Annotated in this window: 114 protein-coding genes, 2 tRNA genes and 3 pseudogenes (2 of these 119 running past the window's edge); 80 read left to right on the forward strand and 39 right to left on the reverse strand. The window is 68.7% G+C overall.

All coding sequences use genetic code 11. The features are described from left to right. Together J4H86_RS18845 and J4H86_RS18850 are read left to right on the forward strand one after the other, a co-directional pair. Window positions 1–739: the end of an MFS transporter gene (locus J4H86_RS18845; protein WP_236539160.1), read on the forward strand. 788 nt of this gene lie to the left of the window's left edge; the window shows 739 of its 1527 coding nt (coding positions 789–1527); its start codon lies off the left edge, out of view; the stop codon is at window positions 737–739. Between the two features lie 9 nt (window positions 740–748). Then, entirely contained in the window at window positions 749–1501 is a 753-nt protein-coding gene (locus tag J4H86_RS18850; protein ID WP_236539161.1) for a TetR/AcrR family transcriptional regulator, read from the forward strand. A 45-nt stretch (window positions 1502–1546) separates the two neighbouring features. Here J4H86_RS18850 and J4H86_RS18855 read toward each other — a convergent pair whose 3' ends face one another. Beyond that, on the reverse strand, window positions 1547–2185 hold the full coding sequence (locus tag J4H86_RS18855; RefSeq protein ID WP_236539162.1) for a TetR/AcrR family transcriptional regulator: 639 nt from the start codon (window positions 2183–2185) through the stop codon (window positions 1547–1549). A 67-nt stretch (window positions 2186–2252) separates the two neighbouring features. On the opposite strand from J4H86_RS18855, the gene J4H86_RS18860 reads away from it, so the two are divergent. After that, the gene (locus J4H86_RS18860; protein ID WP_236539163.1) at window positions 2253–2660 is read left to right on the forward strand and encodes a RidA family protein; all 408 of its coding nucleotides are present in this window, start codon (window positions 2253–2255) and stop codon (window positions 2658–2660) included. Here the strand turns inward: J4H86_RS18860 and J4H86_RS18865 are convergent. Continuing rightward, window positions 2657–3534: pseudogene (locus J4H86_RS18865) on the reverse strand (IS5 family transposase). The gene J4H86_RS18860 and the pseudogene J4H86_RS18865 sit on opposite strands and share 4 nt — an antisense overlap. Window positions 3535–3736: 202 nt before the next feature. Between J4H86_RS18865 and J4H86_RS18870 the strand changes: the two are divergent. Both J4H86_RS18870 and J4H86_RS18875 read left to right on the forward strand, forming a co-directional pair. Next, window positions 3737–4120 carry a nuclear transport factor 2 family protein gene (locus J4H86_RS18870; protein ID WP_236539165.1) on the forward strand — a complete coding sequence of 128 codons (384 nt, stop codon included), beginning with the start codon at window positions 3737–3739 and terminating at the stop codon, window positions 4118–4120. A gap of 101 nt (window positions 4121–4221) precedes the next feature. Next, a complete protein-coding gene (locus J4H86_RS18875; protein WP_236539166.1) occupies window positions 4222–4821 on the forward strand; it encodes a hypothetical protein in 600 nt (199 codons plus the stop codon). A gap of 98 nt (window positions 4822–4919) precedes the next feature. On the opposite strand, the gene J4H86_RS18880 is transcribed toward J4H86_RS18875, so the two are convergent. Continuing rightward, a complete protein-coding gene (locus J4H86_RS18880; RefSeq protein WP_236539167.1) occupies window positions 4920–5678 on the reverse strand; it encodes an SDR family NAD(P)-dependent oxidoreductase in 759 nt (252 codons plus the stop codon). A 56-nt stretch (window positions 5679–5734) separates the two neighbouring features. On the opposite strand from J4H86_RS18880, the gene J4H86_RS18885 reads away from it, so the two are divergent. Then, a complete protein-coding gene (locus J4H86_RS18885; RefSeq protein WP_236539168.1) occupies window positions 5735–6337 on the forward strand; it encodes a TetR/AcrR family transcriptional regulator in 603 nt (200 codons plus the stop codon). A gap of 12 nt (window positions 6338–6349) precedes the next feature. On the opposite strand, the gene J4H86_RS18890 is transcribed toward J4H86_RS18885, so the two are convergent. The 4 genes from J4H86_RS18890 to J4H86_RS18905 all read right to left on the reverse strand — a co-directional run bounded on the left by J4H86_RS18890 (window position 6350) and on the right by J4H86_RS18905 (window position 11635). Beyond that, complete coding sequence (locus tag J4H86_RS18890) at window positions 6350–7237, reverse strand: SAM-dependent methyltransferase (RefSeq protein WP_236539169.1); 888 nt, start codon at window positions 7235–7237, stop codon at window positions 6350–6352. 170 nt (window positions 7238–7407) lie between these two features. Then, complete coding sequence (locus tag J4H86_RS18895) at window positions 7408–8106, reverse strand: hypothetical protein (RefSeq protein ID WP_236539170.1); 699 nt, start codon at window positions 8104–8106, stop codon at window positions 7408–7410. Between the two features lie 236 nt (window positions 8107–8342). Continuing rightward, complete coding sequence (locus tag J4H86_RS18900; protein WP_236539171.1) at window positions 8343–10823, reverse strand: tetratricopeptide repeat protein; 2481 nt, start codon at window positions 10821–10823, stop codon at window positions 8343–8345. Between the two features lie 143 nt (window positions 10824–10966). Next, window positions 10967–11635, reverse strand: a complete 669-nt coding sequence (locus tag J4H86_RS18905) for a TetR/AcrR family transcriptional regulator C-terminal domain-containing protein (RefSeq protein WP_236539172.1) — start codon at window positions 11633–11635, stop codon at window positions 10967–10969. A gap of 63 nt (window positions 11636–11698) precedes the next feature. Between J4H86_RS18905 and J4H86_RS18910 the strand changes: the two genes are divergently transcribed. Next, the gene (locus J4H86_RS18910; protein WP_236539174.1) at window positions 11699–12568 is read left to right on the forward strand and encodes a CPBP family intramembrane glutamic endopeptidase; all 870 of its coding nucleotides are present in this window, start codon (window positions 11699–11701) and stop codon (window positions 12566–12568) included. A 481-nt stretch (window positions 12569–13049) separates the two neighbouring features. Here the strand turns inward: J4H86_RS18910 and J4H86_RS18915 are convergent, their stop codons facing one another. The 12 genes from J4H86_RS18915 to J4H86_RS18970 form a co-directional block, all read right to left on the reverse strand. Then, a complete protein-coding gene (locus J4H86_RS18915; protein ID WP_236539175.1) occupies window positions 13050–13649 on the reverse strand; it encodes a hypothetical protein in 600 nt (199 codons plus the stop codon). Continuing rightward, complete coding sequence (locus tag J4H86_RS18920; RefSeq protein WP_236539177.1) at window positions 13646–14116, reverse strand: hypothetical protein; 471 nt, start codon at window positions 14114–14116, stop codon at window positions 13646–13648. The genes J4H86_RS18915 and J4H86_RS18920 overlap by 4 nt, the downstream gene beginning before the upstream one ends. Window positions 14117–14275: 159 nt before the next feature. Next, a complete protein-coding gene (locus J4H86_RS18925; RefSeq protein ID WP_236539180.1) occupies window positions 14276–14767 on the reverse strand; it encodes a protein-tyrosine phosphatase family protein in 492 nt (163 codons plus the stop codon). Between the two features lie 256 nt (window positions 14768–15023). Beyond that, a complete protein-coding gene (locus tag J4H86_RS18930; protein ID WP_236539182.1) occupies window positions 15024–16451 on the reverse strand; it encodes an aldehyde dehydrogenase family protein in 1428 nt (475 codons plus the stop codon). Beyond that, window positions 16448–17287 (reverse strand): MBL fold metallo-hydrolase, encoded by an 840-nt coding sequence (locus J4H86_RS18935; RefSeq protein WP_236539184.1) that lies wholly within the window; start codon window positions 17285–17287, stop codon window positions 16448–16450. The genes J4H86_RS18930 and J4H86_RS18935 overlap by 4 nt, the downstream gene beginning before the upstream one ends. Window positions 17288–17314: 27 nt before the next feature. Next, window positions 17315–18058, reverse strand: coding sequence for an IclR family transcriptional regulator (locus J4H86_RS18940; RefSeq protein ID WP_236539186.1), 744 nt, complete (start codon window positions 18056–18058; stop codon window positions 17315–17317). 44 nt (window positions 18059–18102) lie between these two features. Further along, the gene (locus J4H86_RS18945; RefSeq protein ID WP_236539187.1) at window positions 18103–19746 is read right to left on the reverse strand and encodes a thiamine pyrophosphate-binding protein; all 1644 of its coding nucleotides are present in this window, start codon (window positions 19744–19746) and stop codon (window positions 18103–18105) included. Beyond that, a complete protein-coding gene (locus J4H86_RS18950; protein ID WP_236539189.1) occupies window positions 19727–21223 on the reverse strand; it encodes a tripartite tricarboxylate transporter permease in 1497 nt (498 codons plus the stop codon). The genes J4H86_RS18945 and J4H86_RS18950 overlap by 20 nt, the downstream gene beginning before the upstream one ends. Before the next feature lie 37 nt (window positions 21224–21260). Then, complete coding sequence (locus J4H86_RS18955) at window positions 21261–21761, reverse strand: hypothetical protein (RefSeq protein WP_236539190.1); 501 nt, start codon at window positions 21759–21761, stop codon at window positions 21261–21263. Then, window positions 21754–22815, reverse strand: coding sequence for a Bug family tripartite tricarboxylate transporter substrate binding protein (locus J4H86_RS18960; protein ID WP_236539192.1), 1062 nt, complete (start codon window positions 22813–22815; stop codon window positions 21754–21756). The genes J4H86_RS18955 and J4H86_RS18960 overlap by 8 nt, the downstream gene beginning before the upstream one ends. A 222-nt stretch (window positions 22816–23037) precedes the next feature. Then, window positions 23038–23343, reverse strand: a complete 306-nt coding sequence (locus J4H86_RS18965; protein WP_236539193.1) for a hypothetical protein — start codon at window positions 23341–23343, stop codon at window positions 23038–23040. A 12-nt stretch (window positions 23344–23355) separates the two neighbouring features. Continuing rightward, window positions 23356–24099, reverse strand: a complete 744-nt coding sequence (locus J4H86_RS18970; protein ID WP_236539194.1) for a hypothetical protein — start codon at window positions 24097–24099, stop codon at window positions 23356–23358. Window positions 24100–24336: 237 nt separating this feature from the next. Here J4H86_RS18970 and J4H86_RS18975 point away from each other — a divergent pair, with 237 nt between their 5' ends. The 6 genes from J4H86_RS18975 (at window position 24337) to J4H86_RS19000 (ending at window position 30013) form a co-directional block, all read left to right on the forward strand. Next, complete coding sequence (locus J4H86_RS18975) at window positions 24337–24960, forward strand: hypothetical protein (protein WP_236539195.1); 624 nt, start codon at window positions 24337–24339, stop codon at window positions 24958–24960. A gap of 95 nt (window positions 24961–25055) precedes the next feature. Further along, window positions 25056–26060 (forward strand): zinc-binding dehydrogenase, encoded by a 1005-nt coding sequence (locus tag J4H86_RS18980; RefSeq protein ID WP_236539196.1) that lies wholly within the window; start codon window positions 25056–25058, stop codon window positions 26058–26060. 335 nt (window positions 26061–26395) lie between these two features. After that, complete coding sequence (locus J4H86_RS18985; RefSeq protein WP_236539197.1) at window positions 26396–26815, forward strand: hypothetical protein; 420 nt, start codon at window positions 26396–26398, stop codon at window positions 26813–26815. Window positions 26816–27032: 217 nt separating this feature from the next. After that, window positions 27033–27503, forward strand: a complete 471-nt coding sequence (locus J4H86_RS18990) for a DUF2231 domain-containing protein (protein ID WP_236539198.1) — start codon at window positions 27033–27035, stop codon at window positions 27501–27503. Window positions 27504–27559: 56 nt separating this feature from the next. Further along, entirely contained in the window at window positions 27560–27925 is a 366-nt protein-coding gene (locus J4H86_RS18995) for a cytochrome b5 domain-containing protein (RefSeq protein WP_236539199.1), read from the forward strand. 177 nt (window positions 27926–28102) lie between these two features. After that, on the forward strand, window positions 28103–30013 hold the full coding sequence (locus J4H86_RS19000; RefSeq protein ID WP_236539200.1) for an alpha/beta fold hydrolase: 1911 nt from the start codon (window positions 28103–28105) through the stop codon (window positions 30011–30013). 84 nt (window positions 30014–30097) lie between these two features. On the opposite strand, the gene J4H86_RS19005 is transcribed toward J4H86_RS19000, so the two are convergent. Beyond that, window positions 30098–30496 carry a DUF6463 family protein gene (locus J4H86_RS19005; protein ID WP_236539201.1) on the reverse strand — a complete coding sequence of 133 codons (399 nt, stop codon included), beginning with the start codon at window positions 30494–30496 and terminating at the stop codon, window positions 30098–30100. A gap of 223 nt (window positions 30497–30719) precedes the next feature. On the opposite strand from J4H86_RS19005, the gene J4H86_RS19010 reads away from it, so the two are divergent. The 4 genes from J4H86_RS19010 to J4H86_RS19025 are packed head-to-tail and all read left to right on the forward strand — an operon-like array spanning window position 30720 to window position 34377. Further along, complete coding sequence (locus tag J4H86_RS19010; RefSeq protein WP_236539203.1) at window positions 30720–31814, forward strand: TetR/AcrR family transcriptional regulator; 1095 nt, start codon at window positions 30720–30722, stop codon at window positions 31812–31814. A gap of 51 nt (window positions 31815–31865) precedes the next feature. Next, window positions 31866–32516, forward strand: a complete 651-nt coding sequence (locus tag J4H86_RS19015; RefSeq protein WP_236539205.1) for a hypothetical protein — start codon at window positions 31866–31868, stop codon at window positions 32514–32516. Between the two features lie 2 nt (window positions 32517–32518). Next, window positions 32519–33124 carry a histidine phosphatase family protein gene (locus J4H86_RS19020; protein WP_236544089.1) on the forward strand — a complete coding sequence of 202 codons (606 nt, stop codon included), beginning with the start codon at window positions 32519–32521 and terminating at the stop codon, window positions 33122–33124. Next, a complete protein-coding gene (locus J4H86_RS19025) occupies window positions 33121–34377 on the forward strand; it encodes a PEP/pyruvate-binding domain-containing protein (protein WP_236539207.1) in 1257 nt (418 codons plus the stop codon). Before J4H86_RS19020 ends, J4H86_RS19025 begins: the two co-directional genes overlap by 4 nt. 53 nt (window positions 34378–34430) lie before the next feature. On the opposite strand, the gene J4H86_RS19030 is transcribed toward J4H86_RS19025, so the two are convergent. Both J4H86_RS19030 and J4H86_RS19035 read right to left on the reverse strand, forming a co-directional pair. Continuing rightward, window positions 34431–35330, reverse strand: coding sequence for a macrolide 2'-phosphotransferase (locus tag J4H86_RS19030; RefSeq protein ID WP_236539208.1), 900 nt, complete (start codon window positions 35328–35330; stop codon window positions 34431–34433). A gap of 302 nt (window positions 35331–35632) precedes the next feature. Further along, on the reverse strand, window positions 35633–35815 hold the full coding sequence (locus tag J4H86_RS19035) for a hypothetical protein (RefSeq protein WP_236539210.1): 183 nt from the start codon (window positions 35813–35815) through the stop codon (window positions 35633–35635). Between the two features lie 145 nt (window positions 35816–35960). Between J4H86_RS19035 and J4H86_RS19040 the strand changes: the two genes are divergently transcribed. Beyond that, complete coding sequence (locus tag J4H86_RS19040) at window positions 35961–36185, forward strand: DEAD/DEAH box helicase family protein (protein ID WP_236539212.1); 225 nt, start codon at window positions 35961–35963, stop codon at window positions 36183–36185. 125 nt (window positions 36186–36310) lie between these two features. Here the strand turns inward: J4H86_RS19040 and J4H86_RS19045 are convergent, their stop codons facing one another. The 8 genes from J4H86_RS19045 to J4H86_RS19080 form a co-directional block, all read right to left on the reverse strand. Beyond that, on the reverse strand, window positions 36311–37675 hold the full coding sequence (locus tag J4H86_RS19045) for a hypothetical protein (protein ID WP_236539213.1): 1365 nt from the start codon (window positions 37673–37675) through the stop codon (window positions 36311–36313). A gap of 371 nt (window positions 37676–38046) precedes the next feature. After that, window positions 38047–38682, reverse strand: a complete 636-nt coding sequence (locus J4H86_RS19050) for a dihydrofolate reductase family protein (RefSeq protein WP_236539214.1) — start codon at window positions 38680–38682, stop codon at window positions 38047–38049. After that, a complete protein-coding gene (locus tag J4H86_RS19055) occupies window positions 38682–39170 on the reverse strand; it encodes an SRPBCC family protein (RefSeq protein ID WP_236539215.1) in 489 nt (162 codons plus the stop codon). Before J4H86_RS19055 ends, J4H86_RS19050 begins: the two co-directional genes overlap by 1 nt. Continuing rightward, the gene (locus tag J4H86_RS19060; protein ID WP_236539216.1) at window positions 39170–39514 is read right to left on the reverse strand and encodes an ArsR/SmtB family transcription factor; all 345 of its coding nucleotides are present in this window, start codon (window positions 39512–39514) and stop codon (window positions 39170–39172) included. The genes J4H86_RS19055 and J4H86_RS19060 overlap by 1 nt, the downstream gene beginning before the upstream one ends. A gap of 614 nt (window positions 39515–40128) precedes the next feature. After that, window positions 40129–41082, reverse strand: coding sequence for a hypothetical protein (locus J4H86_RS19065; RefSeq protein ID WP_236539217.1), 954 nt, complete (start codon window positions 41080–41082; stop codon window positions 40129–40131). Next, window positions 41066–42100, reverse strand: a complete 1035-nt coding sequence (locus tag J4H86_RS19070) for an AAA family ATPase (RefSeq protein WP_236539218.1) — start codon at window positions 42098–42100, stop codon at window positions 41066–41068. The genes J4H86_RS19065 and J4H86_RS19070 overlap by 17 nt, the downstream gene beginning before the upstream one ends. Window positions 42101–42162: 62 nt before the next feature. Beyond that, entirely contained in the window at window positions 42163–43326 is a 1164-nt protein-coding gene (locus J4H86_RS19075; RefSeq protein ID WP_236539219.1) for a DUF262 domain-containing protein, read from the reverse strand. Window positions 43327–43926: 600 nt separating this feature from the next. Beyond that, a tRNA-Leu gene (locus J4H86_RS19080) sits at window positions 43927–44012 on the reverse strand. Window positions 44013–44128: 116 nt separating this feature from the next. Between J4H86_RS19080 and J4H86_RS19085 the strand changes: the two genes are divergently transcribed. From J4H86_RS19085 to J4H86_RS19120, 8 genes are all read left to right on the forward strand, one after another. Next, a complete protein-coding gene (locus J4H86_RS19085) occupies window positions 44129–45451 on the forward strand; it encodes a M20/M25/M40 family metallo-hydrolase (RefSeq protein WP_236539221.1) in 1323 nt (440 codons plus the stop codon). A 371-nt stretch (window positions 45452–45822) separates the two neighbouring features. After that, complete coding sequence (locus J4H86_RS19090; protein WP_236539222.1) at window positions 45823–47238, forward strand: hypothetical protein; 1416 nt, start codon at window positions 45823–45825, stop codon at window positions 47236–47238. 396 nt (window positions 47239–47634) lie between these two features. After that, the gene (locus tag J4H86_RS19095) at window positions 47635–47913 is read left to right on the forward strand and encodes a DUF320 domain-containing protein (RefSeq protein WP_236539224.1); all 279 of its coding nucleotides are present in this window, start codon (window positions 47635–47637) and stop codon (window positions 47911–47913) included. A 123-nt stretch (window positions 47914–48036) separates the two neighbouring features. Then, window positions 48037–48333 (forward strand): chaplin family protein, encoded by a 297-nt coding sequence (locus J4H86_RS19100; RefSeq protein WP_236539226.1) that lies wholly within the window; start codon window positions 48037–48039, stop codon window positions 48331–48333. A gap of 89 nt (window positions 48334–48422) precedes the next feature. Further along, entirely contained in the window at window positions 48423–48704 is a 282-nt protein-coding gene (locus tag J4H86_RS19105; RefSeq protein WP_236539227.1) for a DUF320 domain-containing protein, read from the forward strand. A gap of 169 nt (window positions 48705–48873) precedes the next feature. Continuing rightward, a complete protein-coding gene (locus J4H86_RS19110; RefSeq protein ID WP_236539229.1) occupies window positions 48874–49140 on the forward strand; it encodes a chaplin family protein in 267 nt (88 codons plus the stop codon). 89 nt (window positions 49141–49229) lie between these two features. After that, window positions 49230–49511, forward strand: coding sequence for a DUF320 domain-containing protein (locus J4H86_RS19115; RefSeq protein ID WP_236539230.1), 282 nt, complete (start codon window positions 49230–49232; stop codon window positions 49509–49511). Between the two features lie 121 nt (window positions 49512–49632). Then, on the forward strand, window positions 49633–49914 hold the full coding sequence (locus J4H86_RS19120; RefSeq protein WP_236539231.1) for a DUF320 domain-containing protein: 282 nt from the start codon (window positions 49633–49635) through the stop codon (window positions 49912–49914). A gap of 323 nt (window positions 49915–50237) precedes the next feature. Here J4H86_RS19120 and J4H86_RS19125 read toward each other — a convergent pair whose 3' ends face one another. After that, window positions 50238–50423: a DUF5703 family protein gene (locus J4H86_RS19125; protein WP_236539232.1), complete on the reverse strand. Its 186-nt coding sequence runs from the start codon at window positions 50421–50423 to the stop codon at window positions 50238–50240. A 195-nt stretch (window positions 50424–50618) separates the two neighbouring features. On the opposite strand from J4H86_RS19125, the gene topA reads away from it, so the two are divergent. The 5 genes from topA (at window position 50619) to J4H86_RS19150 (ending at window position 58524) form a co-directional block, all read left to right on the forward strand. Further along, a complete protein-coding gene (gene topA, locus J4H86_RS19130) occupies window positions 50619–53372 on the forward strand; it encodes a type I DNA topoisomerase (RefSeq protein WP_236539233.1) in 2754 nt (917 codons plus the stop codon). A gap of 208 nt (window positions 53373–53580) precedes the next feature. Beyond that, complete coding sequence (tmk, locus tag J4H86_RS19135) at window positions 53581–55647, forward strand: dTMP kinase (protein ID WP_236539234.1); 2067 nt, start codon at window positions 53581–53583, stop codon at window positions 55645–55647. A 3-nt stretch (window positions 55648–55650) separates the two neighbouring features. After that, the gene (locus J4H86_RS19140; RefSeq protein ID WP_236539235.1) at window positions 55651–56823 is read left to right on the forward strand and encodes a DNA polymerase III subunit delta'; all 1173 of its coding nucleotides are present in this window, start codon (window positions 55651–55653) and stop codon (window positions 56821–56823) included. Next, window positions 56820–58364: an alpha/beta hydrolase gene (locus J4H86_RS19145; RefSeq protein WP_394356394.1), complete on the forward strand. Its 1545-nt coding sequence runs from the start codon at window positions 56820–56822 to the stop codon at window positions 58362–58364. Before J4H86_RS19140 ends, J4H86_RS19145 begins: the two co-directional genes overlap by 4 nt. Before the next feature lie 84 nt (window positions 58365–58448). Then, window positions 58449–58524: transfer RNA gene (locus J4H86_RS19150), tRNA-Thr, on the forward strand. A gap of 108 nt (window positions 58525–58632) precedes the next feature. On the opposite strand, the gene J4H86_RS19155 is transcribed toward J4H86_RS19150, so the two are convergent. Continuing rightward, complete coding sequence (locus J4H86_RS19155; protein WP_236539237.1) at window positions 58633–59370, reverse strand: exonuclease domain-containing protein; 738 nt, start codon at window positions 59368–59370, stop codon at window positions 58633–58635. Window positions 59371–59618: 248 nt separating this feature from the next. Between J4H86_RS19155 and J4H86_RS19160 the strand changes: the two genes are divergently transcribed. After that, window positions 59619–59831, forward strand: a complete 213-nt coding sequence (locus J4H86_RS19160) for a hypothetical protein (protein WP_236539238.1) — start codon at window positions 59619–59621, stop codon at window positions 59829–59831. A gap of 168 nt (window positions 59832–59999) precedes the next feature. Next, complete coding sequence (locus tag J4H86_RS19165) at window positions 60000–60353, forward strand: hypothetical protein (RefSeq protein WP_236539239.1); 354 nt, start codon at window positions 60000–60002, stop codon at window positions 60351–60353. On the opposite strand, the gene J4H86_RS19170 is transcribed toward J4H86_RS19165, so the two are convergent. Then, on the reverse strand, window positions 60339–60854 hold the full coding sequence (locus tag J4H86_RS19170) for a hypothetical protein (RefSeq protein ID WP_236539240.1): 516 nt from the start codon (window positions 60852–60854) through the stop codon (window positions 60339–60341). The two genes, J4H86_RS19165 and J4H86_RS19170, sit on opposite strands and share 15 nt — an antisense overlap. 848 nt (window positions 60855–61702) lie before the next feature. On the opposite strand from J4H86_RS19170, the gene J4H86_RS19175 reads away from it, so the two are divergent. Next, window positions 61703–62446 carry a hypothetical protein gene (locus J4H86_RS19175; RefSeq protein WP_236539241.1) on the forward strand — a complete coding sequence of 248 codons (744 nt, stop codon included), beginning with the start codon at window positions 61703–61705 and terminating at the stop codon, window positions 62444–62446. Here J4H86_RS19175 and J4H86_RS19180 read toward each other — a convergent pair. Further along, window positions 62439–62954: an inorganic diphosphatase gene (locus tag J4H86_RS19180; RefSeq protein WP_236539243.1), complete on the reverse strand. Its 516-nt coding sequence runs from the start codon at window positions 62952–62954 to the stop codon at window positions 62439–62441. The two genes, J4H86_RS19175 and J4H86_RS19180, sit on opposite strands and share 8 nt — an antisense overlap. A gap of 86 nt (window positions 62955–63040) precedes the next feature. Between J4H86_RS19180 and dacB the strand changes: the two genes are divergently transcribed. The 23 genes and pseudogenes from dacB to J4H86_RS19295 all read left to right on the forward strand — a co-directional run bounded on the left by dacB (window position 63041) and on the right by J4H86_RS19295 (window position 85572). Beyond that, on the forward strand, window positions 63041–64402 hold the full coding sequence (gene dacB / locus J4H86_RS19185; RefSeq protein WP_236539245.1) for a D-alanyl-D-alanine carboxypeptidase/D-alanyl-D-alanine endopeptidase: 1362 nt from the start codon (window positions 63041–63043) through the stop codon (window positions 64400–64402). Between the two features lie 73 nt (window positions 64403–64475). After that, a complete protein-coding gene (locus J4H86_RS19190) occupies window positions 64476–65588 on the forward strand; it encodes a zinc-dependent metalloprotease (RefSeq protein ID WP_236544090.1) in 1113 nt (370 codons plus the stop codon). Window positions 65589–65592: 4 nt separating this feature from the next. Then, complete coding sequence (gene tilS, locus J4H86_RS19195; RefSeq protein ID WP_236539246.1) at window positions 65593–66561, forward strand: tRNA lysidine(34) synthetase TilS; 969 nt, start codon at window positions 65593–65595, stop codon at window positions 66559–66561. Between the two features lie 78 nt (window positions 66562–66639). After that, a complete protein-coding gene (gene hpt, locus J4H86_RS19200) occupies window positions 66640–67191 on the forward strand; it encodes a hypoxanthine phosphoribosyltransferase (protein ID WP_236539248.1) in 552 nt (183 codons plus the stop codon). 195 nt (window positions 67192–67386) lie between these two features. Further along, entirely contained in the window at window positions 67387–69444 is a 2058-nt protein-coding gene (gene ftsH, locus J4H86_RS19205) for an ATP-dependent zinc metalloprotease FtsH (protein ID WP_236539249.1), read from the forward strand. Window positions 69445–69497: 53 nt separating this feature from the next. Next, window positions 69498–70064 (forward strand): GTP cyclohydrolase I FolE, encoded by a 567-nt coding sequence (folE, locus tag J4H86_RS19210; RefSeq protein WP_236544091.1) that lies wholly within the window; start codon window positions 69498–69500, stop codon window positions 70062–70064. Between the two features lie 103 nt (window positions 70065–70167). Then, window positions 70168–71064, forward strand: a complete 897-nt coding sequence (folP, locus tag J4H86_RS19215) for a dihydropteroate synthase (RefSeq protein ID WP_236539251.1) — start codon at window positions 70168–70170, stop codon at window positions 71062–71064. Beyond that, window positions 71061–71516 carry a nuclear transport factor 2 family protein gene (locus J4H86_RS19220; RefSeq protein ID WP_236539253.1) on the forward strand — a complete coding sequence of 152 codons (456 nt, stop codon included), beginning with the start codon at window positions 71061–71063 and terminating at the stop codon, window positions 71514–71516. The genes folP and J4H86_RS19220 overlap by 4 nt, the downstream gene beginning before the upstream one ends. Continuing rightward, window positions 71516–71905: a dihydroneopterin aldolase gene (gene folB / locus J4H86_RS19225; RefSeq protein WP_236539255.1), complete on the forward strand. Its 390-nt coding sequence runs from the start codon at window positions 71516–71518 to the stop codon at window positions 71903–71905. Before J4H86_RS19220 ends, folB begins: the two co-directional genes overlap by 1 nt. Next, the gene (gene folK / locus J4H86_RS19230; RefSeq protein WP_236539257.1) at window positions 71902–72414 is read left to right on the forward strand and encodes a 2-amino-4-hydroxy-6-hydroxymethyldihydropteridine diphosphokinase; all 513 of its coding nucleotides are present in this window, start codon (window positions 71902–71904) and stop codon (window positions 72412–72414) included. Before folB ends, folK begins: the two co-directional genes overlap by 4 nt. Beyond that, a complete protein-coding gene (locus J4H86_RS19235; protein ID WP_236539259.1) occupies window positions 72411–72872 on the forward strand; it encodes a DUF3180 domain-containing protein in 462 nt (153 codons plus the stop codon). Before folK ends, J4H86_RS19235 begins: the two co-directional genes overlap by 4 nt. A 281-nt stretch (window positions 72873–73153) precedes the next feature. Further along, window positions 73154–73687: a PH domain-containing protein gene (locus J4H86_RS19240; protein WP_330932433.1), complete on the forward strand. Its 534-nt coding sequence runs from the start codon at window positions 73154–73156 to the stop codon at window positions 73685–73687. Between the two features lie 5 nt (window positions 73688–73692). Continuing rightward, window positions 73693–75498, forward strand: coding sequence for a PH domain-containing protein (locus J4H86_RS19245; RefSeq protein ID WP_236539261.1), 1806 nt, complete (start codon window positions 73693–73695; stop codon window positions 75496–75498). Between the two features lie 269 nt (window positions 75499–75767). Beyond that, window positions 75768–76013, forward strand: a complete 246-nt coding sequence (locus J4H86_RS19250; RefSeq protein ID WP_236539262.1) for a chaplin family protein — start codon at window positions 75768–75770, stop codon at window positions 76011–76013. A gap of 227 nt (window positions 76014–76240) precedes the next feature. Then, window positions 76241–77134, forward strand: coding sequence for a Rossmann-like and DUF2520 domain-containing protein (locus tag J4H86_RS19255; protein WP_236539263.1), 894 nt, complete (start codon window positions 76241–76243; stop codon window positions 77132–77134). 34 nt (window positions 77135–77168) lie between these two features. After that, a complete protein-coding gene (gene panC, locus J4H86_RS19260) occupies window positions 77169–78026 on the forward strand; it encodes a pantoate--beta-alanine ligase (RefSeq protein WP_236539265.1) in 858 nt (285 codons plus the stop codon). A 244-nt stretch (window positions 78027–78270) separates the two neighbouring features. Next, window positions 78271–78414 (forward strand): annotated as a pseudogene (locus tag J4H86_RS27480) (type III pantothenate kinase); the annotation flags it as partial. 177 nt (window positions 78415–78591) lie between these two features. Next, window positions 78592–79212 (forward strand): annotated as a pseudogene (locus tag J4H86_RS27485) (type III pantothenate kinase); the annotation flags it as partial. A gap of 364 nt (window positions 79213–79576) precedes the next feature. Then, window positions 79577–79855, forward strand: a complete 279-nt coding sequence (locus J4H86_RS19270; RefSeq protein WP_236539267.1) for a helix-turn-helix domain-containing protein — start codon at window positions 79577–79579, stop codon at window positions 79853–79855. Window positions 79856–79942: 87 nt separating this feature from the next. Continuing rightward, a complete protein-coding gene (locus J4H86_RS19275; RefSeq protein WP_236539269.1) occupies window positions 79943–80458 on the forward strand; it encodes an amino-acid N-acetyltransferase in 516 nt (171 codons plus the stop codon). A 1106-nt stretch (window positions 80459–81564) separates the two neighbouring features. Continuing rightward, window positions 81565–81897: a histone-like nucleoid-structuring protein Lsr2 gene (locus J4H86_RS19285; RefSeq protein ID WP_236539271.1), complete on the forward strand. Its 333-nt coding sequence runs from the start codon at window positions 81565–81567 to the stop codon at window positions 81895–81897. A 331-nt stretch (window positions 81898–82228) separates the two neighbouring features. Next, the gene (locus J4H86_RS19290; RefSeq protein ID WP_236539273.1) at window positions 82229–84742 is read left to right on the forward strand and encodes an ATP-dependent Clp protease ATP-binding subunit; all 2514 of its coding nucleotides are present in this window, start codon (window positions 82229–82231) and stop codon (window positions 84740–84742) included. Window positions 84743–84882: 140 nt separating this feature from the next. Further along, a complete protein-coding gene (locus tag J4H86_RS19295) occupies window positions 84883–85572 on the forward strand; it encodes a DUF3105 domain-containing protein (protein ID WP_236539274.1) in 690 nt (229 codons plus the stop codon). A gap of 53 nt (window positions 85573–85625) precedes the next feature. Here J4H86_RS19295 and J4H86_RS19300 read toward each other — a convergent pair whose 3' ends face one another. Beyond that, a complete protein-coding gene (locus J4H86_RS19300) occupies window positions 85626–86405 on the reverse strand; it encodes an HhH-GPD family protein (RefSeq protein WP_236539275.1) in 780 nt (259 codons plus the stop codon). Window positions 86406–86566: 161 nt separating this feature from the next. Between J4H86_RS19300 and J4H86_RS19305 the strand changes: the two genes are divergently transcribed. Further along, window positions 86567–87316 carry a hypothetical protein gene (locus J4H86_RS19305; RefSeq protein WP_236539276.1) on the forward strand — a complete coding sequence of 250 codons (750 nt, stop codon included), beginning with the start codon at window positions 86567–86569 and terminating at the stop codon, window positions 87314–87316. A gap of 282 nt (window positions 87317–87598) precedes the next feature. On the opposite strand, the gene radA is transcribed toward J4H86_RS19305, so the two are convergent. Both radA and J4H86_RS19315 read right to left on the reverse strand, forming a co-directional pair. Continuing rightward, a complete protein-coding gene (gene radA / locus J4H86_RS19310; RefSeq protein ID WP_236539277.1) occupies window positions 87599–88957 on the reverse strand; it encodes a DNA repair protein RadA in 1359 nt (452 codons plus the stop codon). A gap of 61 nt (window positions 88958–89018) precedes the next feature. After that, window positions 89019–89639: a class I SAM-dependent methyltransferase gene (locus J4H86_RS19315; RefSeq protein WP_236539278.1), complete on the reverse strand. Its 621-nt coding sequence runs from the start codon at window positions 89637–89639 to the stop codon at window positions 89019–89021. Between the two features lie 139 nt (window positions 89640–89778). On the opposite strand from J4H86_RS19315, the gene J4H86_RS19320 reads away from it, so the two are divergent. The 11 genes from J4H86_RS19320 to ccsB all read left to right on the forward strand — a co-directional run bounded on the left by J4H86_RS19320 (window position 89779) and on the right by ccsB (window position 101084). Beyond that, window positions 89779–90687 carry a sugar phosphate isomerase/epimerase family protein gene (locus J4H86_RS19320; RefSeq protein ID WP_236539279.1) on the forward strand — a complete coding sequence of 303 codons (909 nt, stop codon included), beginning with the start codon at window positions 89779–89781 and terminating at the stop codon, window positions 90685–90687. Between the two features lie 98 nt (window positions 90688–90785). Continuing rightward, window positions 90786–91571 carry an ABC transporter ATP-binding protein gene (locus J4H86_RS19325; RefSeq protein ID WP_236539280.1) on the forward strand — a complete coding sequence of 262 codons (786 nt, stop codon included), beginning with the start codon at window positions 90786–90788 and terminating at the stop codon, window positions 91569–91571. Further along, a complete protein-coding gene (locus tag J4H86_RS19330; protein WP_236539282.1) occupies window positions 91568–92299 on the forward strand; it encodes an ABC transporter permease in 732 nt (243 codons plus the stop codon). Before J4H86_RS19325 ends, J4H86_RS19330 begins: the two co-directional genes overlap by 4 nt. An 80-nt stretch (window positions 92300–92379) precedes the next feature. Further along, window positions 92380–93183, forward strand: a complete 804-nt coding sequence (gene proC / locus J4H86_RS19335; RefSeq protein ID WP_236539283.1) for a pyrroline-5-carboxylate reductase — start codon at window positions 92380–92382, stop codon at window positions 93181–93183. 117 nt (window positions 93184–93300) lie between these two features. Continuing rightward, complete coding sequence (locus tag J4H86_RS19340; protein WP_236539284.1) at window positions 93301–94479, forward strand: acetoin utilization protein AcuC; 1179 nt, start codon at window positions 93301–93303, stop codon at window positions 94477–94479. A gap of 13 nt (window positions 94480–94492) precedes the next feature. Next, window positions 94493–95341, forward strand: a complete 849-nt coding sequence (locus J4H86_RS19345) for a phosphatase (RefSeq protein ID WP_236539285.1) — start codon at window positions 94493–94495, stop codon at window positions 95339–95341. Window positions 95342–95627: 286 nt separating this feature from the next. Beyond that, the gene (locus tag J4H86_RS19350) at window positions 95628–95831 is read left to right on the forward strand and encodes a helix-turn-helix domain-containing protein (RefSeq protein ID WP_236539286.1); all 204 of its coding nucleotides are present in this window, start codon (window positions 95628–95630) and stop codon (window positions 95829–95831) included. Between the two features lie 1098 nt (window positions 95832–96929). After that, entirely contained in the window at window positions 96930–97577 is a 648-nt protein-coding gene (locus J4H86_RS19355; protein ID WP_236539287.1) for a TlpA family protein disulfide reductase, read from the forward strand. After that, window positions 97574–98431, forward strand: a complete 858-nt coding sequence (locus J4H86_RS19360) for a cytochrome c biogenesis CcdA family protein (protein ID WP_236539288.1) — start codon at window positions 97574–97576, stop codon at window positions 98429–98431. Before J4H86_RS19355 ends, J4H86_RS19360 begins: the two co-directional genes overlap by 4 nt. Before the next feature lie 133 nt (window positions 98432–98564). Further along, a complete protein-coding gene (gene resB / locus J4H86_RS19365) occupies window positions 98565–100106 on the forward strand; it encodes a cytochrome c biogenesis protein ResB (RefSeq protein ID WP_236539289.1) in 1542 nt (513 codons plus the stop codon). An 18-nt stretch (window positions 100107–100124) separates the two neighbouring features. Next, a complete protein-coding gene (gene ccsB, locus J4H86_RS19370; RefSeq protein WP_236539290.1) occupies window positions 100125–101084 on the forward strand; it encodes a c-type cytochrome biogenesis protein CcsB in 960 nt (319 codons plus the stop codon). Window positions 101085–101264: 180 nt separating this feature from the next. Here ccsB and J4H86_RS19375 read toward each other — a convergent pair whose 3' ends face one another. Together J4H86_RS19375 and J4H86_RS19380 are read right to left on the reverse strand one after the other, a co-directional pair. Next, window positions 101265–101612 (reverse strand): PLD nuclease N-terminal domain-containing protein, encoded by a 348-nt coding sequence (locus tag J4H86_RS19375; protein WP_236539291.1) that lies wholly within the window; start codon window positions 101610–101612, stop codon window positions 101265–101267. 63 nt (window positions 101613–101675) lie between these two features. Then, window positions 101676–101870 carry a BldC family transcriptional regulator gene (locus tag J4H86_RS19380; protein WP_236539292.1) on the reverse strand — a complete coding sequence of 65 codons (195 nt, stop codon included), beginning with the start codon at window positions 101868–101870 and terminating at the stop codon, window positions 101676–101678. 287 nt (window positions 101871–102157) lie between these two features. On the opposite strand from J4H86_RS19380, the gene J4H86_RS19385 reads away from it, so the two are divergent. From J4H86_RS19385 to nuoH, 11 genes are all read left to right on the forward strand, one after another. Further along, window positions 102158–102526, forward strand: coding sequence for a DUF4229 domain-containing protein (locus J4H86_RS19385; protein ID WP_236539293.1), 369 nt, complete (start codon window positions 102158–102160; stop codon window positions 102524–102526). A gap of 99 nt (window positions 102527–102625) precedes the next feature. Next, window positions 102626–103339 (forward strand): demethylmenaquinone methyltransferase, encoded by a 714-nt coding sequence (locus J4H86_RS19390; protein ID WP_236539294.1) that lies wholly within the window; start codon window positions 102626–102628, stop codon window positions 103337–103339. Window positions 103340–103569: 230 nt separating this feature from the next. Beyond that, on the forward strand, window positions 103570–104877 hold the full coding sequence (locus tag J4H86_RS19395) for a geranylgeranyl reductase family protein (RefSeq protein WP_236539295.1): 1308 nt from the start codon (window positions 103570–103572) through the stop codon (window positions 104875–104877). A 37-nt stretch (window positions 104878–104914) separates the two neighbouring features. Beyond that, window positions 104915–105274 (forward strand): NADH-quinone oxidoreductase subunit A, encoded by a 360-nt coding sequence (locus tag J4H86_RS19400; RefSeq protein WP_236539297.1) that lies wholly within the window; start codon window positions 104915–104917, stop codon window positions 105272–105274. Between the two features lie 21 nt (window positions 105275–105295). After that, window positions 105296–105856, forward strand: coding sequence for a NuoB/complex I 20 kDa subunit family protein (locus J4H86_RS19405; RefSeq protein WP_236539298.1), 561 nt, complete (start codon window positions 105296–105298; stop codon window positions 105854–105856). Beyond that, window positions 105849–106640, forward strand: coding sequence for an NADH-quinone oxidoreductase subunit C (locus J4H86_RS19410; RefSeq protein ID WP_236539300.1), 792 nt, complete (start codon window positions 105849–105851; stop codon window positions 106638–106640). The genes J4H86_RS19405 and J4H86_RS19410 overlap by 8 nt, the downstream gene beginning before the upstream one ends. Then, on the forward strand, window positions 106637–107974 hold the full coding sequence (locus J4H86_RS19415) for an NADH-quinone oxidoreductase subunit D (protein WP_236539302.1): 1338 nt from the start codon (window positions 106637–106639) through the stop codon (window positions 107972–107974). Before J4H86_RS19410 ends, J4H86_RS19415 begins: the two co-directional genes overlap by 4 nt. A gap of 17 nt (window positions 107975–107991) precedes the next feature. Continuing rightward, window positions 107992–108711: an NADH-quinone oxidoreductase subunit NuoE gene (nuoE, locus tag J4H86_RS19420; protein WP_394356395.1), complete on the forward strand. Its 720-nt coding sequence runs from the start codon at window positions 107992–107994 to the stop codon at window positions 108709–108711. Beyond that, complete coding sequence (gene nuoF, locus J4H86_RS19425; RefSeq protein ID WP_236539304.1) at window positions 108708–110024, forward strand: NADH-quinone oxidoreductase subunit NuoF; 1317 nt, start codon at window positions 108708–108710, stop codon at window positions 110022–110024. The genes nuoE and nuoF overlap by 4 nt, the downstream gene beginning before the upstream one ends. Before the next feature lie 5 nt (window positions 110025–110029). Then, on the forward strand, window positions 110030–112510 hold the full coding sequence (locus tag J4H86_RS19430) for an NADH-quinone oxidoreductase subunit G (RefSeq protein ID WP_236539305.1): 2481 nt from the start codon (window positions 110030–110032) through the stop codon (window positions 112508–112510). Then, window positions 112507–113088 carry the 5' portion of an NADH-quinone oxidoreductase subunit NuoH gene (gene nuoH, locus J4H86_RS19435; protein ID WP_236539306.1) on the forward strand. Its footprint extends 810 nt past the window's final position, so only the first 582 of its 1392 coding nucleotides appear in the window; it begins with the start codon at window positions 112507–112509; the stop codon falls past the right edge of the window. Before J4H86_RS19430 ends, nuoH begins: the two co-directional genes overlap by 4 nt.

Genomic DNA, 113088 nt, shown 5'->3' on the forward strand with positions numbered 1-113088 from the left:
GCCGTGGCTCTTCACGCACCGCACCGTCGCGCTGGCGCTTGTCGGAACCGCGCTCCTGGGCGCCGGCAACTACGCCGGAATGATCTACCTCCCTCAGTTCCTCCAGCTCGTCGCGCACCTGAGTCCCACGGAGTCGGGCCTGATGATGCTCCCGCTCCTGCTCGGCCTGCAGGGGGCGCTCACGGTCTCCGGGTTCCTCATCTCCCGCAACGGTCGATGGAAGTCCCACGCGGTGCTGGGGTTCTCCCTCCTCGTCGCGGCCTTCCTCCTACTGGCCGGGCTCACCACGCGGCCGGAGCTCATCCTCCTGGGGGTGGGATTCACGTTGGTCGGATGTGGGCTCGGGCTGTCCATGCAGGTCCTGATGTTGGCGGCGCAGAACGAGGTCGACGGGGAGGGGACCGCCGCGGTGACGGCCGCGATCACGTTCTTCCGTTCACTGGGCGGCGCCATCGGCGTCTCCGCACTGGGCGCCGTCTTCGCCACGCGGCTCCGCAGTGGGCTGACGGGAGGCGACGACCTTGGTCTCCCCGCACGCCTCACCGAGGACCTCGAGCTCGGGGCACCGGAGGAACTGCGCGCACTGCCCGCGGCGGCCGGGGAACTCGTACACGAGGCGCTCACCGGCGCCATGCAGGGCGTGTTCCTCGCCGCCGCGATCCTGACCGCGGTGGGCACGGTCGCAGTGCTGGCCATGCGGACGACCCGCCTGCGCTCCACGATGACGCGGGATCGCTAGTTTGGAGGGATGACGATGGGCCAGAGCACGAGCCAGCGGCGCACGAAGGAACGGCGCGAGGAACGCGCCGAACGCATCCTCGACGCGACCAAGGAGCTCATCCTCCGCTGGGGGTATCGCAAGACCACGCTCGACGACATCGCCCGCCAGGCGGAGGTCGGCAAGGGCACCCTGTTCCTGCACTGGCCCAACCGCGACACGTTGTTCGTCTCGCTGCTGCTCCGGGAGCGTCTCGGCATGCTGACCGACATCCGGGACACCCTCGCGGAGGCCCCGGGAACGGCCACGGTCGAGCGCTTCTTCTACCGCCACATTCAGGCCTATCGGCGCCGTCCCCTCTTGACCGCGCTCGTGCGTCGCGACCAGAGCACCCTCGGCCGTCTCGCGGAGCAGCGACAGGACGGCAGGAACCTCGCCGAGCGACGGGTGGAGCTCGTCGCCTACTTCGAGGAGCTTGGCACGGCGGGAGTGGTGCGCGACGACCGCCCAGCCAACGACCTCGTGCACGTCGTCGTCGCCACGATCTACGGCTTCATCTCCATCGACCAGTTCCTCGCCGAGGACTCCCTCACCGACGACCACGCCGCCGAGCTGTGCGCCGACGGCATCGCGCGGATCACCACGTCGAACGCCCCGCGAACCGCGGATTTGGTCGCCGCGGAGTCCGAGATCACGATGCGCCACGCCGACCGGATGCTCGCCATCACCCAGAGGAAGTACCAGGCGTCCCTCGACGAACCAGGGGGCACGGACACGGTGTGAAGCACCGATCGCCCGCGGCCGATGCCCGCGGTGGTCCGGTCAGGATCACTCGTCCGGCCCGGACCGCGTCCCGTCCGGGCGAACGCGCCACCCGGCGCGCACCGAACGGTGACAGCGATCTGGTTCGTCCCCCGCGCTGACGAACAACGCGGTCAGCAGTGTGACGCCGTGGTCGAGAGCGTCCAGTGGCAGCGGGCCGTTGGCTGTCAGCGAGGTCAGTCCGTGTCCGATCGCCCAGCTCTGGGTCGCGAGGTCGACCGGTTCGACGTCGTCGCGGAGCCGTCCGTCGGCCCGTGCCCGGTTGATCGCGCTGACCAGGGTGTTCAGGGTGTCGTCCGCCGCCGCGGCGTCCTCGAGCTCGAAGTTCGCGTCGAACATCACCCGGTAGAGATCGGGTGCGGCCAGGGCGGAGGACACGTAGGCCGAGCCCAGGGCGGCCAGGTCCCGGATCGCGTCCGTCGACGGCGCCACGTTGGCGAGTTCGGCGGACAGTCGGGTGAAACCCTCCTGGCGCAGGGCGCTCCACAGGCCGTCCATCCCTCCGAAGTAGGTGTAGACCGCCATCGTGGAAACGCCGGTGTCGGCGACCAGCGCCCGCGACGTGACCGGCTGCCTGGTACGGAGTAGCTGCGCGGCACGATGCACGAGCAGGGAACGGACAGCGGGATCCTTGGTGCGTGCCATGACTCCCACATTACATAACATCGCTATGCTTGAGTGACGGAATCCGGATCGCACCCGAGGAGTGGTCATGGCTGTACGACTGGTGAACCCCGAAGGACTGCCCAAGCCCGAGGTCTATCGACAGATGTCGGTCGCGACCGGCTCGAGGATGGTGTTCCTCGCGGGACAGGTGGCCCGAGACGCCGACGGTCAGCCCGTGGGTACCGGGGATCTGGCGGCCCAGGTGGAGCAGTGCTACATGAACATCGCCACCGCGCTCGCGGCGGCCGGCGGGTCCTTCGACGACGTCGCCAAGCTGACGATCTATGTCGTCGACTGGGACCCGGAGAAGATGCCTCTCCTCGGCGAGGGCGTGACCCGCGCCGCGGAGCGGCTGGGCGTCGACCCCACCAAACCGATCACCCTGCTCGGCGTCTCCGCGCTGGGTGAGCCCGACCTGCTGGTCGAGGTGGAGGCGACCGCGGTGTTGGACTAGGTCGTGTTTTTTGAACGGGTGAGGTCGCGGAGCCAGATCCGGATGGAGGCGAGTTGAACCGTTCCGTCGTAGATCGCGGCGCGTTTGTCGTATCTGGTCGCGACTGCTCGGTTTTGTTTGGGTAGGTTGATGGATTGTTCGACGGTGTTGCGGTTTCGGTAGGTGTCCCGGTCGAAGGTCGGGGGTCTGCCGCCTTTGGCTCCTTTGCGTTTGCGGTTGGCGCTTTGGTCGTGGGGTTGGGCGATGGTCGCCCGGATGCCTCGTCTGCGCAGGTGGGCCCGGATCGCTGATGAGGAGTAGGCCTTGTCTGCCAGTAGACGGTCTGGGCGAGTCCGTGAGCGGCCGGCGCTGCGCGGTAGCCGTAGCGCGGCCATTAGCGGCTCGAACATGCGGGTGTCCCCGCGTTGGCCGGGGCTGGTGGCGATGGCCAAGGGGCGGCGACGGTTGTCGGCGATCAGGTGAATCTTGGTGGTCAGTCCTCCCCGGGAGCGTCCCAGTGCTTCGGACCCGTCCGGTTCGTTCCGGGCCGCTCCCCCTTTTTTGTGGCGCCGGCGGCGTGGTGGTGGGCGCGCACGGTGGTGGAGTCGATGCCGACCTCGAGGGCCTCGCCGGTGGCGGCGTCGATACGCAGCCGTTCGGCGATCCTGTCCCAGGTCCCGTCCAGTGACCAGCGGCGGTGCCGCCCGGCAGCGGTCTCCCAGGGCCCGTACCGCTCGGGCAGATCCCGCCAGGGGATCCCGGTGCGGGTTCTGAACAGGATCGCGTTGATGACCTTGCGGTGGTCGGCCCACCGCTTTCCTTTGTGGGGGTGGGCGGGCATGAGCGGGGCGAGCAAAGCCCACTCAGCATCGCTAAGTTCATGGCGTCGAACCATGCCACCCAACACTTCCAGACCACCCACCCACCCCGCAGACCTTCCAAAAAACACGACCTAGGTCGTCGCTCGTCACCAGTGGTCGCGTCGTTGGTCTTTCAGCGGGCTTGCACAAGACATAACCCCTGGTTGGAGGTATCGCTGGCCCGGTGGGGAGCACGCTGGAGGGAGGGAGTGAACCACACGAACGCTGGAGGGGACGATGTCCGTCACGGAAGAGAGCGGTGCCGGGTTCGACACGGCGACGCTGCGTCACGCCATCGAGGACCGGGACGTCGACGCGATGCTGGGAATGCTCGCGGAGGACGCCGAGGTGCGCACGGTGAACCGGAACGCGCCTCCAGGAGCGCCGGTCGCGTTGCACGGGCGCTTCGAGATCGAGGGCGCCCTGCGCGACGTGTTCGGTCGCGAGATGACGCACGAACTGCGCAATGTCGTGGTGGAGGGGAACCACGCCGCGTACGAGGAACTATGCACGTATCCCGACGGGACCCAGGTTCTCGGGATCACCATGCTCGACCTGGAGAACGGGCGCATTCGGCGCCAGACCACGGTCGAGGCGTGGGACGAGGAGAAGCCGGGCTGACCTGAACGCGTACCCGGCGCCGATCCGGGCGACCCACCCGTGAACGCGCCTACGGGCACCTTGTTAAGGTGAGTGAGTACTCACTCACCTTGGAGGTGTCTATGACGCGCGCACACGACCGGCCCACGTTCCCGAGGGCCGGCGACCAGGACACGAGCCGTCGATCCGCTCGTGTCCTGGTCGTGGTCGCCGTGGTGGTGGCGGTCCTGGAACTCGGCGCCACCATCGGCAGCGTCGGCGGTGAGCCCTTCGCGCCCGTCGAGGGCTGGACCCCCACCCGGGCCACCGATCTCTGGGCCTTCGCCCTTCTGGTCGTGGGCTGTGGCGCGCTGTTCGGGCTGCGGCGGTCCCCGTCGTTGGCCACGGCCGTGGCGGCCGTGGCCTACGGAGCGTTCATGCTCCTCGGCTACGAGTTCGGCATGTCCCTGCCGGCGATGGCCGCGGTGTTCCTCCTCGTCGCGTGGGGCGGGAGCCGCACGGTCGCCGTGGTCGCGGCGATGGCGTGTCTCGCCTCCACCCTGCTCTGGGTGAACACCCGGGCCGAGGGAGTCGCCGACCCGGGGGTGTCCATGCTGATCTGGGTCGCCTTCGGAACGGTCGCCGCCGTCTTCTTCTACGCCCCGATCCTCGTCGCCGAGATCGTCCGCACCCGACGACTGCTCACCCGCGGCGCTCCCGCGTCTCAGGAGTCGGCTTCCTGACCGCCTTGCCGATGGGAGGCGCGCCAGAGCACGGTCATCGGTGCGGCGGTCGAAGGAGTGCGGCGAGGGCGTCGATCGTCCGTCGCGCCACCAAGGCGCTACAACCGCGATCCCCCGGTGGCGTCGACGGTCTGTGCCGTGACCCAGCGCGCCCGGTCGCTGGCCAGGTAGCTGATCACGTCGGCCACGTCCTCAGGGGTGCCGACCCGGCCGAACGCCGAGACGGCGGCGGCGCCGTCCCGGGCGCCGGGCGCGTCGATCCAGTCGGCGTTGAGGTCGGTGTCGATGATGCCGGGGGCGACCGTGTTCACGGTGATGCCTCGCTGGGCCAGCTCCGGTGCGACGGCCCGCATCACTCCTTCCAGTCCGGCCTTGGAGGCGGTGTAGGCGAGATGGGTCGGTGCCGCGACACGCGTGTAGCCGGTCGAGACCGCGATCACCCGTCCGTCGTCGTTCAACGACGCGGACAGGTGGTGCAGCAGGAACAGCGGTGCGGTGAGGTTCACCGCCTGCACACGCGCATAGGTCTCGGGGTCGAGGTCGGAGAGCACCTGAGCGCCATTGATGCCGGCGTTGCTCACGAACACGTCCGTGCCGGTGAAACCGTTCTCGGCCACCGCGCGCTTCCATTCGGCGGCGATGGCCGCTGCCGCCGTCTCACCTTCGGCCAGGTCGGCCTGGATGAGGACCGGCGTCGCGCCGTGCGAGAGCACGCGCTCCGCCGTTCGTTCGCCGGCGGAGCGGTCACGTCCGAAGTGGATGCCGATCAGCGAGACGCCGTCACGGGCCAGTGCCGCCGCGGTGGCGGAGCCGATCCCCCGGGACGCGCCGGTGACGAGAGCTGTGGATCGAGACATGAATCCTCCGTAGTGATCATTACGAAATGCCGTCATGGGATACCGTAGCAGTCACTATGGAAAAGACTCGCAAGGCAGGACGCCCGCGCTCATTCGACCCGGATCAGGCGTTGGACCAGGCGCTCCTGGTGTTCTGGGAGCACGGTTACGAGGGCGCGAGCATGGCATCGCTCCAAGCCGCCACCGGGTTGACGGCTCCCGCGCTCTATCGTGCGTTCGACTCCAAGGAGCGCCTGTTCGAGCTCGCTGTGCGGCGCTACCAGGAGCGATACGCCTTCGCCGCCCGCTCCGACCTCCCATTCGCGGAGGCCATCGCCCACTACCTGGACCGGGCCGCTCGGGAGTTCACCACCGACCCCGGACGAGGGTGCCTCGTCTCCACCGGGCTGCTCGCCACCGGCCGCGACTCCGAGCTCGCCGCCGCGGTGGTGCGGGCGGAACGTGACCAGGCCCTGGCGAACCTGCGAGGTCGCATCATCGACGCCCGGGCGCGCGGGGAGCTACCTCCAACCACCGACACCGAAGGACTCGCGCGCACCATCGGAGCGTTGATCCAGGGAATGTCCGTACAGGCCCGAGACGGCGCCGGCTACCGGGAACTCGCCACCATCGCCACCGCCGCCCGAGACCTGCTGCCAACGGACGTCCCCGGGGCCTGACCTCGGCGGAGGCTACTCCGCGCGCAGCACTCCGCCGTACTCGTAGCCGCGGCGGGTGTGCTTGGAGGCGCCGAGGTAGGGGGCGACCACGGGGTGCGGGTCCGGCAGCGGGGGCTGGTCGGGGTCGGGGCGCCAGTCGTTGACGTCGCACAGACCCGGGGGCACCGGGTCAAGGCCCGCGAGCAGGGCGTCCACCTCGCGGGGTTCACGGGTACGGAACGTCATACCGATGGCCGCCGCGTTGGCGTCCACCTCCGCGCGCGTCGACTCGATCTCGGAGACGACCGCCGACAGTGCGAGGAAGCTGCCGGGGGCCGCCGGTTCGAGGCAGCCGAACGCGATCCGGCGCACCTCGGAGTCGTCGGGGACGTAGTGCAGGATGGAGAGCATCAACACCGCGACCGGCCGGGAGAGGTCGATCAGCTCCTTCGTCTCCGCGGCGTTCAGGATCGCCTCGGTGTCGCCGATGTCGGCCTGGATGAAGGCGGTCGAGGCGTCCTTGGCCAGGAGCGCGCGGCCGTGCGCGAAGACGATGGGATCGTTGTCCACGTACACCACCCGGGCGTCCGGGCGGAACTCCTGGGCCACCTCGTGCACGTTGTTGTCCGACGGCAAACCCGACCCCAGGTCGATGAACTGGTCGATGCCGGCGTCCCGCGCCAGGTAGCGCACCGCCCGATACAGGAACCGGCGGTTCTCCCGCGCGACGTCCACCGCCTCGGGGTACTGCTTCAGCCCCTCCGCGGCGGCTTCGCGGTCGATCGCGAAGTTGTCCTTACTGCCCAGGTGCAGGCCGTAGATACGGGCCGGTGTGGGGCGATCGGTCGGGATCGCGGGCGGTGGCGCGCCCGCGTCGGGTTCCCGGGCCGCCTGCCGCATGAACTCTGTCGGGTCTGCCATCGTGTCGGGCTCCTGGGGGGAGAGGTCCGCGCCACCGACAACCGTCGTGGCGCCTGGCGTCACGGGGAGTGTAGAAGCCGAACGGCCGACGCAGGAGGCCCAGAAATCGGAGCGTGGCGACCCGGGCCCCGGTGGCCCCGGGCCTCAGGTCGCCACGGTGAACCTCGCCCTCAGGTCCGTGGCGTTGGTGCCGTGGCCACGGACACCGCCGGCCGCGTCGCGCCGGGCCGTAGCGTGGCGACCACGAGCAGCGCGGTCACCAGCAGCTCCTGGAAGACGCGCCGTACCCAGTTGAGCGCGGTCCACGCCTCGACCTCCGCGAGGAGCTGGCCGGTGACCACGGTGTCCGCCGGTAGCTGCCCCCACGCCATGGCGGTGGGCGCGAAGTACACGGCGCTGACCATCCGCATGCCGTAGAACGCCACCATCGCGACCAGTAGCAGCGTGCGGCGCCCACGGTCGTGCCAGTTCAGCATCACCGCCGCCGGGAGCAACACCCACTCGAAGGTCAGGTGGACCGTCATGAAGTAGAACCCGAAGGCGGGGATCCGCGTGAACTCGAACGCCGACTGCGCGTCGGGCGTCAACAGGTCGCCCAGAATGGCGGCGCCCAGCGACATGAAGGCGATCGCGCACGCCACGTAGAGCGGTATCTGGGCCCAGCGGGGCGAGCGCTGCCCCCGGGCCGCGAGCCGTGGTGCCAGGAGCATCGCGATCACCCCCCACACCAGCCCGAACCCCGCCAGCGGGAGCGAGGCGTCCACGGCCACTCCGGACACCGCGCCGAACCCGGTGCTCGCGAACGGGATGAGCAGGAGTGCGGGACGGAAACCCGTCGATGGGTGCGTTGTGGATTCGCCGGAACGCATGGAATCCCCCAGGTGCGTCTTCTCGGTGGATGCGCGGGTGCCGGCGCTGGTCACCCGGGCACCGAGTGACTCCGTACCCTCCGATTCTGCGCCTGGGGCCTACAGTGTGATATTGGGCACGTCACCCACGTGACCCTGACGTCACCCGGAGTGGCGAGTCCGGGGATGGGGTCGAGAGATCGGGTGTGACCTGGGCGGACATGTGGCGCCACGGCGGGACCGCAGCGGCGGTCGGACTAAGGGTGTCCCCAGTGCCAACTGACCCCTTCCACCCGGCCGTTCGCCTGTTCGGCGAAGTAGGGGAAGTAGTCAGGGCTCAGGGCGTCCTGCCACGCCACCAACAGCGCGCCGAGGTCGGTCGGGTCCCCGACCGGGGTGTACAACCAGGCCTCGTCCGCCTCGCCACCCCGGGGGCGCAGGTTGACGAACACCTCGTCCTCGAACTGGCTCACGATCAGGCGGCCGGCCGGACACGGGTACTCCAACGACGTAAACGTCGCACGTTGGATGTCCATGTCGTCGGGCCGCCAGCCTCCGTTCCAGAGCACGTCGGCGAGCGTCCGGTCCATCCGCTCCGGTTCCGGCCGGGGATCCACGACGGACACGAATCGTTCATCGGTGCGCATGTGTTCGAAGTCGGTGTCGTCACGGATCTCCGATCGGAGCGACGGCTTCAGCTTCAGCGTCGCCGCGATGTCCTCGATGGCCGCGTCCACGTCGCCGAGTTGGGCGTACGCGGCGGCGCGGAACCAGAACGTGTTGGCGTGCCTCGGTTGGAGTCGCGCCGCCGAGGTCGCGGCCGCGACGGCGAGCTCGTGCCGGCCGGCGGTGTGCGCCGTGGCCGCCTTCTGGTACCAGCCGGGGAAGTAGTCGGGGAGCCGTCGGGTGAGTTCCTCGAGCAGGGTCAGCCCCTCGGCTCCGCGGCCCTCCATCGACAGACACTTCGCGTGTTCGATCAGTGCTGGGCCGACCTCGTACCCGAGTTCGACGCACTGACGGTACTCCGAGCCCGCGTGGTCCGCCCCGACGAGCCGGAGCAGCCGCGCCCGTTGGAAGCGGGCCGGTGCGTGGCGAGAGTCGCGCTGGATCGCGGCGTTGAATCCTTCCAAGGCCAGGTGGGGTTGGTCGTCGGCCAGAGCGGCGACGCCCCGCTCGAACCACAGGGCGGCGCTGCCGCCGGCCGGGTCACTGGATATCTGCCGCTCCACGGTGAGCAGCGCCCGTGGGGCCGGCGGACGGGTTGACTCGCTCCACTCGTTGTCCGGGTCCCAGTCGACGGACAACAGGAAGCTGGTCGACTCGTTCGTTGCCACGTCGAACCGGTGGATCGGGCACAGCAGGGACAGGGATTGCAGCAGCGATCCCAACGTCTTCGCGCATCGAACGGAGTTCTGGTGGGTGCCGATCACGTCCAACACGGTCGCCAGCTGGTCGCGGTTACCTCGCCCTGATCCGAGATCGAACACGTCGATGTCGAAGACGGCGGGAGAGCCGAACGTCGACTCCTCACCCTCGGGCAGCCACACGGTGAGTCGGAGTGATTCCGCGAGGGTGGGGAGCACGCCGACCATGTGGTCCACGCGCAGGGTCGTTCCGTGGCCGGTGCGCAACGCTCGGCTGACGGTCGCCGGTCGGCCGGGTTGTGTCTGGAACCAGCCGGCTTGCTCGAGCCGGGCACCAACGTGCCGGGATCGGGCGTCGGCCCCGGCGGGAGCCGGGGCGGGGGAGCGGGGGGCGTCGGGGTGCCGGACTCGATGCCACTCGTCGTCCTGGCCCATTCGGTGGACGGTGGCGTAGGCCGCGAAGAGTGCCTTGCCGAGCTCGAGCAGGTTGTCCTCTGTCAGGCGGTGCTGCCAGGAACGCAGAACCTCGATGAGCCGGTCGGCGTCCTCGGGACGGTTGATCCCATCGACCTTGAGCAGGAAGTAGCTGTCGTCACGGGAGACCCGCACACGGGTCTCGACTCCGCCGTTGATGTGGAGGTTTCCCGCGCTTATGCGCAGTGAGCCGCGGTCGACGTAGAACGACTCCAGCTCGTCACGGAGCTGGGCCTCGTCCGGGCTGGTCCGCCAGCCGACTGCGGTGAGGGCCTTGTGCAGCCGGTCCTCGACGGGATCGGCGTAGGTGATGTCCTCGTCGGGAGTGCTGTGCCACGTGGTGGCGGTGACGGTGCCGCCGCTCGCCGTGGCCTCAGTGGTCGTGACCGTGCCGCGGCCCGTGGGGCGGTCGTCGGAGTGGAGGTCGTCGTCGTGGTCCTCGCCGTCGCCGAGCTGGGAGGTGAGCGGACGGAGGCGTCCACCGTCGCCGTGGACGAAGACCTGGCAAACCTCGAGGAGTGTGGCGATCGTGGCGGGGACCAGCCGATCGGTGTACTGCTCGTGCCGTCCGGACTGGACCAGGACGTCCAGCACCGTGGTCAGGGTGTCGGTTCCCCGTCCCGAGGGACCGAGGAAATCCACGAACACCCGCACCTCGGCCTCGGGGGTGTTCCACTGGAGGTCAAGGTATTCCGGTAGGCCTCCGGGTTCGCTCGCCACCACGTAGTCGCATTTGCACGCCCAGCCGAAGCGGCGCAGGGACACGCTGGCGACGAAGTCGGTGGCGATGCCCGCGTCCCACAGGATCGTGTCCGACGCCCATCCCGCGGCGGTCAGGGTGGAGATGATCCGGGACCGGCGTTCGTTCTGGGCGGTGGTGAGGTCCCCGGCGAGCGGCATGGAGGGAGGTTCCTGTCCGGACGGGGTGGAGGTCTGCTCCACGGGAAACGTGCGGTGTCGAGGGAAACCTAGGGTCTGGCACCGACATTTCCGTCTTGTCCCCGCGCGGGGCGCGCTCGCTCGTCGGCTGTGGTGTTGATGGGTCAGCCGTCGCGTTGTGCCCTGATGCCAGCGATCACCAGATCGAGCACCTGGTCGAAGTACGTGTTCTCGACCGCCAGGGCGTCGGGCTCCGAGACCGCCGTGGTCCGGGCGTTGTCGTGGGTCTCCGGGGCGGTCGCGCGGGTGGTGCGCATGGCGACCGTGGTGATCGCGGCGCCGACGAGTTGGTGGGACATCGCCCGGATGGCGACGGCCTGTTGCTGTTCGGTCCCGCCGTGGTCGTGCAGCGCGGTGATGATCCGCCGTGACAGGGCGACGGCGTTGGGTCCGATCAGCGGGCGCGACCCCGCGAACTCCGCGGCCCAGGCGTGGGCCGTCAACGCGGCGTAGAACCGGTGCGCGGTCCGCTTGACGGCGACGTCCCAGGTGACGTCCGGCCCGGGTAGGTCCGCGGCGGCGCCGGCGAGGATCTCGTCCACGGCGAGGTCGACGAGGTCCTCGCGGCGTTCCACGTGCCAGTAGAGGCTCGTGGCGTGCACGCCGAGCTCGGCGGCGACCTTGCGCATGGTGAGCGCCCGGGTGCCCTCCCGGTCCAGGAGCGCGATCGTCGCGGTGACGATGCGTTCGCGGCTGAGCGCGGGTTGGGACCGGCGGCCACGCGGAGGGCGCGCGAAGACGCTGTCGATCTGCGGGGCGTGGGGATCGTCCATGTCTCTCACTCTACCCAGAATCCTACGTTGTTGGATTCAATCCAACAGTGTATGGTTCCGGCCATGGCAACCCACACCGCTCCGTCACAGGAGCACACCTCCACCTCCGCACCGGACCTGGCCCGCGCCACCACCCTCGCCCCGCGCGGCCTCACGGCGTTCTTCGTGATCGCCTTCGCGTTCTCCTGGACCGCCTGGTGGGCCGGCACCACCCTGGTCGACCTCGGCGACCCCATGCCCGTCGTCATCCTCGGCAGTTTCGGCCCGATGGTGGCCGCGATCCTGGTCACCGCCGCCACCCAGGGGCGACGGGGAGTCGGCGCGCTCTTCCGGCGCTACTCCCTCCGACACCGAGGCGGGATCGCCCCCTACGTCATCGCCGCCCTCGTCGTCCTGGCCATCGCCGCCTCCGCCGCGGTGCCCGTACTCCTCGGAGAGGCGTTCATCGACGAGGGCGAACTCAACGCCGCCCTGGCCATCGTGCCGATCCAGTTCCTGGTCATCGCCCTCGCCGGCGGTGGCAACGAAGAGCTCGGCTGGCGTGGCTTCGCCCAGCCACGGCTTCAGGGCGCGTTGCCTCCGCTGGCGGCCAACGTGCTCCTCGGCGGGATCTGGGCCGTGTGGCACGCACCGCTGTTCGCCGTGGCCGGCACCGCCCAGGCCGACATGTCCTTCCCGGCCTATGCCCTGCTCTGTGTGGGTCTCACGGTGGTCCTGGGGCACGTCTTCAACGCCGCCCGCGGCGGTGTCCTCGCCCCCGTGCTGGCCCACGCCGCGATCAACGTCGTCTCCGGCCTCAAGGCGACGCTCGTCGGCTCCCCCGCCAGCCCGGTGGAGATCGCCTGCGTCGCCCTCGCCGCGCTGCTCCTCATGGCCGTCACCCGCAACCGCCTGGGCCTGCGCGCACCCGCCGCGGAGACCCCAGACCGTTGACCGGCAGCCCACCCGCGGACGAGGACGCCGCCGACCGTCACCCCCCGACGTTTCGCGGCGTCCTTCGCGTGCCCGACCGGGGCCGCGTCGGCGTCCGACGGCAGTTCGACGCCGCGCGGACCGCGCGGCATCGGCGCGATCGTCCTACACCGAGCGCGAAGGTCGCCGCGTGGGCGCCGGCCCGCGCCCACGACAGGGCGTCCCGCGCCACCCGAAGCAGCCCCTCACCGGTGGTCCCACCGCGCTCGTCGGCCACCGCGACCGCACCCCCAGGGCTCTGGGTGGCGGCGTCCCTGTCCGTGCCGGACACCGACGCCGGAGACCGGAGCCCGAGCACTCGCCCGAAGACCGCCATGGCGAGACCGCCGATAAGGCCATACTCAGCGCACCGCCCAGACCCCTGCTGATGTCCGGGACCGCGACCGCCGTCCGGCCCGGTTCTCGACGTGATCGTGCCCGTCCCCTCGGCTCCTGTGGCGCGTCACCACGGCGCGTGTCGCCACACGGGACAACGGAGCACACACGCCGCCCCCTCGGGCTTCGCCTCCGGGTCGATGACCGACGCCTCCTCGACGGAGCCGGCCAGGGCGACGAGGTCGACCCCGGGGGAGTCGGACCGAAGTCGGACGTACCTCCCGTCAGGGGACTCCATGCGTACCTCGGTCCATCCTCGTGGCCACCGGTCCTTGGTGTCCGCCAGCATGCTGTCGCGGAGGGCCGCCCGCATGGTCACCACGAGCACGCCGTCCCGTTCCTCGCACCTCTCCTCGCGGGGTTCCACGCCGGGCTCCGCCCCGCACTCCGCCGGGTTGAGCACGTCGGAGTCGAAGGCGTTCGCGGAGTCGCCGCCGTCGGGCAGGGGGACGGGCTCGGATCCCAGCAGGACCGTCCGCCCCAGCCAGTCGCGGTAGACGAACTCGGGGAACACCGACTCGTCGTGGACGTGGGCCAGTCGCCACCCGGAGGAGTTCAGGACGGACACCGAGGAGTACTCACCAAAGGCCGCGGCGGCCTCCTCCCGCTCCCCTCGGGCTTCCACGAGACGCATCGCGCTGTCGGCGAGCAGGAGCGACGCGGTCATCGCCCCGAGAGCACCGGCACCCGCAGTCCAGGCCGCGGAACCCTCCCCCCGAGCCACAGCGTCACGAACACCAGGGGAACCGGCAGCGCCAGGAAGAGGTACACCGCCCAGCCCCAGACCTGTATGTGGCTCTCCAACGCGAACACCACACAGAGGATCGCCGCGGCCCCCACCAACAACCCGATTCCCAACGGCGCCCGCACCCTCCGCGCCCGCAACGCCACACCCGAGGCCACGGCCGCGCCCCCCGCCACCGGCGAGAAGAAGACGAGGTTCTCCCGAATCGGCTCGTTGTAGCCCTCGTGCGCGACCAGGAACCACAACACCATCGCGAGCATCGTCGCCGGCGTGTGCACCAGAGCCACGACGACGATGACCCGAAGCCGAAGCTCGTGGGGCGGGGTGGATGCCGCCCACCGAGCACGGCGGATACCGAGACCCGATTCGGCCGATCGTCCGAAGCGCATACCTCAAGATCGAAGCGCTACACGTCGTCACCGATCCACCCAACGGCCACATGTGGACGCGGCGACCCCGTCGAATTGATCGTGAATCGGGGGCTATGTCCGTGGATTCGTTTTTGACGGCGGCGTAGTCCGTTCCCAATCGCGACCGCCGAGCGGGACTCACCGCGCTGCCCACCCCATCGTCACGCTGAGGCGGTCACCCCAGGAGAGCCGGTGCTCGCCGACTCCGTCGGCGGTCGTGACTCGCGACCGCCGCAATGTGGCTATCGCGTCCTCGGGACCAAGGCCAGTGGCGCGCAGGAGAGCGTAGGAGAACATGCCTGTCCGATGAATCCCCGCTGAGCAGTGGACGACGACGCCGGCGCCCTCGCGCAGGATCTGGGTCAGCCCACTCAACGCACTGGCCAGCTCATGGTCGCGCGCTGGCGGGGGGACGTCCCCGTTGGCGAGTTCCACCCAGACCCACTCCAGACCCGCCGCGCGAGCGGCGGCCCCGATCTCCCGCGCCCCTTCGCGTGTGGACAGTAGCGAAACCAGGTGGGTCGCTCCCAACGATCTCATCGCGGGGAGCGACTTCACCCGGGGGCGATGCGACACCGCGATCGTTCCAACGCCGATCGCGACGAAGTCCAGCGTCAGAGCACGAACCATTCCCGGACGGTATCGCTCTGGCACGACCCGTCACGCCCCCCTCCCCATGCCCATGACGTGTCCACCGTCCCGGTCGTAGCTGAGCAGGCGGGGGTCGATCGCCGTCGCGGCGACGTGGGGATCTGCTGGGCGATGTCCTCGCTGACCTCGCGGACGAGGTCCTGGAGCGGCTGGTCCACGACTGCCGGGGGCACGGGGCGCTGGCCACAAGACGCGGCGAGGTTCGCCATCTGGAATCGGGGCGACAGCTATTCGGTTATCCGGTCCAGCGCGTCTCGAGACGTGGATTGGTCAGGAGGTTCAGCATGTGGGGACTTCCGAACGCGGTCCCGTTCCCTGATTCGCCCCAGCCCGTCATGGGTGTGTCCGGCGCGTCGTGGTTCGTCACGTCGTTGACGCGTACGGTGCCACACCGCAGTGAGTTCGCGACGGCCGCGGCGGTGTCCGTGGAGCTCGTGTGGACACTGGCCACCAGACCAAAGGGTGAACGCGCCTCGAACTCCAGCAACTGCGAGATCCCGGCGAACGACCGGATCCCGGCCACGGGCCCGAAGACCTCCTGGTTCCAGATCGGCATCGACGCGTCGACTCCGCCGAGGACGACGGGACGCATGAACCGTGACCGGATGACGGGGCCGAGAAGGAGTTCCGCTCCCGCGAGGATCGACTCCTCAGCGATGGTGGCCACGCGATCCACGGATGACTCGTCGATCAGCGGCCCCATGTCCACGTCATCGACCGCCGGGTCGCCGACGATGAGCCGTGCCGCGCGATCCACGAACGCCGCGGAGAAATCGTCGAGGACCTGCTCCTCGACGAGGTATCGGCCCGCCGCCATGCAGATCTGGCCCGAGTGCAGGAAGCCGCTCCGGACGGCGCACGCGGCGGCGTGCTCGACGTCGGCGTCGGCGAACACGATGAACGGGTTCTTACCACCCAGCTCCAATCCGCACTTCTTCAGGTTCGCCCCCGCCAACGCGCCCACTCGTCGACCCACGGGCGTGGACCCGGTGAAGAGTACCGACCCGACCGCGGGGTGCTCGCAGAGGACCTCGCCGACAGCGGCGTCTCCGGGGAGCACCGTGAGGAGCCCGCTGGGTAGGCCAGCGGCCCGCAGGATGTACGGGAGCAGGAGACCACCCGAGACCGGTGTCCGCGGATCGGGCTTCAGCACCACCGAATTACCGGCGGCGAGCGCGGGCGCGAGGCATCGCATCGCCAGGACCAGCGGGGCGTTGAAGGGAGTGATGACGCTGACCACACCAACGGGGCGAAGATCCACCGACTGGTCGCGGTCACCGGACGTCGACACCGTCCGTTCGATGTACGGAGCGAGCGTCGCGGCGAACCGAACCTCGGCCTTGGCGGCGGCGACCTCCCGCTCGGCCTTGGCCCGGGTAGCTCCCGCCTCCCGGGTCAACCAGAAGACGAGCTCCTCCCGGTGCGCCTCGATGGCGCGTTCGAGGCCAGCGATCGCCGCGCAGCGCTCCTGGGCGGACACCTCGCCCCAGCGACGTTGATGTTGGGCCGACGCGGCGATCCCCGACGCGGCCTGGGCGCTGTCGGCGATGGCGACGGTGGCGAGCCGCTCCCCAGCCACGCCGTGAATCTCACGTCGCTCCGTGGTCCGCTGCCAGGCGCCGTCGGCGAATACGCCGAACTCAGTCCCTACGCCGGCAGTCACGCCGAGACCTCCATCGTCCACAAGTCGTGCCCGACGTGGAGTTCCCCCTCGAATCCGCCGGCGCGGACGTCGTCCGCGAAGCCCCTCTCCTCCTCAGCCGTGGTCGGCGAGGGTTCGAGATGGGTCAGGACGAGCCTGCGGACACCGGCCTTCGCGGCCATGCCGCCCAGGGCCACGCAGTCGGCGTGATACTCGGCGATGTAGGTACGTCCAGACCCGATGAGCGCGGGGCGAACCGCCTCGTGCACCAGGAGGTCGGCGCCCTGAGCCAGATCGGCCACCTGACCACACACCCGCGTGTCGCCACTGACGACCACGACGGTTCCGTCCGTGGCCGTCACTCGGTACGCCACGGCGGGGTCCACCGGTTCGTGCTCGACCTTGACCGCTTCGACGGTCAGGTTTCGTCCCGTCCACACCCGCTGGACCGATCCGCTCGGCTCGAACTCCAGCCAACTCGGCCGAGGGATCGCGGCGCGGCCGGTGTGGAGTCGACGAACCCGCTCGTCGTCATCCCACAGATCGAGAACCTGACGACCGAACCGCGTCAACGGCCCGGCGGGGGCCACGACGTCCAGAGGCTCCGTGGCACCCAGTACCCAGCGTGTGATCAACACGTCGGGGACGGCCATGAGGTGGTCCGAATGGTGGTGCGTGAGGAACAGCGCGTCGAGTTCCTTCACCGACACGTTCAGGTCCGCGAGACGACAGACCGTACCGCGTCCAGCGTCGATCTGGATCAGCTCCTCGCCGCATCGAACAAGCGTGCCGGCGCCCGCTCGCCCGGGCGAGGGCAGAGGTGTGCCGGTACCGGTCAGGGTGACCGAAGTGATCAAGTGTTCTCCTCAATTCGACGCGGAGACTCAGCGATCCGGATTCGTGCTGAGCCACATGCGAGAGATCGTGTTCGCCGCGGTCCGGAGCGCGTGGACATACCGCTGGACGTGCGCCGTCTCGTCGAAGGGGTGGACGATCGACAACGCGGCGACGGCGTACTGGTCGATACCGAATACCGGGGCGGCGACGGAGATCGTGCCGATCGAGTTCTCCTGGGTGGCCATCGACCACCCACGTGTCCGGGTCGTGGCGAGATCCTGACGCAGCGCGGAGGCGGTGCGAATGGTGTGCTTCGTGACAGGTGCGAGCCCCGCGTCAACGATCTCCTGGACCCGCTCGGGAGAGGAGAACGCGAGGAGTGCCTTTCCGACGGACGTCGAGTGCGCGGGCAACCTGCCCCCGACACGAGCTGGGGTCGCTACCGCGCTGCGGCCGGACAACTGTTGGACCACGAGCACGCTGCCGTGCTCCAGTACGCCCAGGTGCACGTTCTGGGATGTCGCCGACTGGATGTCCTGCATGATCGGGAGGGCGACCTCGCGCAGCGCGTTGTGGAACGGAGCGCGCATGCCGAGTTCGAACATCTTCCCACCGATTTGGTACTGACGTTCTACTTTCTCCAGGAATCCCTCCTCGCAAAGGTCGCGAAGGATGCGCAACGCCGTAGAGGTCGGGACTCCGCTTCGGCGGGAGATATCACTGAGGCTCAGCGGGGTAGCGCTCTTCTCGAACACCAGAAGAATGCGCAGCACCTTGCGGCTCGCGCTCATGGGTGTGGGTTCCCCATCGTTCGCGGGGGCCGCCTCGGATCCAGTCATCGCGCGGTGTTTCTTTCCGCGGAGTCGACCATGACTTCGATCAATCTCGGGCCGTCAACGGATCGTTGTTCCCGCCACGCCCGTGCGAAGGCGGACTCACTGGTCACGCGGGTGGCGGCGACGCCGTACCCCTCGGCGATCATCGCCAGGTTCGAGTCTCCGAGATCGGTGCACGGGAAGGTCTCCGCCGCGCGGGCTCGGCCCCCGAAATTCTCGAGCGCCAACTTCACGGCCCGGTAGGACCGGTTGTTCAGGACGACCCAGGTGATGGGGAGGTTCTTGGCGACCGCCGTGTGCAGGGCCTGAAGCCCGAACTGGAACACTCCGTCGCTGACGATCGCGTGCACGCGTCCGTCGGTCGCGTGGGCGACCCCGATCGCGGCGCCCATACCCCACCCCAAGGCTCCGCTTCCCGTCGCGTGGAACTGCCGTCCGGGCCGGCGGGGAAGGCCTCGCAGTAGGGTGCCGGTGGCCGTCACCGCGTCGACCACTACAGGGCTCTGATCGGTGGCGTCCTCGGCCATGATCCGGGCGACCGCCCCAACGCTCAGCGCTTCGGTCGACGGCGCGGCCTCCGTACCACCCTGGGGCGCCGGGGAGGTGACCTCGCGCAGCCATGAGGCCCGGGCCGCGGCGGATCGAGGATCCTGATCCACGTTCGAGAGTTCTTTGAGCAGTGCTTCCACGGACTCCACCGGCGCTCCCACGAGTGGCAGCGACGGGGAGATGACGTCGGTCGGATCGCTCGAGACGTGGATGACCGTGTCGCAGGCGTCGAGCATCCCGTTGTCAGCGTCGGGCTCGAGGAAGGGAGGAGTGCCTACGACCAGTGCTGTCGCGCCGGCGAGAACATCTGGTCGCCACGAGAGGACACCGGCGTAGTGCGGGTCGGCGGTGTCGATCGTCTCTCGCTCCAGCTCTCGCCAGGGTGCTTCGAAGAGTGGAGCGTGGAGCAGGCGGCTGATCGCCACGAGATGGTGCGCGGCGGATGTGTCGGCGACTTCGCGGCCAGCGACGAGGACGACCCGCGACGATGCCGCCAGAGCCGCGCTCGCTTCGGCGATCGCGGAATCCGTGGGGCGACACGTGGCCGTATCCCTCGATCCAGTGATGGTCGGGACGGAGGCCAAGGCAGGCCGTGCGAGTAGGTCCTGTGGGAGTTCGAGGTACACCGGACCGGCTGGGTTTCGCTGGAGCCGGAGGAGCGCGGCGCGTAGGTCATCGAGCGCGCTGTCGCGTGACTCCAGAGCGCCAGCCCAGACGGCGAACGGTCGCGCGACGTGAGGCGATCCCGGGGTCTGGGTGAATCCGCGGCGGTTGCGGTTGGCGAGGGGCTTCGTCCCGTTCAGAACCAGGACCCTCGAGTTTCCGACCCGTGCCGCCTCGGCCATCGACAACCCATTGAGCAGGCCGACGTTGGCGTGCAGCAACGCGACCCCAGGATGTCCGGTCGAGCGCGCGTAGCCGTCGGCGGCGGCGACGGCTACTGACTCGTGCGTGGTGAGCACCATCGCGCATTCCGGATGATCCAGCGCGGCGTCGAGGATCGGAACCTCGGTCGTTCCGGGACAGGTGAAGACGACGTCGGCACCCGACCCCCGCACCATGTCGATTACGTCGTCAGCGAGTGTGCGCGACATTGGCTTTCTCCTTCTTCCGTCGTCCGCGTATCCCGGCGAAGGTCAGCGCCGCGACGGCCAATCCGATGATGATGAGCGCTGGTGTCGAGTGGAGGAGGAACGCCGGTCCGTCGATGCTCAGGGCCAACAGGAGATTGCGTTCCAACAGGTCGGCCAGCACGAAGCCGATGATCAGAGTCGCGCGTGAGTACCCGTGCTTCTTCATGAGATAGCCCAGGACACCCAAGGCCAGCACGACCGGGATACTCGCGAAGGAACCGTCCGCCTCGACGACGCCGAAGAGGGCGAAGGCGAGGATGGGGGGAACCAGATAGACCGCCGGAACGAACGTGAGGCGGGCCAAGGGGCGGATGGCCATGACGCACAGCGCCACCCCGATGACGTTGGCGATCACCAGGACGAAGATGACCAGCCACAGGAACGCGACGTTGTCGGTGAGGAGGTCGGGCCCCGGGCGCACGCCGATGATGACCACGCCGGCGAGTACCAGGGCGGTGATCGGGCTCCCCGGGATTCCGAGCGCCAAGGACGGGGCGAGGGACGCGGAGTCGGTCGCGTTGACCGAGGCGTCGGCCGCGATGACTCCCTCGATGCGTCCCTTACCGAACTCCTCCTTGTGCTTGGAGGTCCGTTTCGCGGCTCCGTAGGCCACGAACTGGGAGGACGCCCCGCCGATGCCGGGCAGTAGACCGATCAGTGATCCCAGGGCGCTGCTCTGCAGCACTGTTCTCCAGTTGGCCGCGAGATCGCGGAAGCTGGAACTGAGGGGATAGCGGCGATAGGTCGCGCCTTCGGTGTTCGCGATCGCGCCGCCTCGGGCGATGAGTTCGAGCATCTCGGCGACACCGAACAGGCCGATCGCGACCGCGGCGATGGAGATCCCGTCCCACAGGGACAGTTGGCCGAACGTGTAGCGCAGTGCGCCGGTGGAGCTCTCCTGACCGATGAAGGCGATCAGGAGGCCGAGCCCGCCCGCGGCCAGTCCCTTCACGACGTTGCCGTCGCCGAGGAACGCCAGGAAGGCCAGAGCCAGCAGCGCCAGGATGAACAGTTCCGATGGGCCGATGATCGTGACCAGTGGGTAGGCCAACGGCAGGAAGAGGACCAGGACCACCGATCCGACGACGCCGCCGAGCGCGGAGGAGATGAGTCCGGCGAGAATCGCCCGCCCCGCCTCTCCTCGTTGCGCCATCGGATGCCCGTCGAACAGGGTGGCGATTCCGGCCGGGGAACCGGGTACCGCGAACAGCACCGCGGTGATCGTGTTCCCGGTTCCACTCGTCGCGGCCGCGCCGATGAGGAGCCCAATGGCCGACGCGGGATCCATCGTGTACAGGAACGGAAGGATCAGCGCCAGGACGAGATGCGCGCTCAGGCCAGGGATGATCACCACGACCTGACAGAGGGCCACACCGACGAACATCCACAGGAACGTCTGTGGCGTCAGCATCGCCAAACCGTCGAGAACGCCTTCCATCAGCGAACTCCCTCCCGCGGCGTACGGCGACGCCCGCTCATGAGATCCGTTCCAGGAATACGCCTCGGTAGAGGCTCTCTCCGAGCAAGACCTCGACTATCACGAAGAACACGGCAGTGGTCACCGCCACGATCGGGACCACGAGGCGCCAGGGCTGCCGGCCGCGCACCTGGGCCAGCGCCGCGCCGAACACCCCGAGGCTGGCGACCGCGCCCACGAGGTAGAACAGCGCCGTGAAAGCGCCCAACCAGAGGAACGGGTTCGTTCGGATGGCGATGGCGAGGCTGGACCGGCGCGGCCGGCGGAGGTGGCGCGTCTCGGAGATCACGATGAACAGCGCGAGGGCGGTCATGGGAACGGCGACGGTGATGGGGACGATGCCCGCCCGGTCGGGGAAGGACGTGGCCATGACGGCCGCACCCACCCCGACCACGACGAAACCCAGCGCCAGCGCTACGGCGGAGAAGCCGCGGTTCTTGTCGTCGTCCATGCCGCCCGACTCCGAGGCGGTGGCCGGATCGGTTGTTGTTTCACTCATCGGCGTCGATGAGTTCGAGGTAGCCCGCCGGAGGATCGAGGAGCGCGTCGATCCGGTCGGCCACCTCGTCGCCCGGAACGAACTCCGTCTCCGGGTCCAGCGTGAACCCGCGTTCCTCCATCTCCGCCAACATCTCCTCATCGCTCGCGGCGTTCCAGAACGCTTCCCGCAGTTGTTCGAGAACCGGATCCTCGATCCCGGCGGGGCCGGCGACCGTGAAGAACAAGGAACCCATGTCGATGTGGGTTTCGAGGACCTCCCGCTCAGCGTCGTCGACATCGTCCAGATCGAGCGCGGTGGGAATGTCGGGAAAGTCGGGGTGCGGCTCACGGGCCAAGCGAAGGAGGGGGCGCACCTCGTCGAGCCGCCCGATCTCGTTGAACGTGCGAACCGGACCGATGACGCCCTGGGCGTCGCCCTGCGCCATCGCGGCGAGTCGTTCACCCTGGTCGGCGTAGCCGGTGACGAAGTTCGCGTCCCAGTCCAGGACCTGGACGAGGAGATCCTGACTCGTGTTGCCCAGGGAGCCGATCTCTCCGGAGGCGAAGGTGAAGTCGTCGGAGTCCACCGCCTCCTCCAGCGACTCGATGTCGGAGTCCGAGGACACGAAGAACATGTGGTCGGCGTCGGCGAAATTGCCGACGTACGACAACTCGGTCAGGTCGAAGGTGACCTGTTCGACTTCCTGCATCTGGGCGATGGCCATGGAGCCCATCTGCCACAGGATGAGCGTGGAGCCGTCGGGGTCACTGCGGGCGAGGTCGGACATCGCGATCATGCCGCTGGCGCCGGGCTGGTTCTCAACCGCGACCGTCGTCCCGAGTTCCTCCTCCAGGCGAGGAGTGATCGCGCGAGCGAACGTATCGAACGAGGAGCCCGGTGGGACGGGGACCAGCAAGGTGACACGGTCGGGCAAGGCGTCCTCGCCCTCGCCACCACGGCTGGCACACCCACCGAGGGCGAGAACGGTGGCGACCACGAGAGCACCAGCGCGGACCGCTGTTCGCGAGCGGTGGATCATGAGTTCCTCCTTCAGCATTGCGTAGTTGATCATGCCTCTGTGAGGGAAAACTCAGGATCACTTTGCCGTGGAGCGGCAAGAATTCTGTGATCATGGTCGCGCCTATCGCGCGCCAGGGCCCGTGGAGCTGGGAATCGTAGCAGGTCAGAAGGGGTTTGGCCATGTCAGGGGGAGTGGCCGTAGCGTGCGGGAAGCGTCCTGACCGCTCGCCGGCGCGGTGGAGCTTCGGCGCCGCCCGGGTGTGACCTCCTCACCTCACATCCCCATGACGTATCCGCCGTCCCGGTCGTAGGTGAGCAGGCGGAGGTCGATCGCCGTAGCGACCAGTCGTGGGCAGACCTCCTTGATGTCCCGTGCTGGAACGCGAACCGCGATACCGAGTCGGGAATACAGCGGTTCGTCCTGGGAACGGTTGAGCGGGAGTATCTCGGCCTGGGGGATGTCCTCACCGACTCCGCGGACGAACTCCCGGAGCGGTGGCGCCAGGACACCCAGGGGCACGGGGTGATCGTCGGTACGGATCCGTTGGTAGTACTCCTCGGCCTCGGTCGGGTTGGGCACGCGCGCCGCGTGCTAGAACGCCAGGTCGACCGTTGGCGGGGCCAGGGGCTGCCAGTCGAAGACGGACTTCCAGCGTTGGTCCCCGGTCACGTAGTCCTGGAACGCCCGCGCCATCGCGCCGAAGTCGGAGACGAGGACGCGGAAGTGCCGGTCCTCGCTTCCCTCCCGGAACTCCAGCCCGTAGACCCCGTCGTCGAGGCCGCCGGCCGGCTCCCCCACGCCGACCTGCATGAACCAGCCGGGTTCGTGCTCCAGGATGGCGAACCAGTTCCGTTCGGTGACCTGCCCCAGCAGCGCGGGAAGCGCCCCGGGGTGGGGGTTGTTGACGACGCCGCCGTCGCGGAACTCCAACCGTGGGCCGTCGGAGGCCACGATCTCCGGTGGGTTGTGGATCTCCCCCTGTCGCGGGTCGAAGCACACGAGTCCGTGTCGCAGTGCCATCTCGACGATCACCGGGGCGACGGCCGTGGCGTGGGCGAAGCCCATGGTCATGACGGCGAAGAGACCATGCTCGTGCCGGGGTGTCATGCTCCAGGGCGAGGCTTCCACCGCTTGCGTCCCCAGCTCCTCCAGCGGGGGATAGACCCCCATCAACTCACGATGGAACCGGTCCACCCGCGCGTCCGCGACGATCGAGAGCTCCGCCCAGTCCGGATCGCCCACTCTCTGGTCGTCGCACAGCCAACGGTGCGTACGCAGCGCTCGCGCCGCCGTGACCGGCTGGTTCTCCCGCCACACACAGAGATCGAAACTCAACGTCCGCACTCCAGGGTCGGTCAGCTCACCGGACGCACATGAGACGGCCCTGGGTCGGTGGGGGATCCGCGCCGAGCGAGGAAACGGGCGCGGGGATCCACAGCGCGCGTTCGGGATCCGGACTCCTTGACCGCACGCGGTCAGGCACGGCCCGACGTGCCACCGCCATCGACCTCCGTGGCGTCCCATCACTCAACGTCGCGGTTGAGGTGCGTGGAGCCAAGGGGAGGCGGAGACATGAGCTACTACGGCGCTGCCCAGCCAGAGGTTCGACCATACCGGTTCTGGTACTGGGTGGGGGCGGCCCTGATCGCGCTGGGGTTCCTGGGTGGAGCCACCAGTTGTGGGGTGGGCTTCGTGCGGATGGTCAGTCTGCCGGAGTTCGTCGCCGAGTTCCCCTCGGGCGACCAGGTCGAGTTCGAGGTGACGGAGGTCGCCGACCCGGACCGGGCGTGGGTGCTGTACGTGGACCAAGAGCACGTCAGCACCTCAGAGGTCGACTGCGCGGTCACTGGCCCGGGCAGTCAGCCCCAGCTCGAGGAAACCTCGTTCGAGCACTACTACGGCTCGGGCACCACCTACTGGGAACGCCTCGGAGTGATACGGACGACCGCCCCCGGCACCTACACCGTCACCTGTGACAGCGATCGCGAACTCGGCTACGGGCTCGCCTACGGCGACAGTGACTCGGCGGCCGTGAAGGGGATGGGCGCGGTGGCGCTCTCCACCGGGGCGACCTTCCTGCTCGGTGCGGTCAGCGGGCTGGTGACCATCCTCGTCACGCTCGCACGCAGGCGACGGCACCTTCAGCGGGGGCCCGTACCCACGTTCCGGGCGGGACCGCCGCCGTACTACGGGTAGGGAACCCGACCGATCGCCCTTCTTGACTTCAAGTTAAGTGGAACTCCTATCGTGCGGAGGGATCACGCCAGCGACGATCGAGAGGGGCGGCACCCATGCGTGTAGTACGTGCCAAGGAGTTCGGTGGACCTGAGGTACTCGAACTGACGGAGGCACCCGATCCGGTCCCGGCCTCGGGGGAGGTCGTCGTGGACGTCGCCGCGGCCGAGGTCCTGCTCCTCGACGTCCAACTACGCAAGGGCTGGGGGCAGGACTACTTCACGCTGAACCCTCCCTACGTTCCCGGCGCCGGGGTGGCCGGCGTCGTGTCGGGGGTGGGTGCGGGGGTCGACACGACCTGGATCGGGAGTCGGGTCGCCGCACCCCTCTCGGTGGCCGGCGAGTACGCCGGAGGTGGGTACGCCGAGAAAGCGGTCGTCGACGTGGACCACCTCGTCCCCGTCCCCGACAACGTGGAGCTGGTGGAATCGGTCACCGCCCTGTCCGACGGTGTCATGGGGGTGAGCCGGATCGAACGGGCCCGCATTGGCCCCGGTGACGTCGTGCTCATCACCGCCGCCGCGGGAGGGATCGCCGTCTGGCTGATCCCGGAGGCGGTCCGCGCGGGCGCCCGAGTGATCGCGGCCGCCGGAGGAGAGGCCAAGCTGCGCGCGGCGGCGGACCTGGGCGCGCACGTCACCGTCGACTACACCCGTCCCGACTGGGTCGACCAGGTCAGGGTCGCACTCGCCGGCGAGACGTTGGCCGTCGTGTTCGACGGCAGCGGCGGCGCGGTTGGAGAGGCCGCCATGCGGTTCACCGGAGCCGGCACGCGCTACTTCGCCTACGGCTCGGCGGGCGGAGAGTTCGCCGACATCGAAGGCGAGGCACGACGGCGCGGCGTCGAGCTCTTCGGGTTCGACGAGGACTTCGAACTCCGTGACCAGCGCCGATGGCGCCGTACCGCCTTCACGTGGCTGTCCGAGGGGCGAATCACTCCGCTGATCGGCCAGGTCGTCCCGCTGTCCCAGGCGGCCCAGGCACACACCGCGATCGAGGCCCGGAAGGTGGTGGGCAAGACCGTGCTCGTTCCGGACGCGGCGCCTCCACGACCGCGGTAGGCCCGCGAGCACCGTGGCGTGGCAGCGGCTTCGTCGCCACAATGGTCGGGACCGAGAAACGCGCGACGGCGCCAAGCCCACCGCCCGTCCAGCCGAACCCACGCTCCGTCAGTGGGAACTCCCCACCAACGTCGATGATCGTATGGCTGTGACCAGCGTGTTTCTTTCCTGATGGGGCTATCGGTTCCTCCGAGGAAACTCCGTCAGGACCGGAACACTATTCTCATTCCATGAATCTTCCCGCGAAGAATTCCCCTCCCGGCCCAGGGCAGCCGAAACCATTCGCTATCGGTGACGCTGTGTTCGCAGGGTTGATGATGTGTATTCCGCTGGGCATGATCGTCGTGCCCGTCGGCATCATGATGGAGATGTGGTGGCTGATCGTCATCACACCTCCCGCGGCCATCGGCGCGGCAGCGCTGACCATGCTGATCACCAGGGCGGTCGGAGGTAACCAGGCCATCCGCCGGGGCTTGGGTGTCGCCGCCTCGACGCTGGGTACCGCCGTCGGGCTCTTCGTCGTGTGGTTCGGCGTGTCCTCGTTCCTGAACGCCGACACCTGCGACCCTCAGATCGCCCGCTGTGTCGTCGTCATCAACGGCGTGATGAGCGGAGAAAGCACCGAATCGGTCCGAGGCCAGCTCTTCAGCGCCTTCATGCTGTCCTTGGCGTTCATACTCCCCGGCCTACTCCTCATCGGCTTCTGCGTTCGGACCATCGTGAAGACCTTCCGGTCGAAGACGGCGGCGAACTGACGCGAGGGGGCGAACGTCACACGCGGTTCTCGCCCCGGACAAGGCTTCGACCAGGCGCGGGCTCGGGGCCGGGCCGTCGGCCTTGGCGTGCCCTCGGACGCGGCGGCCCGATGGCGGGGGGACCGTTGGTCCAGCGCTCGTGGCTTCGGTGGCTGGGCGTGGTCGCTGCGCGGGTCACCGCCGCGCCGTCGAACGGCTACTCTCCACGCGTGGAGACATGAGTCGAGATCACGAGAGAAAGGCCCAGATGGACCTTCCGCCGCACCCCCTCGTCGTCCACGTGCCGGTGGTCCTGATTCCCGTCTCCGCCGCGCTGCTCGTCCTCGCCGTGGCCATCCGGCCACTTCGGGAGTCCCTCGCCCCCGTATCCGTCGTTCTCTCGGCTCTCGGCGCCGCGGGTGCGACGGCCGCGTTTCTGACCGGAGAACAGCTCACGAATCAGCTCGGGGCTCGGCCCGAGCACGAACAGTGGGGCCTGCCCACGGTCGTCTCCGCTGTGGCCCTGACCCTGGTCGCGTTGGCGTGGACCAGCGCCTGGTGGCGGCGGCGTGGCACGAGTCAGCGGGACACGGTGGTCACCACGCTCCTCGCGGTGGGTACCGTCGTCTTGGCCCTCACGGCCTCCACGTTCACGGTGTTGGCGGGGCACTCGGGAGCCGAGGAGACGTGGGGCTTCCTGGCCGCGTAGCCGTGGGCCAACAAGACACTTTCGTGGGGATCGTGCCCCGTCAAGGAGCCGTAGTGATGCGTAAGAGGCTGACCGTCGTTGCCGCCGCGGTGCTGCTCGTGGCCGCGTGCGGTACGGAGGGAGCGGATCAGGAGACGCCGGACACGGACGGGAGTGAGGCCAACGCGCCCGACTCCGATCCCGAGAACACGGAACTCACGCTGGAGGCCGTGGAAGCCAATGACTCGGAGGAGTCCTGCTGGACCGTGATCGACGGCGTCGTCTACGACCTCACCGACTGGATCTCCCAGCACCCCGGCGGCGCGAACCGAATTCTCGGGCTGTGCGGTACTGACGGGACAGAGCGGTTCGAAGGCCAACACGGAGACAACCCCGGCCCGACCAACCAGCTCCAGGAGTTCGAACTCGGCCCGGTGGAGTGACCTGAGCTCCGAGTGGTGAGCCGGGCCTTGGGACGCTGGCGCGTCGGGTTCGGGCGAGTGGCCAAGGCCTCGGGGTTATCTCAGCAACATGCTGGGACTACCTCTTTCGGTGGAGGTGGGGCGGGAGACGGTCGACTAGGTTCGGCCCTTCGACGTCGCCTGACGAGAGGCCGCCCCATGCCTGACCGAAGTCGATCGCCCTACCGGTCCGAGCGGACGACGAGGTGGCGACGCCGCGGTGCCGTCATCGCCATGATGGCGTTCTCCGCCGCCGGTATCAGTGTCCCGGCGTGGTCGGACTCGGGGCCCGACACCGAGCGGCCGGCCCACGAATGCGCTGACGCCACCGAGGAGTGCGTCGGGGTCATCGAGGTCCCCAAGGACTGGAACGACCCCGAAGGGGACACCATCGAGGTCCCCTTCGCCTTCGTCCCGGCCTCCGGCGAAGGAGAGGCGCGGGGCACCATCCTCGCCAATGAGGGAGGTCCGTTCGCGCAACTTGTGGGAGTGGAGTCGGTGACCGAGGTACTCGGTCCGGTGTTGGAGGAGCGGAACCTGCTCATGGTGGAGATGCGCGGGTTCGGTGACGCGGCCCCGTTGGACTGCGGAGAGTACGACATCCTGGTCCCGGACTCGATCGCTGAATGCGCCGAGGAGCTCGCCGAGGACGCCCCCTACTTCACGATGGCGCAGGCGGTCCATGACCACGACGCCGTCAGGTCAGCGCTGGGCATCGACACGCTGACCCTGTTCGGCAACTCCTACGGGACCATGGTCATGCAGTCCTACATCTCGCACTACCCACAGCGCGTCGACGCGATGATGCTCGATGGCGTCCTGAACATCACCGACGACGGCTACACCGACACACTGAATCGCTTCTTGCACCAGCAGGCGGCTCTGGAAGGCCTGGCGGAGGTCTGCTCTTTCTCCGATGCCTGCGACGATCTTCCGGGGGAGCCCGCCGACCGGCTGACCGAGGTCGTCGAGCAGCTACGGGAGGAGGGCGCCACCGAGGACCTATTCACCCTGTCAGCACCTGTGATCAACAGTCAGAACATGCCCGATCTTGGCCGTGAAACCAACGCCGCGCTCGCCGCACGGCTGGACGGCGACCCCGCGCCGCTGCAGCGGACACTGGTGGAGTATGCCATCCCAGAGGGCAGCATGGACAGGGCGCCAGACCCCGCGTTCCTGAGCTACAACTGCAGCGACGGTGAATTCCCCTTCGATCGCGACGCCTCCCGGGAGGAGCGCCGCGCGCAGCTCGACGACTTCTACGAGACAGAGCAGCCCTTCGCGCCGTTCACCGTGGAGGAGACGATCGTGGGACAGCTAGGGGTCAGCGAGGCCGACTGGTGCGTGAACTGGCCCGCTGGCGATGGCCCGCCGGTCGACGTTCAGGCCGACGTGCCGGACGTCCCCGTCCTCATCACCAGCGGCGGCCGCGACACCGGGACCCCGACGTCTGGTGCCCGGCGTACCGCCGAACGCTTCCCCGGGGCCACGCTGATCGTCATGCCCTACGAGGGCCATGGGAACGTGTACCCGTCCGGCATTGAGGAGCTGGACTGCCCGACCCACCAAGCCCGGGACTTCCTCAGCGACCCTGAAACACCGGCCGCGGACCACGGCTGCGACGACCCCCCGTACCTCGCCCAGGGGGCCTTCCCGGAGACGGTCTCCGACCTCGGCGACCTGGACGTCGCTGATCTCTCCGGTCAGGAGGCGCGGGCGGTCCACGTGTCCTTCGCCACCGCGTCCGACGCCGCGGTCCGCCGCCACCCCGCCGCCTGGCGGGCCCTAGAGCTCGCGGAGACCACGGGGATCCGTGGCGGCGAGATCACCTTCGACGACGACACGGCCACGATCGGGCTCGACTCCGTTCGCTACGTGGAAGACGCCGCCGCGACCGGCGAGGTCTCACACACCCCGACCGGCGACGTCGACGCCGACATCACCCTGGACACGGGTGACGCCACCCACGAGGTGACCCTCTCCTGGTCCCAGATGTTCGCGGGAGAGACCACCGACGTCTCCGGCAGCATCGACGGCACCCCGTTCACAGCCACGATCCCCGCACCCTGACCACCGGCCGTCCCAGCCCCGCCCCACCCGCTCGGCCAGGGCGGGGCTCTTGGGAGAACACGCGTGCGGTCGCCGCTGGTGCGTCTATCGGCGGGGGCGTCTGCCGCGACGGAGGGCGGCGGCTCCGATCGCCAGAACCGCCCAGAAGCCGCTGGCCGGCATCGCGGCGGAGCCGACGGCGCCGATGGCGGTGAGGGCGGCGCCGGCGTCGCGTTGGGCGTCGAGGTCACCGGCCTTCTCGGCGGACCGCAGGAGGTGGCCGCAGAGCATGAACATCGAACCGCAGGTGACGAACCAGAACGCCGTGGCCCTGTCGCCGAAGTCCGGGACAGCGTTGACGAACCCACGCCGCGCGATGTCCCCGAGAGCGTCCCGGTAGAGGACCGCGCCGTAGACGATGTGGGCGGCGCCGACCAGTCGCAACGCGCCACTGGGCGCACCGAAGGCCCGCCAGCGGACCAGGCGGGAGAGGCGTTGGTTCACTACGCGTCCTCCTGTCAGCCGACGGCGGGCACCAACCGCCCGGACGGCCGGGCCCGACACCAGACGTGGCACCTGTCTTCAACGTAGTGCTACCCGGCCGGGGAGGACCGGCCGGGATCTGGCGACGTTCTTGCCGTAGGTCCGCTCCGACGGAAATTCACATGATGACAACATTCGGATGTTCTGAGTATCGTGATCGGGTCATTGTGAGGGAGGAGCGGTCGTGGTTCGACTGACGCGGGTTGAGCGACAAGCGCGCACACGCGCGGCGGTACTGGCGGCCGCGCGGCAGGAGTTCGTCGAATGGGGATATGGGTCCGCCCACGTCGATCGGATCGCCGAGCGGGCCGAGCTGACGCGTGGCGGGGTCTACTCGAACTTCCCGAGCAAACGCGCTCTGTACCTGGCGGTGCTCGTCGGCCTCGTCGAGGGCGCCGGCGTCCCGTCGGTCACCGAGCCGCCGCGTTCGGTGTCTGAGGCACTTGGGGCGTTCGCCACCGCGTGGTTGGAGCGTCTCCCCCTGGGCGACGACACGGGAGACGGTCGTCTGCGCCTGCGTTCCGTCTCGCCCGTCATCGAGGACGACCGCGACCGTCAGGTGCTCGCCCAGCTCGCGCGTTTGGAAGCGCTGCTGCTCGCGCTCGGGCTGGAAGCGTGTGAACGACACGACCCGAAGCCGCGCCGGGTGCGCGTGGCCGAACTCGCCATGGCCATGCTCACCGGGTCGAGTCTTCTGGCCGAGGTGGCGCCCGGTTTCGGCGACCCCTTCGACCGAACCGTGGCCGTGCGGCACCTGGCGGCGCTCGAGCTGGCGGATACCTGGGAACCCGCCCACCTGCCCCACGTCGCGCCGGCCACGGTGTGTCAGGACGTGTGGGCACCCCCGACCTCGGCGGTGGATCACATCAGCGGAACCAGGGTGGACCTCGACGCGGACGGCCTCGTCGTCGTCCTTGGGCCGGCACGTCTCGAGGCGGTGGAGGAAGCGGTCCGCTCCGCTCGTGGCGCGGAACCCGTCACGGTCGCCATCGTCACCAGCGACCCGATCGAGACGGGCGACCTCGTGCGGCTCCGCGTCAGTGACGTGATCTCGTGCGCCCGCCGCGTGTTCCCAGCCCAGACCTGGGCACCCCTGAGGCTGGTCATCGACGACGCGGCTCGGATCGCCACGGCTCTCGGCGTGGCGGCCATCGACGACCAGGTCGAAGCGGCGGCGCGTATCCGCGGGGGCGCCATCGTCGCCCGGGCGGAGGGCTATGGAGCCGCCCACGCCGCGGCGACCACCGACCAGGACGCGCGAGGGAAGCCGGCGAGATGACGCCTCCGCCCCCTCGTCCTGTGCCACCAACGACCTCTCGAGGCGAACACGATGAGTACTGATCACTCCACCCTCCCGGCGGCGTGGGAGTCCCGGGACGAGTCGCACCTGCTGCGCGCGGTGCGGCTCGCCGGATTCGCCGACACCGAGGCGGTCGCCGACCGTTGCGACCGCCCAGCCAGCGTCGTCGGTGACGCGCTGCGCGGCCTCGAAGGGCGTCGCCTGATCGAGCGCATGACCTTCGCCGACGCGGGTGGATGGATACTCACGGAAGCGGGGAAGGCCCGTGACCTCTCGTTGGTCCAGGAAGAGCTCGCGGTCTCCGGAGCGCGGTCCGTGCTCCAAGCCACGGCCGACGTCTTCGAAAGCACGGTCAATCACCGCCTCGTCCGGACGATCACCGAGTGGCAGTTGCGCCCACCCACGGGCCAGGAGGACGGGACGGAGGAGGTCCTACGGCGACTGACGGACGTGGCCGAGACTCTACGGGACCTCATGGCCGACCTCGTCGACGCGCTGCCTCGGTTCGGTCGCTACCCCCGGCAGTTCTCGGCGGCCCTGGCCAAGGCGCGCGAGGGCGACGACCAGTGGGTGGCCGGCGTGGGCCGGCTCTCCTGCCACGTGGTGTGGGCCGAACTCCATGAGGACCTGCTGTCCAGTCTTGGTCGGGGCCGCTCCGCGGAGCCCCGAGGAGGTCGGTGACCATGCCCACCCGCACCGTCTACCTCGCGCGGCACGGGTCGGCCGACGCGTGGGGCCGGTTGACCGACGAGGGCCGCGAACAGTCCCGGTTGCTCGGCCAGCGGCTCGCGCGGCTGCCCATCGACGTAGTGTGGCACTCCCCGTTGCCCCGGGCGGTGGACAGCGCCCGGATCATCGCGGCGGAGATGGGCCGCGTACTGGTCGACGAGGCCGCGGAACTCGTCGACCATGTCCCCTTCGTCCCCTCCAGCGACGACATCTCCGCCTCCTGGCTGGGGTTCTTCGACGGCTACGACCGCGCCGAGGCCGACGCCGGCCGAAGGACGGCGGACGGGCTGGCGGCCCGGTTCGGCGCACCAACCCGGCGTGCGCGGCGCCCCACCCACGAGGTGGCGGTGACGCACGCCTACCCGATCGCGTGGATGGTGCGCGACGCGCTCGGCGCCCCACCGGCACGATGGATGGCACTGGCCGGTATCGCCAACACGGGGCTCACGGTCGTCGAACACGCCGATGGGGAACCTCCCGCGGTGGTGATGGTCAACGACATGTCCCACCTCCCGACCGAACTACGGTGGACGGGCTTCACGGGTGGGAGACCGCTGTGAACGTCGTGGACCTCGCCGACGCCGATCCCGCGACCGCTGGCGGCAAGGCCGCGCCGCTGGCCGAACTGACGCGGGCCGGCTTCGACGTGCCGCGAGGCTTCGTGGTGCCGGCCGGCGTGTACCGAGCCGCGGCGGCGGCGCTCGGTATCGCCGAACTCTCCGTCGATCACGCCGCCGAGGCCCGGGCGCGCGTTCGCGACTTCCGGCTCCCGAACGAGGTCGTCGACGACGTCTCCCTGGCGCTGGAGCGCCTGACCGACGGGGCGACGACCGACCGTGTCGCCGTTCGTTCGTCCTCGATCACGGAGGACGGACGGGAGGCGTCCGCCGCGGGCCAGCACGACAGCGTCCTCGCCGTGCGCGGAGCGGAGCGGGTGTGCGAAGCGATCCTCGAGTGCTGGGCGTCGCTGTGGACGAAGCGGGCTGTCGGCTACCGGGCGCGACAGGCCAGCCGGGACCCGGACCCGAACGCGTTCGCCACGGCGGTACTGGTGCAACGGTTCGTCGACGCCGACGTCTCGGGAGTCATGTTCACCGGAGCCGCCAGCGTGATCGAAGCGTCATGGGGAGTGGGAGAGCCGATCGTCGCCGGCCAGGTCACCCCCGACTCCTGGCGAGTCGGGGACTCCGGGATTCTTGAGCGCCGGCCCGGCGTCAAGACCGAGCGCGCCGATCGAGACGACGCCCGTCTCGTCACCCGACCCGTAGTCGTTCCGGAACGGACCCGGTTGTCCCTCACCGACGCCGAGGTCCTGCGACTCCGGGCCCTCGGAGACCAGGTCTCCACCACTCTGGGCGGACCCCGGGACATCGAATGGGCCAGCACGGCGGATACCACCTGGCTCCTTCAGGCCCGACCCGTGACCGTGCCCGTGCCGGATTCCACGGCGCGGCCCCACCAGCCCGCCGGCCCCACCGCCCTCACCGGAGTGCCGGCCAGCCCAGGAACCGCGTCCGGACCAGTGCGCGTCGTGCGTGGACCCGCCGACTTTCCGAGGGTGCGCCCCGGCGACGTTCTCGTCTGCCGTGCGACGGACCCGGCGTGGACACCCCTGTTCATGGTGGCTTCGGCCGTGGTGACCGAGACGGGCGGGGTGCTCTCCCACGCGGCCATCGTCGCCCGGGAGGTCGGGATACCCGCCGTCTTGGCCGTCCCTGAAGCGACCCAACTCCTCACCACCTCGTCCACCGCCACCGTCGACGGCCACACCGGCGAAGTGACGACGGATTCCCAGGCCCCGGGGGCGGTGTAGTGGCACTTTCTCCGCCCGCGGCGGCGCGGGTGGTGCGGACTCGCTCCCGTCGGTCAGGTCTCTGGGTTCAGCATCGTGGCCGCGGTCGCCATGTCCGCCTCGGTGCGGGTTGTCAGGGCGTAGAGGGCGAAGCCGATGGGGGAGGCCTCCCACAGGTGGCGGGCTTGGGCGGCCAGGCCGGAGTGGACGTGTCCGCCGGCCTCCGCGTAGGCGTCCAGGGTGACCCCCAGCATCTTCTCGCCCGCGGCACCGTACTGCGCGGACAGGTCCCGGGCCGGGTCGTCCACGCGCGCGGTCGTCCAGTCCAGGACACCCGTGATCGCGCCGTCGTCGGCGAGCAGGACGTGCGCGGGGTAGATCTCCCCGTGGGTCATGACGGTCCGCTCCGGCCAGCAGAGGTCGTCGGCCAACCACGCCTCCCACGCTTCCGACAGGGCGGGCGCGACGGTGAACTCCGAGCCAACCCGCGCGATGTCGTCACGCCACGCCTGCCGCACCCGCTCCGGCGTACGGACCTCGACCCCGGCGGCCTCGGCCCGCTCAGGCGTGACGGCGTGCAGGCGCGCCAACAGACGCCCAAGGCGGGCGGCGTAGTCCGGGCAGGCGGGGTCCATGTGCCACACGGGCTCCCCGGCGTCGGTGAGGGTCAGGCCAGGGGCACCATGCAGGGCCGGATAGGCGACCAACTCCGCCGTACGAACCCGCCAGTCCGGCACCGCGACCCCATCAGCGGCCAGAACCGGACCCACCAAGTCAAGGACCCGCACCTCTGCGGCCATACCGTCCCCAACATCCCCCCGACGCGGCACCCGCAACACCCACCGGCGCCCACCCTCGTCAGCGGCCATGACGACCCGATAGTCCAAGCCGGCCTCGATCAACACGGCGCCCTCGACGGACAGGTGGAGGCCGCGGGCGGCGGCCAGAGCGATGACGTCCTCGATCGTGTTCACGAGACAACGCTCTCACCCACACGGGGCTGGAGGCGATCCGATGCTGAGGGGGTTGGGATACCGTCTCCGAGAACACGAACAATCCAAAGTCGGACCAATCCGACTTCCGAGGCGAGCTGAGTACGAGGGGTATGCCAGAAAGAGCGCGGGCGCGGCGCGATCAGCGGGTGGTTTCCAGGACCTCCACCGGCCCAACGCCGGAGTGCGGAATGTCGGAATCCGCCCACACCTACGCCACTTCATTCCCCGCTCCTCCTGCGGTCAATCTCTATTCGTCCTCGAAACGCGGCACAGTCCGAGTTTCAATTGGAGGCGGCGGCGAGCCGGAGGTGAACCGGGCCCTGCTGCATTCCCTGATGAGGGATCACGGTTTCGAGATTGACATAGACGATTGTGTCGCGAAGTTCGAGGCGCAACTCGCGGAACTGGCTGACCCGCACGATCAGATGCGTGTGGTCTTCGCCAATCTGAGCGCGGTCGCTCAAGGTAACGGGACTGAGCTGAGTTGGACGAGTCGCCCGTCATCGGCCTATTCAGCTACGAGAAGTTCGCCATGGTCGAGGATCTCCAATCCCCGACACCACTCATCGCCTCTCACGGTCTCGTGGCGGCTCTCACGGGATATGAGTCGTGATCGAAATTGTGTGCGCACAACAGGCGACCTCGGGCGCCGCCGATCTGGACGAGGAGCCACCATGGGACGAATTCCTCGTGTGGGACTCCGATTCCTCGCAACATTTCGCTATTCTCGCTTCACTGGGTCGGCGCAATGTAAGGATCGAGGGGTCACCGGGCACACGAAAAAGTCAGACAATCACGAACATGATCGAGGAAGTGGCCGCCAAAGAAATGTGAGTGCTATTTGTCGCCGAGAAACGAGCCGCGATCGAGGCGGTTCCCGGGGGGATCCGGGCCTATTGTTCCGCCACCGCGCCGGGAGGCGAATCGACTCCCTCGGCGGATCCTGACAAGGGAAGGGCTCACCAGAGACGTTGCTGTCCGGAGGTCGGGCGGATGCGGGTCGGACCGCGGCTGCGGTTTCGCGCCTGGCGGGCGTTCGCGGTCTCGCCACCCCGTTCCGCGGCCATGACCACCCCATGCCCCTGGGAGACCCGTTGGGTCACCAGTGCACGCAGTTGCTCGACGGTAGTGCCGACCGTGCCGATGAGCCCTTCCTTCACCAGGTCGATAAACCGGCTGTTGTCCAGGTAGCGCGGCACGACTCCATAACCGAGTCTCCGTCCACCCCGAATTCCTTCAGTGCAAGGATGTTCCAGCAGTAGCCGCACGTAAGAGACAGGAAGGTACATTCCCCGTCCAGCGCCTTGGGAGCGCCCTGCGCCATCGGGCGTCCACTCGACGAGCTTGAGTAGACAGGGATCAGAGCCGACGCGCCAGTCTTCCGGACCCCGGGGAGCACAGCTGAGCGTGCTGATGTACTCAAGGCGATCGAGCTGCCTACGCAGTTGCTGGTTGACGAGGATGTCTCGCTCCGGCCCGAGCTTCTTGTACTGGACCAGGGTGAAACTGCGGGAGTTCTCGTGGTAGTAGATCAAGTCCGCGCCCAGCCGTCCTTCCACGGGGGTCGCATTGACGTTGGTAATCTCCAGCCGCCGGTCACCATCGGTGACCACGGTGATGTCATGCCGCTCGAGCCGGTTGGAATCGCGGTACCAACCCTCAGGAATCAGGGACCGAGCGTCGTGTTCGATCATGCTCTGTTCGGTCGGGTCGGTGATTAGCCCTGACAGGTATGGTGCCCCGTCGGTTGGCCGTCGCCAGGCGTTGATCGGTGTGGAGGGCAGATCCGCGATACGCATTGCCACGCGCAGCGCATCGCGCTCCATCCACCAGAGTTGTTCGACAAAGGAGTCGCCCTCAATACGATCCGGGTCGAGGAGTCCGCCGAGCCACTCGAGGAGTCTGGCAAGCGACGGATCGGCTCGACGCAGTGCGGCGAGAACGTCATCGCCCGCCTTCGGGGACAACGGAGCCGCACCCATTCGCAGGGCACGGGTGAGTTCGTCGTGCGTCGCCTCGTCCAGGTCAATGTCAGTGGAGGTGAAGGGGGCAGTCACTTCCCGAAGCGCTTCCGCCTTCACCCGTCGCCCGATTGTGGCGACCTTCTCGCCGCGAGCGCGGGACACGACCCCCATAGCGTGCAGGTGGTACCGGTCGGCATCTCCGTCTGTATCGGGGACGAAAACGAGGGCGACCTGGCTCTGCGACGAGGCTGGGGGCGCGGCCGAGGGGACGGTGGCCGTGAGAAATCGACTATGCCTGATCCGCAGGATGGTATCGCGCTGTTCCCACTCTTCCGCGGGAAGGGCGAAGACGTAGGGCACCTTCGGTAGCGTACTCACACGCCCACTGCCCCACAACACTCGCTCGCTGAGGGCTTACCAACCTGTTCGCCGGCGTCGGAGGGCCCATACTCCATTCGGAGAGCCGCCGGTGGTGTCGATCCCTCGGAGTGAATGGCAGGGTCAGTCAAACGAATGTGTCGTGGCTCTCGGAGCATCGGATGGAGCGCGGGACCGTTTGACAGGCACTCGTCCGGTAACCGGCAGAAGCCGTGTGTTTCGTACAGGCGCACGTTGCGAGGGGAGCTTGCCTCTACCTCGTGGTCGCGTCCGATTCAGGTGATTGGGCACCGGACGCGGCCGTGTCCGATGCCCAATTGTTTGGAGGCCCTGTGGACTGGCTGGTGGTGTGTTCAGATTGGCGCTCTGCGGCCTTGGACGGTGTAGGTCAGGTGGGTGGCGTGTGGTGTTGAGGACTCCGAGCTGACCTGTTTCAGGGCGACACGACTGTCGTCCACGCCTTCGAAGAGTCGGACGCCCTTTCCGAACAGGACTGGTGCGAGGGCGATCGTGAATTCGTCGATCAGGCCGGCGTTGAGGCACTGCACGATCGTCTCGCCGCCGCCGGAGACGCGGACGTCCTGCTCTCCGGCGGCGGCGCGCGCCCGCTCGATCGCCGCCTCGATTCCGTCGTTGACGAAGTGGAACGTGGTCCCGCCCAGACGTTCCCACGGCTCGCGCGTCTCATGCGTGACGACGAAGACCGGGCTGTGGAAGGGCGGCTCGTCGGGCCAGGAGCGCTCGCCGGCGTCGAACATCCGCTTGCCCATCACGTTCGCTCCGGTGCGCTCGAACGTCGCTCGGACGATGTCGTTGTCGCGGCCCTCCTCGCCCCTGCCGCCCAACTTGAGACTGTCTCGGAAGTAGCGCAGCCGAAACGCCCACGCTTGCAGCTCCATCCACTGCTTTCCCATCAGCGCTTCCGGGGACTCGGGCGCGATGAACCCGTCCAACGACATCGACACACTGAAGAACACCGTGCCGGCCATCAGTTCTCAACTCCGTTCCGCGGGGCATCGGCGACGTAGGCGGCGAGGTTGTCAAGCGTTTGCCTGCCGCCCTCGATCGCACCGTGCTTCTCGATCGCCTTGTCGCGTAGTTCCTTGGTGGGGAAGACGGTGAGCATCTCGATTTTGGTCGTGTCTCCGTCCGCCGTGAACGTGAGGACCGACTCGAACGCGTCCGGGTCGTCGCGGTGCTCGCCGTGGAGCATCGCGATCCGCTCGGGCGGAGTGATCTCGGTCCAGGTGATCCACTCGGGGTAGTCGGTGCCGTCCGGGCCTCGCATCGTGAAGTCCCAGACTCCGCCGACGCGGAACTCGAACGCCCGCGTCGTGGTCGTGAACCCCTCCGGACCCCACCAGCGGGCGAGATGCCGTACTGCCGTGAACGCTTCGAACACCAACTCCCGTGGTGCGTCGATGGCGCGGGAGATCACGATCTCTCGATCTCGTGTATCTCGTCTCGTGCTACTCATCAGCTTTCCCTCGTGTGTTCCTGCTTCAGGTCCTGCACGTATGCGTCCAGACGGTCGAAGCTCTCGTTCCAGAACCGCTCGAACCCGCCCGTCCACTCGTGGACCGAGCGCAGCCCCCGGGCATCGAGGCGGTAGAGACGTTGCTTGCCCTGTTGACGGTCTTGTACCAGTCCGACCTGCCGGAGCACTCGCAGATGCTTCGACGTACCCGCCTGCGCCAAGCCCAAGTCGTGCGCCAGATCGTTCACCGCGCGTTCGCCAGCACGCAGCAGCATCAGAATCTCCCTGCGCTGCGGCTCCGCGATCGCATTGAAAACGTCCGACGTCGTTGCTGCTCGTGCCATGACACCAACATATATCCATATAGGAATACGTCAACGGCCACACTGGACTTCCTCCGCGGCAATGCGTGGCCAAAAGAAGGATGGGGTAAGGCCCGGGTGGGCTGACCCTGTCTACATCCATCGCGTCGGATGGGCGGTGGCCTGCGATGGAGTCGTCCCGTTGGTCCCGTTGCACAACCATCGTTGCGGTGATTCTTCTGGCCGCGATCGACGGGGTGGTCGCAGGTTATGCACGCGTGGCCGTTGGTCTCGCCGATGGGTGGCGGGTGCGGGCTGGGCGGCGTTTCTATCGTGACTAGACGAGCCTTGTGCACCACCCGGTGCTCGTCAGGGTGGTGGCGAGCCCGCGTAGGCACCGCCTCAGATCGCTGGCCTCGCTGAAAGCACGGTCACTGGTTGCACCGGTCAGGGTTGCTTGCTCCGTGCTCGATGATGTTACGAATCCAGAAGTCTTGGAGCTCGGCGCAGTCGAAGTGCGGTGCAACAGCTCCTATGAGCGTGTTCGCCAACGCTGGTCTACCTTGCCTTCCGCCGGGCTGAAGTGTGTCCGGGAAACCAGTGCTCAACAGGCCGTGACACCCCCTTGTTCACCATCCAACGAAGCGAACGGCCTCTCAGGTGTCAAGGTGGTCGGTGAAGATACCGATCAATATACGATCCCCCAACTTCGAGTCGGGCAGAGCGAAGTGGATGCGATTACGGTGGCCCTCCTTCTTGGCGTGCCACTCGCAGCGGTAGACTTCCCCTCCGTATTTGACATCCCGCTGAGCGATGACCTTCGGCTTGCTTCGCGTGCTCGGGCTTTCCTGAGAGACGGTGACTCCCTTGGAGCCCAACCGAGCCTGCACTTGGTGGGCCTGACCGTTGCACGACGTCAAGGCTTCAGCGAAGTGAGCGTCGAGTACTGAGAGCACATGGACTGTCCAGTCGCGCATCTCGCGATAGGAGCCGTCGAAAGCCCCGAATCGGAGGCCGGGAGCGCAGATCAGGTTGGGAAACGCGCGGGTGGCGTGGTCCAGGAATTCCGCCTCCTGGATGTCTTCGCGTCTGAAGAGACCTTGCCAGAACACGGGCAGGCCATCTGTGTCGGTGAGGAAGCAGACCTCGCCGACGTGGTCGTCACCGCTCACGGAGAGCCAGTCATAGTGGCGAGCCGCGAACACCACGCATCCTGTGTTGTACCCGATGGTGGTGTTGTACAGGGCATAGCCGACAGACCATGCCGGGTCGATCGGCACGTCGGCAATCTGGACTTCTGTGGGAGTGTTCACGGCAAAGCCCTCGTCCCAGCTGGGGCACCGATCCAGTTGGATCCCGAGTAGTCGCCGGACGTCGGGCGAGATCCGGTCGGACTCACGGCTGAAGAGGAAGTTCCCGAGCTCCGTCCCGTCGAGGCACTGGGTGTCAAAGATGAGGCTGAACACGGCGACTGTGGCTTCAGTGCGCAATGTCTGGAGCGTCTGGCTGAGCCGGTCGAGGTGCCATGTGAGTTCGGCATCGTCGAATCCTCGGAAGTCCAGACTCGACTCGTCGACAACGAAGCGGAAGGCGTCACCGGCGCCGGACACGCGCCAACCTCCCGAGGTCGTGTTCGATCTGGTCGAAGAAGCCCTTTGGCCACGTGGCGAGTTCCCCGTTGGACTTGAGGCTGATCGACATCGCCCCGGGGTCCTCCGCGCCGAAGTAGAGCATTGCCACGTCCTCGGCCGGGATGACTGCGTCGTCCGCCGCCGCGATCCGGATGCCATTGAGGACATGGTCACTGTGCGTCTCTACGACGACCTGGACCCCCGAGCCCGCGACTCGGGCCAGGAAGTGTCCGATGCGGGACTGGCCGGCCGGGTGCAAGTGAGCCTCCGGGTTCTCTACGATGAGGAGGCCGCCGGGCTCTGCGAGCAGTCCGGCGACGATTATGGGGAGCGCATAGGAGACCCCGAAGCCCATGTTCGTCGGGCGGATCAGCTCGCCGTACACTCCGGGTTCTTGGAATCGGACGGTGCTGGCCGTGATACCGCTCGGCCACTGGGCGCTGATGCGGATCGGCCGGATGATATCCGAGACCCAGCCCTCGACCTGAGTGCGTAACGTGGTGACCCCGTACTCCTCAGTTGTCGGTGGATGCTGGAGTCCTTCCAATACTTGCTTGCTCTCGTTCACCGCCAGCACTTGGGCGGTGAACTCCCCCTGGTGCCCGACGCCGATCCTGCTGATGTCCGCGGCCGAGACGTTCAACTGGTCCCGGGGGCCTAGGCGTTCGGCACACAGATAGGTGAACCCGCTACCCCGTCTGGTCAGTTCTGGGAGAGGTGCCTCATAGGCCCGGTTCAGTTCGAGATAGAGGGCGCGTTTCTCCGGTACGACCAGTTCGTAGCGCCGGTGCTGTGCCCCGCTGTGCAGGATGAGCTCGATCACGGAGGTGTCCGCATCCAGCGGCAGGAGCTCCTGGGCCTCCCCCAAGGCCAGCCCATAGGGACCGTTGAGCTGGATGGTGTTACCGGATTGGGTCTCCGAGATCTGGCGTAAAAGCAGCAACGACTGGATCACCGTGCTCTTCCCGGTGCCGTTGAGGCCGCTGAGCACGGTCATGCTTCGAAGATCGAAGGCGCCTCTGGTGAACCGTTTGAAGTTGCGCGCCTCCAGCCGCGTGATCACAGTCCTGCCTCTGCGGCGCTCTGGGTAATCTCGAACCGGTGGCGGACTCGCCAAGCATCCCCGGTAGAGGCAGTGATGGCATTCAGATAGTCCACATTGTCGGTCATCAGTTTCCGGGCATGGGCCACGACCTGACCCTTGCGCCGATGCAGGTCGTCTTCACTGAATCGGGCGAGCGCGATGGACCAGGTCTCGAATAGGGCACGATTGAGCGGGTTGCGTGACTCAGTTCCCAGAGGCCACTTGCGGAAGGCGTGTGGGCCGAAGACAAGTGCCGCGTTTTGCATCGCCGTGCGGAACGCCATCTTAAGTTCGGCGACCTTCTCGTCCGGCACCATTTCGGGTTTGTCGAGGCAGGCCGTGGTGCGTTCCAGGAAGGCGTCCATAGCCGGTCGCTTCAGGTACTCGTCCACGCCTAGGAGCCAGAAGGCGGTGAAGCGCAGGGCGAGTTCGCGATCGACCATGCGGACGTGACCGAATAGATTCCCCGCAGCCTCATTGAACTCCTGCGTTTCGGCGAGCTCGCGGAGGATAGTGCGGCTGCGTGTCTGGCTCATGCAGTGGCGGATCTCCTGGGCGTTTAGCGGAGTACCGCCGGTGTTGATCCGTTTGAAGATGTCGTAGGTGACCTCTCGTGGAGTCGTCGGGTCGATGACGTGAACGACAATCTGGGCGTTGTTGATGCGCCGCTGCCAAGGTGCCGAAAGCTCAGCGAATCGATGGCCCTCCTCGTTGAGGTACTCCAGTCCCTTGAGGGCGAAACCGTCGGTCTCCCCGCCACGGACGTATGAGTTGATTGTGGAGAGTCGCTGCAGGCCGTCGACAACACGCAGCATGCCGTCGGCATCCTCGGCGAAATAGAAGGCCGGCAGAGGAATCTGGAGTAGGACCGATTCGATCAAGCGGGACTTCTGCGTCACCTTCCAGACCTGTCGGCGCTGGAAGTCGGGGGCCAGCTCCAGAGACCCGTCGTCGATCATGTCCATGACGTTGCGCAGTGAGAACTGCTTTGTACTGACTCTGATCTGGTCGGGATTCCACGGCTTACCGGATTCAGATTCCGGTGTGTCTGGCTCCTGTTCAGCCTCCACGCCGGTGCCACGATGGTCGAAGTGTTCTTCCACGATGTCCGTAGTGGGCTTCGTGTCCTCTAGCGCCATGACGGCGATCCTATCTGCGGGGCCGCTTCCCCTGGGCCGCATTCCGGACTGATAGGGGGAATCGCCCAGCTTCATCTTGTCCGGAGGGACAGGTTGCTGGATAAGGCTGCTGCCCGGCGTAAACGGAGGCGGTCCCGGTGGAGAGTACGAGATCACCCACGTCATCGCGGGCGAGGCGTTGCATCAAGGAGCGGGCTTGGGCCTGTCTCGACGTGAGGTCAGCCTCGTGGGCTGGTGGTGCCATCGGCGACGGAGGTGGCGCGGGCGGACCCCAAGCCGAACCAGTCGCAGACCGACCTCCCCCCGAGACCCGCCCGCGCAGGCCGCCGCCTGCCGCGCCGCCGGCCTGCACCATGACTACGACTCGGTCCACCGCTCACTGGGTACGTAGGCAGAGAACAACCGGATCGCCCTCCGGCTGTGCCCCCACGGTTTCGCCAGGCCCGCCGTCAACTCACCGACCCGAACCCCGCGGAAGGTTATGCACGACAGCTGAGGACTGAGCGCGCATTGCTCGCGGCAACCCACGAAAAATCCCAGGGCACCGGGCCCTGGGATCGAGATGTCGTGCAACTCTATGTGTTGCTATGCCTACTCAAGTGTCCGAGGGGGGACTTGAACCCCCACAGCCATTGCTGGCCACTAGCACCTCAAGCTAGCGCGTCTACCTATTCCGCCACCCGGACGTGGGGTGCTGTCGCAGCACCAGACAGGTCTAACGATAGCAAAGCCGGAGTAGTGGCGGTGCACGTTTTTGGGTTGGGGAGCATCATGGGGAGGACGCGAGGCTAAGGAGTTGGGTATGGACGGCGGTCGGCGGATGGATGTGACGGGGGAAGAGGAGGTTGTGGGGCTCTGCAGTGAGCTCATCGCGATCGATACCTCGAACTTTGGGGACCACTCGGGGCCGGGGGAGCGGGTCGCCGCGGAGTATGTGGCGGAGAAGCTGGCCGAGGTGGGGGTGGAGCCGGAGATCTACGAGTCGCACCCGAAGCGGTCCAACGTCGTCGTGCGGATCCCGGGGGCCGATCCGAGTCGGGCGCCGTTGCTCGTGCACGGGCATCTGGACGTGGTGCCGGCCGCGGCGGAGGACTGGAGCCGGCACCCGTTCGCGGGGGAGGTTGCGGACGGGTGCGTGTGGGGTCGCGGCGCGATCGACATGAAGAACATGGACGCGATGATGCTCGCCACGTTGCGGGACCGGCTGCGTTCCGGGCGTAAGCCCGCACGGGATCTCGTGGTGGCGTTCGTCGCGGACGAGGAGGCGGGCGGCACGTGGGGGGCGAAGTACCTCGTGCGTGAGCACCCGGAGTTGTTCGCCGACTGCACCGAGGCGATCAGTGAGGTGGGCGGGTTCAGTCTGGACGTCGGGCAGGACCGGCGGCTGTACCTCATCGAGACCGCGGAGAAGGGCATCGCGTGGATGCGTCTCACCGCGCGGGGCACGGCCGGCCACGGGTCCATGACCAACGACGACAACGCGGTGACCGAACTCGCCGACGCGGTCGCGCGCCTGGGCCGGCACGAGTTCCCGCTGCGACTCACCAAGACGGTGCGGACCCTGCTGGAGGAGGTGTGCGAGGCGTTCGGGATCCCGTTCGACGAGAACGACGTCGAGGGCACCGTCGCCCGGATGGGGCCGGTCGCCCGAATGGTCGGCGCCACCCTGCGCAACTCGGTGAACCCGACCGGGCTGGAAGCGGGGTACAAGGTCAACGTCATCCCCGGGTCCGCGTCGGCCCTGGTGGACGGCCGGTTCCTGCCAGGGGAAGAGGAGTCGTTCTTCGCGGAGGTCGACCGGCTGCTGGGCCCCAACGTCACGCGTGAGTTCATCCACCACCTCCCCGCGGTGGAGACGGACTTCTCGGGTGGCTTGGTGAACGCCATGGGTGAGTCCCTGCGCGCGGAGGACCCCGGAGCCACCACCGTTCCCTACTGCCTGTCCGGCGGGACGGACGCCAAGCACTTCAGCGACCTGGATATCCGCAACTTCGGCTTCGTACCCCTTCGTCTGCCCCCCGAGATGGACTTCGCGGGCATGTTCCACGGAGTCGACGAGCGTGTCCCGGTGGACGGGCTCACGTTCGGTGTCCGTGTCCTTGACCGATTCTTTGACGCCTGCTGAGCCGAACTCGCCGGACGGCGTCGGTCGAGGGCCCGGTCGCGGTGGTGTCACCGACCCGCCCTCAGCGGGCGCTCACGTTCGGTGACGACCGGTGGGTGGCCTCCGCGGCCCAGGAAAGGCTCAACCGGGGCACAGGTGGCATGTCGGAAGATGCCCGTCGTGTACCCCGGTTCTGCTTTGTGAGGCGCTTGACCAGGTATTGCACGGATTGGGGGTGGTCCTGGTGATCCCCTGGTCCCCGCCTCGCCACATTTTTTGGGTGGGCGCGTCGAAACTTGCACACGGCGACGACCGGACTGCTAGTGTCACTTCTCGTAGCCACCCGAATGCGATCAGTGGCTGTTATCGCGACGCGGAGGAGTGACCGGACGATGGCGACGGACACGGACGAGGTGCGAGTCAGCACCCGTAGCCGTGTGCGTATGTTGTCCCGGCGCGTTCTCGTCGTCGTGGGGTTCGCGGCCGCCGGATGGGCCATCGGCGCTGGTGCGGCTCAGGCCGCGGCGCCGGACGCTCTCGGTCAGGTCACCGGGCCCGTCACCGACATCCTCGGTGTCTCCGGTTCCAGTGGGAACGCCGAGGAGTCCGCCGAGGACACGGGGACCACAGAGACCACGGGGACCACAGAGTCCACGCAGTCCACTGACGTCGTGGGAGACGCGGTACAGGACACCGAGTCCGTGGCGGAATCCGCGACGGACCAGGCGCCCAGCGTTGACTCTGGCTCCAGTGACTCTGGCTCTGGCTCTGACGCCACCGAGACCCAGTCCGACGCCCCGGCGCCGGACGCGGGCGGCGAGGACGCCACGACCACACCGGAACCGGTGACGGACGTGGCGACATCGGCGGCGTCCACGGAGTCCGACGCGGACACCAACGACACCAACGACACCAACGACGCCCAGACCCACGCGGGCACCGAGGCCGAGACCGAATCCGACCCCGGACCGCCGGTGGTCGGGGAGGTCACGGACACGGCGTCGCGCACACTCGGCGTCCGGGACGTCCCCGCGGAGACCGTGCGGGGGGTGGACGGGCTCCTCACCACAGTGGTGACACCCACGCCCACCCGAGCGCAGGAATCCGACAGCGCCACCGAGGCGTCGTCCGACGACGGTTCGGGATCGGTGACATCAGCCCTCCTGCGGACAGCGGGCGGAGCCGTCACCGGGGTCACCGACACGTTGCGCGGTACGGCGGACACGCTGGAGAGCAGCGAGGTCCTCCGACCCGTCACGGAGATCGGGTCCGGACTGTCCGAGGTGGTGCGGGACACCACCGGCGCCGACACGAGCCACATCCTGGGTGGTGTCGACACGAGCCTGCGTGAGGCCATCGACATCCCGGCCGGTCTGGTGGAGGCGACGTACTCCGCCCGCCCGAACGCGGACCAGGTTCCGACGCCACACGTGGTGTCGTCGCAGGACTCCGTCTCGCGGTCGGCCGACCGCGAGGGGCAGCGCAAGGAGAGCCAGAAGAGCGACGCGGCGGTCACCGACCCCTCGTTCGCCAACGCTCCCACCCCGTGGACCCACGGTCAGCAGCAGGTCGGTTCGGCGCCCGTGGGCTCCGGCTCCGACGGCTCGGACCGTGGGGAACGAAACGACGCGGCGCAGGGCAGCGGCTCCGCTGTGACCTCCGCCGGAAGCAGCCCGGTCGCCGCCGCCGGCTTCCTGGTGAACCGGGTGGACCTCGCGGCCGACTCCGGCCTCCGCCTGCCGTCCACGAACGGCGAAGTCCCGGTCGTCGCCGACGCCGCGGACGACCCTTCCTTCTCGCCCGACTAACTCGCCTCCTTCGGCTTCCCACAGCGGACACCTGTCCTCTGTCGGAGCGCGCCAGCGTGGAGGCGACGTCACCGCCTTCCTCGATGACCAGCGACGGACCGAGAAACACACGCAACGCACGTGTGAAGGGCGAACACCATGGCATCCAGCAACGCTGCCCGCGGGGCGGCTGATGTGAGCTCCGCGGCCAGCCGCGTCGCGGGGTTCACCTCAGCCCGCCCGGCAGGGCCGGAGCTGAGTAAGCGCGACATCGCGCACAGCAGACACAGGGACACGCGTCCCGCGTTCCACGCACAGACCGCGGCTGGATCGGAACGCGGCACGTGGGGGCCTCGGAGTCGACACGAGGCTCGCCCGTCCTGTCGCACACAGGAACTCTCGAAGGGATCAAACACCATGCGCAAGTGGATGAAGGCGACCTCGGTGACCGCTCTTGTTGCGGCGGGCCTGCTGGCGTTCGGCGCGGGCACCGCGCACGCCAACGGTGGGCACCACGGCCACGACTACGAGAACGACAGCATCAACGCGGTCACCTCGGGCAACGGCAGCATCCTGGGCGGCAACCAGATCATCGCCGACGTGGACGTGCCGATCAACGCCTGCGGCATCGCCGTTGGTGCCCTGCTCGGCGTCGCCAACGCCGAGTGCGAGGAGTCCGGCGCCATCGCCGACTAGTCGCACCGGTCGACCTTTCGCAGTACTCCAGAGCATGACCCGCGGGTATCGCCCCGGCGGTACCCGCGGCACCAGAACACGCAGTGCAAGCGAACACCACAGTCTGACTTCGAAGGAATCACGATGCGCAAGTGGCTCAAGGCGACCTCGGTGGCGGCATTCGCGGTGGCGGGACTCCTGCTGCTCGGCGGAGGGACCGCGCACGCTGACTGCTCCGGTGACGACCACGGCCACAAGCCCAGCCACAGCTACGAGGACGACAGCGTCAACGCCGTTTCCTCGGGCGACGGCAGCATCGCCGGCGGCAACCAGATCATCGGTGACGTGGACGTTCCCGTGAACGTCTGCGGCGTCGCGGTCGGAGCCGTCGGGGGTATCGGCAACGCCGTGTGTGACGGGTCCGGCGCCGTCGCCGACTAGGCCCGACACGGCGCCCGCGTCCCACCGGCGTGGGGTGCCACCTGACCAGCAGTGAACCAAAGACTCTCAGGCGAAAAGGACTTCACATCATGCGCAAGTGGATGAAGGCGACCTCCGTGGCGGCTCTCGTGGCGGCCGGCATGCTGACCTTCGGTGCGGGCACCGCGCACGCCAACGGTGGGCACCACCACCACGGCGAGTACGACAACGACAGCATCAACGCCGTCACCTCGGGCAACGGCAGCATCGCGGGTGGCAACCAGGTCATCGTCGACGCGGACGTGCCGATCAACGCCTGCGGCATCGCCGTCGGCGCGCTGCTCGGTGTCGCCAACGCCGAGTGCGAAGAGTCCGGCGCGATCGCCGACTAGTTCTCCGCCGGTCCTCTGCCGGTGACGGGCTGGTCGCGGCGGCCCGGCCGTCCCCGCAGGTCCAAGCGGGACCCCAGCGGCACCTGGTCAGTGACTGACCAGTCAGCAGTACCTCGGTAGTACCTCGTCAAAAGCACGAACAAAGCACATCTGGGAAAGAGGAACTCTCATGCGCAAGTGGATCAAGGCGACCTCCGTGACCGCTCTCATGGCCGCTGGCCTGATCGCGTTCGGCGCCGGCACGGCCAACGCGCACAGCTACGACTACGAGAACGACAGCATCAACGCGGTCACCTCGGGCAACGGCAGCATCCTCGGCGGCAACCAGATCATCGCCGACGTGGACGTGCCCGTGAACGTCTGCGGCATCGCCGTCGGCGCGGTCGCCGGCATCGCCAACGCCGAGTGCGACGAGTCCGGCGCCATCGCCGACTAGTTCACGCGTGGCGGGCACACCGCGTCCCACCGGCGCGGATGGGCCGACAGCAGTCCCTTAGGCAACACCAGACAGAACAGCATTCCTGGATGAAGGAGCAGCACATGCGCAAGTGGATCAAGGCGACCTCCGTGACCGCTCTGATGGCCGCTGGCCTGATCGCGTTCGGCGCCGGCACGGCCAACGCGCACAGCTACGACTACGAGAACGACAGCATCAACGCGGTCACCTCGGGCAACGGCAGCATCCTCGGCGGCAACCAGATCATCGCCGAGCTGGACGTCCCCGTGAACCTGTGCGGGATCGCCGTGGGCGCCGTTGGCGGCGTGGCGAACGCCGACTGCGAGGAGTCCGGCGCCTACGCCGACTAGTCACCGCTGACGTCGCGGACCGCGTCCCACCGGCGTGGTGCCCCACTCAGCCAGGCGGTTCAGCAGTACCAGCAGTACAGCACACATCACGTAAGCACGATCCATCACGAAGGAGCAGCACATGCGTAAGTGGATGAAGGCGACCTCGGTGACCGCTCTCGTCGCGGCGGGCCTGCTGGCGTTCGGCGCCGGGACCGCGCACGCCAACGGTGGGCACCACCACCACGGCGAGTACGACAACGACAGCATCAACGCCGCGACCTCCGGTAACGGCAGCATCCTCGGCGGCAACCAGATCATCGCCGACGTGGACGTGCCGATCAACGCCTGCGGCATCGCCGTCGGCGCGCTGCTCGGTGTCGCCAACGCCGAGTGCGAAGAGTCCGGCGCCATCGCCGACTAGTCAAGGGGACTGACGCGCGGCCGGACGGGGTGACCCACCCGGTGGCTCGTGGAGACAGTGGGGGCGCGCGGTGCATCGGCGCGGGCGCACTCATCGGCTCGGGAGAGCAGTCGTCAGAGAGCAGCCGAGGTACCGCGGCTGTCCGGCGCCTCCACCGCCCCACCCATCCAGCCACACGCCCGGGTGACGGCTCACCGCCGTCCGCGTCGCACATCGTCGCCGGACGTTCTGGTCACCACCAGAACGTCCACCCCGCGGGCCCGCTCCGTCTCGGGGCGGGCCCGTGATCGTTGCCACGTCCATCTACGTCGGGGTGGCGTAATTCACATCACGGCGTGGCGTCGGATGATTTTCCGTCGCAGGACCACACGTCGACTCCCGTCCGGGTACAGCCGTACCCTCGCGAGTTCCCAACGTCCGTACTCCGCGTGCTCGGTCAACGCCTTGCGGGCGATCCCGCGGGAAGTTCCACGCGGGAATCGGAGTTCCTGGTACTCATACTCAAGCATTGCGCTTATTCTGCGTCTGCCGAGGGGTGTTTCGCCATAGCGTGGCCCCGGCCAGCGTCCGGTAGCGTGCCAAAGATACTGGGGCGGGGATGTGGTGGGCCCATCTCCCAGCGGGCGCAGAGCATACAGCGGGGAACGTGAACCTGATCGGTTCCGTTGTCCGATCGACGTGAGGCTAGGACGTAGGGGAACAGCGTGCCATCCCAGAAGGGCAGCTCGAGCGACACGGCGGGGGCCGGGAACCGGCTCGTCATCGTCGAGTCGCCGGCCAAGGCCAAGACCATCGCCGGCTACCTCGGACGTGGGTACGTCGTTGAGTCGAGCATCGGACACATCCGCGACCTCCCCGAGCGGGCGGAGGAGATCCCCGCCAAGTACAAGGGGGAGTCGTGGGCGCGACTCGGCGTCAACATCGACGCCGACTTCGAGCCGTTGTGGGTCGTGAACTCCGACAAGAAGGCGCACGTCAAGAAGCTCAAGGCTCTGCTGGCCGACGCGGACGAGCTGTACCTCGCCACGGATGAGGACCGCGAGGGCGAGGCGATCGCCTGGCACCTGCAGCAGGAGCTGAAGCCCAAGGTGCCCGTGCGCCGCATGGTCTTCAACGAGATCACCCGTGAGGCGATCCAGCGCGCCTCGGAGAACACCCGTGACCTCAACCTGCGTCTGGTCGACGCCCAGGAGGCCCGCCGGATTCTGGACCGCCTCTACGGCTACGAGGTTTCCCCGGTGCTGTGGAAGAAGGTCCGGCCGAAGTTGTCGGCGGGCCGTGTCCAGTCCGTGGCCACGCGACTCGTGGTCGAGCGGGAGCGCGAGCGGGTCGCCTTCACGGCCGCCGACTACTGGGACCTCAAGGGTGACTTCCTCGCGCCGGACGTCGCCGAGGGCGACCCGGCGACATTCCAGGCGCTGTTGTCGTCGGTGGACGGTCTGCGCGTCGCTCAGGGCAGGGACTTCACCGCCCAGGGGACGCTGCGTGCGGAGAAGGGTGTGCTGCATCTCGACGAGGCCGCGGCCACCGGGCTCGCCGAGCGGTTGCGCGCGGCCCGGTTCACCGTTGGCAGCGTCGAGCGCAAGCCGTACAAGCGTGGCCCCTACGCCCCCTTCCGCACCACCACGTTGCAGCAGGAGGCCTCGCGCAAGCTCGGTCTGTCGGCGAAGCAGACCATGCAGGTCGCACAGCGCCTTTACGAGAACGGTTTCATCACCTACATGCGTACCGACAGCACCACGCTGTCGGAGAACGCGGTGGCGGCCGCGCGGGCGCAGGCGGCGCAGCTCTACGGCGACTCCTACGTGCCGCAGAAGCCGCGCGTCTACTCCAACAAGGTGAAGAACGCCCAGGAGGCGCACGAGGCGATCCGGCCGTCCGGGGACACCTTTCGCACCCCGGCGCACACGGGACTGTCCGGAGCGGAGTTCCGCCTCTACGAACTCATCTGGAAGCGCACCGTCGCCTCCCAGATGAAGGACGCCGTCGGCGAGTCGGTCAAGGTGTCGGTGGTCGGCAACTCCAGTGCCGACGAGCGGGCGGAGTTCACCGCCACCGGCAAGGTCATCACCTTCCCCGGCTTCCTGAAGGCCTATGTCGAGGGCGCGGACGACCCGGACGCGGAGCTCGACGACCGGGAACGTCGTCTGCCCCCGCTCGCGGAGGAGCAGCACGTCACCGCGCAGAGCGTGGAGCCGGACGGCCACAGCACGCGTCCTCCCGCCCGATACACAGAGGCGAGCCTGGTCAAGGAGCTGGAGGACCGCGAGATCGGGCGCCCCTCGACCTACGCGTCCATCATCGGCACGATCTTGGACCGCGGCTACGTCTTCAAGAAGGGGACGGCGCTGGTGCCGTCGTTCCTTGCCTTCGCCGTGATCCGGCTGATGGAGCAGCACTTCGGGAACCTCGTCGACTACGACTTCACCGCCCGAATGGAGGACGTACTCGACGAGATCGCGCGCGGTGAGACCGAACGCGTCCCGTGGCTGCGCCGCTTCTACAGCGGGAGCGAGGACGAGCCCGGACTGCACAAGATGGTGGACGACCACCTGGCCGAGATCGACGCGCGCGAAGTCAGCTCCTTCCCGATTTCCGACAGTGACATCGTCTTGAGGGTCGGGCGCTATGGTCCGTATCTTGAGCGGGACGGAAAACGGGTCACCGTTCCCGACGACCTCGCGCCCGACGAGCTCACGCCCGAGCGGGCCGAGGAGCTGTTCGCACAGCCCAGTGAGGATCGAGAGCTGGGCACCGACCCCGACACCGGCCGTGTCGTCGTCGCCAAGAACGGCCGGTTCGGGCCGTACGTCACCGAGGTGTTGGAGGAGCAGGAGACCGAGACCAAGACCAAGAGCAGCCGCTCCAAGGCGAAGGCCGCCGCCAAGCCACGTACGGCGTCGTTGCTGAAGTCCATGTCCCTGGACACGGTGACCCTGGATGACGCGCTGCGTTTGCTGAGTCTGCCCCGCGTTGTTGGTGACCTCGACGGTGAGGAGGTCACGGCCCAGAACGGCAGGTTCGGGCCGTACCTGAAGAAGGGCACGGACAGTCGCTCCTTGGAGAACGAGGAGCAGATATTCACCGTCACGTTGGACAAGGCCAAGGAGCTCTTCGCCCAACCCAAGCAACGCGGCCGCCGCGCCGCCGCCCCGCCCCTGCGCGAGCTGGGGGAGGACATGGACACGGGCAAACCGATGGTGATCAAGGACGGGCGTTTCGGGCCCTACGTCACCGACGGCGAGACCAACGCCTCGCTCCGCAAGGGCGACGAGGTGGAGTCCATCACGGTGCAGCGCGCCTCGGAGCTGTTGGCCGATCGACGGGCCGCGGCTCCCGCCAAAAAGAAGTCGTCGGCGCCGAGCAAGAAGACCACGAAGAAGGCGCCGCCGAAGAAACCCGCCCCCAAGAAGTCCACACGTCGGACGAACAACACGGACTCGACGAACACCGAGTGACGGACACCGAGCGACCGCCCCCGAGTGGACGGCCCCGTACCGCCAGCAGTGCGTAGCCGGCGCTGCGCGGTCGGAGCGGTCCCCGGCCCTGTCGGTGCGGCTCGCCCGGCGGCCGCCAGCGGTGCGGTTGGGTGCCGTCCCTTGGCCCCCGACGTGTTTGGACTCGCTCTCCCCCCGGGGGCGCCGAACAGCGATATACGGTGAAAACATGACAGGACCACTCGGGGATCCGACCCAGGCTCGCAGCGTCTTGCGCATCAGGCCGTTCCGTCGCCTGTGGATCGCGCTGTCCCTGTCCAGCTTGGGTGACTGGCTGAGCCTGCTGGCCCTGATGTCCCTGGCGGCGATCCTGACCGCCGACCAGCGCCCCCTCGTGCAGTACTTCGCGGTCAGCGGTGTGGTGGTGCTGAAACTCGCGCCCTACATCTTGTTCGGGCCGTTCGCCGGCTGGTTGGCGGACCGATTCGACCGGCGGCTGATCCTCGTCGGCGGCGACGTTCTGCGTGGCCTGCTCTACATCTCCATCCCGATCGTCGGCGATATCCTGTGGCTGCTGATCGCCAACTTCCTGGCCGAGTGCGTCGCGTTGTTCTGGGCGCCGGCCAAGGACGCGACGGTGCCCAACCTCGTCCCGAAGCACAAGCTGGAGCAGGCCAACCAGCTGAGCCTGTTCACCACCTACGGCACGGCCCCCGTCGCGGCCGCGCTGTTCACGGTTCTCGCCACGATCAGCAGCGTGGTCGCCCACGCGGTCCCCGGCCTGGATCCCCAGGCGATGGCCACCAGCGACATCGCGCTGTACATCAACGGTGTCACGTTCTTCGTCTCCGCGGTGGTGATCTGGACCCTGGCCATCCCCAAGACGGGAGCGCCCACCCAGCCGGAGTCCCTGTGGCGCGCCATCTGGAGCGGGTGGCACTACGCGGTATCCACACCGCTGGTGCGCGGTCTGCTCCTGGGTATGCTCGGCGCGTTCGCCGCGGGAGGCGCGGTGGTCGGTGTCGCCCGCCCGTTCGTGGAGACGCTGGGCGCCGGCAACGCCGGCTTCGGTCTGGTCTTCGGTGCGGTCTTCGTGGGCATGGCGGCCGGTATGTTCCTCGGCCCCCGGGTGCTGGCGGACTTCGACCGGCGCCGGCTGTTCGGGCTCGGGATCGCCTTCGCGGGTGTCTCGCTGATCGTGATCGGCTTGGTGCCGGAGTTCGTGCTGGCCACGCTGCTGGCCGGGTTCGTGGGCTGCGGAGCGGGGATCGCGTGGGTCATCGGACTGACACTCATCGGGAGCGAGGTCGACGACGAGATCCGTGGTCGGACCTTCGCGTTCCTGCACGCCACGGCGCGGATCGTGCTCCTGGGCTCGGTGGCGGTCGCTCCGCTGATCGCCGCCGCGATCGGCCAGCGCCAGTTCGTCCTGAGCGACCTGCGTTACGACTTCCACGGCACCGCCGGTGTCCTGCTCGTCAGCGGTGTGGTGTCGCTGGTGATCGCGTTCGTTTCGTACCGCAACCTGGTCGGTGACTCCGAGACCACGCTGTGGCAGGAGATCGTCAAGGTGTTCGTCCCCGCCGCGGACCGCAAGAAGGGGGCGCCGGAGCAATTCCCCGGGACCTTCATCGCGCTGGAGGGCGGCGAGGGCGCCGGGAAGTCCACGCAGGCCCGCCAGCTCGCGATCTGGCTGCGCGAGGAGGGATTCGACGTGGTGACCACCCGGGAGCCCGGCGCGACCAAGGTCGGGCTGCGGCTGCGGGCCATGCTGTTGGACCAGGGCCAGGTGGGTGTCTCACCGCGCGCGGAGTCGCTGCTGTACGCCGCGGACCGCGCGGAGCACATCTCCACCGTCATCCAACCCGCGCTGCGCCGTGGGGCGATCGTGATCAGCGACCGGTACGTCGACTCGACCTTGGCCTACCAGGGCGCGGGCCGCCAGCTCGACACCGAGGGCATCACCGAGATCAACGACTGGGCGACGCACGGCATCATGCCGGACCTGACCGTGCTGCTGGACATTCCCGCCGGGGCGGGGATGGAGCGGCACGGGCGCCCCGCCGACCGGATGGAGTCCGAGCCCACCGAGTTCCACGACCGAGTGCGGCAGGCCTTCCTCGGCCTGGCGGCCCAGGCGCCCGACCGCTACTTGGTGATGGACGCCCGGGAGAGCGCCGACGACATCACCCGCGCGATCCAGCGCCGGGTGCGCCCCCTCCTGCCCGACCCCGTTCCTCAGTCGGCGGAGGCCATCACGGGGACCATGCCGGTGATCAAGGACGTGCAGGGGTAGACGGTGACGGTCTTCGACGAACTCGTCGGCCAGGACGCGGCCGCGGCGCAGCTCGGCGCAGCGGCCGCGGCCGCCCAGGAGTGGCTGGACGGCGGGCGCGGCACGGGCATGACCCACGCGTGGCTGTTCACCGGGCCACCCGGTTCGGGGCGCACCGAGGCCGCGCTGGCCTTCGCCGCCGCCCTTCAGTGCCCGCACGGCGGGTGCGGTACCTGTTCGTCGTGTCACCAGATTGGGGCGGGCACCCACGCCGACGTGCTGCGGGTGCGCCCCAGCGGACTGAGCATGGGGGTCGCCCAGACCCGGGACCTCGTACGTTCCTCGGCGGCGGCCCCTGTGGGGGGACGTTTCCGCGTCGTGGTCTTCGAGGACGCCGACCGTGCCACCGAGGCCGCGGCGAACGCCCTGTTGAAGGCCGTGGAGGAGCCACCGGCCCGGACGGTGTGGCTGCTGTGCACACCGACCTCCGACGACCTACCGGTCACGATCCGTTCCCGGTGTCGCGCCGTGGTACTGCGGACGCCGAGCACGCGGGCGGTCGCCACGGTGCTGCACCAACGCAACGGCGTGCCGTGGGACGAGGCGGAGTCCGTCGCCCGCGCGGCCGGCGGACACCTGGAGCGCGCCGTCCGGCTCGCCACCGACGAGAAGGCGTGGAAGAACCGGGAGGCGGTGCTGTCCCTCCCCGCGCAGCTCGACGGTCTCGGCTCGGCCATCGCGGCCGCCGCGCACCTGCACCAGACGGCGGAGGCGGAGGCCAAGCAGGCCACCGAGGAGCGTGACGAGCGGGAGCGCGCCGAACTGAAGGCCGCCTTCGGGGACGGAGCCACCGGTAAGGGGGTCACCAAGGCGGTGCGCGCGGCGTCGGGAGCGCTGAAGGACCTGGAGGCGCGACAGAAGCGGCGGGCCACGCGCATCAAGCGGGACGTCTACGACGGCGCGCTGTTGGATCTCGTCGCCTTCTACCGTGACGTGTTGGCGCTGCAGGTCGGCGCCCAGGTCGACCGGCCGACCGGCGGACACGACGCCGAACTCCGCCACGTGGCCCGCACCAGCGGCCCACGCGACACCCTCGCCCGGATCGAGGCGGTGCAGGAGTGCCGGCGCCGCATCGACGCCAACGTCAACCCCCAGATCGCCCTGGAGGCGATGACCGCCCGGCTGTGCACGGGATGACCCCGGGCACCCGGCGTCCGCCTGGCCTGGTAGTGGTGGCGGCGGTGGGGACGGTTATCGCGGGGTGCGCCGCGCCTCCCCCGGACTCCGGATCGACGCCGGGCGAAAGCCCCGAGGACCTCACCGGCTTCTACGAGCAGGAGCTCACCTGGGACTCGTGTGGGGGCGGATTCGAGTGCGCCTGGTTCGAGGTTCCGCTCGACTACGACAACCCCGGCGAGGAGACCGTGGAGATCGCGGTGCGGCGCCTGCCCGCCAGCGGGGACGACCCGGTGGGGTCACTGGTCGTCAACCCGGGAGGACCGGGTGGATCCGGCGTCGACTACGTCGGCCAGTCGCTGTCCACCATGTCGCCGGAGTTGCTGACGGAGTTCGACGTGGTCGGCTTCGATCCGCGCGGCGTCGGCTACAGCGAACCTCTGGAGTGCCTCGACACCGCGGGCGTCGACGCCTACCTCGGCGCGGGGATCGTGCCGGAGGAGGACGGTTCGCTCACCGAAGCCAGCCGGACCGAGCTGGACGAGCGCAACGCCGAGTTCATCGCCGGATGTGAGGCGGAACTGGGGGAGGACCTTCGGCACCTCGGCACGGCCAACGTGGCGCGCGACATGGACATCCTGCGCGAGCTGCTCGGCGACGAGCGACTCAGCTACCTCGGCAAGTCCTACGGCACCTATCTGGGCACCCACTACGCGGCCCGGTTCCCCGAGAACGTGCGAGCGGCCGTGCTCGACGGCGCGGTCGACCCGACCCTGTCGTCCCTGGAGATGGGCACACAGCAGGCGGAGGGCTTCCAGACGGCGCTGGAGGCGTTCGTGGCCGACTGTGTGGACCAGCGTGACTGTGTGCTCGGCGCGGAGTCCGACGGCACGCCCGAAGGCGCCATGGCGGAACTGGAGGAGTTCGTGGCGGGCACCGCCGAGGAACCGTTGGAGAACGGACTCGGCGACGGACGGGAGGTCAACGCCACCTGGACGGAACTCGGCCTCCTCTCGGCGCTCTACAACGAGGCCTCCTGGCCGGTGGTGCGCGACGCGCTCACCGCCGCCTACGACGGAGACGGCACGGAGCTGCTGCGGCTGGCGGACAACCTGTACGGACGTTCCCACGACGGTCCGTACGAGAACATGACCTCGGTCCTCGTGTCGGTCAACTGCATCGACCGACCCGGAACCGAGGACGTCGACACCATTCAGGACGCCGCGAACCGCGCGGCCGAGGAGTCGCCGATCTTCGGCCCGTCCCTCGCCTGGGGCGCCCACGTGTGCACCGACTGGCCCGGCACGGAGCCCGTGGAGCAGGACTTCTCCGCCGTCGGCGCCGCCCCGCTCCTCGTGGTGGGGACCACGCGCGATCCCGCGACCCCGCATGTGTGGGCGGAACGTCTCGCCGGGGAACTGGAGTCGGGTGTCCTGCTCACATACGACGGCGACGGCCACACGGCCTACCGCATGGGTGACCCCTGCGTCGACGCGGCGGTGGACGAGTACCTCATCGAGGGACGACCACCCGCCGACGGCACGGTCTGCCCCGGGGACTAAAACGATGTCGGGATGACCCCACGGAGGCGCTAAACTAGCTCCTGTTGCCCGCCACGGGACGCCGTGTCACGGGTAACGAGGTAGGCCGCCTTAGCTCAGTCGGCAGAGCGGTTCACTCGTAATGAACAGGTCATCGGTTCGATTCCGATAGGCGGCTCCAGCGAAAACGCCACCCCGGAGCGGGGTGGCGTTTTGCGTTGTCGTCGCGAGGTGCGCGTGCGCTGACGAGGAGCGGCCGAGGGCACCGCCCCGGAGGGCGGCACCCCGGCTAGTTGTTCGAGGCCGCGGGGATGATGGGCCAGTTGGGGTCGACGCTGGCGCTCGGGTTGCGTCGCCGGAGGTAGGCCTGGAGCGACGCCGCCTGCGTGGCGGCGGCCCGGACCTGGATGGAGTGCAGTTCACCCAGCCCCATGGTGGCCAGGGCCGTGGACGCCGACGCGATCCGCCGGACGACCGCGACCGCGGCGGCCGCGTCCGCTCCGGCGTGGTGCGCCCCACCGTGCTCGATGTCGTAGTGGTCGCACAGCGCGGTCAGGTTGCGCTTGCCCCGGCGAAACCGGTCGATGTGCTTGTCCAGGATCAGCGGATCGAGGATGGGTTCGATGCTGCCGTCCAGCCGCTCGGCGAGCGGGGTGAGTCCGTGTCGGCGGGCCTCGCGGTCCAGGAGCGTCAGGTCGTAGGGCGCGTTCATCACGACGAGGGGCACACGGTCCGCCAGGATGTCGGCGACGGCGCTGGTGATCTGCTCCACCCCGTCGATGGCGGGGACCCCCTCCGCCTCGGCGCGTTGGGTGGTCACACCGTGGATCCGGGCGGCGTCCTCGGGGATCGGGACACCGGGGTTCACCAGCCAGGTGCGTTCGAGCGTGGGTCTGCCCTCGGAGTCGACCCGCAGCAGCGCCGCGGTGACAACGCGGTCACTTTCGACGTCGACGCCGGTGGTCTCGAGATCGAAGGCGGCCATGGGGCCGAGGTGCCACTGGTCCATGGAGGGGAGGTTCGTCACGACTGTGCTCCGTTCGGCCTCGTCGAGGAGGAAGGGCGTGGATGTGCGTGCCCGAGGGGCGGTGATCAACGAGGTCTTCGCGGAACTCTATCGATCCTTGCTGGCCCGGGGGGCGCGAATCCGCCCGAGAGGAGCCGCGTTCGGTGGCGGTCCAACACCCCTCTGCTCACTTGTCTCGTCAGACCCAGGCTTAGACATGGGCCCCAGTGGCAAATAACCACACAAGAGGGTGGTTGGAGGGAGATGCCGTGAACCTGGATGAAGCGGAGCGTCAACTCGAGGCCGCGATTCACGACGCCCGGGTCGCGTTCGACTCGATCGCGTTGGGCAACCTGGAGCAGGCGCACACCAACGCGATCACCGCGCGTGCCTCAGTGGACTCGGCGGAGAACGCCATCCGCATCGCCCTGGAGAACGAGGAGCGTGAACGAGCAGAGGAGGAGAGCAAACCGGCGGAGTAGCACCGGCGGTGTGCCACGACTGGGCGAGGACGGAGTGACGACAGGGCAAGCGCAGTAAGCGGCGGCGGGGCGCGGATCAGGCGTCGCGTCCCCGCTCACCGACTCGTCGACGTCGAACCCCCACGATCCCCCGAGGGGTGTTTCGAACTGGTGTCCTATCATTGGAGTATGGCCGAGCAACAGCTTCCGCCCGACTGGCCGGCGAGCGTGCATCCGCCGGGGACGGAGTCGTTCGAGCACACGGCGGTGGTCTGGCTCTTCGACCACGTTCCCGCCGACTACCGTCTCCACGGCGTACTGCGCCGCCACCCGATCGCGCTCGCGCGCCTCGCGCGCAAGCACGTGGCGGCCTGTCTGGAAGGCGCCCGCGAGGGCTACCGCACCGCCCGGGTCGACCTCAGGGACCACCTGTCGCCGCCGGCGATCGACGAGGTGATGAACGCCTATCTAACCGAGGGCCAGCGCATGGTCGCGGTGATGCGCGCGGTCGAACTCGTCGACGACGCGCTACGCGCCCAGTGAGCTGGCGTGGACCAGGAGAGCGGGCACGGACCCCGTGTTGATGATCTGGTGGTGGCGTCGACTGCCCCAGGCGAAGCCCCGACCCGCGACGAGCCTGCGGACGTTGTGCAGGTGACCCGTGGCCGAGATCTCCACCACGTGGACCTCGCCCCGCGCGGCGTAGAGGAGGGTCTCGCGGTCAGTGCGGGTGTCCTGTCCGGACGGGGGCGTGGCGACGACGTCCGCGGGTGGCACGGTGGCGACGACGGCCACCAGGGAGCCGGCGGTCCGCCCGGCCTCCTCGGCCACGATGTCGCCGTAGGCCTCCCCCGTCCACGTGCCCGTCGCGGGGGGAGGGGAGGAGCGGATCACGTCACCCACCCGCCGCGCGGCCGCGAACAGCGTCCCCGCGCTCGGGTGGACGGAGTCGGTGCGCAGGTGCGGGTAGGGCGTGGGGTGCCCGGCGAGTACGACGTCACCCACGCCGTCGATGGTGCCGCGCGGGTCCTGTGGTCGAGACATGGAGCGAACACGTCCTCTCGGAAGGTGCTGCGGAATGGTGCGGCTTGGTCACGAGGCCGGAGGCCGGCGGCGGTCGGTCGGGGCTCGCGTCGTGCTGGTCGTGCGGGGCTCCCCACGGAGCGGCGTCACGCCCGCTCCGCCGGTGTGGCGCCGCGCGGCGCCACACGTGAGAGCGTGGTGTGGAGCGGGAAACGAAGGCGGAGCGTGCCCGGTGAGCACCTGGCGGCCGGGTCATCACCGTCGGTCACCAGTCGGCCGGTGGCGTCCCGGTTCACCGCGCCCCGTCGCCGGATCGGTTGGCACACCGGAGAGGTGGCCAACGGCCAGGGAACGGTGAGCGGGAGCCAGAGTCAGAGCCGAAAGGCACGGTGTCCGTGGACGTCGGACCGTCCCGACTCACCTCGGGCACACTCGAGCGGTGGCCACTCGACCCGGGCGCGGGAAGGTGCCGACGTCACGGACGGGCAGGACATCGACTCACCAGCGGCGCGGGAGACCAACCACCACGCGCCGACGGCCAGGAGTCAACCGACCCAGCGTGACAGGGTGGACGGAGGTGATCCCGCGCGGAGTCGCCGGGCTACCGACAACAACAGGGAGCGCACACGCGCATGGGACACGGCATGGCCATCCGGATCCGGGTGGTGCCCACCCGAAGCGGGGACGGACTCTGCCGTACTGAGCGCGCGAAGGAGTTCACGGGTCTCCCCAAGGACACTGCCGCGGACATGGGAGTCCGCGAGCGAGTCGTGTGCGGAAAGTAGGCACGGTAGCACACGCCGACGTGGATGATGGACGGGGCGTGCCGAAGAGGGGAGAGTTCGACTGACACGCCCGCCAGGAGAGTTATGGTCAAGCTGTCCAGGCGTATGCGGACACTCGTGCGGGAACGGTGCGTGGTGGAGGAGAAGGAACCGGGGATCCCGGCTGGGGCCGATCAGACACCCCCGGCCAGTTCCGGCCTGTCCGATCGAGGCGCTCGCGCGACCCGGATCGCGGTACGCGCCCTCGTGGTCGTCGCGGCCGGCGTCATCGCCGCCGGCATCCTGGGGTGGGAAGCCGGCGCCCTGGTGGCGGGGCTGACCGTCCTGACGTATCTCCTGTTGGCGGCCCTCGCCCCGCGAACCCCGTTGCCCTACGGGATGGGGCGGCTCCTTCGGGCCCTACGGCGCAACGGGTACTACATCATCTCCCTGCCGGCGGGCTTCAGCGGCTCGCGGCACCGGTACCTCACGGTGGGCCCAGCCGGCGCGTTCCTGCTGGACGTGCGCAACCGTCGACGGTACGTGACCTGGGAGGGGGGAGAGTGGCGGATCGGAGACCGCCCGCTCCGCCGGATCGCGAACCGCTTCACCCAGCGGGCCGAGCAGCTCGAACGCCGGCTGAGGCTGCGGGATCTCCACGCCGAGCTGGACCTGGTTCCCGTGCTCGTGGTGGGCGGGGGCCTGCCCGAACCCGCGATGCGGTCTGGGCAGGCCGTGATCGCGCGCCCCCGAAACCTCGTACGGCACGTCATCGGTCAGCCGGACGTCCTGGAGAGCGCCGACGTCGACGCGGCGGCCGCGGGAATCAGCGACCGGATGGTCAGCTAAGGCTGATGTGCTCCGCACCTCCGTGTCCGTGGTCCTGGGCACGCTGGATCGACAGCTTGATCTCGGCCTCGGCCTCGGTCCGACCGACCCACGTGGCGCCCTCGACCGACTTGCCGGGCTCCAGGTCCTTGTAGACCGAGAAGAAGTGCTGGATCTCCAGCCGCTCGAACTCGTTCACGTGGTGAACATCACGCAGGTGTTCCATCCGAGGATCGGTCGCGGGAACACACAGGATCTTGTCGTCACCGCCGGCCTCGTCGCGCATGCGGAACATGCCGACGGCCCGGCACCGGATCAGGCACCCCGGGAAGGTCGGGTGCCGGAGCAGGACCATGGCGTCCAGCGGATCCCCGTCGTCGCCCAGAGTCCCCTCGATGAACCCGTAGTCTGCGGGGTAGGTCGTGGACGTGAAGAGCATCCGATCCAGCCGGATCCTCCCCGTCTCATGATCCATCTCATACTTGTTACGTTCCCCTTTGGGGATCTCGATCGTGACGTCGAATTCCATGGTGCTCGCGGCCCCCCTTGCGGCTATGGTCGCTACCACACGTCCGAAAAAGGTCAGGTCAGACCTCAGGAAGGCAGGTCCCCGGGGTGTGGCAGGAACGGGTGCGGGTCGTGCTCCCGCTCGCCCTACTCAACATTTTCGTGCTCGTGGCCGGCGTGGTCGTCAGGGACATCGTTGTTTCCCGTCCTCCTGAACCGACCCCACGCCCGCTCACGGTCGCGGAAGTCGGCACGGAACAGTCGGGGGTGGACGACGCCTCCATCGACTCCGAACGCCTAGCGGAACTTCTCGATGATCGCATGACGGATTCGGGGGGTGGTGAGGGGCTCGCCGCATATGTCGCTGACGCGCAGACCGGTGACCCACTCTACGGCCGTGACGCCGATGACGCGGCAGTGCCGGCGTCGACCACGAAGATCGCGACGGGCGTCGCCGTCCTGGCCGCGGTCGGACCGGACGAACGCATCGACACCACCGTGGTCCGTGGCGAGCGCGACGACGAGGTCATCCTGGTCGGTCAGGGCGACCCGACCCTGACCGAGACCCGCGACCCCGGGGCCTATCCGCGGCTTCCGGCGTTGGAGGAGCTGGCCGAGGACACCGCGCGTCGTCTCCAGGCGGACGGCGTGGACACCGTCGACATCGGCTACGACGACTCCGCCTTCACCGGATCGGACACCGGCCCCGGCTGGCAGCCCAACTACGTGACCGAGGGCAGCGTCGCCCCGGTCCACGCCCTGATGATCGACACGGGCCGGCTGGACCGCGACGAACGCTACGGCGAACGCGCGGCGGACCCACCGCTCGCGGCGGCCGAGGCGTTCGCCCGCCAACTGGAGGCGGCCGGCCTCACCGTGCGCGGCGACCCCACGGAGCGGGAGGCCGCGGAGGGAGCCGAGACCCTCGCCCAGGCGTCCAGCGCGCCGATCTCGGCGCTCGTCGAGATCATGATGACCGAGAGCGAGAACAACGTCGCCGAGGCGCTGGCCTTCCAGGTGGCCCTCGCCCGCGGGGGAGAGGCGTCGTTCGCCGACGCGGGCCCCGCCCTGGAGGAGACGCTCGCCGAACTCGGTGTCGACGGCCTGCGACTGAGCGACGGCAGCGGTCTGTCCGTCAACAACCGGATCTCGCCCACCGCTCTGGTCGAACTCCTGCTCCTGGCCAGCGACCCCGAGCGCGCCGAGCTGGCCCCGACCGTCACGGGACTTCCGGTCGCCCACTTCAACGGAACCCTCAGCGACAGGTACTCGCCGCAGAGCGAGGCCGCGGAGGGCGCCGGGTGGGTGCACGCCAAGACGGGAACGCTCAGTGGGGTGAGCACGCTCGCCGGGATCGCGGCCGATGCCGACGGTCGACTCCGGGCTTTCGCGTTCATGGACAACGACCCCGCCGCCACGGGCTCCCGGCTGGACGCACTGGCCGCGACGCTCGTCGAATGTCAGTGTTAGAACTCGACAGGTTCGCGTCCCCCAAGAGACCCGTTGTGCCGCAAGCCGGACAGGTACGGTGAGGAATGTGACTTTGATCGATTGGGAAACAGCCGTGAATACCGGGGTCCGGCTGGTCCGGCCCGGTCCGCAAGTGTCATTGAGCGACGCCCGTCAAGCGGTGTCAGAACTGCGTGAACTGTCCGTGACCGCACAGACGCATGTGCGGGACTTCACCGGGATGTCCAGCCCCGAACCGGTCGGCCCCGCCGTGGTGGTGGACCGCCCCGGCTGGATCCGATCGAACGTCGACGGTTTCCGGGTGGTCCTGGATCCGCTGCTGGACCAACTCGGCGGCGAACGTCTGAACGCCTCACCGGCCGGCAACCTCACCACCGCGGTCGGCTCCCGGGTGACCGGCGTGCAGCTCGGCGCGATCCTCAGCTACCTCGCCGGCCGCGTGCTCGGGCAGTACGAACTGTTCCTGCCGCCGGACCCCTCCGGTCGTGCCCCCACGGGCCGCCTCACCCTGGTGGCGCCGAACATCGTGCAGGCCGAACAGGAGCTGGAGGTCGACTCGCGTGACTTCCGGCTGTGGGTGTGTCTGCACGAGGAGACGCACCGGACGCAGTTCACCGCCGTGCCCTGGCTGCGCGACTACGTGCAGGAGCAGGTGCGGGAGTTCCTGTTGGCGTCGCAGGTGGACGCCGCGGCCATGGTGGACCGGCTGCGCGCGGCGGGCGAGGCGGTCGCGGAGGTCGTGCGCGGAGGTGAGGGCAGCCTGATCGAGGCCTTCCAGAACGAGGGCCAGGGGGAGGTCATGGAACGCATCACGGCGGTCATGACCCTCGCCGAGGGGCACGGGGACTACGTGATGGACGCCGTCGGCCCCGAGGTCGTCCCGTCCGTGGCCGAGATCCGTCGGCGCTTCCAGCGTCGTCGTGAGGGCGCGAACCGTGTCGACAAGATCATCCGGCAGTTGCTCGGTCTCGACCTGAAGATGAAGCAGTACGCCGAGGGCGCCGTCTTCGTCCGTCACGTGGTGGACGCGGTGGGGATGCGGGAGTTCAACCGCGTGTGGGAGTCGCCGGAGACGCTTCCCACCATGGCGGAGATCCGACAGCCACAACAGTGGATCGACCGTGTCATCGCGCCGGAGCCGCTGGCCGCCGGCGACGCGGGAGACTCCGGGCCGTCCTCCTCCTGAGCCAGTGGCCGGTCCACCCACGGAGGTCGCGGCGGTTCGTGCCGCGGTGCGGGCCTGCGTCGCGGACCTCCCCGCCGGGGCCCTCGTCCTGGTCGCGTGCAGCGGTGGGCCGGACTCCCTCGCCCTCGCCGCCGGCCTGGCCTTCGTCGCCCCGCGGCGGGGGCTGCGCGCCGGCGGGGTCACCGTCGACCACGGACTTCAGCCGGGTTCCGCGGCGCGGGCCGAGCGGGTGAGCGGTCAACTGCGGGCCCTGGGGCTCGACCCCGTCGATCTGCGCACGGTCACGGTGGGCCCCGAAGGCGGCCCCGAGGGGGCGGCCCGGGCCGCCCGCTACGCCGCACTGGACCGATGCGCCGAGCGGCGGGGGGCCGCCGCGGTCCTCCTCGGCCACACCCGGGACGACCAGGCGGAGACGGTCCTCCTGGGTCTCGCCCGCGGATCCGGTGCGCGCTCCCTCGCGGGAATGGCCGCGCGGACGGGGCGCTACCGCCGTCCGCTGCTGGGACTGGGGCGCCGGACCGTACACACCGCCGCACGGGAGATGGATCTGGCCGTGTGGTCCGATCCACACAACGAGGACCCGGCCTACACCCGGACCCGGGTCCGGCACCGGGTGCTGCCCGTCCTTCGGGAGGCCCTCGGCCCCGGAATACCCGAGGCGCTCGCGCGCAGCGCCGAGCTCCTGCGCGACGACGCCGACGCCCTCGACGCCTGGGCGGAGTCGGTGCGTGAGCGGGCCGCGGCGGGAGGGGACGGTCTGGACGTCGGGGCGCTCGCCGAATTGCCGCGGGCGGTCCGCACCCGCCTCCTGCGGGGTCTCGCCGTCGACGCCGGGGCCTCGCCCGGCGCCCTGACCGCGGAACACGTGCGCGCGCTGGACGGTCTCGTCACGCGTTGGCGTGGCCAGGGCGCGGTCGCGCTGCCCGGTGGGCTGCGCGGACACCGCGTGCGGGGACGTGTCCACGTCGAGTGACGGGCGCCCGGCCCGGATGGGTTTGGGGGTGCTTATGCTGGGTGGGCAAGCGGCCAGGGTGAGCAGCGAGGTTTCCGCGTGGATCAGCAGGACATGGGCACGGCGCTGGAGAAGGTTCTCGTAACCGAGGAGCAACTGGAGGAGCGCCTCGGCGAGCTGGCGCGACAGATCGACGAGGACTACGCCGACGGCGACCTGTTGTTGGTCGGAGTGCTCAAGGGTGCCGTGATGGTCATGGCGGACCTCTCGCGGAGACTGCACAACCCGTGCGACATGGACTGGATGGCCGTCTCGTCCTACGGGGCGGGCACCACCTCGTCCGGCGTGGTTCGGATCCTCATGGACCTCGACATCGACATCAGCGGGCGCAACGTCCTGATCGTCGAGGACGTCATCGACTCCGGGCTGACACTGTCGTGGTTGTGTGGGAATCTGCGTTCCCGGGGGCCGGCGTCCCTCGAGGTGTGCACGATGGTGCGCAAGCCCACGGCGTTCGACGTCGACCTGGACGTGAAGTACGTCGGATTCGATCTGCCCGACGAGTTCATCGTCGGATACGGCCTCGACTACGCGGAGAAATACCGGAATCTCCCCTTCATCGGGACCCTCGCCCAGCACGTGTACGAGTAGGCTCGCCCCACGGCGGACACGTACGCGCGGAACAATCACGGCGTCCCTGGACGTTCAGTTTCCGAAGGGCGCGCCTCTCGTCGTGCGGACGTAAGGCCTGCCAACCGGGGTGTAGCGTCGATTTGTCCGTCGCTGTCGTACGCCGGGTCCGACCCGCTCGAGCAGGAGGGAAGAACCCGAGCAGGGTTTCCTTAGATGAATCTGAAGCGCATTTTCCGTGGGCCATGGCTGGTACTCATGGCCATCGTTGTCATGGTCGTCATTCTGCTCCAGGTGACCAGCTTCGGATCGGGCGACAATTATGAGGAGACCGACACCTCGACGGTGTTCCGCCTCATCGAGCAGGACGAGGTCGCCGACGCCAAGCTGGTCGACAAGGAGCAGCGCGTTGAGCTGACCACCGTCGACGGAGACCAGTACGAGGCGTACTGGGTCCAGGGACAGGGAGCCGAGCTCGCGGACCTGTTGCAGGAGCGGGCTTCCGGCGACAACCTCGTCGCCTACAACGTCGAGGTCCCACAGGAGAGCATGTGGGTCACGGCGCTGTTCTACTTCGTACCGCTTCTGCTGATCATCGCGTTCTTCCTGTTCATCTGGTCACAGATGCAGGGTGGCGGCTCCCGTGTGATGAACTTCGGCAAGTCCAAGGCGAAGCTCATCACCAAGGACACGCCCAAGAGCACCTTCTCCGACGTCGCCGGCGCGGACGAGGCCATCGAGGAACTGCAGGAGATCAAGGAGTTCCTCCAGTACCCCGCCAAGTTCCAGTCCATCGGCGCGAAGATCCCCAAGGGCGTCCTGCTCTACGGGCCGCCCGGAACCGGTAAGACGCTGCTGGCCCGGGCCGTGGCCGGCGAGGCCGGGGTTCCCTTCTACTCCATCTCCGGGTCCGACTTCGTGGAGATGTTCGTCGGTGTCGGCGCCAGCCGTGTCCGTGACCTGTTCGAGCAGGCCAAGGCGAACGCCCCCGCGATCATCTTCGTGGACGAGATCGACGCCGTCGGCCGCCACCGCGGCGCCGGCATGGGCGGCGGCCACGACGAGCGCGAACAGACGCTCAACCAGATGCTCGTCGAGATGGACGGCTTCGACGTGCAGGGCGGCGTCATCCTGATCGCCGCCACCAACCGGCCCGACATCCTCGACCCGGCGCTGCTGCGTCCCGGACGTTTCGACCGCCAGATCGTGGTGGACCGTCCCGACCTGGAGGGCCGCAAGGGCATCCTCAACGTCCACGCCAAGGGCAAGCCGGTCGCCACCGACGTCGACATGGACGTCATCGCCCGGCGCACTCCCGGATTCACCGGCGCGGACCTCTCCAACGTGATCAACGAGGCCGCCCTCCTGTCCGCCCGAGCGGGCGAGAAGCAGATCACGATGCATCTGCTGGAGGAGTCGATCGACCGCGTGATGGCGGGACCGGAGCGCAAGACCCGCGTCATGTCGGAGGCGGAGAAGAAGCTCATCGCCTACCACGAGGGCGGCCACGCCCTGGTGGCGCACGCCCTGCCGAACGCGGACCCCGTGCACAAAGTGACGATCCTTCCGCGCGGCAAGGCGCTGGGCTACACTATGACGCTGCCGATGGAGGACAAGTTCCTGTCCACCCGCTCGGAGATGATGGACCAACTGGCCATGATGCTGGGTGGCCGCACCGCCGAGGAACTGGTGTTCCACGAGCCCACCACGGGCGCCGGCAACGACATCGAGAAGGCGACCGGACTCGCCCGCAAGATGGTCACCGAGTACGGCATGAGTGAGCGCCTCGGCGCCCGCCGTTTCGGTGACGGCAACGGCGAGCCGTTCCTCGGCCGCGAGATGTCGCACAGCCGGGACTACTCCGAGGAGATCGCCTCCGTCATCGACGACGAGGTGCGCCGGCTCATCGAGTCCGCGCACGACGAGGCGTGGGAGATCCTCGTCGAGTACCGGGAGGTCCTGGACAACCTGGTACTGGGGCTCCTCGACAAGGAGACGCTGTCCAAGGAGGAGGTGCTGGAGATCTTCGAGCCGATCACCAAGCGGCCCTCCCGCGGCTCCTACACCGGCTACGGAAAGCGTCTGCCGTCGGACAAGCCGCCGGTGCGCACGCCCAAGGAACTGTTGCTCCTGGGCCCCAACGACGTGCAGGGCCTGATCAGCGGGAACGGTCAACACCCCGACAGTGGTGGTGGCGACCTCCCCTACGGGGCCGACGACCGTGACGCGACACAGGGCGACCTGGGCACCGACGATTCCGGAGGCGAACGGTGACTCTCGACGGCGGCGACTGGGAGGACAGCGAACCCATCCCGGACTCGGTCGACATGGACCTCCCCCGGGTGGAGCGCGCCGTCCGGGAGATCCTCTTCGCGATCGGAGAGAACCCCGACCGGGACGGACTCAAGGACACGCCCGCGCGGGTCGCGCGGGCCTACGCCGAACAGTTCGCCGGCCTGAACCAGAGCCCCGGCGACGTCCTGGCGACCGTCTTCGACGCCGGTCACGACGAGATGGTCCTGGTGAAGGACATCGCCGTCTACTCGTCCTGCGAACACCACCTTGTGCCGTTCTTCGGTGTCGCCCACGTCGGCTACATCCCCAACGCCCAGGGGCAGATCACCGGTCTGTCCAAGCTGGCCCGGCTCGTCGACATCTTCGCCCGTCGCCCCCAGGTGCAGGAGCGGCTGACGACCCAGGTCGCCGACGCGCTCATGCAGCACCTCGAACCGCGCGGCGTCATCATGGTCATCGAGGCCGAACACCTGTGCATGGCGATGCGGGGCGTGCGCAAGCCGGGAGCCAAGACGGTGACGTCCGCGGTACGCGGCGACTTCCGGCAGATGGGGCGCACCCGCGCCGAGGCCATGAGCCTCATCCTCGGACATAGCTGACGTCGGGTCGCACCACGGATCGTCCGAGTGGGGACGGCAGATCGTCCCCGCCGTGGCGGTTGGCCTTGGGGTGTGGCGCGCCCGGTCTCGTAGGGTGGAGAGTATGTCGTCGACGATTCCGCCGCCTGGACTGCCCAACCTGGGACGATGTCTCGTGATGGGCGTGGTGAACGTAACGCCGGATTCCTTCTCCGACGGGGGACGGTGGTTCGACACCTCCCGCGCCATCGACCACGGACTGGAGATCGCCGCCGCGGGCGCCGACATCGTCGACGTGGGAGGCGAGTCCACACGCCCGGGCGCGCAACGCGTGTCGTTGGAGGAGGAGCTACGCCGGGTGGAGCCGGTCGTGGCCGAACTCTCCCGTCAAGGCGTCGTGGTCAGTGTCGACACGATGCGGGCCGAGGTCGCCGACCACGCGGTCGAGGCGGGCGCCAGGCTGGTCAACGACGTCAGCGGCGGGCTCGCCGATCCCGCGATGGCACGGCTGGTCGCGAAGACCGGCACCCCCTACGTCCTGATGCACTGGCGCGGCCACAGCCACGCCATGTACAACCGCGCACACTATGACGACGTCGTCACCGAGGTCCGCGACGAACTGCGGAAACGAATGGACTCCATGATCGAAGCCGGTGTTGAGCCCGAGCAGCTCGTCCTGGACCCAGGGCTCGGGTTCGCCAAACGAGCGGACATGAGCCACAACTGGCAGCTCCTGGCCCACCTGCCCGAACTCGCGACTCTCGGCCGGCCGCTGCTGGTCGGCGCCTCCAGGAAGCGGTTCCTCGGGCGCGCGCTCGCGGACGCCAACGGCCAACCGCGCGACTTCGCCGAGTGTGACGACGCGACCGTGGCGGTGACGACCCTGGCGGCGGAACGCGGCGCGTGGTGCGTGCGGGTCCACGACGTGCGCGCGAACGCCGACGCGGTGCGTATCGCCGCGGAGTGGCATCGCGCCGCCGTCGCCCCCACGTCTGCTCCCGCCGGGCAGGACAGCCCGTGACGGCGCGGCAGGAGATCCTGGAGCAGGTCGCCGAGGCGAACGCGGAGTTCTACAGCGCGATCGAGAACGGCGACATGGACGTGATGGACCGCGTCTGGGCCCAAGAGGAGGACGCACCGGACCTCGTGTGCGTGAACCCTGGCTGGCCAATCCTGCGGGGACGTGCGGAGATCATGCGCTCGTGGGCCTTGATAATGGCCAACATCCCCTACATCCAGTACGTACTCACCGGCACCCACGTCGGGGTCAACGACAACGTCGCCATGGTGACGTGCGAGGAGAACGTGCTCACCGCCGAGGACGACAACCCCGGGTTCGTCGCGGGGGGCAGGGTGGTCACCACGAACCTCTTCGTTCACACTGGGCAGGGGTGGCGACTCTGGTCGCACCACGCCTCGCCCGTGATGCTGGACGAGGACGACGAGGACGGGATCATGCCCGAAGAGGCGTAGTGCTGGCGAGCGGAGACGACGTGGCCCAGAAGGACCGGATCACACTGCGCGGCCTGCGCGCGGTGGGGCACCACGGGGTGTTCGACCACGAGAGGCGGGACGGTCAGGAGTTCCGCGTGGACGTCACTCTGTTCGTGGACACGTCGGTGGCCGGAGGGAGTGACGACCTCTCGGCCACGGTCGACTACGGGACGCTCAGCAGCGCGCTGGTCGACGTGATCCAAGGAGAACCCGTCAATCTGATCGAGACACTCGCGCACCGACTGGCCGCGACCTGCCTCGCGGACCCGTTGGTCGCCGATGTGGAGGTGACCGTGCACAAACCCCAAGCCCCCATCCCCCACGAGTTCGACGACGTTTCAGTCACGATCCGACGGGGCCGCTCGTGACCGGGGAACGCAAGCTCGTCCTCGCGCTGGGCAGCAACATCGGCGACCGTGCGGCGAACCTCCAGGAGGCCGTGGACGCCCTCTTCGACGCGCCCGGTCTTGAGGCGGTCGCGGTGTCCCCCGTCTACGAAACGGCGCCGGTCGGCGGCGAGCCACAGGACGACTACCTCAACGCCGTGGTCGTGTGCCGGACCGGCCTCCCCGCCGAGATCCTCCTCGACCGGGCACGCAACGTCGAGGACGCGATGGGCCGCACGCGGGAGCGGCGTTGGGGGCCACGCGTCATCGACGTCGACATCGTGGTGCTCGGCTCCGAGACCTGGGACACGCCGGAGCTGACCGTCCCGCACCCCCGCGCCCACGAACGCGCGTTCGTCCTCCAACCGTGGTCCGACGTGGACCCCGAGGCCGAGATCCCAGGGTTCGGCCCCTTGGACAAGCTCCTGAACGACGTACGCGAGCAGCGACTGCGTCGCCGGGACGACGTGGTGATCCGGGTACCCGATTGAGTGACGAGACGCCAGGGACCATCGGGATGACGGGGTGGCGCACACCCGTCATCCTGGCGGTCATTGGCGTGGTCCTGGGGTTCGTCGTGTCCCAGTGGTTCTACCTGGGCCTGCCGCGTCTGCCCTGGACCGCGATCCCCACCGCGGTGGTGCTCGCCGTGGTGGAGATGTTCGCCGCCTACCACGTCCGACGCCGGGTCCGCCGACTCCCGGGAACCGTGCCGATCGAACCCCTGGCCGCCGCGCGGTTGCTCGCCCTCGCGAAGGCCAGTATCGCGGCGGCGGCCCTCCTCGGCGGCGCCTTCACCGGCCTCGCGCTCGGCCTGCTGGACCGAGTCCAGGCCGACGCTCCTCGCCTCGACGCCCTCGTCGCGGGAGGATCCACCCTGGCGTGCGTGGTGCTTCTGGTCGCCGGGTTCCTCCTCGAGCGCGCCTGCCGCGTCCCCGACCAGCGGTAACCCCAACACCCATCCTCCCCGCGGCCGCCTGCCGCCGTCCACCGTGGACGGCTGGGCTAGTGCCCCTCAGGCCGGGAACGTCTCGGCGTGCTGGTCGGGCCGCGGCCGGAGGCGGAGACAACGCCGGCCACTGCTGGCGTGACTTCCGTGGCCAGGTGTGGACCGTGTGAGTAGCGTGGAACAGCCGGTTTTGGGGGCCTTCGCCCGTGTGGTTTCAGGGGGTTCACGGCGCGGGTTCGTGGTGGCCTTCTGGGGGAACGCGAGGATGGTTGACTAAGGGTATGGGAATGGACGATGCCGCCGACGTCGGGGAGCCGTCGCCGTTCGACGCGGCGTTCGCGAGTCCGGACGGGACGGAGTGGCACCGGCCGTCCCGGGCGTTACGGACCTACCGACGTGTGGTGGCGCTCGTGAGCCTCGCCGTCCTCGCCGCTCTCGGGGGGGTCGGGCTGTGGATGGTCGCGGGATGGCTGGAGCTCGCACTGTGGGGTGTGGCGGTGGTCATCGCGACGGGGATGGCGTGGTATCTCGCTGGCGTCGCCCAGCAGTCGCTCGGCCATGCGGAGGGGCGCAGTGACTTCTACCTGACGAACGGGGTGTTGGTGCGTCAGCTCGTCATCATTCCCTACGGCCGGATGCAGTTGGTGGACGTGACCACGAACCTGCTGGAGCAGATGTTCGGGATCGCCACCGTGCGGGTTCGTACCGCCGCGACCCCCGGTGAGGCCTCGGTGGTCGGGCTGCCCATCGACGAGGCGACAGCCCTGCGGGATCGCCTGACCGAACGCAGCGAGACGTTCTCCACGGGATTGTGAGGAGCATGCCGGGGCCAACGGGGGACGACGCGGACGACGCCCGACCCGAACGTGGGTGGTTCGGTGCGGACGAGGACCGTGGTGCGTCCCAGCCACGTCCCCCCGCCGGGGGTGACGACTGGGTCTGGTTGGACGGGGTGCGCCTTCCCGGTATGCGTGAGGTGACGGCGCCGACCGACGGTCACTCCTCCGCGGCCGCCAGCAGGGACTCCGGCGGGTCACCAGAGCAGGAGCATCCACCGGTGGAGAACGCGGAGAACTCGCGCGAAGAATCCGCTCGGCCGCCGGTCGAAGCGGCCCAGGGCGGCGGGGAGCGGCCGGGAGGCACCGCGGGAGACGCGGAGGAGGGCCCGGCGGGTCGGCCCCGATTCCTCCCCGGCACCCAGGTGCTCGACCGTCGGGGGCGCCCGTGGTCTTGGAGCCCACACGCACACGGACAGTGGCCGGACGCGGCCCAACGAGGCTCGACCCACGCTGTGTGGTCGTTGGACGGTTCCGGTAGCCGGCGCCGGCCACCGTCGGATCCGGACCAGGACGTGGTCCACGGCGAGCACCAACTGCACTGGGTGAGTGTCCCGCTGCGCACGCTCGTCATCACGGCGGTCTTCCTCGCCCTTCCCGGGATCGCGATGATCGGACTGGGCGTACAGCGGGTGCTCGCCATGACCCTCATGGTCTTCGCGGCCGCCGGGGTCTACTGCCTGGCGTCCTGGTGGCTCACCTGGTTCCGTCTCGACGCCGACCACCTCATGGTGCGCTCAGGCATGCTGCGACGCACCGTGCAGGAGGTCCCCCTCAGCCGGCTCCAGGCCGTCGACGTGGTGCGCCCCTTCGTGCCGCAGATCTTCGGCCTCGCCGAACTGCGTATCGAACTCGCCGGCGGTGACCGGGGAGAGGTGCGCCTCCGTTTTCTCTCCGCCAAGATCGCGACCCGGCTCCGGGACGTGCTGCTGGCCCGGGCCGCCGGTCTCCCCCCGCTCCCGGAGGCGCCGCCGGAGCGCCCCTTCTACTCGGTCCCCTTCGGTCTGCTGCTCGCCGGGCTCGCCTTCCGGGTTCCCGTGCTCGGTGCGTTCCTGCTGTTCCTGGCGCTGGTGGTGCTGGGCGTCGCGTTCCGTGAACTGGGTGTTCTCGGTGGGGCGATCCCACTGTTGTTGGGGTTGGTGCGGGGCTTCCTCGGCCCGCTGCTCCGGTACGCCTCGTTCACGGCGGCTTTGACGCCCGACGGGCTGCGGCTGAGGCACGGTGTCTTCCAACGTCGGGTCCAGACCATCCCGCCCGGACGTGTCCAGGCGGTGCGGATCGTGTCGCCCACGCTGTGGCGGTACCTCGGTGTGGTGCGCGTCGAGGCGAACGTCGCCGGCTACGTGGGGGAGCGCCAGATGGACTCCTCCACTCTGTTGCCCGTCGTGGACCGGGCCACGGCCTTCTACCTCATCCACCAGCTCTTCCCCGGAACCTCCGCCGAGAGCGTGCCCCTCCGTCCCGCCCAGCGGTCGCTGTCCAAGCGCGACGCCCTGGGCGTGGACCAGACCATGTTCGTGACTCGCTACGGGCTGATGGGCGAGATCCTGGAGATGGTTCCGCTGGCGCGCGTCCAGAGCGTGCGCATGAGTTCGGGGCTCCTGGCCCGTTGGTTCGGCGTGGCCACCGTGGAGGTGGACTGCCCGCCAGGCCCCGCGCGGATGCGTGCGAACGGCCGGGGGCTGTCCGAGGCCCGGCAGGTCGTCGAATCGGTCACCGCGGGGGCCAACACGGCGCGCGCGACCACGGCGGGGCCGGAGCGCTGGGCGACCCGCGCGGATCCCGACTGACCCACCCGCGCCCCACGCGTCGTCCGCCCCTTTCGACGAATCGGCTTCGTCAGCGCCCTCGCGCGCCGTCAAACAGGACGAGTCAGGATATATCTATTACTTTGTGTAGTCATTTGATTACATAACAGCATCGGAGTTGTCTGATGCGCCCGAAGCCGCGACGGGCTGTGACTAGATGGACTCGAACACGCCACGTGTTCTCTGGAGTACGAAACGTCGACTGTTGTCGGTCGGTACGCCACCCGACAACGCCAAGGAGTGAATCAGAAGTGCTGAAGAAGTTTCTCGCCGCAGGTGCAGTCTCCGCCGCCGCTGCCGGTGTCGTCCTCATGAGCGGCGGCACGGCCTACGCGCACACCGGTGACAACATCTCCACCTCCGGCGTCGGCGCGATCGTGAGCGGCAACCAGGCCGTCGCCGACATCGACATTCCGGTGAACGTCTGCGGCAACTCTGTCGCGATCCTCGGCATTGCGGGTGCGTCCTGCGACAAGGGCTCGGCGTCCAGCCACTAGCCCCTGTGGGCGGATCCGGTGGTGCATCACCAGACCCGCCCCTGGTCGCCACGTGACTGAATCCGTGGCCGTCGCACTCCAGCGGCGGCCACGGGGATCGGGCGACACACGCGTCCAACGCGAACCGGCGCCGCTCCTCGGAGCGGTGCCGGTTTTCGCGTCCGGACCCGCCGAGGGTAGCGTGACAGGCGGAATCGCCGCGACCGAGTGAACGGAAACGACTGGTCATGCAGGAGCCGGAGCAACGCCCCGCCCGGTTGTCGGTGGGGGTCATCGGACCGGGCCGAGTCGGATCCGCGCTGGGGCCGGCGTTGGAACACGCCGGACACCGGGTGACCGCGGTGACGGCCGTGTCAGCGGAGTCCAAGGAGCGGGCCGCCCGCCTCCTGCCCCACGCCCAACTGCGTGAGGCGACCGCGGTGGTCGAGACGTGCGACCTGGTCCTGCTCACGGTGCCCGACGACGCGCTCGCTCCCCTCGTCAACGGCCTTGCCGAGATCGGAGCCCCCGTTCGAGGAACCCTCGTCGCCCACACCAGCGGCGCGCACGGGTACGGGATCCTGGACCCGTTGATCATGGCGGGCGGGCTCCCGTTGGCGCTCCACCCCGTCATGACCTTCACCGGTCGCCCCGAGGACCTGCAGCGGCTGGCGAACTGCACCTTCGGTGTCACCACGCCCGCGGAACTGCGCCCGGTGGGTGAGGCTCTCGTGGTGGAGATGGGAGCGGAACCGGTCTGGGTCGCGGAGGAGAAGCGGGGCCTCTACCACGCCGCGCTGACGAGCGGCGCGAACCACCTCGTTACCCTGGTGGCGCAGAGCGCCGAGCTGTTGCGCACCGCCGGCGTCGCCGACCCGGGACGAATGCTGGGCCCCCTCCTTGGCGCGGCCCTGGACAACGCCCTGCGGTTGGGGATCGACGGACTCAGTGGACCCGTCGTCCGCGGGGACGCCGACACCGTCGTGGGGCACGTGGCGGAGTTGCGCGCACACGCCCCCGACACCGTCGCGTCCTACCTCGCGATGGCCCGGCTGACGGCGGACCGCGCGCTCGCCGCGGGACTGCTCGACGCTCGCGACGCGGAACGGTTGCTGGACGCGCTGGGCACCACGCAGCCCTGAACCAACAGCGGCCCCGAGCCACAGGAGACCGGCCATGTCCCAACCCCGCCTGTTCACCACGCGCGCCGAGGTGACGCACGCCCGTTCCGACGCGGGACGCGTCGCCCTGGTTCCCACGATGGGCGCCCTGCACGAGGGACACCGCGCCCTGATGGCGCGGGCACGCCAACGTGAGGACGTCGACAGCGTCTGGGTCAGCGTCTTCGTCAACCCACTGCAGTTCGGCCCGACCGAGGACTTCGACCGGTATCCGCGGGACCTGGACGCGGACCTGGCCGTCTGTGAGGAGGAGGGCGTGTCAGCCGTGTTCGCGCCGAGCACCACGGAGATGTATCCGCTGGGACGCCCCATGGTGACGGTCCGGGCCGGGGCGATGGGCGACCTCCTGGAAGGGGAATCCCGCCCCGGATTCTTCGACGGGGTCCTCACCGTGGTCACCAAGCTCTTCGCCATCCTCACCCCCGACATCGCGGTGTTCGGCGAGAAGGACGCCCAACAGTTGGCGATGGTGCGCAGACTCGTCGCCGACCTCTCCCTGCCACCGGAGATCCTCGGTGTGCCGACTCGACGCGACTCCGACGGGCTCGCGATCTCCAGCCGTAACGTCTATCTCTCCACCGCGGAACGTCACACGGCGCTACGCCTGTCCCAGGGCCTTCGGGCCGCGGAGGCGGCCCGCGCGGGGGGAGCGGGCGCGGTGCGGAAGGCAGCCCACCAGGAACTGGACGCGGGCACCTCCGACCACCCCCCACTGAGGCTCGACTACCTGGCGCTGGTCGACCCGGACACCTTCTCCGAGGTGGAGGACGGGTACTCCGGACCCGCGGTGCTGGCGGTCGCGGCCTGGGTGGGCACCACCCGACTCATCGACAACGTGCGCGTCACCCTGTGAGCGACACCTGGAGCGCGGGGCGTGACGTCACGACCTGAGCGCCGCCCCCGCGCACCCGGGGAGGCCCCGTGGAGGGGGCCGATCCGTCGATGCCGGCCTCTCTGGTGGCGACTTCTGGGAGGATGTCCTGAATCCATGCGAAGGTGAACCTCGAGGGCGAGGAGATCGTCTTTGAGAATGTGGAGGGCACACCGATGGACACAGCGCACGCCTCTGCCCACGCCGGGATGGGAGTTGGCGCCTGATGCTGCTGACCATTGACGTGGGCAACACTCATACGGTGCTCGGTCTGTTCCAGGGTGACCACCTGCTGGACCACTGGCGGGTCGCCACCGAGGCCCGGCGTAGCGCCGACGAGTGGGCCGTCCTCGTGCACGGCCTCATGTCCACACGCGGACACGTTCCCCCGCGCCCCGGCGGAGCGGCCCACGCCGCACCCAGCGCCGGCGAGGGCGGAGGAACGACCGAGACCGGCGTGCGCGCGCGAACCTCCGGTGCCGAGCCGGACACCGACGGCGCCGCCGACACCGGAGCGGGCGGGGACGACACCTCCGGTCAGGGGGAGGAGATCCACGGCATCGCCCTGTGTGCCACGGTGCCGCCCGTGCAACACGAGATGCGGGAGATGTTCCATCGCCACTATCCAGGTGTCCCCGCGGTCGTGGTGGAACCCGGAGTGCGCACCGGAGTGCCGATCCGGGTCGACAACCCGAAGGAGGTCGGCAGCGACCGGATCGTCAACACGCTCGCGGCGGTGCGCCAGTTCGGTGGCCCGTGCGTCATCGTCGACTTCGGGACCGCGACGATCTTCGACGCCGTCAGCGCGAAGGGCGAGTACCTCGGCGGTGCGATCGCCCCGGGGATCGACATCTCCGTCGAGGCGTTGTCCCAGCGCGGCTCGCAACTGCACATGGTGGAGATCGTGAAGCCACGTAGTTCCATCGCCAAGAGCACGGCGGAGGCGCTGCGTTCGGGCATCGTCTTCGGATTCGCGGGACAGGTCGACGGCCTGGTGGAACGAATGGCACGGGAACTCGGTGCCCCCGAGGACGTGACCGTCGTGGCCACGGGCGACCTGGCCTCCATCGTGGTCCACGAGTGCCGTCGCGTCGACGTCCACGAACCGTGGCTGACGCTCAACGGACTCCGACTCGTTTACGAGCGCAACGCCCCGACGACACTCTGACCGAGACCCAAATGTAACCTTGTGGTCGGAAGGTGGGGATACTTCTGATTCTCCGCAGGTCAGAACCGATAGCGGTCGACTCCTCGCGAGGAGTCAAGGAAGAGGGATGCGCCGGTCGCGGGGCCGAGGGTGTTTATCGGATCTTGACGCTTTTTCACGGCCGGCATTAAGGTTCCTGTGCGAGCGGTTCCGCTGACCCAGTGGGTCACGTGCCGAACAACCGAAGATGACGCGAGTGGGCCGACGGCCACGCTCGCGAAGCCAGCACGACGCGTGTGGTCCGTCCGTCCCGGATCTCAGTTGCGCCGGCCGGTTTTGGGGGCTACCCCCATTCTTCTCCGGGGTTCCATCGTGACGAGTCAGCGTGTTCCGCGCTCATATCGATGAGGAGGACGGAGTGGAACAGGCCACACTTGTACGCGCCCCTGAGGTCAGCGTTGAACCCGGGCTGCCGACTCTAGACGCGGGCGAGGCGCGGCTTCTGGCCGAGATCGCCAGCGGAGTGACCACTGACGTGGCCGCACGCCATCTGGAGCTCAGTGCTCGTACGTTGCGCCGGCGCCTACGTTCGATCTGTGACCGCCTTGACGTCAACACCCCGATCGAGGCGGTCGTGTGGGCCGCCCGCCACGGCTACATCTGATTCCCGTGGTCCGGCCGTGCTGATCGGCCGCCGCGGCTGACGAAGAACGGTGTCAAGACGGTGGGCATCCGCGGATAGGCTGCCCGCGTGGAAATCACCGTTCGCCGAGCCCGCACCCGAGACGTGTCCAGCATCCGTCGCTTGGTCGATGCCTACAGCTCCGAGCGACGGGTGCTACGTAAGACCACGGTGAATCTGTACGAGGACATTCAGGAGTTCTGGGTCGCGGAACGTCACCAAGACGGGGATTCCGCTTTGGTCGGCTGTGGGGCCCTCCACGTGCTGTGGGAGGACCTGGCCGAGGTTCGCACGGTCGCGGTGGATCCCGCGCTGCGCGGCCACGGTGTCGGACATCGGCTCGTGGAATCCCTTTTGGCCACCGCCAAGGAACTTGGGGTGCGCCGGGTCTTCTGTCTGACCTTCGAGACCGGGTTCTTCGCCCGCCACGGCTTCCAGCCAATCCAGGGAACCCCGATCTCGGCGAAGGTGTATGAGGAACTTCTGGGTTCCTACGACGAGGGTGTCGCCGAATTCCTGGATCTGGAACGGGTCAAGCCAAATACTCTCGGCAACACTCGAATGCTGCTGCATCTCGACAGGTGAGCAAACTCACGGCCACTTCGCCCGACTCACATCGCCTCCCCCGTGGATGCTCGGTCACACCGATTGCGTAGAGTGCAGCCACGTGTCCCGACTTGTTCCGTTCCGGGGGCTCTGGCAATGGGGCCGGTGTTCAGCCCGGGGTGCCAGCAAGTATCGTTACGGCAGGAGTGCTTCAGTCTCGTGGTGGCGGTTGGGTGAGGCCCGGCAGGGCCGTCCCTCCAAGAATCCCTCTTGTTGATTCTGGCGTCTTGGGCCTCGGGATGGCAGGGGTGAGTGTCGCGCCGGTCGCAGAAGGCTCCCAGGAACTTCCAAGGGAGTCGGTAGGAGGCCGTGGGGGCCGAGGATTCGGACTTCCCCGCCACTTACGGTAATTGCTCCATAAAGTTATATCCAGGAAGGCGTTTGCGTTCGATGTGGGATGTATTGTCGGCCATCATCCCCCCGGCTGTTGTCGCGGCGGTGTTCTGCACGGCGATCTACAAGCTGCTCCGCTCGGAGATGGCGCCTAGAACCTCTGATGGCCGTCGAGTTAGCGAACGCCCTGCTCGGCGCGCTGAGGCCACCACATTCGCAAACTCGGATGGTGCGGAGGCCACGCAGGGGAAACCGCGTGAGTCGGCGGGGGACGTCGAAACGGAGCGAGGCGGAAGCGACGCTGAGCGCGATTAGACGTGCTCGCCTTGTTGCCCCTATCTGTGCTGTTGCCGCTATCTGTGGTGTGACTTTGCTTGCTCCCGTGCGGCCGCGGGTGCTTAAGAAGCCGACGGTTACGCTCCCCCAAACAACGGCATTCTCAGGACACTCGCAGGTAAAGAGCCACACGAGTGGTCTCATGCCTTAAGCTTCCTTACAGAGGCACGCACGATGACCGCATTGCGGAAGTCGGTGTGTGTGTCCCCCTCGTCTTTGGCGGGTGGGAGTGAAGCGTTCCTCGCGCGGCACAGGGTCCCCCCGCCCACCGCTCCAGAAATTATGGAGCAACGCGTCAACTCCATGGAGTGGCGTGGTTTTTGCCGACGTGAGCCCGAATTGTCATTCCACGACGATCGGGTATATCTTGATAATTAGGTGCTGTACTGCACTGCACTCCGGAAAGGTTTGTATCGATGGCACAAAAGGTCCAGGTGCTCCTCGTCGACGACCTCGACGGCGGCGAAGCCGAAGAAACCGTGCAGTTCGCCGTTGACGGGTCGGCATACGAGATCGATCTCAGTGGCAAGAACGCCGCGAAGCTGCGCGAGACACTGGCTCCCTACGTTGAGGTGGCACGGAAAGCACAGACCAGCAAGGGGCGTCGTGGGCGTCTCCAGCGCAGCCAGCCCAGCCGTGAGCGCAGTGCGGAGATCCGCAAGTGGGCGAAGGAGCACGGTAAGCAGGTCAACGAGCGGGGGCGTATCCCCCAGTCGATCGTCGCCGAGTACGAGGCGGCGCAGCGCTGAGCCGCGCGTACGTTCGGCCAAGCGGCCCGCTGTCCTCCGGGTGACCGGAGCGGCGGGCCGTTCGCTTGCGGCGTACTTGGAACACTGGCGCCCCGTTTGGTAGTTGGATGAGGGTGAAAGCCCTATCGTCGGGGAAAGTTTTTGGCAGACGTTCAGTACGGAGCTGTGCGGGATGTCGAGGTCGGGCCGTCCGGGCAACCGGCCGGCGCGGCAGGTCCGGGTGCGACGGGTTGCGTCCCCGGGGAGGCCGGGTTCTCCCCAGGGGCCGGTATGCGGAAAGCGAGGGTCGGGATCCGGCCCTGCCTGACCGCTCTGTGAGGAGCGACGAGACATGTTCGAGAGGTTTACCGATCGCGCGCGGCGCGTGGTGGTCCTGGCCCAGGAAGAGGCCAGGATGCTCAACCACAACTACATCGGCACTGAGCACATCCTGCTTGGCCTGATTCACGAGGGTGAGGGCGTCGCCGCCAAGGCCCTGGAGAGTCTGGGCATCAGCCTCGAAGCGGTGCGCCAGCAGGTCGAGGAGATTATCGGGCAGGGCCAGCAGGCCCCGTCCGGGCACATTCCCTTCACCCCACGGGCGAAGAAGGTGCTGGAACTGTCGCTGCGAGAGGCACTCCAGCTCGGGCACAACTACATCGGTACCGAGCACATCCTGCTCGGTCTCATCCGCGAGGGTGAGGGCGTCGCCGCCCAGGTGTTGGTGAAGCTCGGAGCGGACCTCAATCGCGTGCGCCAGCAGGTCATCCAGCTTCTGCACGGCTACCAGGGCAAGGAGCCCCAGGCCGCCGGCACCGCGTCGGAGTCCGCACCGTCGACGTCCCTGGTGCTGGACCAGTTCGGCCGGAACCTGACCCAGGCGGCCCGGGAGAGCAAGCTCGACCCCGTGATCGGTCGCGACACCGAAATCGAGCGGGTCATGCAGGTGCTGTCCCGCCGGACCAAGAACAACCCGGTCCTCATCGGTGAGCCCGGTGTCGGTAAGACGGCGGTCGTCGAGGGGCTCGCCCAGAAGATCGTGAAGGGCGAGATTCCGGAGACGCTGAAGGACAAGCAGCTCTACACCCTGGACCTGGGCGCGCTGGTCGCCGGTAGCCGGTACCGCGGTGACTTCGAGGAGCGCCTGAAGAAGGTGCTCAAGGAGATCCGTACCCGCGGCGACATCATCCTGTTCATCGACGAGCTGCACACGCTCGTGGGCGCGGGCGCCGCCGAGGGCGCGATCGACGCCGCCAGCATCCTCAAGCCGATGCTGGCGCGGGGCGAGCTGCAGACCATCGGCGCCACCACGCTGGACGAGTACCGCAAGCACCTGGAGAAGGACGCGGCGCTGGAGCGTCGTTTCCAGCCGATCCAGGTGGACGAGCCCACGATCGCGCACACCATCGAGATCCTGAAGGGCCTGCGGGACCGCTACGAGGCGCACCACCGCGTGTCCATCACCGACTCGGCGTTGGTCTCCGCGGCGCAACTCGCCGACCGCTACATCTCCGACCGCTTCCTGCCGGACAAGGCGATCGACCTGATCGACGAGGCCGGCTCGCGGATGCGGATCCGTCGGATGACGGCGCCGCCGGACCTGCGCGAGTACGACGACAAGATCGCCGACGTCCGTAAGGACAAGGAGTCCGCGATCGACGCGCAGGACTTCGAACGCGCGGCGTCGCTGCGGGACGACGAGAAGCAGTTGTTGTCCCGTAAGGCGCAGCGGGAGAAGGAGTGGAAGGCCGGCGACATGGATGTCGTGGCCGAGGTGAACGAGGAACTCATCGCCGAGGTGCTGGCCACCGCGACCGGGATCCCGGTGTTCAAGCTGACGGAGGAGGAGTCCTCGCGTCTGCTGCACATGGAAGACGAGCTGCACCGCCGGGTGATCGGTCAGGACGACGCCATCAAGGCGCTGTCGCAGGCCATTCGCCGTACGCGTGCGGGTCTGAAGGACCCCAAGCGTCCCGGTGGGTCCTTCATCTTCGCCGGGCCGTCGGGTGTCGGCAAGACCGAGCTGTCCAAGACCCTGGCCGAGTTCCTGTTCGGGGACGAGGAGTCGCTGATCCAGCTCGACATGAGCGAGTTCATGGAGAAGCACACCGTCTCCCGGCTGTTCGGCTCGCCACCCGGGTACGTCGGCTACGAGGAGGGCGGCCAGCTCACCGAGAAGGTGCGTCGTAAGCCGTTCTCCGTGGTGCTGTTCGACGAGATCGAGAAGGCGCACAACGACATCTTCAACTCGCTCCTGCAGGTGCTGGAGGAGGGGCGGCTCACCGACGCCCAGGGTCGGAACGTCGACTTCAAGAACACCGTCATCATCATGACGACGAACCTGGGCACGGGGGACATCTCCAAGGGCGTGGCCATGGGCTTCGCCAAGGAGAACGACTCCAAGACCAACTACGAGCGGATGAAGTCGAAGGTCCAGGAGGAGCTGAAGAGCAACTTCCGGCCGGAGTTCCTGAACCGTGTCGACGACGTGATCGTCTTCCACCAGCTCACCCAGGACGAGATCATCAACATCGTCGACCTGATGGCCGCCCAACTGGACGAGCGCCTGAAGGACCGCGACATGGGTCTGGAGCTGCGCGGCGACGCGAAGAACCTGCTCGCGCAGCGTGGCTACGACCCCGTGCTGGGTGCCCGGCCGCTTCGGCGGACGATCCAGCGCGAGATCGAGGACCAGCTCTCGGAGAAGATCCTGTTCGGCGACGTCAAGCCGGGCCAGATCGTCATCGTCGACACCGAGGGCACCGGCGACGACGCCACGTTCACCTTCCGCGGCGTGCCGAAGCCGGACTCGGTGCCGGACGCGCCGCCGGTGGAGGAGCAGCCGGCCGCGGGCGGGTCGGAGTAGACGTGGTTCCCACCACGGAGTAGTTCCGGCGCGGTGGGGCGTGTGACCGGAGTCGGTCACCAGAACGCGCGAGTGGGCGGGCACCTGCAGTTCGGTGCCCGCCCACTGCCGTGTCCGACGGATTTCGATAGTGTTCCTTCGTGTCCTTCGGCCGCGGCGCCGCCCCCGACGGGCTTGCGACGCCCCACCAGAACTGGAGCCTGGTACGCGCCCCGTGGTGGCGTCGTGTGCTTCCACACCGTCCGCTGCGTTGGGCGGCCGTTCTCCTGCTGACCGCGGCCGTTTCCGGGTACTTCGCGGTGCGCGAGCTGCTGCCCTCCTCCGAACCGGAGTTCCCACTGCTCGCTCAGGGGCGTGAGGAGGCCGGCGACATTCCCGGTGTGCAGACCTTCGATATCGACTCCCGGGAGCACACCGACGAGCCCGTGGACTATCCACAGGATCCACCCGTTGGCGGCCCGCACACCACGGAGTGGTTGAACTGCGGAATCTACCCAGACGAGGACGGTGTGGTGGTGGAGAGCGCGGTGCACGCGATGGAACACGGCACCGTGTGGATCACCCATCAGCACGACCTCCCCGAGGAGGACCTGGACGCGCTCTACGCCCACTACCACCCCGGCGCGTTCGTGGTGATCAGCCCGATGGAGGGCCTCGGTGCTCCGATCGTGGTCTCCGCGTGGGGCAAGCAGCTCGGCCTGGCCAGCGCGACCGACACCCGGCTGGAGGAGTTCCTTCGCCGGTACGAGCGTGGCCCGCAGACACCAGGGCACGGAGGTCCGTGTACTGGGGGAGTGGGCGAGCCGGTGATCGATCCCTCCGGCCTGTGACCGACTCCCGGCGCGTGGGGGAGCTCCGGGAGGTGACCACTCCCTCACCGTTCCTAACCGGGAAGCGCGTAGGTCCCGTCGTCGCGGGGGTCGACGAGGCCGTCGGCGACCAGGGCGTCCAACGCCCGCTCCCGCTGGACCGGTCGGTCCCAGACGTCGTCCAACGCCGACTTCGCCACGGGGCCCTCGGCGGCGCGAAGCACGGCCAACAGTCGTCCTCGCACCTGTCGGTCGGTGCCCGCGTACGTCTGGCCCCGCCGGGGTGGGCCCGTGTGCGCGGGGCGTCCGGCCGACTTCCACGCGCACTGCCGGGCGATGGGGCAGTCGGCGCACCGCGGCGCCCGCGCGGTGCAGACCAGCGCGCCCAACTCCATGATGGCGACGCCCCAGCGGGCCGCCACCGCCGGATCCTCGGGAAGTAGCCGCTCGGCGAGCGTGTACTCCTCCTTCTTCGGGGTTTTCGGCGGATACTCAACTCCGCTGTGTAGGCGCGCGAGAACGCGGCGTACGTTAGTGTCGAGAATGGCATGGCGCTGCCCGTAGGCGAAGCTCGCCACCGCCGCCGCCGTGTACTGCCCCACCCCCGGCAAGGCACGGAGTTCTGTGACGTCTCGGGGCACCTCCCCCGAGTGCCGCTCGACAATGGCGACGGCCGCCGCGTGCAGGTTCAGCGCGCGGCGCGGATAGCCCAGCCGGTCCCACATGCGCACGGCGTCCCCGGCGGGGGACGCGGCGAGTGCGGACGGTTCCGGCCAACGGTCCATCCACGCCCGCCACGCGGGAAGGACGCGCACGACCGGTGTCTGCTGCAGCATCACCTCGCTGACCAGCACACTCCAGGGCGTCGCCCCCGGAGACCGCCACGGGAGATCTCGGGCGTTGGCCTCGTACCAGGCCAATACGGGAGAGGCATGCGGATTTTCGGTCGTATGCAATCGGATTCCCTGCGGCGGGTCGAGTATGTACAAAGGGAGAAAGCCGGAATACTACGCCCATGGCCTCAAGCAGTGGACAGCCGGTGAGCCCTGAGACCTACTGGCGTCGTCGCGTCGTCGTCCTCGCGGCGGTGCTGGTCGTCGTCGCACTCGTTGCCTGGGCCTGCCAGGCCCAGTCATCGTCCGGTGACGGAGAGCAGCAGGCCAGTGTGGATCCGGGCTCCGAGGAGGACGGCGAGGGCGACGAGGGCTCCGAGGACGAGGAGTCGCCCGAGGAGGACGAGGATACCGCTGACGCCGAGGACGAGGAGAACGGCGACTCCGACGGCGACGGAGACGGCGGTGGCTCCGGCGGTTCCGGTGGCGGTTCGGGTGGCGACGGTGAGGCCGCCCCGGACATCCCGGCGCCGCGGCAGGCCAGTGACCCGTGCCGTCCGCAGGACATCGTGGTCACGGCGGAGGCCGACGAGAGTGACTACGCGAGCGGGGAGGAGCCCACGTTCTCGTTGTCCGTCGTCAACCTGGGCGAACAGACCTGCACCGTGGACGTCGGCCCCGCGACGATGGAGCTCGTGGTGAAGTCCGGCGACGACCGCGTGTTCTCCACCGCGGACTGCGTCGACAACGGCAGCCGCAACGAGGAGCTGGAGCAGGGACGACCTCTCACGACCACCGTCACCTGGGACCGGAAGCGTTCGTGGGAGGACTGCCGCGACGACGACAAGAACGCTGGCTCGGGCACCTACCAGGCGGAGTTGCACAGCATCTACGACAACGGCGCCGAACCCGTGGTCTTCCGTCTGAAGTAGCCGTCGAGGACGTCGACCGGGACAGCGCCGACGTCGGGGAAGGCGGTGGGCGACCTCGCGCGGTTGGTCGACCGCTGTCACGCCGCGCTTCCCCCGGCGGGCGTTGGTCGCGCGGGGCGCCAAGCGCCGGGACCGGGAATGGGGATCTCGGCGAAGCGTCGGCCCGCACCGCCGTGCCCGCGGGCGCCGCCGCGTCGATCCCTCCGGAGCCGTCCGCCGCGCGCGTACCGTGCCCGGATCGAACCGAGGGCCGGCCGAGGACAACGGCCCCGGCCGGCGGCCCTACTCGGTGGCGCCGGAGATGGCGCGGTCCAGGGCGCCGCGGAGATCGTCCACCCCGATGGACTGGATGCCGGGGACGGGCGCCTCACTGTGGCGGGGCACGATGGCGTGGGTGAAGCCGAGCCGGGCCGCCTCGGCGAGCCGGCGTGGGACGCCGCTGACCGCGCGGACGTCACCGGCGAGGCCCACCTCACCGATGGCGACGATGCCACGGGGCAGGGCGACGTCGGTGACGGAGCTCGCCAGCGCCAGGGCCAGGGCGAGATCCACGGACGGTTCCCCCAGTCGGACACCGCCGACGGTCGCCGCGTAGACGTCGGTGTTCGCGATGCGCAGGCCGGCGCGTCGTTCCAACACGGCCATCACCATGGCCACCCGGGACGCGTCCAGTCCGGACGTCGCGCGCCGGGGCTGGGGCAGGGCGGTCGGGGCGACCAGTGACTGGACCTCGGCGATGAGGGGGCGGCGCCCCTCCAGAGTGACGGTGACGCACGATCCGGAGACCGGGTCGTTGCGTCGGGTGAGGAAGAGTCCGCTTGGGTCGGGCAGTCCGAGGAGGCCGGAGTCGGTCAGTTCGAAGCACCCGATGTCGTCGGTCGGGCCGTAGCGGTTCTTCACCGCCCGCAGGAGCCGGAGCCGGGAGTGGCGATCTCCCTCGAACTGCAGCACCACGTCGACGAGGTGCTCGAGTACCCGTGGTCCCGCGATGCCTCCGTCCTTGGTGACGTGGCCGACGAGGACGGTCGCGATTCCGCGCGCCTTGGCCTGACGGATGAGCGTGGTGGCGACCTCCCGGACCTGGGTGACCCCACCGGGCGTGCCCACGACGGAACTGGCGCTCATCGTCTGCACGGAGTCCACGATCAGGAGCCGTGGGCGGATCTCCTCGGCGTGGCTGAGCACGGTCGCCACGTCGCCCTCGGCGGCGAGGTACAGGGACTTCGACAACGCCCCGAGCCGGTCCGCGCGCAGACGGACCTGACTGGCGGACTCCTCACCCGTGACGTACAGGACGGGGCCCGCGTCGGCACAGAGGGCCGCGACCTCCAGCAACAGGGTGGACTTGCCGACCCCCGGCTCGCCGGCGAGCAGCAGAACCCCGCCGGGGACGATTCCCCCACCGAGGACGCGGTCCAGTTCCTCCATGCCGGTGGGTATGGCGTGCGCCGCCTCGACCCCGATCTCCTCGATGGGTTGCGCCGGGGCGGTGACGCGCGCCGGGGCGACACCGCCGGTAGCCGGCGCGCCCGTCTCCTCCACGCTGCCCCACGCCTGACACTCCGGGCAGCGCCCGACCCACCGCGGGGTGGTCCATCCGCACTCCCCGCACCGGTAACTGGTCTTCGCCGACTTCGCCATAGATGGCACGCTAGTCGCTCCCGGGGACACGCTCCGCCGCCCGGTGGGGGGATGTGGACGCCTACGGGTACTCGCGCCACCACAGGTTGACGGCGTAGTCGACGCCGAGGCCGGGATGCGCCGCGATGATCTCCGCCGCGAGCCTGGGCGGGAACTCGATCCGGACCACCGACTCGAAATCCGCCCGGGACTCGAATTGCCACCGAATGTCCAGTGAGCGGCGCTGGAATCCCTGGGTGCCCCAGAATCGCTCCACGCGGTCCGGGCGATAGTCCGGAAGGAATCGGCGAAACCAGGAACCGAACGTACTGCGGCTCGCGTCATTGTCAATGACGAAGGCGACACCGCCGCGGCGCATCACGCGTCGTAGTTCCGCCAAACCCGGTTCACAGCCGGGACCGAAGAAGTAGGCCCATCGCGCGTGGGCGACGTCGACTGAGGCGTTTGCCACAGGGAGTTCCTGTGCGACCCCAGTATGGACGGCGACGTTGCCCATCCGCGCGACCCGGGTTCGGGCGGCGGACGCGAGCGCGGAATGCGGCTCCACGCCGGTGACGTTGTAAGCGGTGTGCGCGAACAACGGGAGGTGGAATCCTGTCCCGCAGCCGATGTCGACGACGTGTCCCGCGTCCCATGGCCGGATCTCACGCATGGCGGACGTCAGGACACCATCCGGATCCACGGCACGATTCTCGATCTCGTATGTGCGTGGATTCTTCCAGATATTCGGGCTCGGTACAGCCCCCCGAAGCGCATGGACCACAGTTCGAGACTAGTCTTGGGGGATTGGTCGTTTGCCGCCGCGCAATAAGGTTGATCGCGTGAGCCCAATCCAGGTCCCGGGCGCCCCCGTGGTGTTGTCTACGGCGTCGGTCTATCCGGAGAAGACTCCGGTGGCCTTCGAGATCGCCGCACGCCTCGGTTACGACGGCGTGGAAGTCCTCGTGTCGTCCGACCCCGTGAGTCAGGACGTCGACATGTTGCGGCGCCTGTCGGACTACCACCAGGTGCCGGTGCGCGCTGTGCACTCGCCCTGTCTGGTGGTCACCCAGCGGGTGTGGGGGCGTGACCCGTGGGAGAAACTCTTACGTTCCAAGGAGATGGCGGAGGCGCTCGGCGCGGAGGTCGTCGTGGTCCATCCCGCCTTCCGCTGGCAGCGGGACTACGCCCGCGAGTTCGAGGCGGGCGTGGAACGAATGCGTGAGGAGACCGCCGTCACGTTCGCGGTCGAGAACATGTATCCGGTACGGATGCGGGGCAAGGAGGTCTCGCCCTACGCGCCGGACTGGAACCCGCTCGAGCGCGACTACCCCGACATCACCCTGGACCTGTCGCACACCGCGATGTCCGGTTCCGACGCAATGGACATGGCCAAGCAGCTCGGTGACCGACTGAGCCACGTCCACGTCGCCGACGGTCTGGGTGGACAGAACCTCGACGAGCACCTGATCCCCGGCCGCGGCAACCAGCCCTGCGGAGAACTGCTGGAACACCTGGCGTCCAAGGGGTACGAGAACCAGTTGGTGCTCGAGGTCAACACCCGCAAGGCCGCCAACCGTGAGGCCCGCGAGCTGGAACTGGCCGAGGCACTCGCCTTCACCCGACTGCACTTCGCGGGAGCCGCGCAACGCCCCCGCCGAACCCCCGACGGCGCCGGTGCCGCGCCCGACGAGGACCCGCACCGCACCTGGCGGGTGAGCCCCGACGGCACTGTCGTCGGCGCGGGCTGACTCCCGAACCCCTCCTCCCCTGACGTCCTCTGTGGTGTCGCACCCGGTCATGCGGGTGTGTTCCGTGTGACGTCGCCGAGCCGGGGGATACCCATGCCATGACCGGCGTGTGGTCGGACGCGGTGCTCCGCGCCGACGAACTGCGGGTACGCCTCGGCGGAACCGAGGTCCTGCGCGGTCTGTCCTTCGAGATTCCCGCTGGTGCGGTGGTTGGCCTGCTGGGGCCGAGCGGTTCCGGCAAGACCACCGTGATGCGCGCCGTGGTCGGGGCCCAGACGATCGCCGGTGGCTGGTTGTCCGTGCTCGGACGTCCCGCGGGTGATCCCGCGTTGCGCCGGCTGATCGGATACGCCGCGCAGACACCGGCCGTGTACGGCGACCTCACCGTCCGGCAGAACCTGCGCTACTTCGCGTCGGTGCTCCGCGCGCCTCGGGGCGACGTGCGACGGGTTCTCGCAGAGGTGGCGCTGGAGGACGAGTCCGGGCGACGCGTCGACCGTCTCTCGGGTGGGCAGCAGACCCGAGTGAGCCTCGCCGTCGCCCTGTTGGGGACGCCACGGCTCCTGGTCCTGGACGAGCCCACGGTCGGGCTCGATCCGGTCCTGCGTGAGGAGCTGTGGGCCATCTTCCGACGCCTGGCGGACCGGGGCAACACGCTGCTGGTGTCCAGCCATGTCATGGACGAGGCCGAGCGGTGTGACCGGCTGCTGCTTCTGCGTGGCGGTGAGCTGGTCGCCGCGACGACCCCCGACGAGCTCCGCGGCGCCACCGGGCGTGCGGACATGGACTCGGCGTTCCTCGCCCTGATCCGCGGGAATGGCGGGGGGAATCGAAGGCGGCCGGACGGGGACGAGCACGGTGACCGGGGAGGCGACCTCGGATGAGTCCGACCCTCACCTGGGCGACGGCCGTGCGGATCCTTCGCCAACTGGCGCACGATCCGCGCACCATCGTGATGATGTTGCTGGCGCCGCCCTTGCTGCTCTTCCTGATGCGCTACGTGTTCGACGACGAACGCTTCTTCGACGAGATCGCGCCCAAGCTCATCGCGATCTTCCCGTTCCTGGTCATGTTCCTCGTCACGTCGATCGCGACTCTCCGGGAGCGGCGCAGCGGCACGCTCGAACGGCTGATGACGCTGCCCATCGGAAAACTCGACCTGTTGGTCGGCTACGCGGTGGCGTTCACTCTGTGCGCGGTCGTCCAGGTGTCCCTGGTCCTCCCCGTCGCGTTCGCGCTGGGGTTGGACATCGCGGGATCGGTGCCCGCGTTGGCCGGGATCGCTCTCATGGACGCGGTTCTCGGGGTGGCGTTCGGGCTCTTCCTCAGTGCTTTCGCACACACCGAGTTCCAGGCCGTCCAGTTCCTCCCCGCGTTCGTCCTGCCCCAGATCCTGTTGTGTGGCCTGTTCACCCCCCGCGACTCGATGAACGTCGTCCTGGAATGGATCTCCAACGTGCTTCCCCTGTCCTACGCCGTTTCCGCGATCGACGGCGCGACCCAGTCCACGGAGTTCACCTCCGACGTGTGGGGCGACCTCGCGGTGGTCGCGGGCTTCATCGCGGCGGCGCTGGTGCTCGGGGCCGTGACGCTGCGTCGCCGCACCCGTTGAACGCCGTAGTGGTGGCGGGGAGCCCGGACCTGGGTCGGTCACCGGCGCGGTTACCGTGGAGGGACTCAGGGGGTGGATTGATGATCGCGATTCTTGGTGCGGGAAAGATGGGCGAAGCCCTGATGTCCGGTCTGCTGGGCAGCGGCACCGACCCGTCCACGGTGCTGATCACGGAGCCGCGGGACGACCACGCGGCCCAGATCAGCGCGAAGTACGGCGTCGAGGCCGTGCCGGCCGACGTCGCCGTCACGCGCGCGGACACGGTGATCCTCGCGGTGAAGCCGCAGTCCATGAGCGCGCTGTTGCGCGAGGTGGCCCCCCTGGTCCGCGACGACCAACTCCTCGTGTCGATCGCGGCCGGGATCAGTACCGAGTCCGTGGAGCGGCACCTGTCCACCGCCGGACGCAAGGCCGCCGTCGTCCGCGCGATGCCGAACACGCCCGCCCTCGTCGGCCAGGGCATGACCGCGATCGCGGGGGGGACCCACGCCCTCGAGGAGCACCTGGACCAGGCCCGGCGGCTGCTGGAGACCGTGGGGGAGGTCGTCCGCGTCGCTGAGTCGAGCATGGACGCGGTCACCGCGCTGTCGGGCAGCGGCCCGGCGTACTTCTACCTCATGGTGGAGAGCATGGTCGACGCCGGTGTCCTGGAGGGCCTGCCCCGGGACACGGCCGAACGCCTCGTCGTCCAGACCATCAGTGGCGCCGCCGCCATGCTGCGGGAGTCCGGTGACGACGCCGTGGTGCTCCGGCGCAACGTCACCTCGCCGGCCGGGACCACCGCCGCGGCGCTCCGCGAGCTGGAACGCTCCGGGTTCCGGTCCGCCGTCGCCTCGGCGATAGAGGCCGCCCGTAATCGGGGGCACCAGCTCTCCCGAGAGTGACGCTCGACACTCTCGTCGCTTCTCCACACCGGGAATTGGGTGTTGGCGGCGGTGAACAACGGCCAGGTAAGGTTGTGATCACTGTCATCCCAAATGCCGGCGGTGTGAGGAGAGGTTATGGGCGATTCGCTGCTGGTCTCATGGGATGAGGGGCTGACCTCCTACAACTTCGGTCCCCAACACCCCATGGCACCGGTCCGGGTGGAGCTCACCATGGAGCTGGCGCGCTCCCTGGGCGTGCTCGACGCCCCCGGTGTCTCCCTCAACGGCTTCGCACCGGCTACCGCCGAACAGTTGGAGATGGTGCACAGCCGCGCCTACGTCGACGCGGTGCGCCTGGCGGGGGAAACCCTGCGGCCCGACGACGCCCACGCCCTGGGGACCACGGACAACCCCGTCTTCCCACACATGCACGAAGCCTCCGCGCTCGTGGCCGGTGGGTCCATCGCCGCGGCGCGCGCGGTGTGGACGGGGGAGGCGGACCGAGCCGCTAACATCGCGGGCGGCCTGCACCACGCCATGCCGGAGAGCGCCTGGGGATTCTGCGTCTACAACGACGCGGCGCTCGCCATCGCGTGGCTGTTGGACCAGGGAGCGAAACGTGTCGCCTACGTCGACATCGACGTGCACCACGGGGACGGGGTCCAGACGGCGTTCTACGACGATCCACGCGTCCTGACGATCAGCCTGCACGAGTCCCCGGTCACCCTCTTCCCGGGAACCGGGCGCCCGAGCGAAATCGGTGGACCCGAGGCCGAGGGGTCGGCGGTGAACGTCGCCCTGCCCGCCGGGACGGACGACGCCCGGTGGCTGCGCGCGTTCCACGCCGTCGTGCCGCCGCTGCTGGAGGAGTTCCAGCCGGAGATCCTGGTGACCCAGCAGGGCTGCGACACCCACGCCCTGGACCCGTTGGCCAACCTGATGTTGAGCCTCGACGGGCAGCGTCTGGCCTACACGGCCATGCACGACTTGGCGCGCCGTACGGCGGGAGGGCGCTGGGTGCTACTCGGCGGCGGTGGATACGAGGTGGTCCGGGTCGTTCCGCGCGCGTGGACGACCCTGCTCGCCGAGGCGGCCGGGGTCCCGTTGCCCCCCGAGACCGAGACACCGGAGTCCTGGCGTACGTTCGCGATGGAACGCACGGGAGAGGTGCCCCCCACGGCGATGACGGACGGACGCAGTCCGAGCTTCACCCCGTTCGAACGCGGCTACGACCCGGGCGACCCGGTGGACCGGGCGATCCAGGCGACCCGCGGCGCGGTGTTCCCCTCACACGGCATCGACCCCCATCTCTAGGATCGGGGATCTGATGCCCACAGGGGACCCACCGGCGCCGACACGGACGGAACTGGTGCGCTACCTGGTCCACACGGGGATCGCCGGCCAGGTGGACACCCCCCGGGAGAGCAACCTGCGCAGCTACCGCAAGCTCGCGGAGGGGATCCCGTACTACCAGTTCGGGCTGACCTTCAGGCGCGCCTGGTCCCCCCGCGAGATCCTCGCCCTCATGTCCAAGAACTGCGGCGTGATCGCCGACGAGCACTACCTCCGCGGTATGGACACGATCGACCCGGACCGGACCGCGGACGGTCTCGAGGCCGTCGCCGACCGGTTGGCCGTGGCGGCGCGTCGACGGGAACGCGTGCTCTTCGCCACCGGCCACCCCGCGAACCTCCTGCACACCTACCGGCGGTGGCGGTCGGTGGCGGTGGCGGCCGGCGCCAACGCCATCACGCCGGCTCTGGGGGCGACCTACGAGGTGCGCAGCGACCGAGGGCGGCTGCGGCGGGTGGTGGAGTGGCAGCACGGTGTCGGGTACGTCAGCGACGGTTCGGCGCCCATTCACAGCCATCACCCCGACGGGATGCACGCGATGATCGCCGCCTGTGGTGAGGAGCGACCCGACCTGGTCGTCGCCGACCACGCGTTCGCCGGTGCCGCGGCGGAGGCGGGGATCGAGGTCGTGTGTATCGCGGACTGCAACGACCCGGCCTTGTTCGTGGCCGCCGCGGAGGACAAGGTGCACACCTGCGTCCCGCTGGACGACGGCTACGACACGGAACGCTACGCGCCGCTGGCCAGCTACGTCGCTGACCGGCTCACCGACGCGGTGGGTGCCGGGGGAGCGACGTCCGCGAGCGGCGCCGTGGGCATCTGACCCTGGTTCTCGGCGAATTACGGTCGTCCGGTCGAACCTACGGGACTCAGGAGAGAGTTCGTACCTCGATGTAGCCATCGGGACAGGCAATCCAGTCTTTCAATGGCGTGAACCGCGACTTAGCCTGAAGACGGACGTGGAAGTAGTGACCGCACAACACACAAGCGCGGCGTGGGCCGGGGGATCCCTAACGTCGGGATGTTTCAACCCCGGACAGAACGGGGATTCGCCGCGTGGGGCAGAAGGCAGGGACGGCAGCACTCACGTCCGGAAATGAGGGCGTCGAATGAGTGGGAGTAAGGCTCCTCTGGAAGAGATTCAATTCCTGACCGTGGCCGAGGTGGCCACGATCATGCGTGTTTCGAAGATGACCGTGTATCGAATGGTTCACTCCGGCGCACTCCCCGCGATTCGGGTGGGGCGCTCCTACCGGGTGCCGGAGCGTGCCGTACATGACTATCTACGTGAGGCGTTCGTCGAGGCGGGGTAGTAGCAAGGCAGGCAGCGGTAAGCCGAAATTACTCGCGCGTGGCGGGGCTGTAAAGACCCAGTAGTCCCCACGGTTCCGCCCGCCGAGTCACCGGGATTCCGGCCCGCGGTACCGACCAGACCCCCTTCGGGTTCGTGGGCTCCCGAAGTTTTTCCTTCGACCGCGGCGGCGGTATGTGAATTCGCGTGCGTTCTACGCACCGTTGCCCGCGCCTGGCACTGGTGCGCCAATCGCGGGACGACGAGGGACGCGCCTCGCCCCGCGGGCGAACAGCCGTGCGCTGTTCGTCCGCGCGCGAACGGCGTCGCCTCGCGCTACGAGCTCCCCAGGTCGGGCAGGATCGGCCGGAGCGAAATCACGTCGCGTTACCCCTGGTGATCATGGAGTCACGGGTGTAGCTTGCGGTGCATCGGCGGGACCTCGATCCGGTCGAGCCTCACTCCGGTGCGGAGCGGCCCCGTCACCCGTGGTGCTCGGTGCCGACTTCGCGGAAGACGGCGCCCCGCAGGGCGCGAACGGACCGGGTCCGCGCGCCCACGTCCCTGAACCCACACTGTCGTCGCGTGGACACCGCGACGGCCCCACGGGGAGGCTCAAGCACGAGGGAGACGGAGCCTCCCCGCCCGCACCACCCGCTGTGGCCGCTGGACCGGCCGTAGCGGCTTCCACTGGGGAGGCCCAACTTCGAGGGGGAATCGGGCCTCCCCACCCGCCGCGGCTGGACGGGAACAACCGCGGCGGACCCCAGGAGGAGGCCCGCCGTTTCGGGTTGGCGCCGGACCTCCTCCTGCCGGGAGGCCCGTCCCGATTCGGGAACCGGGTCGGGCCTCCCACCCCACTCCGGAGGTCTCCCCGGTATACCAGCGGCGGAGCGACCAGTCGTGTCCGTTTCCCAGTCCTGCCGGTGTACCCCCATATCGTGGGCCCGTGCTGCCCTGTCGCGGGCCCACCTCCCCCTCGGGGGCGCGGTGGGTGCCGAGTGAGGCACCCACGGGTCGAAGGGGTGATCCGAAGCCGAGCTCTCGGGTGTCACCGCAGGTCAAACCGCACTCGGGGGGCTGAATCCGGTCCTCCGGACGTGACTACTACACTTTGTCGTTGACTGGCCAGACTGCCTCCGAACTGGGATCTCTCCTTATGTCGTCCCTGCATGGCGCCTCCGGGCGCAAGGTCCTTTCCGTCGTCGCTGTCTCCTGTGCGTTGCTCCTGGCGGGCTGCGGGGGGACCGACGACGCGCAGAGCGCCGCCAGCGACACGCGATACGTGGAGGGCGACGGGGCCGCGACGGCGTTCGACATCGACGAACGCGTCGACGCTCCCGATGTCAGCGGAGAGTCACTCGACGGGGAACCGGTCGCGCTCGACGACTACGCCGGCGAGGTCCTCGTCGTCAACTTCTGGGCGAGCTGGTGCGCGCCCTGCCGGGCGGAGAAGCCTGTCCTGGACGAGGTGCTGACCGAGTACGGTGACGACGGCCTCAACATCCTCGGGGTCAACATCAAGGACAACGAGACCGCGGCCAACCAGTTCGCCGAGTCCTTCGATCTCGCTTACCCGAGCCTGTTCGACCAGCCGGGCCAGGTGCCGCAGGCGTTCCGGGACACGGTGCCACCACAGGCGATCCCCAGCACGCTGATCCTGGACCGGGAGGGGCGGATCGCCGGCAGGGTCATCGGTCAGGTCGACTACACCACCCTGACCGACCTCGTGGAACCCGTTCTCGACGAAGGGGAGTCCTCCTCGTGAGCCTGACGGAGACCGTGCTCACGGGGTCGGTGCTGCTGGCCGCCCCCCTGGCCTTCGCGGCCGGAGTCGTGTCCTTCTTCTCCCCGTGCATCCTGCCGCTGGCACCCGGATACCTGTCCTACGTGGCGGGCATGTCGGGCACGGAGGCGGCACGGGGTTCCTCCCGCCCGTCCTCATCCGCGGACGGTGCGGCGTCCGACTCGGCGACGGCGGTGAAGGACGGAGCGGGCGCGGGAAGCGCGCGTACCGCCACCCGCCCCGCGGACATCTCACCGCGCCGGGCACCAATGCTGGTGGGAAGTCTGCTCTTCATCGGCGGCTTCACCGTAGTGTTCATGGCCGCCGGGGCGTTCATCGGCGGAGTCGGCGGGGTGCTGCTGGACTACGCCGATCCGATCAGCCGCGTGCTCGGCGTCATGACCATCCTGCTCGGGCTCTCCTTCATGGGGGTACTACCGGGGTTCGCCCGTGACCTGCGTATCCACCATCGTCCGGCGGCGGGGTTCGTGGGCGCCCCCCTCCTGGGCGTGCTGTTCGGCCTCGGATGGACGCCCTGCATCGGACCCACCCTGGCCGCGGTGCAGACGCTCGCCTTCACCGAGGGCAGCGCGATGCGCGGCGCCGCGCTCGCCCTGTTCTACTGCGCGGGACTGGGACTGCCGTTCGTCGCCGCCGCGATCGCCTACGGGCGGGCGGTGCGCACCTTCGACGTGATGAAGCGCCACTACCGTACGGTGATGAGGATCGGCGGGGGCATCATGATCGCCCTCGGTCTAGCCCTGGTCACGGGACTCTGGACGGAATTCACCGCTCTGGCCCAAGGATGGGCCGCGACCTTCACGACGGCGATTTGACGTGACATCGACACCGACGACCACGCCCGATTCGGCCGACGCCGCGTCCGGCGGAACGCGACCACCGACATCCACCCCACCGGCCCTGTCCCTCCGTGGCTGGGCCCGGTGGATCTGGAACAGCCTGACGTCCATGCGGACGGCTCTCATCCTGCTGTTCCTCCTCGCCCTCGCCGCCATTCCCGGCTCGATCCTGCCCCAGCGAGAAGTGAGCGTGGAGCAGGTCCAGAACTACTACCTCGACAACCCGGACCTCGCGCCGTGGCTGGAGAGGTTCTACCTCTTCGACGTCTACTCCTCGCCGTGGTTCGCGGCGATCTACCTGCTGCTGTTCGTCTCCCTGGTGGGCTGTGTGCTGCCGCGGATGGCCAAGCACTTCCAGGCCATGCGCTCCCGCCCGCCGAAGACCCCCAAGGTGTTCTCCCGCCTGCCGTACTCGGCGCGGTTCACCACGTCGGAGCCCCCGGAACGGGTCGAGGCCGAGGCCCGGCGGTTGCTGCGTGGCTACCGGGTGGATTCCGGCGGCGACGAGTCCCCGGAGGGGCGAACGGCCGGGGACACCGGAGACGAGGAGGACGACGACGCGACGTCCGAGACCCGGCCGACCACACGCTGGGTCGCCGCCGAACGCGGATACCTCCGGGAGACCGGCAACCTCGTGTTCCACATGTCGCTGGTCGGACTACTCCTCGCCTTGGCGATGGGGTCGCTGTTCGGCTACCGCGGCAACACCCTCGTCGTGGAGGGCGACGGATTCGCCAACGCGGTCACCTCCTACGACAACTACTTCCCCGGCAGTCTGACCGAGCCGGAGCACCTCGCGCCGTTCACCATGTGGCTCGACGACTTCACGGCGGAGTTCCACGACGAGGGCCCGGTCACCGGCCAGGCCGCGGACTTCGAGGGGCAGGTGCGCTACCGCGCCGCCCCCGACGCCGAGGAGGGGGAGCACGTCCTCAAGGTGAACGATCCGCTGAGTGTGGACGGCACACAGGTCTACCTCCTGGGCACCGGGTACGCCCCCGAGTTCGAGGTCCGCGACTCCCGCGGTGAACTGGTCTACGACCAGCCCGTGCCGTTCCTCCTGCGTGACGAGTTCACCTACATGTCCGACGGTGTGCTCAAGGTCCCCGACGCCGACCCGGACCAGCTCGGGTTCGTCGTCGAGTTCGCGCCGACCGCCGGGGAGGGGGGCGACGGTGAGTTGGTCTCCACCTTCCCCGAGGCCCGCGACCCGGCTGTCTCGATGGAGGCGTATGTTGGCGACCTCGGCCTGGACTCGGGTGAACCCCAGTCCGTGTACCGGCTCTACGCCTCCCAGATGGAGTCGATCGGGGAGTCACCGGTCCTGGAACTGGGGGACACCTGGGACCTGCCGGACGAACAGGGATCGGTGACCTTCACGGGTTTCCGCCCGTTCATGACGCTCCAGGTGAACAGTGACCCGGGACGGATTCCCGCGCTCGTCGCCGCCTCGGCGGCCGTCGCGGGCCTACTGGTGATGTTCCTGGTGCGACCGCGACGCTGCTGGGTACGCGCGCGACGCGACGCCACGGGACAGACCGTGGTCGAGATCGGGGGGCTGGAACGTACGGGCGACGGTGCGGCGGACGAGTTCCACGAGATGACCCGAGAGCTTCAGCGCCGAACGGGACAGCGGACGGATAAGGAATAGGTCGTGGATTCATTTTTGATGGCTGAGAATCCCGGGGCGGCGAGTCTCAGCGACGTCCTGGTCATCGCGATGATCGTCGCCTATGCCGCGGCGTTGTTCTTCTTCGCGATCGAGGCCGCGGTCGGCCGACAGCAACGCCTGAAGCAGCGCACCCTCGTCACCGCGGGCGCCAGCGACGACGGGCTGGAGGTGAACCTGCGCGAGCCGGAGAAGCCGACGTCCGCGCCGCGGCACGTCCTGGGCCTGGTGGCGCTGGGGCTGACCATCCTCGGCTTCGTCTTCAACCTCGGGCAGATCGTCGCCCGTGGTGTCGCGGCGGACCGTTGGCCTTGGGGCAACATGTTCGAGTTCGTCGTCGCCATCTGCCTGTGCTCGGTGGGCGCGTTCCTCTACATCGCCATCCGACACCAGGCGCGCTACCTCGGGGCCTTCGTCATGGTCCCGGTCGTCCTGCTCCTGGGGATCGCGGTGCGGTGGCTGTACGCGGAGCCCGGCCCCCTTGTTCCGGCACTGCACTCCTACTGGATCGCGATCCACGTCTCCGCGGCCATCGTCGCCACCGGCGCGTTCATGGTCGCCGGCTCCGCGACCATCACCTACCTGCTGTCGTACCGCACCGAGGCCCGCCAGGCGCGGGGTGAGGTCGTGACCGGGATCGCGGCCCGCCTCCCGAGCTCCGAGCTGCTGGACAAGGTCGGGCACCGACTGGTGATCTTCGCCTTCCCGCTGTGGACGTTCGCGATCATCGCGGGCTCCGTCTGGGCGGACGAGGCGTGGGGACGGTTCTGGGGATGGGACCCGAAGGAGGTCTGGTCCTTCATCACCTGGATCGTCTACGCGGCCTACCTCCACGCGCGCGCGACGGCCGGTTGGCGCGGACCGAAGTCGGCGTGGATCAGCCTGGCCGGATTCGCGTGCCTCATGTTCAACTTCTTCGCGGTGAACTATCTGTTCTCCGGACTGCACTCCTACGCCTAGGGCCTGACACGCGACGCGCCCCCTGGTGGACACCGACGGGTGTCCACCAGGGGGCGCGCGTGTCGGTGGCGGCGGATCCCCCTGACCCTGCCGGCTCGCGAAGCCTCTCGACCGGGCCGCCGAGGCCGGACACGGAGGTTGGTGGTGCCCACTCTCCCCGACATCCGGTCCTGGGGGCGGTCAGTCCTCGGGGTTGATCCGCCGATTGATGTCGCGCAGGAAGTCGGGGTCGTCGTCCGGTCCAATGGGCCCTCCGCCCCGCTGTGTGCCCCCGGTGGGCTTCGGGCTGGAGGGTGTCCCGCTGGCGGGCCCGGCGGTGGGGGCGGCGTTGCTCGTCGCCAGCACGCGGGGGCGACCGAAGAACAGCCACAGCAGCGCGCCGATCTGGAGCAGGAGCACGATCACGGCCACCCACGCCAACTTCGGGAGGGTGCGTACCTCGGTGGAGGGCGTGGTCAGGGCATCAAAAAGGGAATAGACCCACAGCACGACCGCGGCGAGGGCGAGGGCGACTCCGACCAATACCATAGGACCAGCCTATCCGCCGGTGCCACGCTTCGGTCGGGTGGTCGGCAGGTGGTCCACCACCCGTCAGCGAGCCAGGTCCGGAGCCTCCCCGTGCAGGAGCGCGTGGACCTCGGATTCACGAAAGCGTCGATGTCCCCCCGGGGTACGGATGCTGCTGATCCGTCCGGACGCGGCCCAGCGCGTCACCGTTTTGGGATCAACCCGGAATAGTGATGCCACTTCGCCGGGCGTCAGGAGACGCTCGCTCGTGCTTTCCACCTTTTCCCCCTTCGGAAGCCTTCCATGGGTGGCCGGCGTGTCACTGGGTACTAGTGTGCATTAGTACGTCCGTTTCCTGCCCGGTTTTCGCAAAAAACGACGTATGAAGTCCAAGAAGTCCCCAATGTGATTCGACCGTAATGATCGCCGAGGGTGACAGCTATTTCATCGCGCGCCGACCGGCGGCGCCGAGCGGCGACCCCCATCATCCCAGGTCCGCAGGCGCGGGTACGGTGGGAGTCGACCCAGTACACCCCTGTCTCCTGCCGCTGTGAGGGCGATTAGAGTTGCGAAGCGTTATCACTTACACGGGCGCGCGGCTGCTGCTGTTCGTGGCCGCCTTCGGTCTCGTTTACATGCTCGGTGGTCGCGGTGTGGTGGGTCTCGTGATCGCTCTGGTGATCAGTGGACTCGCCAGCTATGTGCTGCTCGCCGGACAGCGGGACGCGATGTCGCGTTCTATTGTCGAAAGGATCAGTCGACTCAGGGGGGTCGGCCAACGCCTCGACGAGGCGGCGGCGAAAGAGGACCCCGTCGCGGACACCAACTCCCGTGGCCCCGAGACCACGTCCGAGTCCGCCGCTGAGGTCCCTGAGTCGCAGACCCCGGAGACGGGGAGCTCTCCGAGTGCGGCACACGATACACCCAAGCCCTAGATCACATCCCCGTTCGCCGGATCTCCGTCCCCAGGGACACGGGACCTGACCCGTGGGTCGACGACACCACGTCGTCGTCCACCGCTTACTCTGGGGACCATGAGCCGCGCTGACCTCGACAAGGACCCGCACGCCGTCTCGACGATGTTCGACCAGCTCGCCGAGCGGTACGACCTGCTCAACGACGTGCTGTCGCTCGGGCAGGACCGCGTGTGGCGCCAGACGCTCGCGCGGGAGCTCGCCGCCGTCAGTGGTGAACTCGTACTCGACCTCGCGGCCGGAACCGGAACCTCCTCCGAGAGCTTCGCCCGCGACGGCGCCCGGGTGATCGCCTGCGACTTCTCGCTGGGCATGCTCGAGGTCGGCGCGCGGCGGCGCGGTGGTGCCTCCCGATCGGGGGTCACCTGTGTCGCGGGGGACGCCCTCCACCTCCCGTTCGCGGACCGGACGTTCGACGCGGTCACGATTTCGTTCGGACTTCGCAACGTCGCCGACGTCGACCACGCGCTGGGGGAGCTACTCCGCGTCACCAAGCCGGGCGGTCGGCTCATCGTCTGCGAGTTCAGCCATCCCCGGTCACGAATTCTCGACGTCGTCTACAGCCGGTACCTTCTCGCCGGCATTCCGTTGATCGCGCGGCGTCTCACCCCGAATCCGGAGGCCTACGAGTACCTCCCGGAGTCGATCATGGCCTGGCCGAACCAACCCGCGTTGGCGTCACACCTGGGCAAGGTTGGATGGGAGAGGGTCGCGTGGCGCGACCTCACCTTCGGGTCCGTGGCGTTGCACCGTGGATACCGCCCCACGGACTAGTGCGCGGAGTCAACCCGGACATCGGTCGAGTATCGACGGACCCGTGCGCCGTCCGTGACCGATATGTCCGCTTAATTCCCATGCCTGCATAAATATCGGTTACCAGCCCCGGGTTCGCTTGTGGCGGGGGTAACGGTCTACACTGCGGAAGCAATGCTTGTGAAGTGCTTCACAAGCGCACCTGTGTATGCCATATCCCTCTGAACGGCCACGATGGGCAGGATCCCGCAATGGGCGACACCGCGCACCCCGCGGCCGCGCGCTCCGGCGAAAAGCGTGGGGAGTCCGCCGACGTAATTGTCGTCGGCGCCGGTCCCGCTGGCGCGGCCACGGCGCACTATTTGGCGCGTGCGGGTCTCGACGTTCTTGTCTGTGAGAAGTCGACGTTCCCGCGCGAAAAGGTGTGCGGTGACGGGCTCACGCCCAGAGGGGTGAAGCAGCTTCACAAGTTGGGTGTGGATTTCTCCGGCTCTGAGTGGATTCGCAACCGCGGACTGCGCGTCATCGGTGGCGGTGCTCGTCTGGAACTCCCGTGGCCCGAACTGGCGGATTTCCCCAATTTCGGCCTCATGCGGGTCCGTCGGGGGCTCGACGAGACCGTCGCCCGCCACGCCCAAGCCGCCGGCGCCCGAATTCGGCAGGGAACCAACGTCCGGGCCCCCATCGTCGACGACCGCACCAACCGCATCGTCGGGGTGCGCGCGGAGGGGCGGGAACGGGAGCCCATGGAGTTCCGGGCGCCGCTGGTGGTCGCCGCGGACGGCAACTCCTCCCGCCTGGCCGTGACGATGGGCGTACGCAAGCGCGACGACCGCCCACTCGGCGTGGCCCTGCGTACGTACTTCACCAGTCCTCGCCACAACGACGACCACTTGGAGTCGTGGCTGGAGCTCTGGGACACGACATCGTCGCGAGAAACCCTGCTGCCCGGCTACGGCTGGGTCTTCGGGGTGGGCGACGGCACGAGCAACGTGGGGCTGGGCATCCTCAACTCCACGCGTTCCTTCGGGCGAGTGGACTACCGATCGCTGCTGCGACGGTGGACCCGGAGTATGCCCGAGGAATGGGGTTTCACCGAGGAGAACCAGCAGGGACCCATTCGCGGCTCCGCGCTGCCGATGGGGTTCAACCGCACACCGCACTACGCACGCGGCCTGCTACTCGTCGGCGATGCCGGGGGAATGATCAATCCGTTCAACGGTGAGGGGATCGCCTATGCGATGGAAGCGGGTGCTGTCGCGGCCGAGGTCGTGACCGACGCCCACGCGGCGGCCACGACCCAGGCGCGCGAACAGCTACTGCGGGCCTATCCGCGAATCCTGCGGTCGTCCTACGGCGGCTACTTCACCTTGGGACGACATTTCGTCACCGTTATCGGTCAGCCGGAGTTCATGCGGCTCGCGGCGCGGTACGGGCTGCGGCAGCGGACACTGATGCGTTTCGCGCTGAAGCTCCTGGCGAATCTGACCGACCCGCACGAAGGGGACGCGATGGACCGGGTCATCAACGGATTGTCCAGGCTGGCCCCGGCCGCCTGACGCGTGAGAGTCCGACACAGAGGGGACCAGCGGGCAAATGGAGCTGTACACACCCATCCTTGTGCTGGGTGGCCTCGCGGCGGCATTCGGGGTCGTATCCCTGTTGGCCGCACAGATGGCCGGGCCCAAGCGATACAACAGGGCGAAACTCGACGCCTACGAGTGCGGGATCGACCCCACTCCGCAGCCGGCCGGCGGCGGGCGTTTCACCGTCAAGTACTACCTGACGGCGATGCTTTTCATCGTCTTCGACATCGAGATCATCTTCCTCTATCCGTGGGCGGTCCATTTCGACGCTCTCGGCTGGTTCGGGTTGTTCGCGATGGTGCTCTTCCTGGTGAACGTGTCGATCGCCTACGCCTACGAATGGCGCCGCGGCGGACTGGAGTGGGACTGATGAGTGCGAAAGGGGACCGGGATGGGTGTTGAGGAGAAGCTCCCGAGCGGTGTCCTGCTGACAACCGTCGAGCAGATCGTCGGAGCGGCGAGACGCGCCTCGGTGTGGCCCGCGACCTTCGGGTTGGCGTGCTGCGCGATCGAGGTGATGGCCACCGGTGGACCGCGGTTCGACCTCGCGCGTTTCGGTATGGAGCGCGCGTCGGCCACTCCACGCCAGGCCGACCTCATGATCGTCGCGGGGCGGGTCAGTCAGAAGATGGCGCCCGTGCTACGCCAGATCTACGACCAGATGGCCGACCCCAAGTGGGTCATCTCCATGGGCGTGTGCGCGTCCAGTGGAGGCATGTTCAACAACTACGCCATCGTCCAGGGGGTCGACCACGTCGTCCCGGTCGATGTCTACCTACCCGGGTGCCCCCCGCGTCCGGAAATGCTGATCGACGCCATCGTCAAGCTGCACGACCAGATCCAGAACACCAAACTCGGCGCGCATCGCGAGCGACAGATCGACGAGCTCGAGGAGCGCCAGCTACGTACCCTCCCCTTGATTGACCAGCGTGGCGGAGCCCAGCATGACTGACCGGAAACCGGCCGAGGAGCCGTCGGAGGACGAGCACGGGCAGCGGGACCAGGCGGACCAGGAGCCGGAGGAGAACCTCCCCGAGGTAGCCGGGCAGCGTCGCCTGGAGGCGCGCGTGCGGCGGCGGGGAATGTTCGGGGCCAACACCACCGGAGACACCTCTGGCTACGGCCGGCTGCTGGTGCGCGAGAGCCCTCCGCCCCGCAGCGGTCGCCCCTACCGTGACCCCGACGACCCGCGAACCGCCTCCTTCGACGTGCTCGCCGACGCGCTCGAGGCGGCCCTGGAGGCCGACGGCCGTCCCATCGCCGACCTGGTGGAGCGGGTGGAGGTCGACCGAGGCGAGCTGACCTTCCACGTGCCGCGGGAGGCGCTGCGGGCCGTCGTCAGCGCGCTGCGCGACGACCCCGCGCTGCGGTTCGAACTCTGCCTGGGCGTCACCGGGGTCCACTACCCCGACGACACCGGGCGTGAGCTGCACGCGCTCTACCACCTGCGGTCGATCACCCACAACCGTCTGCTGCGGGTGGAGACCACCTGTCCCGACTCCGACCCGCACGTGCCCTCCGTGGTGGACATCTATCCCACCAACGACTGGCACGAGCGTGAGGCCTGGGACTTCTTCGGCATCATCTTCGACGGACATCCGGCGTTGACCCGCATCGAGATGCCCGACGACTGGCAGGGGCACCCCCAGCGCAAGGACTACCCACTGGGCGGGATTCCCGTGGAGTACCGCGGGGCGAAGGTTCCCCCGCCCGACCAGCGGAGGTCGTACTCATGACCACCCACACCGGCGACCCCCACACCTCCGAGGACGCGCGGGAACGCGTGTTCAACGCGGTGGGCGCGGACTGGGACGAGGTCGCGGCGGCGGCCCGCGAACCCGACACCGACCGCCTCGTCATCAACATGGGGCCACAGCACCCCTCCACCCACGGGGTGCTGCGCCTGATCCTCACCCTGGACGGCGAGACCGTCACCGACGCGCGTGCCGGTATCGGCTACCTGCACACCGGCATCGAGAAGAACATGGAGTTCCGCACCTGGACCCAGGGCTCCACGTTCTGCACCCGCATGGACTACGTGATGCCGCTCTTCAACGAGACGGCGTACTGTCTCGCGGTCGAGAAACTGCTGGGCATCACCGACGAGGTCCCCGAACGGGCCACGGTCATCCGCGTGCTGATGATGGAGCTCAACAGGATCTCCTCGCACTTCGTGGCGATCGCGACCTTCGGCCTCGAGCTCGGGGCCTCCACCGTGATGCTCAACGGATTCCGGGAACGCGAGATGGTCCTGGACATCTTCGAGATGATCACCGGCCTGCGGATGAACCACGCCTACGTGCGCCCCGGCGGTGTGGCGCAGGACCTGCCCAGCGGGTCCAGCGGGAAGATCCGCGAGTTCCTCAAGATCATGCCGCAGCGGATCCGCGACATGCGCAAGCTGTTGGACGAGAACCCGCTGTACCTCGGGCGGACCCGCGACGTCGCCCACCTCGACCTCACCGGCTGCATGGCCCTCGGCGTCACCGGCCCCGTGGTACGTGCCGCCGGCCTCGGCTGGGACCTGCGCAAGGCCCAGCCCTACTGCGGATACGAGAACTACGAGTTCGACGTGCCCGTCTCCGAGGGGTGCGACGTCTACGCCCGCTACCGAGTCCGGATCGCGGAGATGGAGCAGTCGCTCGGCATCATCGAGCAGTGCCTGGACCGGCTGGAGGGGCTGAAGTCCCAGCCCGTCATGATCCAGGACGCGAAGATCGGGTGGCCCGCCCAGCTCACGATCGGCCCCGACGGGATGGGCAACTCGCCGGACCACATCGCCCACATCATGAGCGGCTCGATGGAGGCGCTCATCCACCACTTCAAGTTGGTGACCGAGGGCTTCCGGGTGCCGCCCGGGCGGGTCTACTCGGCCATCGAGAGCCCGAAGGGCGAGCTCGGCTGCGTCGCCGTGAGTGACGGGGGAACCCGTCCCTTCCGCGTGCACTTCCGGGACCCGTCCTTCACCCACCTGCAGACCATCGCCGCGATGTGCGAAGGCGGCGCCGTCGCCGACGTCATCGCCGCGGTGGCCAGTATCGACCCCGTGATGGGAGGCGTGGACCGGTGAGCGTGAACGGATCCGGCGTGACCGGTCAGGACCGCGAGGACGGCGGACTGTCCGCCGAGGCGCGGGAGCGGCTCTCCGCCGACGCGACGGAGATCATCGCCCGCTACCCGCAGTCGCGTTCCGCGCTGCTGCCCCTCCTGCATCTCGTCCAGGCGGAGGAGGGATTCGTCAGCAACGACGGAATCGCCTTCTGCGCCGAGATGCTCGGACTCACCAAGGCGGAGGTGACCGCGGTCGCCACCTTCTACACCATGTACAAGCGCCGCCCGGTCGGCGAGTACCACGTGGGGGTGTGCACCAACACGTTGTGCGCGGTCATGGGCGGAGACGAGATCCTGGCCGGCCTCAAGGACCACCTCGACGTCGCCGCCGACGAGCCGACCCCGGACGGGAAGGTCTCGGTCGAGCACGTGGAGTGCAACGCGGCCTGCGACTTCGCGCCGGTGGTGATGGTCAACTGGGAGTTCTTCGACAACCAGACGCCGGAGTCGGCCAAACGTCTGGTGGACGACCTCCGCGACGACGCCCCGGTGCGTCCCACGCGCGGCCCCAACGGCGTGTGCACCTTCCGTGAGGCCTCACGGGTCCTCGCCGGCTTCCCCGACGGGAAGGCCACCGAGGGCACCCAGGCGGGGGAGCCGTCCCTCGCCGGCCTGCGCGTGGCCCGGGCCCGCGGCTGGGCCGCGCCGGAGCCGCCCGCGACGAACCCCTCGACCACACCGGAGGACCCACGATGACCTCCTTGACACCGATTCTCTCGGCCAACTGGGACCGCCCTGACTCCTTCCGGATCGACTCCTACACCGAGACCGGGGGGTACCGGGGACTCCGCAGCGCGCTGGCGATGGAACCCGACGCGCTGGTGGACCTGGTCAAGTCGGCTGGGCTCCGCGGCCGTGGCGGCGCGGGATTCCCCACCGGCATGAAGTGGGGGTTCCTGCCCAAGGACAACCCCAAGCCGCGCTACCTGGTCGTCAACGCCGACGAGTCCGAGCCCGGCACCTGCAAGGACATTCCGCTGCTGCTGGCCAACCCGCACTCCCTGATCGAGGGGATCGCGATCACGTCCTACGCGATCCGGTGCCACAAGGCGTTCATCTACGTGCGTGGCGAGGTCCTGCACGTGATCCGCCGGCTGCACGAGGCGGTCGCGGAGGCCTACGCCGCCGGACACCTCGGCACCGACATCCATGGCACCGGCTTCGACCTAGACGTCGTCGTGCACTCCGGTGCCGGCGCCTACATCTGTGGTGAGGAGACCGCGCTCCTGGACTCCCTCGAGGGATACCGGGGCCAGCCGCGGCTCAAGCCGCCGTTCCCCGCGGTGGAGGGCCTGTACGCGTCGCCGACCGTGGTGAACAACGTCGAGTCGGTGGCCAGCGTCCCGGCGATCGTGGACAAGGGGGCCGAGTGGTTCTCGTCCATGGGAACCGAGAAGTCGTCCGGCTTCGGGTTCTTCTCGCTCTCCGGGCACGTGACCCGGCCCGGGCAGTACGAGGCCCCGCTGGGCATCACCCTCGCCGAACTCCTGGACATGGCGGGAGGGATCCGCGCCGGACACGAACTGAAGTTCTGGACGCCGGGTGGTTCCTCGACCCCGATCCTCACCGCCGAGCACATCGACGTGCCGCTCGACTTCGAGTCGGTCGGCGCGGCCGGATCGATGCTGGGAACCCGCGCGCTGCAGATCTTCGACGAAACCACGTCCGTCGTGCGGGCCGTACGCGGATGGATCGAGTTCTACGCCCACGAGTCCTGCGGCAAGTGCACCCCGTGCCGGGAGGGCAACTTCTGGATGGTGCAGGTCCTGCGCCGGATCGAGGCCGGTAAGGGGACGGAGGAGGACGTCGACAAGCTGCTCGACATCTGCGACAACCTCCTCGGTCGCGCCTTCTGTGCCCTCGGTGACGGGGCGACCAGCCCGGTCATGTCCGGCGTCAAGTACTTCCGGGAGGAGTTCCTCGCCGGGACGCACACCCCCGCCTGGGAGCTGTTCCCCTACGAGCGCACGACCCGCTGGGCCGACGATCTGGTGAAAGCGGAGAGGTGAGGCCGATGACCGTCACGAGCAACACGTCCACGGGTGGTGGCCTGCCCGACGTCCCGCCCGAGGACCTGGTCACCGTCACCATCGACGGCTTCCAGATCCAGGTCCCCAAGGGGACGCTGTTGATCCGCGCGGCCGAGCAGCTCGGGATCGAGATCCCGCGCTTCTGCGACCATCCGCTGCTGGACCCCGTCGGCGCGTGCCGGCAGTGCCTGGTGGACATTCCCGACGCCGGCAACGGCCGGGCGATGCCCAAACCGCAGGCGTCCTGCACCATCTCCGTGATGGACGGCATGGTCGTCCAGACGCAGGCGACGTCCCAGGTCGCCGAGAAGGCCCAGCGCGGGATCATGGAGTTCCTCCTGATCAACCACCCGCTGGACTGCCCCGTCTGTGACAAGGGCGGCGAGTGCCCGCTGCAGAACCAGGCGATGGCCAACGGACAGGGCGAGACCCAGTTCGTCGACGTCAAGCGGACCTTCCCCAAGCCGATCCCGCTCTCCACCGAGGTGCTGCTCGACCGGGAACGCTGCATCCAGTGCGCGCGTTGCACGCGGTTCTCCGAGCAGATCGCGGGTGACCCCTTCATCGAGCTGCTCGAACGGGGGGCCGACGAGCAGGTCGGCATCGCCGAGGGGGAACCGTTCCAGTCCTACTTCTCCGGCAACACCGTGCAGATCTGCCCGGTCGGCGCGCTGACCGGAGCCGCCTACCGGTTCCGCGCCCGCCCCTTCGACCAGGTGTCCACCTCCACCGCCTGCGAACACTGCGCCTCGGGGTGCTCCCTGCGCACCGACCACCGGCGGGGCAAGGTCACCCGGCGCCTCGCGGGTGAGGACCCCGAGGTCAACGAGGAGTGGAACTGTGACAAGGGCCGGTGGGCCTTCACCTACGCGACCCGGCGGGACCGGCTGAGCCGTCCGCTCGTCCGTGACCCCCAGAGCGGCGCGTTGGAGACCGCCGCCTGGCCGCACGCGCAGACGGTCGCGGCCCAGGGTCTCGCCGCCGCGCGCGACAAGGGCCCCAACCGCGTCGGTGTCCTGGTCGGCGGCAGGCTCAGCATCGAGGACGCCTACGCCTACTCCAAGTTCGCGCGGGTCGCCCTACGCACCAACGACATCGACATGCGCGCCCGGCCCCACAGCGCGGAGGAGACGGAGTTCCTCGCGGCCCACGTCGCGGGCCGCGCCCTGAACGTCACCTACTCCGACCTCGAGCGCGCGGACACGGTCCTCCTCGCGGGGTTCGAGCCCGAGGACGAGTCCCCGATGGTGTTCCTCCGCCTGCGCAAGGCGATGCGCAACCGCGGACTGCGGGTGTTCTCCCTGGGGACGCACGCCAGCTCGGGGCTGCTCAAGACCGGGGGGACACTGCTCTCGGCCCGCCCCGGGGACGAGGCGGAGATCCTCGCCACGCTCGCCGCGACCCCGCACCACGAGGACGAGGCACTGGCCGAGGCCTCGCGCAACCTGTCCGACGGAACCAGCGTCATCCTGGTGGGAGAGCGACTCGCCGAGGTCCCCGGCGCCCTGTCGGCCGCCGCCGGCCTCGCCGGTGCCACCGGCGCGAAGCTGGGGTGGGTGCCGCGGCGCGCGGGTGAGCGGGGAGCGCTGGAGGCCGGTGCCCTGCCCACCCTCCTGCCCGGCGGCCGCCCGGTCACCGACGCCACCGCGCGCGCCGAGGTGGCGCGCGCGTGGTCCGTCGCGCGCCTTCCGGAGACGCCGGGGCGGGACACCGACGCGATCCTCGCCGCCGCGGAGGCGGGCGACCTCGACGCCCTGGTCATCGCCGGGGTCGACCTGGACGACCTGCCCGACCCCGAGCGGGCCCGCGCCGCCCTGGCCCGGGTCCCCCTCATCGTCAGCCTGGAACAGCGCGCCAGCAACGTCACCGACCGCGCGGACGTGGTGTTCCCGGTCGCCGCGGTCTCGGAGAAGGAAGGCGTCTTCCTCGACTGGGAAGGACGCCCCCGACCCTTCGACGCGGCGCTGGACAAGCCGGGCCTCCTGCCCGACCAGCGGGTCCTGGCGGCGATCGCCGACGAGATGGACGCACACCTCGGTCTGCCGGACCCCGACGCGGCCCGCCGGGAGCTCGACGAGCTGGCCGCCTGGGACGGGACGCGTCCGGAGTCGCCGTCCACCCAGCGCGCCGGAGTCGCCACACCGGAGGCCGGTCAGGCGCTGCTGGCCACCTGGGCCGAACTCCTGGACGCCGGCCGGATGCAGGACGGGGAACCGTTCCTCGCCGGGACGGCCCGGTCACCCGTGGCGCGGCTCTCGGCCGCGACCGCGGCCGAGGTGGGCGTCGGCGCCGGAGACGAGCTACGCGTGAGCACCGACAACGGGTCGGTGACGCTGCCGGTCGCCCTCACCGACATGCCCGACCGTGTGGTGTGGCTTCCCACCAACGCTGAGGGGTGCGCGGTGCGGCGGGATCTCCGGGCCTCCAACGGGTCCGTCGTCTCACTCAGCGGGAGTGCGTCATGAGCCTGAGTCCCATGGCGGGAGTCCTCCTCGCCGACACCGACCCGCACCTCCGGGGGTTCGGCAACGACCCCTGGTGGCTGGTCGGCGGTAAGGCGCTCGCCATCTTCGTCTTCTGCATCCTGGCGGCGCTGCTGCTGATCTGGGCGGAGCGGCGTGTCCTGGGCCGGATGCAGCGGCGCCCCGGCCCCAACCGGCACGGTCCGTTCGGTCTGCTGCAGACCCTCGCGGACGGCATCAAGCTGGCGCTGAAGGAGGACCTGGTTCCCACCAAGGTGAACAAGGTCATCTACATCCTCGCGCCGGTCATCGCGATGATCCCCGCCTTCATGGCGCTGTCGGTGGTGCCGTTCGGCCCACAGGTCAACATCTTCGGCCACGAGACCCACCTCCAGCTCACCGATCTGCCCGTCGGTGTGCTGGTCGTGCTCGCGACCGCGTCGATCGGCGTCTACGGGATCGTGCTGGGCGGCTGGGCGTCGGGATCCCCGTACGCCCTGCTCGGGGGTCTGCGTTCCTCGGCCCAGGTGATCAGCTACGAGATCGCCATGGGGCTGTCGTTCGTGGCCGTGTTCATGTTC

The organism is Spiractinospora alimapuensis, assembly GCF_018437505.1.
GTDB classification, from domain to species: domain Bacteria; phylum Actinomycetota; class Actinomycetes; order Streptosporangiales; family Streptosporangiaceae; genus Spiractinospora; species Spiractinospora alimapuensis.

What these genes read in the sequence shown, in the direction of transcription:
- J4H86_RS18850 (WP_236539161.1), top strand. Translation starts at nt 749, where the DNA reads ATGACGATGGGCCAGAGCACGAGCCAGCGGCGCACGAAGGAACGGCGC.
- J4H86_RS18855 (WP_236539162.1), bottom strand. Translation starts at nt 2,185, where the DNA reads ATGGCACGCACCAAGGATCCCGCTGTCCGTTCCCTGCTCGTGCATCGT.
- J4H86_RS18860 (WP_236539163.1), top strand. Translation starts at nt 2,253, where the DNA reads ATGGCTGTACGACTGGTGAACCCCGAAGGACTGCCCAAGCCCGAGGTC.
- J4H86_RS18870 (WP_236539165.1), top strand. Translation starts at nt 3,737, where the DNA reads ATGTCCGTCACGGAAGAGAGCGGTGCCGGGTTCGACACGGCGACGCTG.
- J4H86_RS18875 (WP_236539166.1), top strand. Translation starts at nt 4,222, where the DNA reads ATGACGCGCGCACACGACCGGCCCACGTTCCCGAGGGCCGGCGACCAG.
- J4H86_RS18880 (WP_236539167.1), bottom strand. Translation starts at nt 5,678, where the DNA reads ATGTCTCGATCCACAGCTCTCGTCACCGGCGCGTCCCGGGGGATCGGC.
- J4H86_RS18885 (WP_236539168.1), top strand. Translation starts at nt 5,735, where the DNA reads ATGGAAAAGACTCGCAAGGCAGGACGCCCGCGCTCATTCGACCCGGAT.
- J4H86_RS18890 (WP_236539169.1), bottom strand. Translation starts at nt 7,237, where the DNA reads ATGGCAGACCCGACAGAGTTCATGCGGCAGGCGGCCCGGGAACCCGAC.
- J4H86_RS18895 (WP_236539170.1), bottom strand. Translation starts at nt 8,106, where the DNA reads ATGCGTTCCGGCGAATCCACAACGCACCCATCGACGGGTTTCCGTCCC.
- J4H86_RS18900 (WP_236539171.1), bottom strand. Translation starts at nt 10,823, where the DNA reads ATGCCGCTCGCCGGGGACCTCACCACCGCCCAGAACGAACGCCGGTCC.
- J4H86_RS18905 (WP_236539172.1), bottom strand. Translation starts at nt 11,635, where the DNA reads ATGGACGATCCCCACGCCCCGCAGATCGACAGCGTCTTCGCGCGCCCT.
- J4H86_RS18910 (WP_236539174.1), top strand. Translation starts at nt 11,699, where the DNA reads ATGGCAACCCACACCGCTCCGTCACAGGAGCACACCTCCACCTCCGCA.
- J4H86_RS18915 (WP_236539175.1), bottom strand. Translation starts at nt 13,649, where the DNA reads ATGACCGCGTCGCTCCTGCTCGCCGACAGCGCGATGCGTCTCGTGGAA.
- J4H86_RS18920 (WP_236539177.1), bottom strand. Translation starts at nt 14,116, where the DNA reads ATGCGCTTCGGACGATCGGCCGAATCGGGTCTCGGTATCCGCCGTGCT.
- J4H86_RS18925 (WP_236539180.1), bottom strand. Translation starts at nt 14,767, where the DNA reads ATGGTTCGTGCTCTGACGCTGGACTTCGTCGCGATCGGCGTTGGAACG.
- J4H86_RS18940 (WP_236539186.1), bottom strand. Translation starts at nt 18,058, where the DNA reads ATGAGCGCGAGCCGCAAGGTGCTGCGCATTCTTCTGGTGTTCGAGAAG.
- J4H86_RS18945 (WP_236539187.1), bottom strand. Translation starts at nt 19,746, where the DNA reads ATGTCGCGCACACTCGCTGACGACGTAATCGACATGGTGCGGGGGTCG.
- J4H86_RS18950 (WP_236539189.1), bottom strand. Translation starts at nt 21,223, where the DNA reads ATGGAAGGCGTTCTCGACGGTTTGGCGATGCTGACGCCACAGACGTTC.
- J4H86_RS18955 (WP_236539190.1), bottom strand. Translation starts at nt 21,761, where the DNA reads ATGAGTGAAACAACAACCGATCCGGCCACCGCCTCGGAGTCGGGCGGC.
- J4H86_RS18960 (WP_236539192.1), bottom strand. Translation starts at nt 22,815, where the DNA reads ATGATCAACTACGCAATGCTGAAGGAGGAACTCATGATCCACCGCTCG.
- J4H86_RS18975 (WP_236539195.1), top strand. Translation starts at nt 24,337, where the DNA reads ATGAGCTACTACGGCGCTGCCCAGCCAGAGGTTCGACCATACCGGTTC.
- J4H86_RS18980 (WP_236539196.1), top strand. Translation starts at nt 25,056, where the DNA reads ATGCGTGTAGTACGTGCCAAGGAGTTCGGTGGACCTGAGGTACTCGAA.
- J4H86_RS18985 (WP_236539197.1), top strand. Translation starts at nt 26,396, where the DNA reads ATGATCGTCGTGCCCGTCGGCATCATGATGGAGATGTGGTGGCTGATC.
- J4H86_RS18990 (WP_236539198.1), top strand. Translation starts at nt 27,033, where the DNA reads ATGAGTCGAGATCACGAGAGAAAGGCCCAGATGGACCTTCCGCCGCAC.
- J4H86_RS18995 (WP_236539199.1), top strand. Translation starts at nt 27,560, where the DNA reads ATGCGTAAGAGGCTGACCGTCGTTGCCGCCGCGGTGCTGCTCGTGGCC.
- J4H86_RS19000 (WP_236539200.1), top strand. Translation starts at nt 28,103, where the DNA reads ATGCCTGACCGAAGTCGATCGCCCTACCGGTCCGAGCGGACGACGAGG.
- J4H86_RS19015 (WP_236539205.1), top strand. Translation starts at nt 31,866, where the DNA reads ATGAGTACTGATCACTCCACCCTCCCGGCGGCGTGGGAGTCCCGGGAC.
- J4H86_RS19020 (WP_236544089.1), top strand. Translation starts at nt 32,519, where the DNA reads ATGCCCACCCGCACCGTCTACCTCGCGCGGCACGGGTCGGCCGACGCG.
- J4H86_RS19050 (WP_236539214.1), bottom strand. Translation starts at nt 38,682, where the DNA reads ATGGCCGGCACGGTGTTCTTCAGTGTGTCGATGTCGTTGGACGGGTTC.
- J4H86_RS19055 (WP_236539215.1), bottom strand. Translation starts at nt 39,170, where the DNA reads ATGAGTAGCACGAGACGAGATACACGAGATCGAGAGATCGTGATCTCC.
- J4H86_RS19060 (WP_236539216.1), bottom strand. Translation starts at nt 39,514, where the DNA reads ATGGCACGAGCAGCAACGACGTCGGACGTTTTCAATGCGATCGCGGAG.
- J4H86_RS19070 (WP_236539218.1), bottom strand. Translation starts at nt 42,100, where the DNA reads ATGACCGTGCTCAGCGGCCTCAACGGCACCGGGAAGAGCACGGTGATC.
- J4H86_RS19075 (WP_236539219.1), bottom strand. Translation starts at nt 43,326, where the DNA reads ATGGCGCTAGAGGACACGAAGCCCACTACGGACATCGTGGAAGAACAC.
- J4H86_RS19085 (WP_236539221.1), top strand. Translation starts at nt 44,129, where the DNA reads ATGGACGGCGGTCGGCGGATGGATGTGACGGGGGAAGAGGAGGTTGTG.
- J4H86_RS19090 (WP_236539222.1), top strand. Translation starts at nt 45,823, where the DNA reads ATGGCGACGGACACGGACGAGGTGCGAGTCAGCACCCGTAGCCGTGTG.
- J4H86_RS19095 (WP_236539224.1), top strand. Translation starts at nt 47,635, where the DNA reads ATGCGCAAGTGGATGAAGGCGACCTCGGTGACCGCTCTTGTTGCGGCG.
- J4H86_RS19100 (WP_236539226.1), top strand. Translation starts at nt 48,037, where the DNA reads ATGCGCAAGTGGCTCAAGGCGACCTCGGTGGCGGCATTCGCGGTGGCG.
- J4H86_RS19105 (WP_236539227.1), top strand. Translation starts at nt 48,423, where the DNA reads ATGCGCAAGTGGATGAAGGCGACCTCCGTGGCGGCTCTCGTGGCGGCC.
- J4H86_RS19110 (WP_236539229.1), top strand. Translation starts at nt 48,874, where the DNA reads ATGCGCAAGTGGATCAAGGCGACCTCCGTGACCGCTCTCATGGCCGCT.
- J4H86_RS19115 (WP_236539230.1), top strand. Translation starts at nt 49,230, where the DNA reads ATGAAGGAGCAGCACATGCGCAAGTGGATCAAGGCGACCTCCGTGACC.
- J4H86_RS19120 (WP_236539231.1), top strand. Translation starts at nt 49,633, where the DNA reads ATGCGTAAGTGGATGAAGGCGACCTCGGTGACCGCTCTCGTCGCGGCG.
- J4H86_RS19125 (WP_236539232.1), bottom strand. Translation starts at nt 50,423, where the DNA reads ATGCTTGAGTATGAGTACCAGGAACTCCGATTCCCGCGTGGAACTTCC.
- tmk (WP_236539234.1), top strand. Translation starts at nt 53,581, where the DNA reads ATGACAGGACCACTCGGGGATCCGACCCAGGCTCGCAGCGTCTTGCGC.
- J4H86_RS19145 (WP_394356394.1), top strand. Translation starts at nt 56,820, where the DNA reads ATGACCCCGGGCACCCGGCGTCCGCCTGGCCTGGTAGTGGTGGCGGCG.
- J4H86_RS19165 (WP_236539239.1), top strand. Translation starts at nt 60,000, where the DNA reads ATGGCCGAGCAACAGCTTCCGCCCGACTGGCCGGCGAGCGTGCATCCG.
- J4H86_RS19170 (WP_236539240.1), bottom strand. Translation starts at nt 60,854, where the DNA reads ATGTCTCGACCACAGGACCCGCGCGGCACCATCGACGGCGTGGGTGAC.
- J4H86_RS19175 (WP_236539241.1), top strand. Translation starts at nt 61,703, where the DNA reads ATGGTCAAGCTGTCCAGGCGTATGCGGACACTCGTGCGGGAACGGTGC.
- J4H86_RS19180 (WP_236539243.1), bottom strand. Translation starts at nt 62,954, where the DNA reads ATGGAATTCGACGTCACGATCGAGATCCCCAAAGGGGAACGTAACAAG.
- ftsH (WP_236539249.1), top strand. Translation starts at nt 67,387, where the DNA reads ATGAATCTGAAGCGCATTTTCCGTGGGCCATGGCTGGTACTCATGGCC.
- folE (WP_236544091.1), top strand. Translation starts at nt 69,498, where the DNA reads ATGGACCTCCCCCGGGTGGAGCGCGCCGTCCGGGAGATCCTCTTCGCG.
- folP (WP_236539251.1), top strand. Translation starts at nt 70,168, where the DNA reads ATGTCGTCGACGATTCCGCCGCCTGGACTGCCCAACCTGGGACGATGT.
- J4H86_RS19240 (WP_330932433.1), top strand. Translation starts at nt 73,154, where the DNA reads ATGGGAATGGACGATGCCGCCGACGTCGGGGAGCCGTCGCCGTTCGAC.
- J4H86_RS19245 (WP_236539261.1), top strand. Translation starts at nt 73,693, where the DNA reads ATGCCGGGGCCAACGGGGGACGACGCGGACGACGCCCGACCCGAACGT.
- J4H86_RS19255 (WP_236539263.1), top strand. Translation starts at nt 76,241, where the DNA reads ATGCAGGAGCCGGAGCAACGCCCCGCCCGGTTGTCGGTGGGGGTCATC.
- panC (WP_236539265.1), top strand. Translation starts at nt 77,169, where the DNA reads ATGTCCCAACCCCGCCTGTTCACCACGCGCGCCGAGGTGACGCACGCC.
- J4H86_RS19285 (WP_236539271.1), top strand. Translation starts at nt 81,565, where the DNA reads ATGGCACAAAAGGTCCAGGTGCTCCTCGTCGACGACCTCGACGGCGGC.
- J4H86_RS19290 (WP_236539273.1), top strand. Translation starts at nt 82,229, where the DNA reads ATGTTCGAGAGGTTTACCGATCGCGCGCGGCGCGTGGTGGTCCTGGCC.
- J4H86_RS19305 (WP_236539276.1), top strand. Translation starts at nt 86,567, where the DNA reads ATGGCCTCAAGCAGTGGACAGCCGGTGAGCCCTGAGACCTACTGGCGT.
- radA (WP_236539277.1), bottom strand. Translation starts at nt 88,957, where the DNA reads ATGGCGAAGTCGGCGAAGACCAGTTACCGGTGCGGGGAGTGCGGATGG.
- J4H86_RS19325 (WP_236539280.1), top strand. Translation starts at nt 90,786, where the DNA reads ATGACCGGCGTGTGGTCGGACGCGGTGCTCCGCGCCGACGAACTGCGG.
- J4H86_RS19330 (WP_236539282.1), top strand. Translation starts at nt 91,568, where the DNA reads ATGAGTCCGACCCTCACCTGGGCGACGGCCGTGCGGATCCTTCGCCAA.
- proC (WP_236539283.1), top strand. Translation starts at nt 92,380, where the DNA reads ATGATCGCGATTCTTGGTGCGGGAAAGATGGGCGAAGCCCTGATGTCC.
- J4H86_RS19340 (WP_236539284.1), top strand. Translation starts at nt 93,301, where the DNA reads ATGGGCGATTCGCTGCTGGTCTCATGGGATGAGGGGCTGACCTCCTAC.
- J4H86_RS19345 (WP_236539285.1), top strand. Translation starts at nt 94,493, where the DNA reads ATGCCCACAGGGGACCCACCGGCGCCGACACGGACGGAACTGGTGCGC.
- J4H86_RS19350 (WP_236539286.1), top strand. Translation starts at nt 95,628, where the DNA reads ATGAGTGGGAGTAAGGCTCCTCTGGAAGAGATTCAATTCCTGACCGTG.
- resB (WP_236539289.1), top strand. Translation starts at nt 98,565, where the DNA reads ATGCGGACGGCTCTCATCCTGCTGTTCCTCCTCGCCCTCGCCGCCATT.
- ccsB (WP_236539290.1), top strand. Translation starts at nt 100,125, where the DNA reads ATGGCTGAGAATCCCGGGGCGGCGAGTCTCAGCGACGTCCTGGTCATC.
- J4H86_RS19375 (WP_236539291.1), bottom strand. Translation starts at nt 101,612, where the DNA reads ATGGTATTGGTCGGAGTCGCCCTCGCCCTCGCCGCGGTCGTGCTGTGG.
- J4H86_RS19390 (WP_236539294.1), top strand. Translation starts at nt 102,626, where the DNA reads ATGAGCCGCGCTGACCTCGACAAGGACCCGCACGCCGTCTCGACGATG.
- J4H86_RS19395 (WP_236539295.1), top strand. Translation starts at nt 103,570, where the DNA reads ATGGGCGACACCGCGCACCCCGCGGCCGCGCGCTCCGGCGAAAAGCGT.
- J4H86_RS19400 (WP_236539297.1), top strand. Translation starts at nt 104,915, where the DNA reads ATGGAGCTGTACACACCCATCCTTGTGCTGGGTGGCCTCGCGGCGGCA.
- J4H86_RS19405 (WP_236539298.1), top strand. Translation starts at nt 105,296, where the DNA reads ATGGGTGTTGAGGAGAAGCTCCCGAGCGGTGTCCTGCTGACAACCGTC.
- J4H86_RS19410 (WP_236539300.1), top strand. Translation starts at nt 105,849, where the DNA reads ATGACTGACCGGAAACCGGCCGAGGAGCCGTCGGAGGACGAGCACGGG.
- J4H86_RS19415 (WP_236539302.1), top strand. Translation starts at nt 106,637, where the DNA reads ATGACCACCCACACCGGCGACCCCCACACCTCCGAGGACGCGCGGGAA.
- nuoF (WP_236539304.1), top strand. Translation starts at nt 108,708, where the DNA reads ATGACCTCCTTGACACCGATTCTCTCGGCCAACTGGGACCGCCCTGAC.
- J4H86_RS19430 (WP_236539305.1), top strand. Translation starts at nt 110,030, where the DNA reads ATGACCGTCACGAGCAACACGTCCACGGGTGGTGGCCTGCCCGACGTC.